The sequence below is a fragment of the Microbacterium sp. CIAB417 genome (assembly GCF_022788845.1).
The window spans coordinates 225,503-336,169 of sequence record NZ_JAHZUT010000005.1 but is presented as its reverse complement, the minus strand read 5'-3'; the positions used below and the strand labels follow the sequence as shown (position 1 = coordinate 336,169).

The window sequence follows — 110,667 nt, the reverse complement described above, 5'->3', positions numbered from 1 at the left end:
AAGCTCTCCGGCGGACAGCAGCAGCGCCTCTCGATCGCGCTCGCGCTCGCCGGCCGTCCTCGCGTCGTCATCCTCGACGAACTCACCACGGGTCTGGACCCCGCCGCGCGGCGACGGATGTGGGCGACGATCGAACAACTCAAGAACGACGGCGTCACGATCCTGCTCGTCAGCCACACGATGGAAGAGGTTCAGCGGTTGTGCGACCGCATCGCACTCATCGACGGCGGACGGATCATCGCCGAGGACACCCCGACGGGACTCATCGCCCGGGCGGGCACCAGCACGCTCGACGAAGCGTTCGTCGCATTGACCGGCAACGAACTGGAGGTTCCGGAATGACCGCGGCCGCACCCGCACGACGTCCCGGCATCCGATCGATGATCATCCTCATCGTGTGCGAGGCCAAGATGGTCGCACGCGACACTGCGGGGCTCATCGTCCCGATCGGTCTGCCCCTGCTCATCCTCATCACCAGCGCGTCGAGCGCCGGCGACGAGGAGATCTTCGAGGGGATGACCGCACTCGATCTCTTCGTGCTGCCCCTGGTGCTGGTCGTCGTCGTCGCGACCATCGGGATCATCAACATGCCGAGCTTCCTCGCCTACTACCGGCGATCCGGCATCCTCCGCAGGCTCGCGGTCACGCCCGCTTCTCCGATGATGGTGCTGATCGCCCAGGCCATCGTGAGCGTTCTTCAGGCCGCCATCGGAGTTCTGCTCGCGCTGACCATCGCCATGCTCGCCTTCGGGGCGCATCCTCCCCGAAGCCCATGGATCGCGCTCGGCGTCGTCGCGCTCACGGTCGCGGCGATGTACGCGGTCGGCATGATCGTCGCCGCCGTCGCCCCCACGCCCAACTCCGCGGTCGCCATCGGGCTCGTCGCATTCTTCGCACTCGGCGCGCTGGGCGGGCTCTTCGGCGGACGCCAAGCGCTGCCCGCACCGTTGGCGGAGCTCGGGGCATGGCTTCCCTTCGGCGCCGCTGTCGACTCCCTGTCTGCGGCCTGGGCGGGCGTCGCTGTCAACGGCGGACAACTGCTCAGCCTCGGCATCACGGTGGTCATCGGTTTGGTCACCGCCGCCCTCTTCTTCCGCTGGGAATGACCGTCGACGCATAGCGCGCTCATCGGGTGGGAGTCGGTTCGTTCCGGGTCCTGCGGCGGTACGCTCGGGTTGGCCGAGAGCAACCGGAAGGCGATGGTGCAGATGACGGCGACCAATGATCCGAGAGTCGACCCGGAGATCGAGTCCGCGATCGATCGGGCCCTCGATGCGGCGCAGTTGCGCGCCGGGGGCACGACCGCGTCCGTCGTCCATCCGGAGCACGGCGCCGAGGTGGACGACGCTTCCTCGGGCGACGGGGACTGACGCCGGCAGCGCGCGCACGTCGTCGAACGGCAGCGTTCGCGCTCACACGGCCGGCCGGTCGGAAGAGGATGCGCCCCTTGACTCGGTGGCTCAGCGATCTACCCTGACAGACATGTGCCGCAACATTATCCCGCTGAACAATCTCGAACCGCCTGCCACCGACGAGGAGTGTCACGACGCCGCACTGCAGTTCGTCCGGAAGATCAGCGGATCGAACGCTCCGTCGCGCGTGAACCAGGAGGTCTTCGATCGCGCCGTCGACGAGATCGCCCACTCCGCGCGGGCGCTTCTCGACGGCCTCGTCACCACGGCCGCGCCGAAGAACCGCGAAGAGCAGAAGCAGAAACGACAGGCGCGTTCGGCGGAGAGGTATGAAGCGATCCGTGTCTTCCAGGAGGCCAAGCGCGCCTCACGGGCCCCAGGAGACTAACGACCCACCCGCGCGCGGGCACCGCCGCATCTGTCGCTCGGCTGGACCAGGATGCCGCTGCATGCGCTGGCGAGGTTGTAGATTTCCCTCGTGCACCTCGACGCCCGAGGCGCGAGAGAGGCACCATCGATGTCCGTCCCCACCTCAGCTGTGAAGGTACGTCCCCGCGTCTGGATCGGTCTCGCGATCTGGTTGTCGTACGCCGTCGTCGTGTTCGTCGTGCAACAGCTCAGCGGCGTGCCGTACACGGAGTTCGGCCGCGACGGCGGAACGCTCTTCCTCGGCGCGGGGCTCTCGCTCATCGTCGGCGCCGCGCTCCTCGCGATCACGACGAGCCTTCTCGGCTGGTGGCGACCCGCGCTGTTCGACAGGGCGCACAGCGTCCGGTGGCCGATCTTCGTCCCCGCGATCATGGTCGTGGCGCTCCTGATCAATCTCGCGGCCACCGACTGGGGCTCTTACGACGCGGCGTTCTTCGGTGCATCGCTCGTGCTGCTGCTCGTCGGCTTCACCGAGGAGATGGCGACCCGTGGCCTGCTGCTGGTGGGACTGCGCAGCCGACTCCACGAAGGCTGGGTATGGTTCCTCAGCTCGGCGCTGTTCGCCCTCATGCACCTCACGAACGCCATCACCGGCCAAGAGCTGGGCCTCACGCTCACCCAGGTCGGCATGGCGTTCCTCGGAGGCACGGTGTTCTACATCCTCCGCCGCACGACGGGGACGCTGATCTGGGCCATGGTGCTGCATGGCCTGTGGGACTTCTCGACCTTCGCCGTGGGTCACGGCGAGCCGGGGCCCCTCGCGGCGCTGGGCGGCACGGTCAACCTCATCGCCGGCCTCCTCGGACTCGCGGTCGTCGCTTTCGTCATCCGCGGTGCGAAGGAACGCGTCACCAGCTGAGCGACGAACGGGAGCCGTCACGCCGTGGCGAGCTCGCTGTCTCGCTGTGCGAGGTACTTCCCCCAGGTGCGCGAGCCTCGCTGGGCATCGACATCGGCGAGGTTGTCACCCGCACGATACGCGCGGCCTACGCCGCCGGGGATGCGGATCGGCAGGCGCGCCCGTCGCGGACGTGCACCCGACGCGGCTCGGAAGGCGGTGACCAGCTGTGTGACGTCGAGCACTTCGGGGCCGGCGAGATCAGCAACACGTCCGGCGGGATCCCCGAGTGCGAGCTCCGCGAGACGGGCCGCGACCTCATCGCCGTCCACGGGTTCGAAGCGCAGGCCTCCGGGCACCGGGAGGATCGGCATGCCAGCCATGCTCCGCACGACGGGGAGCACGAAGTCGTGAAGCTGTGCTGCTCGCAGCACGGTCCACGGGACTCCCGACTCGGCGATCGTCTGCTCGGCTGCGGCCTTCGCCCGGAAGTAGCCGATCGGCATCCGATCAGCGCCGATGACCGAGATGAGCACGAGGTGCTGGATTCCTGCTTCCCGCGCGGCCTTCGCGAGGTTCTGCGCCGCGATGTCGTCTCCTCTCGCTCCTCCGGCCAGGTGCAGCACGACCCGGACTCCGTCCAAGGCTGCGGCGAGTCCCTCGCCGGACACCGTGTCCGCCACGACATGCTGGATCCTGGGGGCCTCGGGCCGTGCATGCCGCGACAGGATGCGGATGTCACGGCCGGCCTCTCGAAGGAGCGGAACGACGCGGCTGCCGATGTTGCCGGTTCCGCCTGTCACGAGCAGAGGTGCGTTCATGGTGGTGGTTCCTCTCATGTCACATCCGAGGGGTCTCCCTCGTCACACAACCGACGAACGAACTCGAGGAGATGTGACATGACCGACCGGAGACTTCTTGCGCGGCGCTTCGAGACCGAGAGGCCACGACTGCGGGCGATCGCCGCGCAGCTGCTCGGCTCCTCCGCGGATGCCGAGGATGCGGTGCAGGAGACCTGGCTGCGACTCGAGCGAGCGGACGTCGACAGCATCGACAACCTCGAGGCATGGTTGACGACCGTGGTCTCGCGCGTGAGTCTCGACATGCTGCGCGCCCCGCGCCGCAGACGCGAGCACTCCTGGCAGGTCGAGCAGTGGCGCGACGAACCCGTTGCGGCGGAGGCCGACCCCGCCGAACTCGCCGTCGCGAGCGATCGCATCAGTGTCGCACTGCTCGTTCTTCTGGAGCGGCTCAGCCCGGCCGAACGAATCGCCTTCGTGCTCCACGACGTCTTCGATCAGTCGTTCGACGAGATCGCCGTGGTGCTGGATCGCTCCCCCGCGGCGGCCCGCCAGCTCTCCTCCCGCGCGCGCCGACGCGTGCGCGGCGCCGAGGAGCCCGCACGGCCGAATCGGGAGCACGGGCGGCGCATCGTGACGGCGTGGCTCGCCGCGGCACAAGACGGAGACATCGGCGCGCTCGTCGACCTCCTCGATGACGGTGCTGTGCTGCACGCCGACTACGGCACGTCCATGCAGCGCATCGAGGGCGCACGGAAGATCGCCGAACAGGCGGTTCTGGCCGGACGGTTGGCTGCGCACTCGACGCCGATCCTCATCGACGGCCGACCCGGTGTCGCGGCAGTGTTCTCGGGCACCGTGGTCTCCCTCATGGCGTTCGATATCTCAGATGGCCGCATCATCGGACTCGATGTTCTCGCCGACCCCGCGCGGATCGAAGCGCTCGGAGTGGCCCGCATCGTCGGCTGACGGGGACGAGACTCTCGATGGGGCCGCGACTTCGCCCACGAGCTGCACGAGGCTCGAACGGCATAGCCCCGTCGGCCCGACGCGGCATACTGTTCAGATGGAGGCCCCCGGCGATCTCCCTATCCGCGGCGTGGACCACGTCGTGATCGGAGCGAGCGACTGGGATGCGACGACGGCCTTCTTCCGCGAGGTCCTGCACGCTCAGGTCATCCCGTTGGAGGGCCGACGGGTGTCCTACCGTATCGGCGCCTCCCAGCTGAACGTGCACGGCCCCGGCGTCGACCTCTCGTCGAACGTGGCGCGGTTGCCCGTCCGTCCGGGAAACAGCGACCTCTGCTTCGAATGGGACGGCCCGATCGAGGACGCGATCGCTCATCTCCACGCCTGCGATGTGACCGTCGAGACAGGGCCGGTGTCGCGGCCTGGCGCAAGAGGAGAGGGAACCAGCGTCTACTTTCGGGATCCCGACGGAAGCCTGTTGGAGTTCATCAGCTATCACCCCGTCGCTGCACAAGATGCCACTACCGCCGATGACGGCGACGCCGGGGAGGGAGCCAGCGGCAGTGTCGCCGGCGAGCAAGCGTGAGCCCGTGCGCGTCAGAGCGGCAGAGAATCTGGCCCTTCTGCTTCCGCAGTCGGGTTCGCGGGGCCCTGGATCCGCCCGACAAGCAGCAACGCCCCGGAGAGGATCGCTGCGCCGATGATCAGCGCCGCGCCGACCAGGCCTCCGAAGATGGACTGGCGCAGCTGAGCACCCTCGCAGAGAACCGTGTCGACGATGTCACCGGAGCAGACGTCATTCATCTGACCCAGGCCGATCAGTGCGGAGAGACCGAACACTGCAACAAGACCACCCCAGACGAGCAGGCTGGCGATCGTTCCTCGTCGCACGGGGTCGAACCGTCGACGGGCGGTGCTCGATCCTTGGCTCACCACCCGATCGTATCCGTACACCGGCAATCGATGCGACGACCCGGCAGTGCCTCCGCGGTGCGGGCGAACTGGCCGAGAACTGCACCACGGTTGCACCGAACACGGAAAAGCCCCCGATTTCTCGGGGGTTTCCATGGCGGTGACGGTGGGATTTGAACCCACGGTAGGGGGTTACCCTACACAACTTTTCGAGAGTTGCACCTTCGGCCGCTCGGACACGTCACCGCGGACTAGTTTACGGGAGTCGCGGCATCCGCGCGAATCGGGCCGCCGTCCGCCGCGAGACTTGGTTTCCGAGGCGAGACTTTGCTGAGAAGACAAAGTCTCGCTCCAGTAGCCAAGTCTCGCGAAGCCGACGGTGCACGGCTGCTTCACCAGGCCGCGGCGACCTCCGCGTGCGTGCGCAGGATGCCCTCGGTCGAACCAGCGGGTGCGCGACCGATGCCGCACTCCGTGGCGACGCCGAATTCCTCGACGAAGCGCGAGGCCGCGGCGATGCGCCGCTCGGCGCCCTCGACTCCGTCCTCGCGGTGCACGAGTCCCAGGTACAGCTCGCCGACCGGCGTCAGCGCCGCGAGCGCCTCGAAGTACGCCGCGTCGTCGCGCTCGATCGGCACGGGCAGGTGCAGCCAGGTCAGCGGGCGGGATGCCGCGGCGACGACCGCGTTCGCGTACCGCACCAGGTTCCCGGCATCCTGCGGCTCCACGAAGTGCTTCTCCCCCGCGTCGCCGTAGCAGAGGTGCACGCCCACCTCCACGTCGGCGGGGACGGCGTCGACCAGCGCGGCCAGCCGCGACACCAGTCCGTCGAACGGATCGCCCGGCCACCAGGCGTCCATCACCCTGCCGTATCCCGCGGCGCGCTCGATGATGCCCATCTCGCTCGCGACATCCCACTGCACGGCGAGATCCTCGTGCGGGATACCGGCCAGGATCCGGTCCAGTTCCCGCAGCATCGCCGCCGTGTAGACCGGCTCGATCTCCGTCCGGTCCTCTCCGGAGAAGAAGGACGAGATCACGGCAAGAGGCGTCGGCAACGACACCTGGAAGCGCACGCCCTCGGGCAGGACTCCCCCGTCGCGAAGACGCGAGAACACCGCGTACGACTCGATCGCCGCCTCGGCGTAGCCGAGCGGCGGAAGCTCGATGGCCGCGGCATCCGCGCCCTCGGCGATACGGAGCGGTCGCGCGTCGAGACCCGCCGGGAACGGGATCGGCTCATCGCCGACGCGTTCGATCCCGTCCGCCTGGCCGAGGACGTCCGGCTGGAACATGATCCAGTGGAATCGCTTGCCGACCTCGCCGTCCGGGACACGCCGGAGCCTCTCGCCGAGCATCTCGGCCGCCACCCGCATCGTCTTCTCGGCATCGTCGAAATTCACACTGCCCACGAGAAGGGCACCCTGCGGCGTCGTCATGATCCCAGAGTAGGCGTTATCCCCGGCGCGCACTCCTGCAGCGGAACGCCCGGGAAGTTAGGATGTCCTAAACGGATGCCGCTGAACGGGAGGCGCCCCATGACCTTCGTCACCTCACCCGCCCTGGACGAGACCGGCTACGTCGTCCTCGACCGCGACGACCGCGAGATCGACCCCGCGGAGTGGCAGGAGCTCGAGTACATCGGGTGGCGCTCCTCCGGCATCACCCGCTTCGCCCCGCTGACCAGCTACGCGGGCGAGATCGAGTGCAACGGGTTCTGGAACCACACCCCTCCGCGCACCGACAAGGACGGCGTCTGGATCGAGGCTCAGACCGGCATCGCCCCCACCCTCGTCGCCCGCGCCCGCGAAGCCGGAGCGAACATCGGCCGGTGCCGGGTCATCGAGCTGCAGCCGAACACCTACGCCGACGCGATCTACAACCTCCACCAGGACGACAACAACCGGCTCAACGACGACGGCACCGGCTGGGTGGTCCGGGGTTCGCTCAACCTCACCGACGATCCCGGCTCGCTGATGATCCTCCGCGAGGACCGCTTCGACCCCGCCACCGAGGTGCGCATCCCGCTGCCCGCGGGTTCGCGCATCGTCGTCGACACCCAGCGGTTCTGGCACGCGGTGTGGCACCGGGGCACGGCGCCGAGGTACTCGCTCATCACCTCCTGGACCTCGGGACCGGAGCTCGACGCCTACATCGCGGCCGGACACGGGACCCCGCACGCGCCGCACATCGCGCTGGACCCGCAGATGATCGACGACGCGCAGGTCGAGATGCATCGACGCATCGAGGAGCGCCGGCGCGCGTTCGAGGCAGCCGGCATCACGATGGAGCCCCCGGTCTCGCTCTACGGCTGACCGACGGATGCCTCGGCATCCGACCCTTCGACCAGGCGTGCGAGGTTCGCCAGCGACGAGCGGAAGCCCGCCAGGTGATCCTCGGCCGAGATGCCCTCCGGCACGTTCTCGGCGCGGAACCGCACCCGGCTCCGCGCCCCGTCGGCGATGACCTCCCACGTCAACCGCATGACGCCGGCGAACGCGGCATCCTCGGACTCGAACTCGACGTCCTGCACCAGGCGGACCCCCGGGACCACCTCGACGAACGCGCCCTCCACGACGTCCTCGTCCGCCGAGGTCTTGCCGTGAGCACCGGAGGGATCGTCGTAGGACAGCACGATGCGGTATGTCCCGCCGGTGCGCGCCTCGAACCGCTCGACGCGACCGGTCATCCCGGACGGCGGAAGCCACCTCGCCACGGATCCGGGGTCGGTCATCGCCGCGAACACGCGCGCCGGCGACGCGTCGATCAGCCGTTCCGCCTCATCGGTCCTCTTCATGCGTCCACGGTATGCCGAAGCGCCGACACGCGACAGGTCAGGCGGCGGACTCGGCGAGCCGCAGCCGCACCGTGCACGCCTCGGGCCGCTCGGCCGCCAGCACGCAGTCGGCGGCGAGCGGCCCCCCGGCCTCCGTCAGGACGCCCTGCATCAACCCCAGATGCACGGCGCACAGCACCGGACGGTGCTCGGGCCGCCCGGCTGCATGCGGGCAGGGCGTGAGATCGACGGTGAGCGCCGCGTCGTCGACGACCGGCTCGAAGCCGCTCTCCTCGAGGTGCTCCACGAGGGCGTCGAGCTGGTACGTGGCGTCCTGTCCGAGATCGGATGCCGCGGTCGGCAGCAGACGCCGCAGCATGTCCCCGCGGCGCGCGGCCGCGCTCACCTTCTCGCGGGCGACCGGGCTGGAGGCGTCCGGGTCACCGGTCGCCGCGCTGTAGAGCGTGCGCGGCCGGCCACGGGTGGTGCGGTGCTCGGTCGTCGCGATGACGTAGCCGCCCTCGATCAGGCGCTGCAGGTGCTCGCGGATGGTGTTGGCGTGCAGTCCCGTCGCCTCGTGCAGCTCCTGGATCGATCGCTCGGCGCGCGACTGCACCAGGTGCAGGATCTGCACCCGGGAGTAGCTCGAGATCGGCCCGTACGCGGGCCTGCCGTTCGCCATGCCCCCATTGTCGCCGACCGGCCTGACCGAGTGCGGAGCGGGCGGCCGTGAATAAACCGGCTCCCTCCGTGCCGGAGGTGTCGGATGCCGCGGCTACCCTGATGGCATGGCCAAGACCCGTCCCGCTCCCCCCGCCTTCGTCTGCACCGAGTGCGGGTGGACGGCGGCGAAGTGGGTGGGGCGCTGCGGCGAGTGCCAGCAGTGGGGCACGGTCGTCGAGCAGACGGCGTCGGTCGGCATCGCCCGCCCGCAGGTGACGGCGCTCGCGCCGTCGGCCGAGCGCGCCGCGCGTCCGATCACGCAGATCACCACGGCCGAGGCTCCACGGCGCACGAGCGGCGTCGGCGAGTTCGACCGCGTGCTCGGCGGCGGCATCGTCCCCGGCGCCGCGATCCTGCTCAGCGGCGAGCCCGGGGTCGGCAAATCGACGCTGCTCCTGGAGGTCGCGGCCCAGTCCGCGCGTTCCGGGCGGCGCGTGCTGTACGCCAGCGCGGAGGAGTCGCCGGCGCAGGTGCGCCTGCGTGCCGAGCGCACCGGAGCCCTGCACGACGAGCTGTATCTGGCGAGCGAGACCGATCTCGCCACGATCCTCGGCCACATCGACGAGGTCGCGCCCGAGCTGGTGATCGTCGACTCGGTGCAGACCGTCGCCTCGTCGCTCATCGACGGGGCAGCCGGGCAGCCGAGCCAGGTGCGCGAGGTGGCGGCGACGCTCATCCGCGTCGCCAAGGAGCGGGGCCTTCCGATCATCATCGTCGGGCATGTGACGAAGGACGGGCAGATCGCGGGCCCCCGCATCCTCGAGCACCTCGTCGACGTGGTCTGCCACTTCGAGGGCGATCGGCAGACGTCGCTGCGTTTCGTGCGGGCGCTCAAGAACCGCTTCGGGCCGACCGACGAGGTCGGATGCTTCGAGATGGCCGGTGACGGCATCGTCGAGGTTCCCGACCCCTCCGGGCTGTTCCTGTCCCGCGGCGCCGCGGAACCAGGGACCTGCGTCGCGATCGCCCTGGAAGGACGCCGCGCGCTGCCGGTCGAGGTGCAGGCCCTGACGATCAAGGCGTCCGGACCGAACCCGCGCCGCGTCGTGCACGGACTGGATGCGTCGCGGGTGGCGATGGTGCTCGCGATCCTCGAGCGGCGGGCCGGCATCCCCACCGGCGCGCTCGACGTGTACGTCTCGACGGTCGGCGGCGTGCGGTTCACCGAGCCGGCCGCCGATCTGGCGATCGCGCTGGCCGTGGCCGGATCGATCCAGCAGACCTCGACCCCCCGCACGGTCGCGGCGGTGGGCGAGCTCAGCCTCGCGGGTGAGGTGCGGCCGGTGACGCAGGCCGCGCAGCGGCGCAGCGAGGCCGCCCGCCTGGGTTACGCGCGCGTGGTCGACGAGCGCTCGCAGACGCTGAGGGCGGCGCTCACCGACATCCGGTCGCACGGGGCGCCGCGGCGCGTCGACGGAGACATTCCGCCGTTCTGATCCGCGCCGTCAGCGCCTCGGGTCGCTCGGGCCTCCACGGGTTCCCTTGTGCGCCTCGGAGATGACGCGCACGTTGCGTACCACGACCGTTTCGGCCATCAGAAGGTCGAGCGAGGTGAGGAACAGTCGCCCGATCTCCGCCTCGGTGACGTCGGCGGACGGGACGTCCACGCGGAAGTCCTTCGCCTGGAGCCCTCCCCCGTTGGAGAATGTGACCTCGGCGTCGAAGACCGCCCGGTGCTCGGTCACGCGTCCAGTGCCTTGAGGAGCTCCTCCGGAGCCGCCTGCATGGGATGCGGCCCCGCGATGTCGAGGAACACGGTCGTCACGGTGCCGGCGTGCTTCGTGAGGAACGCGCGCAGCCACTCGGCCGAGTAGATCCCGACTCCCGGGGGGAGATTGGCCGGTTTGTTCTTCGCGTCGCTGAACAGCAGGAGAGCGACGTCCCCCGTCTTCTGATCGCGGTAGGTCCAGACCTCCCCGCTGTCGAGCGGATTGTCCCTGGCACCCGGCGTGATGAGGGGCACGACCGTGGTCCCGTTCCGCAGCGCGAGGGCGACGGCCGCCATGTCCTGCTTCTCGAGCGCTTGGGCGAGGGCCTCGGAGCGGAAGTCCTCGGGTGCGGGCTTCTTCTTCGCGCTCTTCTTGCGTGCCATGCCTCAAGTGTAGGCAGAAACGGTTGGGGCCCCTTCGAGTCCTCCATTGGGGACTGGGGTACTCGAAAGGGCCCTCGGACTCTCGTCCGGTGAATGTCGAAGCGCTGGGGACGCTGAGATCGACGCCACTGGGGATGGCATGCACACCGAATCAATTCCGAGAGTCATCTCTATGGTATCCCAAACGAGACGGGATGTCAGCAGGACAGGATCGAAACGCTTCCGGATTTCCCGCTCAACGGAGGATGAACTGCTGAGTGCCCTTGCTGTCGAATCCGCCGATGGACACCGCGACATGGTAGGAAGCGCCTCCGGCGGGAGCGCGCTGACGGTTCTCGTCTCCGCAGGTCGTCGTGCTGGAGCGCGTCCGGTCCCACGTCAGGGGCGTCGCACTGGGCACGGTCTGCCCCGCCGTGAGCGTGACGATCATGTCGGCAGGGTTCTCCTGGCAGTCCGTCGAACGCCACCACACGTCATCGCCGCTGGTGATCACGAACTGCTGCGTCGTCGTGCCGACGTTGATCGTGCAGTCCTTCGTGCCGTTGTTGGTCAGGGAGATCGACAGCTTCGGCAGCTGATCGGCCGCGTAGGACTCGGCATCCGTGACCGCGACGACCTCGATGTCCGCCGCCTGGCACGCGGCGATGCCGGGCGTCTCCGACTCGGACGGCGTCGGGGACTCGGATGCCGTGGGGGACGCGCTCTCCTCGGCCGGTGCGGTCGTCTCGGTGGGATCCGCGACCGGGGCTTCTCCCTCCCAGGGCCGTGCGATCAGGGCCCAGACGCCGGCGGCGACGACCGCGATCACGACCAGGAGCGCGAGCAGCACCACGAGCCGCCGGCGGCGGTAGACGGCGGCGGACTGTCGAGCCATCAGAGCTCCTTCAGCATCCGGGTGTTGCCGAGCGTGTTCGGCTTGACGTGAGCGAGGTCGAGGAACTCGGCGACGCCCTCGTCCGGGCTGCGCAGCAGCTGCGAGTACACGTCGGGGTCCACGATCTGCTCGCCGATCGGGGCGAAGCCGCGTCGCGTGAAGAACTCCACCTCGAACGTCAGGCAGAACAGGCGACGGAGGCCGAGGACGCGGGCGCGCTCCTCGAGGGCGTCCACGATCGCCCGGCCGACGCCGTGATGGAGCCAGTCGTCGCGGACGAGCAGCGTGCGCACCTCGCCCAGGTCCTCCCACATCACGTGCAGCGCGCCGCAGCCGATCAGTTCACCGTCGTGCTCGGCGACGACGAACTCCTGGGTCGCGCCGTAGAGCACGGCGAGGTCCTTGCCGAGCAGGATGCGTCGGTCCACCATCGGCTCCAGCAGACGGTGGATGCCGAGGATGTCGGCGCTGCGTGCGGGGCGGACGGTGTAGTTCACGTGTCCAGCCTAGAACTCGCCGCCTGGACGACCGGAGAGCGTGACCGGGCGATTTTGATTGCCTGAGGCAACTAATGGGCGTAGGCTGACGACATGGGATCGCCGCAGTCCGAGCTTCTCAGCGCGCTCACCCGCCTCGCCACGCACTGGTCGTCGGCAAGCACGCAGAGCGTCGTCGCCGCCGCGGCCGGAGTCGAGGTCGACCCGATCGACATCCCTCCGTTGTACGTGCTCGGCCTGGAGGGCCCGGCCCGCGCCGGTGATCTGGCCGTCGCGCTGCGGTTGAGCCGCCCCACCATGAGCAAGCAGCTGAGCCGCCTCGAACGCGGGGGCTTCATCGAGCGCGCCGTCGATCCCTCCGACGCCCGCGGGACGATCGTCCGGCTGACTGAGACAGGGCACACCGTGCACCAGCGCCTGGTCGCGCAGGGCATCGCGATGATGACGGAGGCGCTGAACGACTGGGATGCAGCGGAGTCGACGCAGTTCGCCGGCCGGCTCACGCGCTTCGTCGACGGCGTCCTGCGGACCACCTCGGCGCCGCACCCGGACGGGCGCACGGTCTCGTGAGCACCGCGCCCCGTGACGCTCCCACCGGCGGCGGTCCGCGCCGCCACCGTAGGATTCCGGCCGCAACCCGGCGACCGGTGAGGACGACCGCGATCGCGGTCGTGGAACGGAGGACACCATGGCACGCACCTACGTCGTGACCGGATCCGCATCCGGCATCGGCGCCACCACCTCGGCGCTGCTGCGCGAGCGCGGTGAGCGAGTGATCGGCATCGACCTGAAGGGAGCCGACGTCGAGGCCGACCTCTCGACCCCGCAGGGCCGCGTCGACGCGGCCGCGAAGGCCGTCGAGCTCGCCGGCGGCACGATCGACGCCGTCATCGCCTGCGCCGGCATCTCCGCCCCGGTCCCGAAGACGATCTCGGTGAACTACTTCGGGGTGGCCGAGCTCCTGGAGCACCTGCGCCCCGCGCTGGCGAGCTCCGAGGCGCCGCGCGCGGCCGTCGTCTCGTCGATGGCATCGCTGCAGCCGAACTCGGCCGAGATGGTCGCGGCGGCTCTCGCCGGCGACGAGGCCGAGGCCCTGCGCATCGCTGAGGCGTTGACGGCCCAGGGACCGGAGACGGGCTACCTCGTCTATCCGTCGTCGAAGCGGGCCATCGCCCGCTGGGTCCGTCGCACGGCGATCAGCGCCGAGTGGGCCGGCGCCGGCATCCCGCTCAACGCCGTCGCTCCCGGGACGGTCCTGACGCCGATGACCGCGGGCCTGCTCGAGACCGCCGAGGGTCGCGCGATGGTGGATGCCGCGGTCCCGATGCCGCTCAACGGGCACCAGCCGCCGGAGACGGTCGCGAACCTCCTGATCTGGCTCACGAGCGTCGAGAACAGCCACATGGCCGGCCAGGTCATCTACGACGACGGGGGCGCGGACGCCACCCTGCGCGGAGACGATATCTGGTCCTGGAACGACTGACACGACCGCGTACGACGAAGGGGCGGATGCCGAAGCATCCGCCCCTTCGTCGTACGGGTCAGTCCGTGCCCGTGGCGGCCAGGTCCGGCGTCGCGGAGATCGCACCGCCGGTGTTGATCCCGACCGAGACCTTCTCGCCGCGGGGGCGGGTCTCGAACAGGAACTTGCCGTCTGCGGCGTCCACGGTGACGTGGTCACCGGCGTTGAGCTCGCCGTGCAGGATCTTCTCGGACAGCTGGTCCTCGATCTCCCGCTGCATGGCGCGGCGCAGCGGCCGGGCGCCGAGCGCCGGGTCGAATCCGACCTCGATGAGGCGCTCCTTGGCGGTCTGCGTCAGCTCGACCGTCATGTCGCGATCCAGCAGGCGGTCGCCGAGACGCTTGGTGAACAGATCCACGATCTGCACCAGCTCTTCCTTCGACAGCTGCGGGAAGACGATGACGTCGTCGACGCGGTTGAGGAACTCGGGCTTGAAGTGCCGCTTGAGCTCCTCGTCGACCTTGCCCTTCATCCGCTCGTAGCTGGTCTGCGTGTTGCCCTCGATCTGGAAGCCGACCGGTCCCCCGGCGATCGCGGACGATCCGAGGTTCGTGGTCATGATGATGACCGTGTTCTTGAAGTCCACGATCCGACCCTGACCGTCCGTGAGGCGTCCCTCTTCGAGGATCTGCAGCAGCGAGTTGAAGATGTCCGGGTGCGCCTTCTCGATCTCGTCGAAGAGGACCACGCTGAACGGCTTGCGCCGCACCTTCTCGGTGAGCTGGCCGCCCTCCTCGAAGCCCACGAACCCGGGAGGGGCACCGAACAGCCGCGAGACGGTGTGCTTCTCGCCGAACTCGCTCATGTCGAGCGAGATCAGCGCGGCCTCGTCGTCGAACAGGAACTCCGCGAGGGCCTTGGCGAGCTCGGTCTTTCCGACGCCGGTCGGGCCGGCGAAGATGAACGAGCCGGAGGGACGCTTGGGGTCCTTGAGGCCCGCGCGCTGACGACGGATCGTGCGGGACAGGGCCGCGATGGCCTCCTCCTGCCCGATGACGCGCTGGTGCAGCGCCTTCTCCATGAAGACGAGCCGGCTGGACTCCTCCTCGGTCAGCTTGAACACCGGGATGCCGGTGGCCTGCGCGAGCACCTCGGCGATCAGGCCCTCGTCGACGACCGCCTGGGTGGCGACATCGCCCGAACGCCACTGCTTCTCGAGGCGCAGCCGCTCGGCGAGCAGCCCCTTCTCCTCGTCGCGCAGTGCCGCGGCCTTCTCGAAGTCCTGCTCCTCGGAGGCGGCTTCCTTCTGCTCGCGCACCTTGGCGATCTTGTCGTCGAACTCCCGCAGCTCCGGCGGGGACGACAGGATGCTCAGGCGCAGGCGCGCGCCGGCCTCATCGATCAGATCGATGGCCTTGTCCGGCAGGAAGCGGTCCGAGACGTACCGGTCGGCGAGGTTCGCAGCGGCGACGATCGCGCCATCCGTGATCTGCACCTTGTGGTGCGCCTCGTAGCGGTCGCGCAGGCCCTTGAGGATGTTGATCGCGTGCGGGAGGCTCGGCTCCTGCACCTGGATCGGCTGGAAGCGGCGCTCGAGCGCGGCATCCTTCTCGAAGTGCTTGCGGTACTCGTCCAGCGTGGTCGCGCCGATCGTCTGGAGCTCGCCGCGCGCCAGCAGCGGCTTGAGGATGCTGGCCGCGTCGATGGCGCCCTCGGCGGCACCGGCACCCACGAGGGTGTGGATCTCGTCGATGAAGACGATGATGTCGCCGCGGGTGCGGATCTCCTTGGTGACCTTCTTCAGGCGCTCCTCGAAGTCTCCGCGGTAGCGGGAGCCGGCGATGAGCGAGCCGAGGTCGAGCGAGTACAGCTGCTTGTCCTTCAGCGTCTCGGGGACGTCGCCCTTCACGATCGCCTGGGCGAGGCCCTCGACGACGGCGGTCTTGCCGACGCCGGGCTCACCGATCAGCACGGGGTTGTTCTTGGAGCGGCGGGAGAGGATCTGCATGACCCGCTCGATCTCCTTCTCGCGCCCGATGACGGGGTCGAGCTTGTTGTCGCGCGCGGCCTGCGTGAGGTTGCGCCCGAACTGGTCGAGCACCTGCGAGCCGCCCTGGGCGCCCGACTGGGTCTCGTGGGTCTGCGCGCCGACGGCGGCCGGCTCGCGGCCGGGGGCGCCGGAGAGCAGCTGGATGACCTGCTGGCGGACCTTGTTCAGGTCGGCGCCGAGCTTGACGAGCACCTGAGCGGCGACGCCCTCGCCCTCGCGGATGAGGCCGAGCAGGATGTGCTCGGTGCCGATGTAGTTGTGGCCGAGCTGCAGCGCTTCGCGCAGGCTCAGCTCGAGGACCTTCTTGGCGCGGGGGGTGAAGGGGATGTGGCCGGTCGGCTGCTGCTGACCCTGGCCGATGATGTCCTGCACCTGCTCGCGCACGGCGTCGAGGGAGATGCCGAGCGACTCCAGCGCCTTGGCTGCGACGCCCTCACCCTCGTGAATGAGGCCGAGCAGGATGTGCTCGGTGCCGATGTAGTTGTGGTTGAGCATCTTCGCCTCTTCCTGGGCGAGGACGACCACTCGACGGGCTCGGTCCGTGAATCTCTCGAACATGTTCACTCCTTGGTTCGCACGTGGTTCGCGTGGTTCGCACGTGGCGAAGCTTGTACATCGAGAGTAACCACGCAGGCGTGGAGGTATGCCCGTGTTCGCCGTCGGCATACCCCGCACGGCCGCCCCCTTGACACTCCTTATCGACTGTCGTTATGTTAACGAACATCGATAACAACGACTATCGATAAGGAGACAGCATGACGATTCCCCGGCCGTCGCGCGGCGACGGATTCGCGCTCGGACTCATCGCCACCGGGTCCATCAGCATCGCCGTGGCGGCGGCGGTCTCGATCGTGATGAACGCGATCGACCGCTTCGGCGCCGAGCCGGTCGTGCGGATGCCGCTGCATGATGCCCCCGCGTCCGCGTACGTCGATGTGGCGGGGATCGCGGACGCCGAGTACTCGTCCGTGCTGCTGACCCTCGATGAGGCGTCGCAGGGGGTGCGCTGGCTCCTCTTCCTCGAAGGGGCACTCCCCGCGCTGGCCACGATCGGCGTCTGCCTCGTGGCGTGGTGGCTGGGCATCTCTCTGATACGCGCCCGCCCCTTCCACCGCAGCATGACCTGGGCGATCGGAGCGGCGGCGATCCTCGTGATGCTGGGCGGGATGCTGGGACAGGTCTTCGGCGCGTTCGGCCGCGCCGTCCTGGTCGACGAGCTCGCGGCATCCACTCCGGAAGTCCTGGACACGCTGTGGACCTTCCTGGCGGAGCTCGATCTCGCCCCGCTCGGCTGGGGCCTCGCGCTCGCCCTGATCGCCGGCGCGTTCGACATCGGACGGCGCATGCAGCGCGAGACGGAAGGGCTGGTGTGACCGTGGCTGGCAGGGATCCGTCGACGCAGGTGCGCCGCGATCGCAACGACCTCGTCACCGGCGTCATCGTCGGCGCGGTCGCGGTGGGGCTCCTCTCCTTCGACGCCGTGCAGCGCATCCTCGTCCTGTTCGGCACCCCTGGGGCCGTGACGGTCTCGACGCGGGTGCCCGCCCAGGAGTACACGGCGCTGATCGGCCCGGGAACGCCCGCGGTCGTCGAGACGGCGACGCTCACCGCGACCGACGTCAACACGATCAGCGTCGTCAGCCTGGTGGTGGCGATCATGCTGCGTTCGCTCTGCCTGATCGCCGCGGCGACGCTGAGCGTGATGGTCTGCCTGCGGCTGCTGCGCGGCGTGGTGTTCGATCGCGTCAACAGCGGGCTGACGTTCGCCGTCTCGATGAGTCTGATGCTGGCAGGGCTCCTGGGGCCGTGGTTCGAGAACATGGGTCTGAACGGCGTCTTCGCCGCTCTCGGCGGGGACTTCGGTGACGGTCGGTGGCTCCTGTTCCGCGACGGCATCCCTCTCTACATCGCCGCGATCGCGGTCGGGGTGCTGGTCATCGTCTTCCGCCGCGGTGCGGATCTGCAGAAGGACACGGAGGGGCTGGTCTGATGATCTCGTTCAGCGGGGATCTGTGGAGTTCGCTCGGATGGATCGCGCTCGTTCTCGCGGTGATCGCCGCGATCGTCGGCGTAGCGGTGTGGCGGAGTCGCCGTCGCGGCAGCAGGACGGTCGCGCTGGACGCCGGGCTGGTGATCTCCGGCTGGTGGGTGATGCTGTCGGCGGTCGGCATGGTGCTCACCGTCGTGAAGATCTTCACCAGCGACTGGGCGGAGCTCGACGGTGCCACGTCGGTCGGGCTCGAGTGGCCCTCGGATCTGCCCTGTGCGGAGTTCGGGGCGGCCGGGATGCTGACGTGCAGCGGTTCGGAGCTGTCGTCGTTCACGGTCGGTGGTGCGTCGCTCGGGCTTCGCGTGCTGGCGGCCGCGGCGCAGTTGTGCGCGACGGCGATGATCGCTCTGCCCGGCGCGATGCTGGCCGCGATCTGCTTCCAGACGCTGCGCGGTCGCCCGTTCTCCCACACGGTCACGAGAGCGCTGACGATCGGCGCGGTGGCGGTGCTCGTGCTCGGCGTCGCGTCCGACCTTCTGGGCAGCATCGCGGCGACGGCGGCGCTGCGCGAGGTGTTCGACCCCGGGTCGGAGTGGTACCCGACGGGATACCGGCTGACGGTGACGCCGTTGCCGTTCGTCGGCGCGCTCGGATTGCTGGCACTGGCGGCAGTGTTCCGTGAGGGGATGCGGCTTCAGGCACAGAAGGAGATGCTCGAGCGGGAGACGGAGGGGTTGGTATGAACTCCGAGGAGCGCACGCCGCTGGGTGCGAACGCGGTGTGGACCGGCGTCGTCGCGGTTCTCGCCGTTGCGGCGATCGTGTCTCTCGCGGTGACGAGGCTCGCGATCGCGTTCGGCGAGGATGGGCTGGTGTGGGAGATCCCGATTCCGGAGAGCTACGACGCGCCCCCGGCGCCGTCCGGGGCATCCCTGCAGGTGACGCAGGGGATCGTGTCGGTGCCGGGTGCCGGGGCCGGTCTGAGCGCTCTCATCGTCGCGACGGTCGGGGTGGCGGCGATCGCGGGCATCGCCGTCATCTGCTGCTACGTCGTGCTGTCTCTCGAGGTGTCCCGCGGACGCACGTTCTCGCGCCGCGCCGTTCGGATGCTGACGTCGATGGCCGCGATCACGCTGCTGGGCACGACGACCTGCTACCTGCTCGACTCCGCGATCGGAAGGTCGGTGCGCTCGGCCGTCGGGTTGGGCGAGGTGGGCGGCTCGACGCCGCTGAGCTACTGGTTGGGGTTCGCGATCTTCGCAGCGCTGACTCTGATCGCCTACGCGTTCCGCCGCGGAGCTGCGTTGCAGAAGGACACGGAGGGGCTGGTATGACTCCGGCCGATTCCGATGACGAGTTCACGGGCATCCACTGCCGGCTCGATGAGCTGCTCGCTTCGCGCGGGATGACGCTGACGGAGCTGAGCGCGCGCGTGGGCGTCTCGATCGTGAACCTGTCGGTGCTGAAGAACGATCGGGCGCGGGCGATCCGATATTCGACCCTGCGCGCGATCTGCGACGCGTTGGAGTGCGAGGTGGGCGACTTGCTCGTGCTGGCATAGGTCTCGGGGCGTGGCGCGGATGCGGGGGCTGCGCTGCGGGTGAATGCCTCCGCGACCCCGGGATCACGCGGCCGGGCGGAAGCGTTTCGGCGGCGGATCGATCCCGATCCCGCCCCAGGCGTAGAGCAGAACGGCTCGCGGTTTCAGGACATGACGATCCCCATCGGGATGGTGGAGGACGAAGTCGTCCTTGCGCTCGCGGGTGATCCGCCATCGGCCGTGGTGCAAAGTCATGTGGTGGTACCGGCACAGCAGGATGCCGCGGTCGATGTCGGTGCGTCCGCCGCCGGACCATTCGTCGATGTGGTGCGCTTCGCAGTATGACGCGGGGCGGTCGCAGCCGTGCCAGCGGCATCCGCCGTCGCGGATCGCGAGCGCGACGCGTTGCGCGGGGGTGAACAGCCGATGCTCCCGCCCGACGTCGAGAGGGTTGCCCTGCCCATCGAGCGTGACGAGGGTCGTTCCGCTCTCGCAGATGCGTTGCCCGGCGGTCGCGGAGGGCAGGACCGTCAATCCGTCCTCGGTATGCGCCGTGGGAGCCGGAGCACCGGCACTGTCGACCACCTGGACGAGCCGGACTCCGGCCTGCCGGGTGCCGAACACCGCCTCGGGCTCCGCGAGGACACCCGCGCGCACGACGTCCATGAGCAGGTCGAACGCGAGTTGGTCATTCGACCGCGGGTCATCAATGAGCGAAGCTGCCTGTGCCTTCTCGTCGGGGTCGACGAAGCGCGGACCGCCGCGTCGCGGTCGCAGGGCGGAGGCCATGATCGCGTCGAAGAACGCACCGCTCTCCTCGTCGAACACGATGTCTCCGCGGCGGCGCCCGAGCGAGTCGCGATACGTCCGCAGCGAGCGCGCCTCGTACTGTGCCGCGAAACGCGCGGCCGCGCCGTCGGGGTCGAGCAGGTCCCGCAGCGCCCGGGCGGCCGCGCGCAGCTCTTCGACGGTGCGGTCGGGGGCTTCGGCGATGAGCTGCTCGGCAGCGCAGGACCACGCTTCGCGCATAACGGCGGCGTCGGCCTCCGCCACCGGCGGCTCACCCAGACCGCCGCGGATGACGTCGTACTGGGCCGTTGTGATCGTCTGCTCCTGGAGCGCCGCACGCAGCGGTTCGTGCCACGGCGCGGCCGGCACCGGAGCGACGGCACTCTCAGCATCCGTCGACGCATCCTCGGGCTCCTCCATCAACGCGAGTCCGACGCGCACCTCGCGCGCAGCCTCGCCCTTCGTCGAGCCCGTGATGCTCTGAACCAGGTCCACGGCGGAGCGGCGCCCGCGCGATTGAGCGAGGCCGGCGTGCCCCTGGTCGCGGGGCGATCGGGTCGCGGCGATGCCGACGGCGACGAGCTTGAGTTGCTCGACCTGAGCCGCGATGTCGACGGCTTCTTCGATGACCGCGACGACCTCGGCATCCGTCATCGCGGAGATCGTCGCCTGCACGTCGTCAGCGCAGGCACCCGGCGCGAGATGCCCACGCAACGTGGGGATCAGGGCCGCAACCTCGCTGAAAAGTGCCATAGTTCATGATGACGCGGGCCTCCGACATTGAGAGCTTCTTTCGAGCCTCACTGGAGCTCCCAGCGGTCACGAAACGGTAACGTCTGCATCCTTCGCATAACGGAACCGGTCGGCCTTGTCGATCTCGGTGAGCACTCCGTGCTCGTCACGCAGCCACCAGCGCCCCGCGGCGTCGTGGAAGGTGAACTCGACCATCGGGGTCGGCCACCGACCGTACCTCGGACCGCGTGCGCGCCAGGCATCCACCGCCGGCTTCTTGAGATCCGGGCGATGCGGTTCGTGCGCCGTGGGAGGCAGAACACGGACCCACCCGGCGTAGTTGCACTCGATTCGGAGAAGCAGGAACGCGACACGCATCGCGTTCCCTGGGCACCTCTCCCCATGCACGTCCCCCTATCGATCAGCTGAGAACGCGCTACCGTGGTTCCATGAACACCGACCGGAAACTGCGCACCCGCCTTCTCTCCGCCGTGCCGATCGCGGCACTGGCGTTCTCCCTCGCCGCGTGCGGAGCTCCGGCCGCGGAACGTCCCTCCACCGAAGAACTGAGCGAGGGGATCACGACGATCCTGGAGGACCAGGGTCTGACCGTCGGTGACGGTGAGGACGCCCAGCTCACTCCCGACCAGGTCGACTGCATCTCCGGCGAGCTCCTCGACTCCGAGATCTCCGACCAGGACCTCGCCAACCTCGCCGAGGGCAAGGATGAGCAGACCTCCCAAGACGCCTTCAACCTCGTCCAGACCACGATGACCGAGGCTGTCCAGACCTGCGCCGCTCCGGCGGAGTAGAACTCTTTCGAACGGTGACGGATGCCGCGGCATCCGTCACCGTTCGTCATATCCACCCTGGGAATGGGCTGACAGTCCTAGCGTTGACTCCCATCGGCGCGCATCGGCGCGCCCCGTATTGGAGTCTCATGAGCACCACTGCCCGCGCCCAGAAGGCGCCAGACACCCGCAGCCCCATCCGGAAGCTGCTGACATCGTTCGGCTTCCAGATCATCGCGGCCCTCGTCCTCGGCATCGTCGCCGGACTCATCGGCCGCCAGATCGGTCCGAACGAGGACGGCAGCGCCAACGCCCTCGCCGCCACGCTCGACACGATCGGCAGCTCGTACGTGACGCTGCTGCGCGCCGCCGTGGTCCCCCTCATCTTCACCGCGATCGTGGCGAGCATCTCGAACCTGCGCCGCGTCCAGAACGCCGCGCGTCTCGCCGGCCAGACCATCCTCTGGTTCTGCATCACCGCCTTCATCGCCGTGACCATCGCGATCGTCCTCGGACTCGTCATCCAGCCGGGCTCCCGCGCCGGTGAGGGACTCGAACCCGGCGACCCGTACACGGTCGGCACGTGGTGGAACTTCCTGCTGGGGCTCATCCCGCAGAACTTCCTCGGCCTCGGCGCGAGCACGTCCGTCGACCTCGAGACCGGCGACGCCACGACGGGCATCAGCTTCAACATCCTGCAGATCATCGTCGTCGCCGTCGTCGTCGGCATCGCGGCCCTCAAGGCCGGCAAGAAGGCCGAGCCCTTCCTCGTCTTCACCGAGTCGCTGCTCAAGGTGATCCAGCGCGTGCTGTGGTGGATCATCCGCATCGCCCCGATCGGCACCTTCGGCCTCATCGGCGCCGCCGTCATCGAGTACGGGTGGGACAAGCTCATCGGACTCGGATGGTTCGCCGGCGCCATCTACCTCGGACTCGCGATCGTGCTGTTCGTCGTGTACCCGGTGCTGATCAAGTCGCACAAGCTGTCGATCAAGCAGTACTTCTCGGGCGTCTGGCCCGCGGTGCAGCTGGCGTTCGTCAGCCGCTCCTCCATCGGCACCCTGCCCCTGACCGAGCGCGTCACCGAGCGCAACCTCGGCGTGCCCTCCTCCTACGCGTCGTTTGCAGTGCCTCTCGGCGCGACGACGAAGATGGACGGCTGCGCCGCGATCTATCCGGCGATCGCCGCGATCTTCGTCGCGCAGTTCTTCGGCATCCAGCTGGACTTCGTCCAGTACCTGCTCATCGTCATCGTGTCGGTGTTCGGCTCGGCCGCGACCGCCGGCACGACCGGCGCCGTCGTCATGCTCACCCTGACGCTGTCGACGCTCGGCCTGCCGCTCGAGGGCGTTGGACTTCTCCTCGCGATCGACCCGATCCTCGACATGGGCCGCACCGCGGTCAACGTCGCGGGCCAGGCCCTGGTCCCGACGATCGTCGCCAAGCGCGAGGGCATCCTCGACGAGGACCTCTACAACGCGCCGCGCGAGGGCCTTCCGTTCGCGGACGACTCGGGCGACGAGGCGGATGCTCCCGAGCAGGATGCTGCGGCGGAGCCGGCCGGCACCCGCTGACGCCTTCGCCCGTCCCTCGCTCGTCGAACCCGCCGCTCGTCGAGCGAGGACGGCGCAGCCGACCGAGTCGAAACGCGGTCACCGACGAGACCCGCAGGGAACCGCGTTTCGACTCGCTCCGCTCGCTCAACGAACGGGGGAAAGGGGAAGACGGCGTCCCTCGCTCCGCTCGCTCAACGAACGGAGAAAGGGGACGACGGCACCCACCCGCCGCTCGTCGAGCGAGGACGGCGCAGCCGACCGAGTCGAAACGCGGTCACCGACGAGACCCGCAGGGAACCGCGTTTCGACTCGCTCCGCTCGCTCAACGAACGGGGGGGGAAGCTCAACGAACGGGGAAGGAGAGGACGCCGGACTGACCCCGTCATGGCAACGAGACCCCGTCGTATCCACGCGAATACGACGGGGTCTCGTCAATCGAGGGCGACTACGCGCGGGACTGCGGGCGCGTGGCGCCGCGCGTGTCCAGCGCCAGCTCCTCGGCATCCATCGCGGTGATCAGCTCGCGCATGAGCTCCTCGTCCAGCGTCCCGGCATCCCGCTCCTCCAGCAGGATCTCGCGCCGCACGTGCAGCCACCCCTTCGACAGCGCGACCAGGTCCTCGTACGACGGGCGGCTCACCGCCTCCTCGGTCTCCTGCGCCTGATCGGTGTCCTTCTCGATCTTCGTCATGCGCTGCGCGAAAGCATCGAAGATCGCGAGATCCGACGCCCCGTATTTCTGCTCCCACACCGCCCGCTTGTGCGCGATGAACTCGGTCCCGGCCTGCTTCGTCCGCGCACGCACGGCGGCGAGCGCCTCGGCATCCTCCACCCGGTCCGCATCGGACGCGACTCCGAGCCGCCTGATCAGCACCGGCAGCGTCAGCCCCTGCAGAAGCAGCGTCCCGACCGTCACGACGAACGCCACCACGACGATCGCGTGCGACGCCTCGGCATCCAGCTCCGCGAGATCCGCCGCGGCGAGCGCGGTCGCCAGCGTCACCACGCCGCGCATGCCTGCCCACGAGATGACCGCATTGTCCTTCCGGTCCAGCGCCGGCTCGGTGAAGCGGGCGCGCATCTCCTCGGTCGTCGGGCGCCGCCTCTGCCTGCCGGCCGCCGCCCGCTCCGGATGCTTCGCCGCGAAACGCTCCCGACGCTTCTGCTCCATCCGTTCGCGGCGCTCCCATTCCCCGGACGCGACCGCCCTCTCCCACCGGCGCAGCCTTATCCGCTGCATCCACATCGCCCACGCGTGCGCCGGATAGATGTATGCGGGCCGCACCACGAGCACGACGAGGAGCACCACGCCGGACAGCATGAGGATCTCCCCCACCGACTCGCGCCCGAGATCGCTGAGGACCCGCGGCAGCTGCAGTCCGATATAGGCGAACACGAAACTCTCCAGCAGGAAGTCCGCGGACAGCCACAGCGGCGCCTCCTGCTGCCGGGTCGTGTAATCCGTGCGCGGGGCGTTGTAACCGACGTACAGTCCCATCGCGACGACGGCCAGCACGCCCGAGCCGCCCAGGTGCTCCGCGATCGCGTACGCGCCGAAGGGCACGAGCAGTCCGAACGTCCCGATCACGACCGGGTCGTCCACCCGGATGCGCAGCTGATGCAGCAGGATGCCGAAGACGAGGCCGATGACGACGCCGACGACCACGGCGACGATGAACTGCCAGACCCCATCCCACACCGTGAGCGTCGCACCCGCGACGATCGCCGCGAACACGCGGTACAGCGTCAGCGACGTGGCGTCGTTGATCAGGCTCTCACCCGACAGCACCGTCATGACCCGGCGCGGCAGGCCGAGCTTCCGGCCGATCGCGGCCGCGGACACGGCGTCCGGCGGCGCCACGATCGCCCCGAGCAGCAGCGCGCCGGGAAGCGTGAGCGACGGGAAGATCAGCCACGCCACGAGTCCCACCGCGAGCGCGGTGATGAGCACCAGCCAGATGCCGAGGCGACGGATCTGCGGGAGGCTCCGCTTGAACCCCACGAACGAGACGTCCAGCGCCGCCGAGTACAGCAGCGGCGGCAGCACGAGGTTCAGCAGCACGTGCCCGTCGATCTCCAGCTCCGGCACGAACGGCAGGAAGGATGCCGCGAGCGCCACGACCGTCACCAGCAGTGGTGCCGGCCACCCCCGCCATCGAGCGAAGGCCGCCACGGAGATCGCGCCGACGAGGACATAGAACAGCTCGGCATCCATGCGGTCAGGTTATCGTCCGGGTCGCCGTCGCCCGCGGCATCCGCCCGGTTCAGCCGGCGACGAGTGCGCCCGCCGCCGGTGCACCCGTGCGGGGGTGCGCGAGGCGATAGCGGATGTGCCAGCGAGCGCTGAAGCTCTGATCCGGCAGCGTGTCCAGCACCGCGCGATCGCTGGGGCTGAGCCCATCGCGTGCGGCCTCCCGCAGGAGATCATCCTTCGTCGCGGGGTACTCCATGTTCGCGAGGAAGGCATCGAGTGCGGGGGAAACGGCCATGATGGCTCTCCTTTCTGATCTGGGAGGTCTGATCTGGGAGATCTGATCCCGGAGGGATGCCGGGTGCACCGCCATGGACACCTCGGCATCCCTCATCGGCGAGGGGACGGACGTGCTCACGTCCCCCGGATCACGCCGTGACGGCGCGGCGCTGGTCGAGGGACTCCACCGCGATCTTGCGCGGCTTCGCGCGTTCGCTGACAGGGATGATGACCGACAGCACACCGCTCTCGTACGAGGCGCTGATCTGATCCAGATCGACACCGTCCCCGAGCGTGAACTGGCGGAGGTAGGTCCCGGCCGTGCGCTCGCGCGCGATCCAGCGGACACCGTCACGGGTGTCTCCGGTGCGCTGCGCGCGGATCGACAGCTGGCCGCCGTCGACATCCACGTCGATCGAGCCGGGATCGACTCCGGGCAGGTCCGCGCAAAGGACGTAGCGGTCGCCGTCGCGGAAGAGGTCGACCGGCATCACGCGCGGTGACCTCGCGGAGTCGAGCACGGCCGCTGCGAACCGGTCGAGCTGACTGAAGGGATCGATTGTCATTGCCATGAGCGTTCTCCTTTCGTCTTCGATGACTCAGCTGCGCTGCAGATAATCTGCAACTTGTGCTGTAACTTTGTTATAGATCGATTCGAGATGTTCTGCAAGTTCTGATAAGGAAATTTTCAGCATGACGAACAGGGACTCCCGCACACCGCTGTACGGCATCGCCGTCGCCGCCGAACTCGCCGGCGTCCCTCAGGCGACGCTGCGGCAGTTCGAGGCGAAGGGACTGCTCACGCCGTCCCGCAGCGACGGCGGCACGCGCCGGTACAGCGACGACGACATGGCTCGTCTGCGGCGCGTCACCGACCTGCGCGACGCCGGCGTCAATCTCGCCGGAATCCGCCGGGTGCTCGAGCTGGAGGACGAGAACGCCAGCCTGCGCGACGAGCTCCGCGCCGACACCGCAGAGGGTTGACCGGCGGCCTCTCCCGGCGTAAGCCGGAGGAGAGGAGAACCCATGCGATTCGCTGATCGTCACGACGCCGGCCGCCGGCTCGCCGCGGAGCTCCGGGACCACACGGACGAGCACCCTGTCGTGCTCGGGCTTCCGCGCGGCGGCGTCCCGGTGGCCGCGGAGGTGGCCCGCGCTCTGGATGCCGACCTGGACGTCCTCGTGGTGCGCAAGCTCGGGGTGCCCGGGCACGAGGAGGTCGCGATGGGAGCGGTCGGTGAGGACGATGCAATGGTCCGGAACGAGGACGTCATCGCCATGGCGGGCGTCACCGAGTCCGCCGTGCACGCCGCCGCCCGACGCGAAGAGGCCGAGGTCGAGCGCCGCATCGACCTCCTGCGGCAAGGTCGCCCGGCACCGCAGCTGGACGGCCGGACCGTCATCGTCGTCGACGACGGCCTGGCGACGGGCGCGACGGCACGGGCCGGATGCGCGATCGCCCGCGCGCGGGGCGCCCGGCGCGTCGTCCTCGCGGTCCCGGTCGCCCCACAGGACGCCGTCGCGCACGTCCCCGAGGCCGACGAGGTCGTCTGCCTGATCACACCAGAGGCCTTCATGGCGGTCGGCATGCACTACGTCGATTTCGCCCAGGTGTCCGATGGCGAGGTCGTCCGCCTCCTCGAGGAGTTCCCCGGCTGACGCCGGGAATGACTTCCGCCATGCCTCGGTTGCATCCGGGGATGACTTCCGCAGCGCCCGCCCTCTCCGTCCTCGACCTCGTCCCCGTCCGCACCGGACAGACCAGTGCGGAGACGATCGCGGCCTCCCTCTCGCTGGCGGCCACCGCGGATCGTCTCGGCTACCGCCGCTACTGGTTCGCCGAGCACCACAACATGCCGGCCGTGGCCTCGACGACTCCGCCGGTGCTCATCGCGGCCGCGGCCACTCGCACGTCGCGCATGCGTCTCGGCTCGGGCGGCGTCATGCTCCCCAATCACGCACCTCTCATCGTTGCCGAGCAGTTCGCCGCTCTCGAGGCCATCGCGCCGGGTCGGATCGACCTCGGGCTCGGCCGCGCCCCGGGCAGCGACCCCGTCATCACGCAGCTGCTGCGCGGATCCGGCACGACGAGCGACGTCGAGCAGTTCCCGAGACACGTGCAGGACATCACGCTGCTGCTGTCGGGCGAGGGCGCGCAGGTGCAGTTCACGTCCGGCGGCGAGTACACCGTGCGCTCGACGCCGGCGGCGACCGGCGTCCCCGAGGTGTGGCTGCTCGGATCGAGCGACTACTCCGCGCAGCTGGCCGCGGCGCAGGGATTGCCGTACGTCTTCGCGAACCACTTCTCGGGCCAGGGTCTCGAACGCGCCCTCGACCTGTACCGCTCCGGCTACCGGCCGAGTGAGGCGCACCCGGAGCCGAAGACGTTCCTCACGGTGAACGCCGTCGCCGCTCCCACCCAGGAGGAGGCCGAGGCCCGCGCCCTCCCCCAGCTCCGGATGATGGCGCGTCTGCGCCTGAACAAGCCGCTGAACGCGCTCGAGACGGTCGACGAGGCCGCCGCTGCTGAATCCGATCCCGCGACCGATCAGGTCGTCAGTGCCGCCCGTGAGCGCTGGTTCGTCGGCACGGGCGAGTCCGTGGCCGCCGAAGTGCGCGCGTTCGCCGCGACTCACAGAGTGGACGAGGTCATGCTCTCCCCTGTGGCGGGCGCATACGCCTCCGAGCCGATGGATGCCGCGGCCGGCCGCGCTCTGACGCTGGAGCTCGTCGCCGCCGCGCTCTGACACGCCCGCTGATCCCCCACCCGTGGGCCGATGCGGTCTGGTGCAGCGCGCCCGGGAGGCGTACGGTCGGGATCATCGGAAGGGAGTTCGCATGAGCACCACGAAGACTCGTGCCCTCTGGGTCGCCTACGGGACGAACGGCGTATGCGGAAGCATCCGTCACGAGGACGACGGCTACGTCGTCGTCATGGCCGGAGCGGATGCCGCGACGGGGACGTATCCCAGCCTGGAATCCGCCAAGGGGGCGCTGCACTCGCACATGCCGCCGGGAAGCGCCTGGCCGCGGTTCCAGGAGCACTGACGCGCGATCTCCGGGGCGGTCGCGCCATCCTCGCGCCGAAGCCTCTCGTCCCGGCCGGACGCTCGACTGGACTTATGTCTCGGGCTCGCCGGACAGCAGTCCGCGCAGCCAGTCGCGCGCCTCGACGAACACGTCGTCGGAGTAGCGGTCCGGGTACTGGACGATCTGGCGATCCGCACGCGGATAGGAGCCGAGGAACACCACGCGCGGACTGAACCGGCGGATGCCGAGCAGAGCGTCCGCCATGCGCTCATCCTGCACGTGCCCGTCGGCGTCGATCACGAAGCGATAGCGGCCCAGCTCATCGCCGATCGGACGCGACTCGATCAGCGACAGGTTGATGCCGCGCGTCGAGAACTGCTCGAGCATCTCGAGCAGCGAGCCGGGGTGGTCGTGCGGCAGCTCGACGATGAGCGAGGTCTTGTCCGCCCCCGTGGGCGAGGGCGGCAGGGTCGTCCGGGTCACGAGCACGAACCGCGTCACGGCCTGCTGGTTGTCGCCGATGCCCTCAGCGAGCACTTCGACGTCGTAGTGCTGCACGATGCCCGGTGCGGCGATCGCCGCCTGCGCAGGGCTCGAGCCGTGCAGCACCCCGATCGCGGACGCGACGTTGCTGGCGGCCGGCACGTGCGAGTGTTTCGGCAGATTCTCGCCGAGCCAGCCGTGGCACTGGGCGTACGCGACCGGATGCGCGGCGATCACGCTGACGTCCTCGAGCTTGGTCCCCGGCGGAGCCACCAGCACGAAGTTCACCCGGACCAGGTACTCCCCGATGATGCGGAGTCCTGGGAGGGTAGCAAGCGCGTCCTGCGTCGTGGAGACGCCGCCCTCGATCGAGTTCTCGATCGCGATCATGGCGGCGTGGCTGCGCCCCTCGAGCACGTCGGCGAGCGCCTCGCCGACGTTGTGCACGGCCCGCCAGTCCTGACCTCGCGCCTCGGCCACCTGATCGAGCGCCGCCTCGGTGAAGGTGCCGGCTGGTCCGAGATAGCTGTAGGTGCGCCGTTCAGTCACGCGTTTCACCTTAGCCCTCCCGTCACGGACACGAACGTGCACGGCCGCACGGTTGGGGGCAGACTGGTCCTATGACGAGCCGAGCCGGCCTCCCCGCGGAGGAAAGTGACCTCATCGACGTCGACGCGCTGATCGCCGCGTACTACGACCGCCACCCGGATCCCTCCGATCCGACGCAGCGGGTCGCCTTCGGGACGAGCGGCCACCGCGGCTCCGCCCTGTCCGGCAGCTTCAACGAGAACCACATCCTCGCCACCACGCAGGCCATCGTCGACTACCGCACGGCGCAGGGCATCACAGGCCCGCTGTTCCTCGGCCGCGACACCCACGCCCTGTCCCTTCCCGCCGAGCGCACGGCGATCGAGGTGCTCGTGGCGAACGGCGTCGACCTCCGCGTGGACGCCCGCGACTCCTGGGTGCCGACGCCCGCCCTGAGTCACGCGATCCTCACCCACAACCGCCGCACGAACTCGGAAGTCACCGGTCAGGCGGACGGCATCGTCGTCACCCCGTCGCACAACCCTCCCCGCGACGGCGGCTTCAAGTACAACCCTCCGCACGGCGGCCCCGCCGACACCGACGCCACCGGCTGGATCGCCGACCGAGCGAACGCCCTGCTCGAAGCGGGGCTGGAGGGCGTGAAGAAGGAGAGCTTCGCCGACATCGACTGGGATGCGCTGCCCAGCTACGACTTCCGCGACGCGTACGTCCGCGACCTCGAGTCGATCATCGACGTCGAGGCCATCAAGCGCGCCGGCGTGCGCATCGGCGCCGACCCGCTCGGCGGTGCGTCAGTGGACTACTGGGCGCTCATCAAGGAGGTCTACGACCTCGACCTCACGGTCGTGAACCCCGAGGTCGACCCGACGTGGCGGTTCATGACGCTGGACTGGGACGAGAAGATCCGGATGGATCCGTCCTCGCCCTCGGCGATGGCCTCACTGGTGGCGCGCCGCGGCGACTTCGACGTGCTCACGGGCAACGACGCGGATGCCGACCGCCACGGCATCGTGACTCCGGACGCGGGGCTGATGAACCCGAACCACTATCTCGCCGTCGCGATCGACTACCTGTTCTCGCACCGGTCGCAGTGGCCCCGGGATGCCGCGATCGGCAAGACGCTCGTGTCGTCCATGATCATCGACCGGGTGGCGGAATCCCTCGGCCGGCGCCTGCTCGAGGTGCCGGTCGGGTTCAAGTGGTTCGTGCCGGGGCTGCTCGACGGGACGGTCGCGTTCGGGGGCGAGGAGTCCGCCGGCGCTTCGTTCCTGCGCGAGGACGGCTCGGTCTGGTCGACCGACAAGGACGGCATCCTGCTCTGCCTGCTCGCGGCCGAGATGATCGCCGTGACCGGGAAGACGCCGTCGGAGCGCTATCGCGAGCTGGAGGAGGCGTTCGGCGCGTCCGCTTATCGGCGCGTGGACGCTCCGGCGACGCCCGACGAGAAGGCGACGCTGGGCCGGCTGACTCCGGATGCCGTGACCGCCGGGACCTTGGCCGGAGAGCCGATCACCGCGAAGCTCTCCCATGCGCCGGGGAACGGTGCCGCGATCGGCGGTCTCAAGGTGCAGACCGAGCACGCATGGTTCGCGGCTCGCCCCTCCGGCACCGAGGACGTCTACAAGCTGTACGCCGAGAGCCTGCAGGGCCCCGAGCACCTCGCGCAGGTGCAGGAGGAGGCACGAGCCGTGGTGAGCGAGGCGCTCCGCGGCTGACGCGCCTGCGCTCGGCCTTACCCGCTCGTGGAGCGAGGAGTCGAAACGCGCGAGTTACTGGGGACGGTCACCCCGTTTCGACTCGCTCCGCTCGCTCAACGAACGAGAAGGCGGCGACGAGTCGGGCGTCTCCAGTCCCGTTCGGGGCCTTCCCCTCCGCTCGTTGAGCGACGAGCGAAGCGAGGAGTCGAAACGGGCGAGCTACTGAGGACCGGTCACCGCGTTTCGACTCGCTCCGCTCGCTCAACGAACGAGAAGGGGGCGCTCGCGCACCGAACGAGGAGGGCGAGCGCCCTCGAGGGGCGAGACGGGTGCGCTCAGCGAATGGCGAGGGCGGCGCCGGCGGCGCGCAGCCAGCGCTCGGCCTCGGTCTGAGCCGCCTCGGCGGACCCTGCGAGGTCCGTGAGCGATGCGGATGCCGCGAAAGCACCCGTGTCGGCATCGGGCGTGATGCGGCCGGCGACGAGCATCACCGGCACACCGGCATCCGCCGCGAGCTGCGCGACGAACGAGGGGACCTTGCCGTCCCCCGACTGGCCGTCGAACGATCCCTCGCCCGTGATCACGACATCGGCATCGGCGATCGCCTCCGCCAGGCCGATCAACTCGGCCACGGCTCCGGCTCCGGGCGTCAGGGTCGCCCCCCAGGCCACGAGCGCCGCTCCGGCCCCGCCGGCCGCGCCCGTACCCGGAATCTGCGGATCCAGCCCGAGCAGGTTCGCGAGACGTGCGAGCGCGGCATCCACCGTCCGGATGTCCTCGGGATCGGTCAGACCCTTCTGCGGCCCGAAGATCGCCGCCGCTCCGCGCTCGCCGGTCAGCGGGTTCGTGACATCCGTGAGCACGCGGGCATCCGGCGCTCCCCACAACCCCACGCGGTCCACGGCGGCCACGGCGCACAGTCCGGCGGCCCCGGATGCGACCGGCGAGCCGTCTGTGTCGAGGAACCGCGCGCCCAGCGCCGTGAGCAGGCCGATCCCGCCGTCGGTCGACGCGCTCGACCCGATCCCGAGGACGAGCCTCGAGACCCCGGCATCCAGCGCCGCCGCGATCGCCTGGCCGAAGCCGGTGGTGTCGGCATCCCACGGGCGCAGCTCGTCGAGCAGCTCGATCCCGGAGGTCGAAGCCAGATCGACCACCCCCGTCCCGCGCGGCGCGTCCGGCGTCGGCGGAAGCCACAGCCAGCTGCTCTCGATCGGCACGCCGGCTGGTCCGTCGACGAACAGGGAATGACGCTGCGCACCGTCGACAGCCGCCTCGAAGGCCGCGACGGTGCCCTCGCCGCCGTCGGCCATCGGGCGCAGCACGAACTCCGCACCGTGCTCGACCTCGCTCCAGCCCTCGGCGAGCGCCCGCGCCGCGTCGGCAGCCGAGATCGACCCCTTGAAGCTGTCCGGGGCGATGACGATGCGGCGGGGCCCGCGAGCGCTTCGGGTCGCACTTTCCGCCGTTTCCGAGGCGATGACGTCCGTTCCGGTCGCAGTAGTTGCCGCTTCCGCCGCCGCGAAGCGGCCTGAATCGCGACCGGACCCAATAGCCGCTGCATTGAAACGGCCTGGATCGCGACCGGAACCGACAGCCGCGGACCCCGGCACCTCCGCCTGCGACACCGACTCCACGGATCGGGTCTCGTGCGCTGCGGCATCCGGACCGGAGCTGCCCGGAACCCGACCGGAATCGGCGCCGCTCACGGCGTGCTCTCGCGGACGACGACCTCGAGCTCGATGGGGGTCTGCGTCCAGTCCTCGTCGACCGTCGCGCGGAACGCCTGGTAGCCGACTTCGCTCAGCGGCACGCGCACCGTCGTCAGCGGCGGCGACACGTCGAGGCTCGCCGGCACATCGTCGAAGCCGCACACGGCGATGTCGGAGCCGACTTCGCGCCCGGCATCCCGGATCGCCGACATCGCACCGATCGCGACGACGTCGCTCATGCCGAAGACCAGCGTCCCCGGTTCGACCCCGTCGGCCAGCGCTGCCGCCATCGCGGTCACGCCCGACTCCCGTGCGAAGCCGGCGCGGTACACGCGGTCGGCCGTCCCTCCGCCGGCGGCGAAGCCGGCCTGGAAGCCGGCGATGCGGTCGTCGGACGTGCGGATGCCCTCGGCCGCGGCCAGCACGACGGCGGAGCGGTAGCCGCTGGCGGCCATCTCCTCGCCCAGCATCCGGGCGCCGGCGACGTTGTCGATCTGCACGACCCGCTCTCCGGCGACGCTGCCGCCGAAGGACACCACGCGTCCGCCGAGCCGCGCGAACGCTTCGACCTCGTCATGCATCGCGGTGTCCTCATCGCCGCGGGACGCCGCGAGGATCAGACCCTGCGGTCGCTGCCCGCGGAGGGCCTTGACGAGACGCAGCTCGCGCTCGGGGTCGCGCTCGGTGACGGCGATCGTCACGATGAGGCCCTGCTCGTCGGCCCCGCGCGCGACTCCCGAGGCGATGAGCCCGAAGTACGGGTCGGCGATGTCCGCGACGAGCAGCGCGATCACGGACGAGGTGCCGCGCACGGTGGCCTGCGCGAGGATGTTCGTCGTGTAGCCGAGCTTCTCGGCCGCCTGACGCACGCGCTCGCGGTTCTCGTCCTTGACGTTGCGCACCGAGCCGTTCAGGGCCCGGGATGCCGTGGCGAGCGAGACGCCGGCCTCGCGCGCGACATCGTGCAGCGTCGGGGTCGCGCCGCGCCCGGGCCGCGCCGCCGGGGTGTCCTGAGCGGGGGTCATGCTCCCGAGCCTACTGTCCGGGACGTTTCCACGACTCCGCACAACCGGACATCCGCAACGGCCCGGTTCGCCGCGTTCGGCGCCGACCGTCGCGCGCGAGCACCCGCCCGCGAGGAGTCAGGAACATCCGGCTCACGCATCGCGCCACGACCTCAGCGTGGCGGCCTCGCGCGCGAGCACGGCCGGGTCGTCGCCGGGCACGAACTCGAGCAGCGCGTCACTCGGCCTGCTGGAGGAGCGGGATGCCGCGGCGAAGAACTCCCGCCACAACCCCGCGCGCTCGGCCAGCGGCAGGCGTTCGCCCCGCGGCCACCAGGAGAACACGTGCACGGCGCTGACGCGGTCGGCCAGCGCCCGGTACTCGTCCACCGCGACGGCGTCCGGCGCGCCGACGGTCGGCTGCCAGTACGTGCGCAGGGCCGGATGGTCGACCTCGTCGAGCACGCGCCGCGTCTCAGTGGCTGTGTCGGCGAGCGTCCCGCCATGGAACTCCAGCCCGAGCTCCAGCCCGCGCCCGGATGCCGCCTCCACCGCATCCCGTAGCCGATCGATCGTCCGCGCGCGCTCCGGCGCGGAGGCGTCGGCCGACCCCGCTGACCCCGCCCACACCCGGATGCGGGTCGCGCCGAGGGCCTCGGCGCTGTCGAGCACCGGTGCGATGTCGTCGCCCTCGGCAGCCCGGAAATACGACCCGTAGGAGGCGACGGCGAGCCCGGCATCCGCGGTCAGCGCGGCGACGCGTCCGGCCGTGGCGACATCACCGGCAGGGACGTGCACGTCGCCGCCCCACTCGATCGACTCGAGCCCCGCCTCCGCGGCCGCCGTCACGATCGCCGCGGCGTCCAGGCTGCGGAACGTCACCGAGCAGAGTCCGATCCTGATCGTCATGCCTCCAGCATCCTTCCTTCTCGCGCGTCCGTGCCACTCCGCCGGCACCGAACGCGGTTCCGTGGCGCAGGCGGAGCGGCGCGGACCGGTCAGAGGTGCGGGGCCACCACGGCGTCGAAGGACGCCGCCGTGCGGCGCACGACCTCGGCGTAGTCGGTCGCCCAGATGTCCTCGTTGAACAGCTCCACCTCGATGTCGCCGGTGTATCCGGCCTCGACCACCGCGCGCGTCAGGGTCGCGAAGTCGATCACGCCGTCCCCCGGATAGTGCCGGCTGAGCAGCACGTCGGCGGCGAGCGGCGTCTTCCAGTCGCACACCTGATAGGTGGCGATGCGCCCCTCGCGCCCCGCGCGCGCGATCTGCTCGAGCACCTGCGGGTCCCAGAAGATGTGGAACGTGTCCACGGTCGCCCCGACCACTGACGCGTCGAAGTCCGCGGCGATGTCCAGCGCCTGGCCGAGCGTCGAGACGACGCAGCGGTCCGAGACGTACATCGGATGCAGCGGCTCGATCGCGAGGGTCACCCCGGCGGCTGCGGCATCCGGCACGAGCTCGCCGATCGCATCGCGCACGCGTTCGCGGGCACCGGCGATGTCACGCGAGCCCTCCGGCAGCCCGCCAGCGACGAGCACGAGGATCGCGGTCGACCCCTCGGCGCCGGCGGCGGCCAGCGTCGCGGTCTCCTCGATCGCACGGCGGTTGTCGTCCAACGCCGCGACGCGGGCCGCGCCGTCGGACAGCGTGAAGAAGCCGCCACGGCAGTGCGTCGTGAAGCGCAGCCCGGAGTCGGTCAGCATCGACGCCGCGGTGTCCAGGCCGACGGCGTTCACCGGCTCGCGCCAGAGGCCGATCGCCTCGACACCGCCGGCGACCGTCGCGCTGAGTGCCTCGGCGAGGTCGGCGTACTTGATCGTGGCCTGGTTGATCGACAGGCGGCTCACAGTCCGGCTCCGTTCGTGCGGTTCTGGCGGCCGGCCGGGGTCACCTGTCGGGAGGCATCCCGGATTACGGGGCATCCGGCGGCATTTCGCCCGACATCCGGGAAATCTCCTGACATTCGCGCCTGATGAGCGTCGGGCCGAACGGTCATGCGTCCACCCCGTTCAGGCGCAGCATCCCGTGCCAGCGCTTGCGCGCGAGCTCCGGCTGCTCCAGAGCGAGCGACGCGTTGGCGAGCTCCACGATCCGCGAGAGGTGCGGCAGGCTCCGCGCCGAGTGCAGCCCTCCCACCATCTGGAAAGCCGGCTGGTGGCCGTTGAGCCAGGACAGGAAGGCGACGCCGGTCTTGTAGTAGAACGTCGGGGCGGCGAACACCTGACGGCTGAGCTCCTCGGTCGGTCCGAGGATGCGCTCGTAGGCCGCGGCGTCTCCGGCATCCAGAGCCTGGATCGCGGCGGAGGCGACCGGGGTGATCGCGGCGAACGCGCCCAGCAGCGCGTCGGAGTGGCCCTCCGCGGAGTCCCCGATGAGCCCGACGTAGTTGAAGTCGTCCCCGGTGAACATGCGCACGCCCTCGGGCAACCGCGAGCGCACCGAGATCTCGCTCTCGGCGTTCAGCAGGCTCATCTTTACGCCCGCGACCTTGCCGGGGTTCTCGGCGATGATGTCGAGCAGCACGCCCGACGCGGTCTGCCAGTCGGACGCCCCGAAGTAGCCCTCGAGCTCGGGGTCGAACGCGGTGCCGAGCCAGTGGAGCACGACCGGGGTCGTCGCGCGCGACAGCACCGCCCGGTAGACCCGGCGGTAGTCGTCGGCGGACTCGGCGACCCGAGCGAGATGACGTGACGCCATCAGCACCGGTCCGGCACCCTGTTCCTCGGTGAACTCGAGCTGCGAGACGTACGCGTCGATCACCTGATCGAGCGAGATGCGCGTCTCGTCGACGTGGTCGGTGTTGACGCCGACCACGACCGAGCCGCCCTCCTCGCGGGCGACCTCGGCGCTGCGGGAGATGAGCTCGCGCGTGGCCGCGGCATCCAGTCCCATGTTGCGCTGGGCCGTGTCCATCGCGTCGGCGACGCCCAGACCCCAGGAGTACACGTTGCGGCGGAACGCCAGCGTGGAGTCCCAGTCGATGTCGGCGGGCTGGCCGGGAGTGTTGTCGGCATGCACCTTCGGCACGACGTGCGCGGCGGCGTACGCGACACGGCTCTGAAGCGACGAGGACGGACGCGTGTACGCCCCGGAGTCGTTGAGCTCGGCATCCGACAGCGCTCCGGATGCCGAGAGAAGACGGAGCGTCGACATCAGAGCGACAGCTTCTCGATCGCGACCTTGCGGCCCTCGGCGCTGGATGCCAGGCCCGCTTCGGCGAACTGGACGCCGCGGGCACCGGCGAGAAGGTCGAACGGGTAGTCCGTGCCGAGCGCGTAGGACTCCAGATACTCCTCCCACTGCTGACGGAAGCCGTTGAGGAGCACGTCGTTCGTCGGCACCTTCTGCCAGTCGGCGTCGTAGTCGTGGGTGTCTTCGATGTCGGGGTTCCAGACCGGCTTCGGAGTGGCGTTGCGCGGCTGGATCTTCGCACCGAACAGGCCGACCACGGCCGACCCGTGCGTGCCGTCCACCTGGAACTCGACGAGCTCGTCGCGGTTCACCCGGACGGTCCAGGAGGAGTTGATCTCGGCGATGATGCCGCCGTCGAGCTCGAAGATGCCGTAGGCGGCATCCTCGGCGGTGGCGGTGTAGTGCTCGCCCTTCTCGTCCCAGCGGTCGGCGATGTGCACCGCTGCCTGCGCGTAGACGCTCTTCACCTCGCCGAAGAGGTTCTCCAGCACGTAGTTCCAGTGCGGGAACATGTCGGTGATGATGCCGCCGCCGTCCTCGGTGCGGTAGTTCCAGCTCGGGCGCTGGGCGGGCTGCCAGTCGCCCTCGAACACCCAGTAGCCGAACTCGCCGCGGACCGACAGGATGCGACCGAAGAAGCCGGAGTCGATCAGGCGCTTGAGCTTCTGGAGTCCGGGGAGGTAGAGCTTGTCATGCACGACACCGGTCTTGACCCCGGCCGCCTGGGCGAGTCGAGCCAACTCGACGGCCTCCTCGAGCGACTCCGCGGTCGGCTTCTCGGTGTAGATCGCCTTGCCTGCGGCGATCGCCTTGCGGATCGCGGATGCCCGGGCCTTCGTCACGAGGAAGTCGGCGTAGATCTCCCACTTCTCGTCGGCGAGGGCCGCGTCGAGGTCGGTGGTGTAGTCCTCGATGCCGTGCTTGGCGGCGAGTTCGGCGAGCTTCTGCTCGCTGCGGCCGACGAGGATCGGCTTGACCGTGACCCGCGTGCCGTCGGAGAGCTCGATTCCACCCTGATCGCGGATCGCGAGGATCGAACGCACCAGGTGCTGCCGGTAGCCCATGCGTCCGGAGACGCCGTTCATGATGATCCCGATCTCGCGGGTCGTCGCCTGTGACATTGGATTCCGTTCGTAGGAGACGGCATCCGGATCGGGATGCCGAGGTAAACGCTTTCCGTTAGTGTGCCACGGCAGTGGATCCTGACGCAAGCAGGTCGGTCTCGGACCGACCGCCGTAGGACGCGAACGACCTCGCGGAGAGCCCGACTCCGGATCAGTGATGGTGCCCGGTGTCCGGGATCACCACATCCCCGCCCGCGGGAGCGAGATTCCCCGCCTCGACAGCGGCGAGTGCGGGCGTCACGATCGCCGCCGCCAGCACAGCGGCGATCGCCAGCTCCGCCATGCGCACCCGCCCCGGAGCGGCGCCCTTGCTCGACCGTCCTCGCGGTGCGCGACGCTCACGCCCGCACGCGATGCCGACCACGGCGAGCAGAGCGATCGCCGGCGCGACCGCGAGGATGCCCATCCGCACCGGGTCGAGGACGAAGGCGAGGATCGCCAGGGCGGCGGCGGCCGCCGCGGCGCCGAGGCCGACTCGCGGAGCGACGATCCGGCCGACGACCAGCGCAGCCGTCCCCCAGCCGATGAAGGCGGCTCCGGCGCCCACCAATGCCATGGCCACACCCCGGACCGGCGGCGCGATCTCCGCCGCAGTCGAGGCCCCCGCACCGAGTGCGAGCAGGATGAGTCCACCGCCCCACGCCGCGATCGAGGGCCAAGATGCCACCGCCACGCCCTGCCGGGGCGCGGCGGTGGCGGTCACCAGCGGACGGGTCGACATCGCCGCGCCCGTCAGGCCGTCCGCCCCGACGCGAGCCTGTCAGCGGAACGGTCGGTCGCGATGCCGACGCCCAGCAGCACGATCGCGCTCGCGAGGTGGAGGAAGTGATCGAACGTGTTCAACGCGAGGATGTTCAACGCGGTGCCGACGAGGAAGAACCCGACGATGCCGAGCAGAAGATACGCGGCCCCGACGACGATGTTCACCGCTTTCGCCGCGCGCGCGGACATCAGCCCCGCGACGAGAAGCGCGGCGCCGATCAGCAGGTGGGCCACGTTGTGCAGCGGGTTGACCATGAAGATGCCGAGAAGCAGGCCTCCCTCCGTCGCGAGGAACCCCACACCCCCGGTGACGGCGAAGCCGAGCAGGCCGACGAGGATGTAGACCGCGCCGAAGACCGTGGCGACGAGGCGGTTCGGGGAAGAGCTCATGATGGACCTCCTTGTTCCTGTGCGGCCGGTGCCGCATCTACAGGAGCTTCGGAGGCCGGCGCCGATCGGATTGCCCGATCCTCGCCGCGGCGACGGAGATCCTCAGCCGCCGCGTGCGCCGACCCGATGCGGAAAGCGCCTACCATGACCAGGGAGACCGGCCGACGAGGGAGGGCGAGATGAAGCGGGTGGGCATCCGGGATGTCGCCGAGCTCGCGGGCGTGTCGATCAGCACGGTGTCGAACGCGCTGAACCGTCCCGGTCGGGTCAGCGAGGAGCTCGCGCAGCGCGTGCGCGAGGCCAGTGATCGTCTCGGCTATGTCCCGCTCCAGGCGGCGCAGCAGCTGCGGGTCGGACGCAGCGCGCTGCTCGGCATGACCGTGATCAACATCACGAACCCCTTCTTCGCGGACCTGGTCGCCGGCGCCGAGGAGGTCGCGTCGGATGCGGGGCTACGCATTCTCGTCGGCAACGCCAACGATGACATCGCCAAGGAGCTGGAGTACCTCGAGCTGTTCGACCGGGTCCAGGTCGAGGGCGTGTTGGTCAGTCCCTTCGGTCCGATCGAGCCCTGGCAGCAGCGCGTGCGCGATCGCCGGATGCCGGTCGTGCTGGTCGATGCGGTGGACGACGACGCCGTGCTGCCGTCCGTCTCGCTCGACGATGTCGCCGGCGGACGGCTGGCCGCCGAGCATCTCATCGACATCGGATGCCGGCGACTCGCCTTCGTCGGCGCACGGCAGGAGGTTCGGCAGGTGCGCGAGCGCCTGGCCGGCGCTCAGCTCGCCGTCGACGCGCACCCGGGAATCTCGCTGGAGCCGATCTGGACCACGAGCGCCACGACCGGGCGCGGGCTGGCGTTCGCCGACGAGCTCGCCGATCGGCGGCCCGACGACCGCCCGGACGGCGTCGTCTCCTCGAACGATCACCTCGCGATGGGGCTGGTGCACGGGCTCACCGCCCGCGGCATCCGCGTTCCGCAGGACATCGCGGTCGTCGGCTACGACGACATCGAGTTCGCCGCCATCGCGACTGTCCCGCTGACCTCGGTGCGCCAGCCGGCTCGCGAGATGGGCCGCGCCGCGGCCGAACTGCTCATCTCCCGCATCGCCGGCACCGAGGCCCCCGACCTCGCGAACGTCGTCTATCAGCCCGAGCTCGTGGTCCGCGCATCGACCTCATAGCCCGAGAGCCCCCTCCGACCGAGTGGAGCACGCGAACGGAACGCCTCGAGCGGCTCGGTCACGCCAGTTCCAGTGACACCGTCGCGTACGCGTGCGCAGGCAGATCGATCTCGAGCCCCCGCTCGTGACGACGGATGGCGTCGAGAACCACCGGCGTCACGGCATCCGGGTTCTCCGGAGTGTTGTGCGCCGACACCGAGTCCGCGGTGAGGACGCGGCCGCTGAACCCGGTGACCGCCGCTCCGCGCAGGTCGAGGACGACCGTGCGCGGGCGGTCGGCGTCCAGGTTCGACAGCGAGACGAGCGCCGTGCCGTCCTTGGTGGATGCCGAGGCCGACAGCAGGGGAAGATCGCGCCCGTCGCTCTCCCTGGTCTCGCCATCGACGACGTGCGCCGCCAGCGCCCGCGCGTCGTGGTGGCCGGTGTTCATCGCGAAGACGTGGAAGGTCGGGGTCTTCACGAGGGCCCCGGTGTCGGGGTCCGTGAGCAGCATCGCCTGCAGCACGTTGACGGTCTGCGCGATGTTGGCCATCACGAGACGGTCGGCGTGGCGGTGGAACGCGTCGAAGTGGACACTCGCGACCAGGGCGTCCCGGAGCGTGTTCTGCTGGTACAGGAACCCGGGGTTCGTCCCCGGCTCGACATCCCACCAGGTGCCCCACTCGTCCAGGACGAGACCGACGCGCTTGCGGGGGTCGTGGCGGTCCATGACCGTGCTGTGCCGAGTGAGAAGCTCCTCGATGCGGTAGGCGCGGGACAGCGCGAGGTACCACTCGTCCTCGTCGAACACGGTCGCGGATCCCTTGGCCTCCCACGAGCCGCTCATCGTGTAGTAATGCAGCGACACCGCCTGGTACGGCGAGGATCCCTGGCCGTCGCAGCCGAGGCATCCGAGCGCCTTCATGAGCGTGTCGGTCCAGTCGTAGTCGTCGACGTTCGCGCCGGCCGCGATCCGGTAGACGGTGTTGTCCCCGTGGTCGCGCACGTAGGTCGCGTACTGGCGCGCGAGGTCCGCGTAGGCCTCGGCGCGCATGTTGCCGCCGCAGCCCCAGGCCTCGTTGCCGATGCCGAAGAACGGGACCTTCCACGGCTCGTCCCGGCCGTTGCTGCGGCGCAGGGCCGCCATCGGCGAGTCGTCGCCGCGCGTGAGGTACTCGATCCACTCGCTCATCTCGCGCACGGTGCCCGAGCCGACGTTGCCGTTCACGTACGCATCCGCGCCGAGCAGCTCGCACAGCTGCATGAACTCGTGCGTGCCGAACGAGTTGTCCTCGACGACGTCGCCCCAGTGCGAATTGACCATCCGGGGCCGCTCGTCCCGCGGGCCGATGCCGTCGCGCCAGTGGTAGTCGTCCGCGAAGCAGCCCCCGGGCCAGCGCAGGTTCGGGATGCTCAGCTCGCGCAGCGCCTCGACGACGTCGAGACGGATGCCGCCCTCGTTCGGGATGTCCGAGTCCTCCCCGACGAAGAAGCCGCCGTAGATGCACCGGCCGAGATGCTCGGCGAAGTGGCCGTAGAGGTGGCGGCTGATGGTCGAGCCGGGCAGATCGAGGTCGATGACGACGCGGGTGCTGGGCATGATGTCCTTCTCCAGATGGGGGTCGTCCGGAATTGTAGCGATACAATTCCGATCCGGGCAAGGGACGCGGAAGGATGGGCTGATGGCGACGATCCAGGACGTGGCGAAGGCGGCCGGGGTGTCCCCCATGACCGTCTCGAACGTCCTGAACGGGCATCCGCACGTCCGGGAATCCACGCGGCAGAAGGTGCTGGCCGCGGTCGAGGAGCTCGACTACCGGGTCAACGCCGCGGCCCGCAACCTGCGCACGGGCCGCACCGGCACGATCGGCCTGGCCGTGCCGAACATCGGCGACCACTACTTCGCGCGGCTCGCCGCCCTCGTCGCGACGGTCGCCGGCGAGGAGGGGTACCGCGTCGAGATCGAGCACACGGATGCGCAGCGCGAACGCGAGCTCGAGGCGATGACCCTGTCTCAGAACCGCATGCACGACGGGCTGCTGCTCTCGACCGTCGGACTCGGCCCGCAGGACAAGCACCTGCTGCGCGTCGACTACCCGGTCGTCCTGCTCGGCGAGGGGATCTTCGACAGCCCCCTGGACCACATCGCGATGCCCAACATCGACGGCTCGCGGGCCGCGACAGCACACCTGGTGGCGCAGGGGTCGCGCCGCATCGCCATCATCGACATCCGCTTCGCGCTCTCCGACTCCGTGCGCGACCTGCGGCTCGAGGGCTACCAGCAGGCCCTGCGGGATGCCGGGATCGAGCCGGATCCCCGGCTGTTCTTCGACATCGAGGACTTCACGATGCAGGAGGGCCTGCGCGCCGCCCGGCGCATCGCGTCCTCCGGCCTGCCCGTCGACGGCGTGTTCTGCCCGACGGACGGCGTCGCGATCGGTGCACTGCGCGGCCTCGCGGATGCCGGCATCCGCGTGCCCGAGGACATCCGCGTCATCGGGTTCGACGACCTGCCGGAGAGCGAGTTCCTCACCCCGAGACTGAGTTCCGTCTCTCCCGCGCACGAGGTCACCGCCCGCACGGCGGTGACCTTCCTCCTGGAACGGATCCGCGGCACGGCCCCGGCGGACGCGCGCGAGTTCGTGACGCCGTTCGAACTGCGCGCGCGGGCGTCGACGGCCTGATCGGGGCCGCACCTCTCCCGACGCACTGCTGCTTGCGAAACGTTTTTATCTGAGTTACCGTTGCGGTAAGCGCTTTCCTGCACCGAGGGGCGCGTGCATGATCCCCCACCCGAGACGCCGTCGTTCCGTGGTCCGAACACCGGCGTTCACAGAGAGGACAACGATGTTCAACAAGAAGCGATCGCTGGCCGCCGGCGCGCTGGCCGTCAGCGCGGCCGTCGTCCTGGCCGGCTGCTCCGGCGGCGAGCCCGAGGCCGGAGCGACATACGACCCCGACGAGAAGGTCACGCTCGACCTCGCGTTCTGGGGCAACGACGTGCGCGCCGAGCTCTACAACGAGGTCATCGCCGCATTCAACGAGGAGTACCCGAACATCACGGTGAACTCCTCGTTCCTGGACTTCCCGGCGTTCTGGGAGAAGCGCCAGACCGAAGCGGCGGGCAAGAACCTTCCCGACGTGATGCAGTTCGACTACTCCTACCTGCGCCAGTACGCGCAGAACGGCCTGCTGCTGGACCTCGAGCCCTACCTGGGCTCGGTCATCCAGACCGAACCTCTGGCGCAGAACATCCTCGACATCGGCGTCGTCGACGACACCACGTTCGCGATCCCGACGTCGACGAACGCCTGGGGCATGTACACGAACCCGGTGCTGATCGAGCAGGCCGGCGTCGAAGAGTTCGCCGGCGGCAGCTGGGAGGACTACACCGACTGGATGGCGGACGTCACCGAGGCCTCGGGCGGGTCCTTCTGGGGCGGGAGCGACTACACCGGACGCATCCAGAACTTCGAGCTGCAGCTGCGCGCCGAGGGCTCCTACCTCTTCAGCGAAGACGGCGAGCCCGGCTTCGACGAAGAGCGTCTGACGGAGTTCTGGGAGTCCGGCCAGCGGATCCGCGACGGCATCGGCGTGCCGCAGCAGCGCGTCGAGGAGATCCTGCCGCTCAGCCCGTTCGACACCGCGATCGCCGCGAGCGAGCTGACATGGGACAACTTCGGATCCGGCTACCTCGGCAACCTCGGCGAGGGATACACCGAGCTCGGGCTCGTCGCCCCTCCGGTCACCGAGGAGGGCGCCAAGGACCTGTACCTGAAGCCCTCGATGCTGCACGCCATCGCGGCGAACACCGAGCATCCCGAGGCCGCCGCCACGCTGGTCGACTTCCTCATCAACTCGCCGCAGTCGGGTGAGATCTTCGGCACGAACCGCGGGATCCCGGCATCCGAGACGGCGCTCGAAGCGGCGGACCTCGATCCGCTGAGCCAGCAGATCGCCGACTACGAGGCCTCGATCGCCGACCGCCTCGGAGACGCCCCGCCCGTGCCGATCGTCGGCTTCGGCACGCTCGAGGAGAAGTTCCGTCTGCTGGGCACCGAGCTCAACTTCGGGACCATCACGGTGGAGGACGCGGTGTCGCAGTTCTTCTCCGAGATGGACGTCGTCCTGAACCAGTGAGCCGAGCGGTCCGGGCGCCCTGGGCGCCCGGACCCTCTCCTCATCCTGAAACACCTGCATCGGAGAGTCCCGTGAGCACCACTGCGACCAGAGTCATCGTGACGGGCGAGAAGCCCTCACGCCGTCCCCTTTTCCGCAGACGCCGTCCGGAGCATCTGGACCGGCCCGGCCAGCGGCGTCGCGAGCGGCGCGAGACCCTGGCGGGCTACGGATTCCTCGTCCCGTGGCTGATCGGCTTCTTCGGCCTCACGCTCATCCCGATGATCTATTCGCTGTACCTGTCGTTCACCAGCTACAACATCTTCTCGCCGCCGAAGTGGATCGGGCTGGACAACTACGTCCGGATGTTCACGAACGACCCGAGCTTCATCCAGTCCGCGCAGATCACCCTCGTCTACGTGCTCGTGGGCACGCCCATCACCCTGGCGGCAGCGCTCGGAGTCGCGATTCTGCTGAACTATCGCGACAAGGGCGCCGGGTTCTTCCGGTCGGCGTTCTACGCCCCGTCGCTGATCGGCGGCTCCGTCTCGGTGGCCATCGTGTGGCGTGCGATGTTCGCCACCGACGGCCCCGTCGACAACTCGCTCAACCTCTTCGGCATCGACATCGGCGGATGGATCGGCATCCCTGAGCTCGTCCTGCCGATGATGATCCTGCTGGCGGTGTGGCAGTTCGGATCCACCATGGTGATCTTCCTCGCGGGCCTCAAGCAGATCCCCAAGGAACTGTACGAAGCCGCCGAGATGGACGGCGCGGGCGCCTGGCACCGTTTCCGCGCGGTGACCATGCCCATGCTCTCCCCGGTCATCTTCTTCAACCTGCTGCTGGGGCTGATCGGAGCCTTCCAGGTGTTCGCGTCCGCCTACATCATCTCCAACGGCACCGGCGGCCCCGCCGGGATGACGAACTTCATCACCCTGTACCTGTACAAGCGCGGATTCTCCGATGGCCAGATGGGATATGCCGCGGCCATCGCCTGGGTGCTGCTGGCGGTCGTCGCCGTCATCGCCTTCATCCTGTTCCGCACCCAGCGCAGCTGGGTCCACTACGCCGGAGACAACCGATGAGCGTCTCGAACACGACCCCGACATCGCCGTCCGCGACGACCCCGATCTTCGCGCAGCAACAGACCACTCCCGCGGCCCCGGCCAGGCGACCGATCAAGCGCAGGACCTGGCAGACGATCATCTGGCTCGTCGCCCTGATCGCGCTGACCGCGGTCGTGCTCTACCCCCTGGTCTGGCTGCTGTTCTCGACGTTCAAGCCCAACAGCGAGTTCGGCTCCAGCATCGGCCTGCTGCCGGACTCCCCGACCTTGGAGAACTACGCCAAGGTCATGGAGGGCATCGCCGGAGTGCCGATGTGGCGGTTCTTCCTGAACTCGTTCATCCTCGCCGCCGGCGCGGTGGTCGGAACCGTGCTCTCCAGCGCCCTCGCGGCCTACGCGTTCGCCCGCATCCAGTTCAAGGGCCTCGGCATCCTGTTCGCCGCGATGATCGGCACCCTGCTGCTGCCGTTCCACGTCGTGATCATCCCGCAGTACATCATCTTCAACGAGCTCGACCTCGTCGACACGTTCTGGCCGCTGCTGCTACCGAAGTTCCTCGCCACCGAGGCGTTCTTCGTCTTCCTGCTCGTCCAGTTCATGCGCCAGATGCCGCGCGACATGGACGAGGCCGCGCGGATCGACGGCGCAGGTCACATCCGCATCTTCTGGGCGATCATCCTGCCGCTCATCAAGCCCGCGCTCATCACCTGCTCGATCTTCGCGTTCATCTGGGCGTGGAACGACTTCCTCGGTCCGCTGCTCTACCTGACCAGTCCCGAGAACTACCCCCTCCCCATCGCGCTGCGCCTCTACAACGACGCCTCCTCCGGCGGCGCCGACTACGGTGCCACCGTCACCGCGAGCTTCATCGCGCTGGTCCCGGTGCTGCTGTTCTTCCTGGTCTTCCAGCGCTTCCTCGTCGACGGCGTCGCCACCCAGGGACTGAAGGGCTGACATGGATCGCAAGCAGCTCCGCGCCGCTCGGCGTGCGGACGCCTCCGGCAGCGGCCCCACGCTCGAGGACCGCCCTCCGGCGCGCTTCCCGGGAGCAAAGGGCGCCTTCGCCCTGTTCGGCGAGGTGCTGTGGACCGGACTGCTGATCACCGTGGCCGGTCTCCCCGTCGTGACGCTCCCGGCCGCGCTGGCCGCCGGCATCCGGCACCTGCGCCGCTACGTGAACGCCGAGGAGTCCCACGCGCGCACGTTCTGGCACGACTGGCGGAGGGCTCTGCTCCCCGGAGGACTCGTGGTCGGCGCCGCCGCCGTCGTCCTGGCCGTCGTGCTGGTCGTCGACATCCGGGTCGCGGCGACCGGCGCCCTGCCCGGAGGAGAGGCGATCGCCCTCATCGGGTGGGCCGGACTCGTCGCCGGCGCGGCACTCGTGCTCGTGACGGCGAGCGCGTGGACTCCCGAGTCCGGCTGGCGTGCTGCCGTCGGGGCCGCGTTCCGGAATGCGGCATCCGATCCGGTCGGCGCGATCTATCTCGCGGTCGCCGCCGTGCTCGTCGGCGTCGTGACCTGGATGCTCATCCCGCTGGTCCTCGCCGGACTCGGCTGCGCGGCCTTCGCCGCCGTCGCCGTCCCGGCGCGTCCCCGCCGCCGCGCCTGAACCCTCATCCACGCAAGAACTGGAGCTGCTCGACGTGCTGTACGGAGCCGACTACAACCCCGACCAGTGGCCGGAGGAGGTGTGGGACGAGGACGTCCACCTCATGCAGGAGGCCGGAGTGAACATCGTGAGCCTCGGCATCTTCGCGTGGTCGCGCATCCAGCCGGCCGAGCACGTGTGGGACTTCGACTGGCTCGACACCGTGATCGACAAGCTGCACGCCGGCGGCATCCGGGTGAACCTCGCGACCGCGACGGCGTCCCCGCCTCCGTGGGTGAGCGCGACGTACCCCGAGACGCTCCCGGTCGATGAGACCGGTGCGTCCTACTGGCCGGGCAGCCGACAGCACTTCGCGCCGTCTTCGCCCACCTACCGGCGCCTGGCCGGCGAGCTGGTCCGGCGTCTGGCGCAGCGCTACGCTCAGCATCCCGCCGTGGTCATGTGGCACGTCGGCAACGAGTTCGGCTGCCATCTGTGGATGGACTTCTCGGATGCCGCGCGCGACGCGTACCGCGTGTGGCTGGCGAAGCGCTACCGCACCGTGGACGCGCTCAACGAGGCGTGGGGCACGAGCTTCTGGTCGCAGGCGTACGGCGCCTTCCACGAGATCTTCCCTCCGCGCCTGGCCCCGTACAGCCATAACCCGTCCTCGATGCTGGACTGGCGCCGGTTCACGAGCGACATGCTGCTGGAGTGCTACCTCGCCGAGCGCGAGATCCTCATCGAGGCCGGCGCGACCCAGCCGATCACGACGAACTTCATGGGCCCTTTCAAACCGGCGGACTACCGCGGCTGGGCGCCGTTCATGGACGTCATCGCCGACGACTGCTACCCCGACCCGTCGAACCCGAACCGCATCCGCGACGCGGCCTTCCAGCGCGACCTGATCCGCTCGCTGAAGCCGGGGGTGCCGTGGATGCTCTGGGAGCAGGCGACGGATGCCGTGAACTGGCGTCCCGCCAACCCCGGGAAGACCCCGGGCGCGCTGATGGCGGAGACCGCGCAGTCGATCGCCCGCGGCGCCGACGGCATCATGTTCTTCCAGTGGCGCCAGTCCCGCGCCGGAAGCGAGAAGTTCCATTCCGCGATGCTGCCGCATGCGGGCACCGACACCCGAACGTGGAGGGCGGTCACGGACCTGGGAGCCCGGCTCGCGGCGCTCGGCGACCTTCCCGCACCGGGACGCGACGCGCAGGTCGCGCTGGTGTTCGACTGGGAGAACTGGTGGGCGGTCGAGGAGCGCGATCATCCGACCGAGATCGACTACCTGGCGCTGACGCTCGAGTGGTACGGCGCGTTCCACGCCCGCGGCATCCAGGTCGACGTGATCGGACCCGAGGAGGCGGCATCCGGATACGACCTCGTCGTCGCCCCGGTGCTGTACCTGCTCCGCGACGAGGGCGCGGCCGCGCTCGCCCGATTCGTCGAGGACGGCGGAACACTCATCACCGGTCCCTTCACCGACATCGTCGACGAGCACGATCAGTTCCGCACGGGCGGGTTCCTCACCCGGCTCGGCGACGTGCTCGGTCTGCGGTACGAGGACTTCGGCGCGCTCGCCGGGGAATCGAGCGGCGGCAGCGGCGTCGGGGCGCTGAGCGCAGACGACGTCCAGGCCTCCCGGGACGCTGCGGCACGAGGTTCGGTCTCCTTCTCGTTCGACGGGAGCAGCAGCGTCGGGCGCCTGGTCGCGGAGACGGTGCATCCGGCGGGTGCGACGGTCGTCGCGGTGTTCGAGAACGGTCTGCAGACGGGTTCGCCCGCGATCACGCGGCACGCGTTCGGCGGAGGTGAGGCGTGGTACGTCGCGACGCATCCCGATCCGGCGGCGCTCGACGCGCTCGTCGGCACCGTCGTGGAGTCGGCGGGAGTCCGCCCCCTGGTGGACGAGCTCCCACCCGGGGCCGAGGTCGCCCGTCGCGGCGAGCTCGTCACTCTCATCAACCACGGCGAGCACCCCGTCGAGATCGCCATCACCGGCACGGATGCCGAGACCGGCGAGGCCGTGGAGCGGGTGTCGCTGGACCCCCAGGGCGTGGCCTTCATCCTCGCGCCTGCGGATGCGCCGTCCGCACGCCCGTCGGCGCTGTCGGGCTCCGCGATCGCCTGATCGCACTCCGGCGAAAGCGTGCTCGGCACGGTAGGCGTCGGACGACCGGGCGCGGCCGGGTTACGCGCTCGCGCGCTCGACGAGCCGCGTGGGGATGACGCCGGAATCGGCCGCGCCGCCCTCGATGTCCGCCACGAGCGCGCCGACCGCGCGCTGCGCGAGGGCGGCGAAGTCCTGGCGGATGGTCGTGAGCGGGGGACGGTAGTTCGCGGCATCCGGAACGTCGTCGAAGCCGATCACCGCGACGTCCTTCGGCACCCGTCTGCCGGCGTCCGCCAGGGCGCGCAGCAAGCCGAGCGCCATCTGGTCGTTCGCGCAGAACACGGCGGATGCCTCGTCAAGAGCTCCGGCCGCCGCATGACCTGAATCCGCCGACCAGTCACCGCGGACGACGGCCGGCGGGTCGATCCCGGCCGCGATCAGCGTCTCGCGCCAACCGCGCTCGCGCTCGGCCGCGGCGAACGAATCGGCGGGCCCTGCGAGATGGTGCACGGTGTCGTGACACTCGAGCAGCCGTGCCGTCGCCAGCCGTGCCCCTCCCGCGTGGTCGCTGTGGACGGCACGCAGTCCCGAGCCGTCCGGGGCGTCGACGACGACCAGGCGAAGGTCTGTGGGTCGCTCGGAGGCCGGAACCTGCGCGGAGGCCTCGTTCAGCACGATCGCGCCGTCCACGCCCTGGTCGTGCAGACGCTGGAACGCCCGGCTCACGCCCGCCTCGCCCGCGGCCGTGACGACCGTGAGCGCGTAGCCGCGCTCCTCCGCCGCTTCGGCGGTGGCCTGGAGCATCCGGGAGTTTCCGACCGTGGCGAGCGTCGTGACGACGAGGCCGATGGTCTGCGATCGTCCGGTACGAAGCGCGCGAGCGGCCGGATGCGGGCGGTATCCGAGTTCGGCCATCGCCCGCTCGACGCGGGACCGGGTCGCCGGATCCACGCGCGGGCTGTCGTTGACCACGCGCGAGACGGTCTGCCCCGAGACGCCGGCGTGTGCGGCGACCTGCGCCATCGACACGCGCCCGCTCGATGCGCGTCCGCCCGGTGTCATCGCGCCCTCCTCGTTCCGAACTCCTGCATGTTGACGTTACCACCGCCGGCGGGTTACCGTGTTTACGTGAACATGCAGGAATCCGCATCGACCCGGACCGAGCTCGGCGCCGGAGTCGTGAAGCACGCGACAGCCCTCGCCGACGGGCGCGAGCTCATCTACTTCGATGACCCCGGCACCACCCTCGGCCCTGATCGCGCCGTCGACGCGCGCGCACTCGACCCGCGCCCCGACACCGCGACGATGCGTCTGGACGTCCTGACCGGCGACTGGATCACCGTCGCCGCGAACCGGCAGAACCGCGTCATGATGCCCTCGGCGGATGCCGACCCGCTCGCCCCGCAGACCCCGACGAACCCGTCCGAGATCCCGTCCCGCTACGACGTCGCCGTGTTCGAGAACCGCTCCCCCGCCTTCGGGCCCGCCCTGCCCGACGGCTTCGGCGGCGTGCCGACGGCATCCAACCCCCCGCGCGGACTCGACGACCTCGCGGCCCTCGGCTTCGAGCGCACGCGCACCTCGGTCGGGCGCTGCGAGGTCGTGTGCTTCAGCCCGGAGCACTCCGGTTCGTTCGGCACCCAGACCGTCACCCGTGCCCGCACCGTCATCGAGGCGTGGGCGGACCGCACCGCGGCACTGTCCGCGCTCCCCGGCATCGAGCAGGTCTTCCCGTTCGAGAACCGCGGCGAGGCGATCGGCGTGACCCTGCCGCATCCCCACGGCCAGATCTACGCCTACCCGTACGTGACCCCGCGCACCACGCGCGTGCTCGACAGCATCGACCGCACCGCCCCCGAGCTGTTCCAGCACATCCTCGACTCCGAGCGGGACTCCGACCGCGTCGTGCTGCAGGGCGAGCACTGGACGGCGTTCGTGCCGTTCGCCGCCCGCTGGCCCCTCGAGGTCCACCTCATGCCGCATCGGCACGTCCCCGACTTCGCCGCCACGACGGATGCCGAACGCGACGAGCTGGCTCCGCTGTACCTGCGGCTGCTGCGCGGCGTCGACGCCCTCTACGAGACCCCGACGCCCTACATCGCGGCCTGGCATCAGGCCCCCGTGAACGTCGGGCGCGACACCGTGCGCCTGCACCTGCAGCTCACGAGCCCCCGCCGCGGCGCCGACAAGCTGAAGTTCCTGGCCGGTAGCGAGTCCGCGATGTGGGCCTGGACCGCCGAGATCCCGCCGGAGACCTCCGCCGCGCGGCTGCGCGAAGCGGTCGCGTCGGTCGCCGACCCCGCCGCCTGAACCGCTGGCGACCGGAACCGCCCATCACGGCATCCGGTTGCACCGCAGATGCCGGCACCCGCCGTCCGCCCGAGAACTCCCGCAACGACGCCCCACACGAGGACACCATGACCACTGAGACCACCGCCCGCGAGCTGTTCGCCTCCCTCGCCGGCCGCGAGCCCGACGGCATCTGGTCGGCCCCCGGCCGCGTGAACCTCATCGGCGAGCACACCGACTACAACGAGGGCTTCGTGCTGCCGTTCGCGATCCCGCATCGCACCGTCGCGGCCGTCGGCCTGCGCACCGACGGCCTGGGCCGCGTGAGCGTCGCCTCGACGTTCGCCGAGGAGCCGGTCGAGGTCGCCCTGGACGAGCTCGACCGACTGTTCCCCACGCCGGCCGGCGCGCAGCCCGCGGTGCCCGAGTGGGCGGCCTATCCGCTCGGCGTCGCGTGGGCGCTGCAGGATGCCGGGGCCACCGGGTCCGGCGTCGACATCGCCATCGCCTCCGACGTGCCCGTCGGCGCGGGGCTGTCGTCCTCCGCGGCGATCGAGGGGGCCGCCGCCTCCGCCCTGAACGACCTCTGGAACGCGGACCTCGACCGCACGGCCCTCGCCCGGATCGGGCGCAGAGCCGAGAACGAGGCCGTCGGCGCCCCGACCGGCATCATGGACCAGATGGCGTCGATGATCGGCGGAGTCGACACCGCGATCTTCCTGGACTGCCGCACGCTCGAGGCCCAGCAGGTGCCGCTCGCGGTCGCGGAGGCGGGGCTCGCGATCCTCGTGATGGACACGCGCGTCAAGCACGCCCATTCCACCGGCGGCTACGGCGAACGCCGCGCCGCGTGCGAGCGCGGCGCGGCGATCATGGGCGTGCCGTCGCTGCGCGACGTCTCGGTCGACGACCTGACCAGGGCGCAGGAGCTGATGGACGATGTCACGTTCCGTCGCGTGCGCCACGTCATCACCGAGAACCAGCGCGTCCTCGACACGGTCGCCGTGCTGCGCTCCGAGGGGCCGCGCGCGATCGGCGACCTGCTCGTCGCCTCGCACGCGTCGATGCGCGACGACTTCGAGATCTCGGTCCCCGAGCTCGACACCGCGGTGGAGGCGGCGCTCGCGGCGGGAGCGCTCGGTGCGCGCATGACCGGCGGAGGCTTCGGCGGCGCCGCTATCGCTCTGATCGAGGCGGATGCCGAGGCCGCCGTGTCCGCCGCCGTGGAAGCGGCCTTCGCCGCGGCCGGCCACGCCGCGCCCGCGCTGTTCACGGTGACGCCGTCCGCCGGCGCCCGCCGCGACGCGTGATCGCGGGTTCCGGGCTGGAAGAAGCATCCGGGCTGGAAGAATAGGAAGCGAGCCGCGGCAGCGGCAGGAGAGGAACAGCATGTCCTGGATCGTCACCGGCGGCGCCGGCTACATCGGATCGCACGTCGTCCGCGCTCTCGCGGATGCCGGGCTCCAGCCGGTCATCCTCGATGACCTCTCCAGCGGCGTCGCGTCCTTCGCGCCCGAGGGCGTCCCGTTCGTACGGGGTTCGATCCTCGACCGCGACCTCGTCGAGAAGGCGCTGCGCGATCACGACGCCGACGGCGTGATCCACGTCGCGGGGTTCAAGTACGCCGGCGTCTCGGTCGAGCGCCCGCTGCACACCTACGCGCAGAACGTCGAGGGCACCCGGATCATCCTCGAGGCGATGGCGGCCGCCGGCGTGACGAACATCGTCTTCTCGTCGTCCGCCGCGGTCTTCGGCACGCCGGACGTGGCCCTCGTCACCGAAGACACCGCGAAGGCTCCGGCCAGCCCCTACGGGGAGTCGAAGCTCATCGGCGAGTGGCTGCTGCGCGATCAGGCGACCGCGACGGCCTCGTCCGACGCGCCTCTGCGGCACACCTCGCTGCGCTACTTCAACGTCGTCGGCTCGGCCGATCCCGCGGTGTACGACGTCAGCCCGCACAACCTCTTCCCGATCGTCTTCGAGGCGCTGCTGGCCGGGAAGACCCCGCGGATCAACGGCGACGACTACGACACTCCGGACGGCACGAACGTCCGCGACTACGTGCACGTCGGCGACATCGCCGCGGCGCACGTCGCCGCCGCGAAGCGCCTCGTCGCGGGCGAGCCGATCGAGCCCGCCTACAACCTCGGCTCCGGCGAGGGGCTGAGCGTGAAGCAGATCATGGATGCCGTGGCCCGCGTCACCGGCATCGACTTCACGCCCGAGATCGGTCCGCGCCGCCCCGGCGACCCCGACCGGATCGTGGCGGCCGGCGACCTCGCGGCCCGCGACCTGGACTGGAAGATGCGCTACACGGTCGACGAGATGGTCCGCACCGGCTGGGAGGCCCGCCGCAGCGCCTGATCCCTCGCGCGCTGCTTCGGGCCGCGAGACTTTGTTTCCGAGGTGAGACTTGGTCTACTGCGCCAAGTCTCGCCCCGCAAACCAAGTCTCGCGGGCGGCGGGCGGCGGGCGGCGACGGGACGCGGGCGGCGACGGTGCGCACGCGGGATCACGCGGGGGCGTAGTCCCGCGTGCGGATGGGGTACAGCCAGAAGCACAGCCAGCCGAGCGCCGTGAACGCCAGCGGCACGACGGCGAGCATGATGCGGATTCCGCCGTCCACGGCATCCGGCTGGGCGTCGCCCAGCGCGGCGTCGAATCCGGCCGCGTTCAGCACCCACGCCGCCACGATCGCCTGCAGCACGACCGAGCCCCGCACGACGAATCCGTTCACGCCGAAGTACACGCCCTCGCGACGGTGCCCGGTGCGCGCGGCATCCTCGTCGATGATCTGGGACAGCACGACCTCGAGCAGTTGCAGCAGCCCGCCCACGCCGATCCCGACGGCGACGCCGACCAGCGCCGCGCCGAGAACGCTCGTGGGCAGCAGGTACGCCAGCACCGTGATCCCGAAGACGGCCACCGCCCACAGCAGGGCGGTCCTCGGCGTCGTGCGCCGCACGACCACGCTCCACAGCACGATGGCGGGGATGGCGGTCGCGAAGATGGCCCCGAGCAGGATGCTCCCGTCGCCCTCGGCCGCGCCGAGCGAGTAGCGCACGTAGAACGGGATCGCCGCGAGGATCACGGCGATCGAGGTCTGCACGAACAGCGATCCCAGCACGTACGGGACGAACGCGCGGTTGCCGAACGTGTAGCGCAGCTGGTCGCTCCAGATCATGGCGGCCTCGGCATCCGGGACCTCGCCTCGGCGCTCGATCATGCCGCCGGCGAAGGACCACACGAGCATGACCAGGCACACCGCCCCCAGCGCGATCGCCATCCCCGGCCAGCCGATGCTGTCGTAGAGCAGCGGTGCCCCGGCCGTCCCCAGCACCATCCCGACGATCGCGAAGATCTGCCGCGGGACGTTGCCGCGCGCCCGCTCGGCCGTGGTGCGGAAGATCTCGGGGAACAGCGCCGAGATGTTCAGCACCACCACGACGAAGGCGATGTCGTACACGGCGACCACGACGAGGAACCACACGATCAGTCCGCCGGCGGGCAGCGCGGGCGGCATCCAGACCAGGGCGAACGCCACGACCAGCGGCACGATGCCCAGCCCGATCCACGGGATCCGCCGTCCCCACGGGGTGCGGATCCGGTCGGACAGGGCGCCCACCACGGGGTTGAGCAGGGCGTTGAGGATGCCGTGCGCGATCATGGCCGCGGCGACCCACTCGGCCGGCACGCCGAGGTGCGCCACGTAGAAGTACACGACGAAGGCCGAGAAGGTCTGCGCCATGAGCTGCGTCGGGAAGCCGGATGCCCCGAACGCGATCGTCTGCGCCCGGCTGGGCGCATCGCCGAGGCGTCGGTCTCGGATGCGGGTGACCAGGCTCATGGCTCTCCTCGCCTCAGCGGCTCCCGCCGCGCTGCAGATCGCGCAGGGCCCGCCAGCCGATCCGCATGAGACCCTCGTCGGCGATCGTAGCGGCCACGAGCGGGTCCGTGAGCAGTCGCAGCTCGTATCCGCGTTTGGCCGCGCTGAAGTCGACCGCCGCGCGCAGCTCGTCGTCGTCGACCATGGGGTGCAGATAGATCTCGGTGACGCCGGCCGGCACCGCCCTCAGCAGCGCGAGGAATCCGTCCCGCACCTGTTCGTAGGTCTCCTCGGCGTCCGTGCCCTCCCCCGCGAGGGCGAAGGGATGCGTCCACAGCCGATCAGGGATGACGATTCCCGCCGCGTCGGCGGCGGCTGCGGCGCGGTCGAGCACCGGCTGGAGCGCCGGGTCGAGTTCGGGTCCGTCCACGATGCGCGGCAACCGGAACGGCAGCCCGTGCGCCGCCGCGAGGGCGAACACCTCGCCGAGGAAGTCCCGCCCGGTCTCCAGGCCGTAGACGGATCCCATGTGGTTGTCGAGGTGCGTGACGTCGGCCCCGGCATCCAGCGCCGCCTGCAGCTGCGCGGCGATCTCGGCGGCGACGTCCGCGGCGTGCGCGTGCTCCTCGACCGCGCGCACCTCGACCGGGAAGTATCCCGCCGCATCCGTCAGCGAGGTCGCGGAACCGGTCAGCGGACGCCAGCGGTAGTCGCTCCACTCGCTCGTCAGGACGAGGTGCACGCCGATGTCCAGGTCGGTGCGCGCGGCGGCGAACGCGAGCGCTTCGGGTGCCCAGGCGCACGGCACCATGACCGTGGTCGAGTCCAGCTGTCCGCGCTCGAGCAGGCCGGTGATGGCGGTGTTGGCGGCGTGGCACATCCCGAAGTCGTCGGCGTTGATGATGACGGCCCGCGCCTCGGGGGCGAGTCCGAGGCGGGCGGTCAGATCCGAGGGAGGCGTCATCGCGGGGTCCTGTCGGTTCGGGTGAGGACGGCGGAGAAGACGGTCTCGCGCAGAACGGCGGTGGCCTCGCTCACCGCTCCGACCAGCGTCGCCTCGCGGCCGAAGGACGACACGCGGAAGGCGAGCGGGAGCAGGTGCGCGACGTCGTCGGCCGCCTGGCGCACCGCGTCGACGAATGCGGGATGCGCTGCGTCGCCCGCGAGGATGTAGGCGGCGGGATCGACGACGAGCGTGATGCCGCCTGCGACGAGCACGAGTCTGCGCGCCAGCTCCGCCATCATCTCGATCGCGGCCGCGTCCCCCTCCAGAGCCGCGTCCAGGTGCAACCGCAGCGGCGCCTCCGGGTCTCGGTCGTTCGTCAGCGCGAGGTCGGCGACGACCACCTCGTTGAGCACCGGGGCCCCGACGGGAAGGTCCGGGTGGGGCAGGTACATGACCTCGCCGGCGATGCCTCCCGACCCGCGCTGCAGGCTCCCGTCGATGACGATCCCGGCGCCCAGGCCGTCGTCGATCATGAGCAGCGCGAAGCTCTCCAGGTCCGTGGCGACGGTGCCGGCGAGCTCGGCGAGGGCCGCGAGATTGACGTCGTTCTCCATGCGCACGTCGCAGCCCAGCCGCGTCGTGAGCGCCGACCGGAACGCGCCGCCGTCCGGGCCCTGGTCGTCGCGGATCTCGCCCGAGCGGGTGACGATGCCGGGGACCCCGACGACGGCGACGCGCAACGGTCCCCCCGCCGGTGTCAGCGCGGTGCCGATCAAGGCGGTCACGGCGTCGACGCGGTCGGACAGGTCTCCCATGGCGGGAAACGGGCCGGTGCGCTCTGCGAGGACGCGGCCGGTCGCATCGATGATCGCGACGCTCGCCGCATGGTGATCGATGTGGACGGCGGCCGCGCATCCGAGCGACGGATGGAGGGAGACCCGGGTCGCCGCCGGTCCGTGCGTCGCGCGGTCCACCCCAGCGGATGCCACAGCTTCCCCGGTCTCCAGCATCCTCAGGACCTGCGTGACGGCCGTCCGCGACAACCCGGTCTCGCCCATCAACTCCGCGCGGGTCAGGGGGCCACGACGTGCCAGCGCCTCCAGGATCGCTCGCGCGTTCAGGCTCCGCAGCAGGGTCTGCGGGCCGGCCGGAGGTCGTGTCACGTCGCTTCCTCGCGCTTCGTCGGGATCAGTATGACACAAAGTGTCAGAGTTCTCGCCACATTGTGTCACACTTTCCGCCGGCGGGTTCTGCGCCACGAATCAACGGATGCCACAGAAGTTTTCTGTGGCATCCGCCGAAAGGTGTAGCAGAAGGCGGGCGGGGCGGGACCGGCCGCCGCGCGACTACGGCTGGTTGCCGAGGGCGATGAGCTGAGCGACCTGCTCCCGCGTCACCCCCATGCCGGGGAAACCGGCGAGGCGCCCGATCGGGAAGGACGCCATCATCTTCGCCATCGCCTCGTCGCTCATGATCCCGGCATCCATCGCGCCCTCCGCGGCGGCCTGGCCACCGGCCAGCTGCTCGCTCACGATCGGACCGACCACCGGATGCGCCAGCAGCTCTCCGATCGACGAGTTCGCGGTGAGCGGGATGCGGACCTCGTCCCCGGCGACGTGCACGGAGGTCGATCCTCGCAGGTCGCGGCTGGAGGCGCCGACCTCGACGCGATAGGCACCTCCCTCGACGACGAACCGGTCGACGCGGATGTCCCAGTACGCGAGGTCCTCGCGACGCACCACGACCGCGACGTCCTTCGTCTCCCCCGCGGCGAGCGCGACGGACGCGAAGGCCTTCAGTTCGCGCGGAGCGCGTTCGACCGCGGACACCTCGGGCGCGACGTACACCTGCACGACCTCGCGGCCGTCCACGGAGCCCGTGTTCGTCACCGCGACGGTCACGGCGATGTCCCCGCCGTCCACGACCGTCGCGCTCGGCGCCCCGTAGGCGAAGGATGTGTACGACAGGCCGTGCCCGAACGGGAAGGCGACGTCCATGCGCCGCGCGTCGTACCACCGGTACCCGACGAAGACGCCCTCGCCGTAGCGGACATGGCCGAACGAGCCGGGGAAGTTCCCGAACGCCGGGGTGTCCTCGAGGCGGTGCGGAATGGTCTCCGTGAGCCGCGCGGACGGGTTCACGGCCCCGGTGAGCACGTCGACCGTCGCGGATCCGCCCGCCTGGCCGAGCAGCCACGCCTCGACGATCGCGGGCACACGGTCGGCGAACGGGAGGGCGACGACCGACCCGTTGGACAGCACGACGGCCACCTTCGGGTTCACGGCGAGCACGGCATCCACGAGCTCGAGCTGAACCGCCGGCAGGTCGATGTGGGTGCGATCGAACCCTTCGGATTCCTCGGCCTCCGGCAGACCGAGGAAGAGCACGGCCACATCGCTGCGGCCCGCGAGGGCGACGGCCTCGGCCTTCAGCGCCTCGGCGTCCCCCGATCCGTCGAACGTGAAGCCGGGAGCGAACGAGACGCGGTCGCCGAAGGCGTCCAGAGCCGTGTCGAGACGCGTCGGGCTGATGTGCGACGAGCCGCCGCCCTGATAGCGCGGCGTCCGGGCGAACTCGCCGATCACCGCGACCGACGCATCGGCCGCGAGCGGCAGCACGGGAGCGCCGTTCACCGGCGCGTTCTGCAGCAGCACGATCGACCGGCCCGCGACCTCGCGAGCGAGGGCGTGATGGGCCTCGACGTCCAGGGGTCCGGCTGCGGCGGGGCGGGCCTGGGACTTGGCGACGAGGTCGAGCACGCGACCGGCGGCGGTGTCGAGCACGGCCTCATCGAGCGAGCCGTCCTTCACGGCGGCGACGATCTGGGCGTCCGTGACGCCTCCGCTGGAGGGCATCTCGAGGTCGAGTCCGGCTTCGAGCCCCGCCACGCGGTCGTTCACCGCACCCCAGTCGGAGACGACCAGCCCCCGGAAGCCCCAGTCCTCGCGCAGCACGTCGCCGAGAAGCCACGGGTCCTCGGAGGCGTAGACGCCGTTGATGCGGTTGTAGGAGCACATCACGGTCCAGGGCTGGGCCTCCTTGACGACGTACTCGAAGCCGCGCAGGTAGATCTCGTGCAGCGGCCGCGGGTCGATGTCGCTGGAGGAGCGCATGCGGTCGTCCTCCTGGTTGTTCGCCGCGAAGTGCTTGAGCGACGAACCGACCCCCTGGGACTGGATGCCGCGGACGAGACCCGCTCCGATCCGGCCCGCGACGATCGGGTCCTCGGACACGTACTCGAAGTTGCGGCCGCACAGCGGCGAGCGCTTGATGTTGATGCCGGGACCGAGGATCACCGCGACGTCCTCGATCGCGGACTCCACGCCGAGCGCCACGCCCACGCGCTCCGCGAGCTCGGGGTCGAATGACGAGCCGAGAGCGACGGCGGGCGGGAAGCACGTCGCCGGCACGCTGTCGTTGAGGCCGAGATTGTCGCTCGCGCCGCGCTGCTTGCGCAGGCCGTGCGGGCCGTCGGTGAGCATGATCGACGGGACGCCCGCCCGACCGATCGCGGTGGTGGTCCAGAAGTCGGCGCCGCTGGTGAGCGCGGCCTTCTCCTCGAGGGTGAGGTCCTGAGCATCGGTCATCTGAGTTCGCCTTTCGCCGCATCCGCCGTGGATCGCACGGTCAGAATACGTCCGCCTTCGCGCAAAAAGCAAGCATCGTTCGGTTTTCACTTCCCCGGGCGCGCCGTCACGGATACGCTGTGAGCATGACGCGACGCGGGGCCTATGCCAAGGGGATCGCCAAGCGCGAGGAGATCCTCACGACCGCGCTCGACGTCGTCGCAGCGCACGGATACCGCCGGGCGTCCGTCCGCGAACTCGCGGAGGCCGTGGGGCTCAGCGCCGCAGGGCTCCTGCACTACTTCGACAGCAAGGAGGAGCTGTTCACCGCGATCCTCCGCAAGCGCGACGAGCACGACCAGCAGACCTACGGCAGCGAGGATGCGGACATCGACATGCTGCTGACCGTGATCCGCCACAACGCCACCGTGCCCGGACTCGTGCAGCTGTACGCGCAGCTCGCGGTCGAGGCGGTCGATCCCGAGCATCCGGCGCACGCGTTCTTCCGGGAGCGCACCGAAGCGCTGCAGGAGCAGTTCCGCGCCGCGGTGGTGCGCGCACAGGAGGACGGCGAGATCCGCGCCGACCTGGATCCGGCCTGGGTCGCGACCAGCGTGCAGGCGCTCTCGGACGGGCTGCAGTCGCTCTGGTTGCTCGACCCCGGCATCGACATGGCCGCCCACATCGAGAAGTTCCTGGACGCGCTGCGCCCGGGGGAAGGAGCAGCAGCGTGACCGAAGCACCCGTGGTGCACACCGCGTCCGGTCCCGTCCGCGGATTCTGGCGGGACGCCGGCACCCCCGAGGCCTCCGCCGCCTTCCTCGGCATCCCGTTCGCCCAGGCACCCGTCGGCGACCGCCGGTTCGCGGCCCCGGTGCCTCCCGAGCCGTGGACCGAGGTGCGCGACGCACTCGAGTACGGGGCCACGGCGCTGCGGCGCGATCCCGGCGAGACGCTCATACCCGAACCGCCGATCCCGGGGAACGCCACGCTCAACGTCAACGTGTTCACGCCGTCGCCCGGCGGCGACGAGACGCTGCCGGTTCTGGTCTGGATCCACGGCGGCGGCTACACCGAGGGGTCACCGGCGAGTCCCTGGTACGACGGCAGCCGCTTCAACCGCGACGGCGTCGTGACCGTGTCGATCTCGTACCGGCTGGGCTTCGACGGCTTCGGGTACATCGAGGGGGCACCCCACAACCGCGGCGTGCGGGACTGGATCGCCGGCCTCGAATGGGTGCAGCAGAACATCGCGGCCTTCGGCGGCGACCCCGGCCGCGTGACGATCGGCGGCCAGTCGGCGGGCGGCGGCGCCGTGCTGACTCTGCTGAGCATGCCGGCGGCCCAGCATCTGTTCCACGCGGCGATGGCCATCTCTCCGGCTCTCGCGGATGTGCCCGCGGACAGCGCCAGAGAGCGGGGCGAGCGACTGGCCGGGATCCTCGGCGTCGAGGCGGACGTCGCCGGTTTCCGATCCGTGTCCGAGGGCCGCGTCCTCAAGGTCCAGTCCCAGGCGCTGCCCGCGCGGAAGGGACTCGGCCTGCTGACCGGACTCATCGAGGACGGTCTGCCGTGGGGACCGATGATCGACGGCGAGCTCGTCACGCGACCGGCCGTGGACGCCCTGAGGGCGGGCGTCGGAGCGGACAAGCCCCTCCTGATCGGCGCGACGGACGACGAGTTCACCATGATCGCGGACCAGGCACCGTGGGCGGTGCGCTTCGTGCCGGCCGGCGTCCTGCTGCGCGCGGGTCTGCGCGACCGTCGGGTGCGACGCGCGTATCTCACGGCGAACCGCGCGCAGCGCGCCAAGGGACCGGCGGCGATGGTCGGCCGCTTCGTCACCGACCACGTGTTCCGCAGTCTGGTCGCGCGTGTCGCGGAGGCGCGCAGCGGCGCGGATGCCGAGACCTGGGCGTACGCGTTCCGCTGGGTCTCACCGACCAAGGGCTGGTCGTGCCACTGCCTCGACGTCCCGTTCTGGTTCGACGGGCTGGACCGTGTGCGGGTCGATGCGCTGGCCGGGCCGCGCCCGCCGCAGTCGCTCGCCGACGAGATGCACGGCGCGGCGGTCTCGTTCCTCTCCTCCGGCGCCCCCGGATGGCCCGCGTGGCGGACCGATCCGGGGACGTCTCGGGAGTTCGGCGGCGACGGGCCGACCGTCACGACGACGGCCTACGACTCCGCCCTCGCCCTGGTCTGATCCTCGGCTCGTCGAGAGCGAGGGTGTCAGCCGACGACGACCATCTCGTTCGGCACCTGGGGCAGCTCGGCCGTCGCGATCTGCTCGCCGGTGTGCGGATCGAGAGCCACGATCGTGCTGTTCGCCGAGTCGGTGACGTACACGACGTCGCCGGTCGTCGCGATCGCCGGGTGCGGCTGCTGCCACTCGGTTGGGCCCTCCCACGCCTCGATCGCGTCGTGCGACGCCGTGATCTCGCCGGTCGCGGGGTCGATCACGTGCAGGCGCCCGTCGGACCCGATCAGCACGGCGTCGCCGTCCTCCGTGCGGGTGACCCCGCGGAACGTGTAGCTGACGCCGTCGGGAAGGGAGACCTTCTCCAGCGTCTTCGCCTCGGTGTCCACGAGCGCGATGTCGGTCAGGAGGTAGCCCTCGGCATCCGGATCGTCCTTGTAGTCCATGACGACCAGCGGGCTGTCCTCGGAGACGTAGGCGTTGCCGATGCGGCCGTACTCGTCCGGCGAAGTGAGCTTCGTGATGACGCCGTCATCGAACACGAGCACGCCGTTCTCGCAGCCGAACACGACGGCCTCTCCCTCGGCCGTGCCCTCGCCGTGCACGCCGGGGCACTCGGCGCTCACGGCGACCTCGTGCCCGTCCGCGTCGACGGCTCGGATGCCGGTGCGTCCGCTCGCGTCTCCGACGGTTGTCACGAACGTGCCGTCCTCCAGTACGACCGAGACGCCGTGATGGGCCTCCACGCCGGGGATCACCTCGGCCTCGGGCAGCTCTGCGTCCACCTCGGCGAGCGCCGCGGTGTCGAAGATCGTCGTGTCGCTGGTCGCGTCGTCGTACAGCACCGTCTTGCCCCCGTGACGGACCACGTGACCCGCCGCTGCGGCCTCGACGACGAGGTCGGTCAGCTCCGGCTCGCGCGCGTCGAGAAGCTGGAAGCCCTCCGAGGTGGTGACGAACGCGTGCCTGCCGTCACCGGCGGCGTTGAGGCGGACGAAGTCCTCCGAGGGCAGGTCTTCGATCACCTCGAGCGACTCCCCGTCGACGACGAGGACGCCGCCCTCGTATGCGATCGCGAGACGCGGTCCGCCGGCCGCGGCATCCGTGTCCGACGTCGCGGCGTCGCCCGGCTCGGCCGCGGACTGGGTCGCGCACCCCGTCAGCAGGAGCGCCGCACCGACCACTCCGGCTGCGAGGCGCACCGTTCGATTCGGCTGTGTCATTCTTTCTTTCCTCTCGTTTGCCCGTCCGGGCGTTCAGGGGCTCAGGCCCTCGGTGATGCGCGCGGTGTTGACGCGCATCATGTCCAGGTAGGTGTCGCCGGGTTCCCCCGGGGGCGCCAGCGACTCCGTGATCAACTCGACGACGGCCACGTCGCGGTCGGCCTCGTCGGCGAGGACCTGCACGAGGCGGTCCGGGGAGGACGACTCGGCGAAGATCGTGCGGACTCCGGCCGCGTCGATCGCGTCCACGAGCTCCTGCAGGTCGGCGGCGCTCGGAGCGGCCAGGGTCGTGCCGCCCGGGATCGCCGCGCCGAGCAGCGTCACGTCGTAGCTCCTGGCGAGGTAGCCGAACACGTGGTGGTTCGTCACGAGCGCGCGGTGCTCGGCGGGGATCGCGCCGAGCGCTGCGGCCATCTCGTCGTCCAGTGCCGCGATCTCGGCACGGTAGGCGTCCGCTGCGGCGCGGACGTCAGGTCCGGCTGAGCCGGCGAGCTCGACGAGCGCGGGTTCGAGAGCGTCGACGACGAGGAGCATCTGCGCCGGGTCGGTCCAGAAATGGGGATCCGGACCGGCGCCCTCGGCGTACTCGAGCACCTCGACGTGGTCTCCGGCGGAGAAGACCTCGACGCCCTCGTCGGCCGCGGCCTCGACGTGCTGCGCGAGGCCCTCCTCGAGACCGAGCCCGTTGGCCACGACGAGATCCGCGTCACGCAGCCCCGCGGCCTGCTGGGCGGACAGCTCGAACGAGTGCGGGTCTGCGCCGGGTGCCATCAGCGTGACGACCTCGAGCTGCTCTCCGGCGATCTCGGAGACGACGTCGCCGAGGATGTTCGTGGTGACGTAGACGCTCGGCCGGTCCTCCCCCGAGACGGCGCAGCCGGCGAGCCCTCCGGCGAGGGCGATCGCGAGGACTCCCGCAGCGGCGCGGAGCGGGCGGCTCATCGTCCGGTCCCCGCGAGGTGCAGCGGCGTCGACGCCGTCTCGAAGACGCGCGAGAGGCGCGCGCCGTCCGCCGGGTCGATCTCCCACATCGTCTGCTCGAGCGGCCCGTTCAGATAGGCGCGGTTCTGGTCGACGACGAACCGCACGTGCGGTGCGACCTCGTCATCCGCCAGGGATGCCGAGACGAGCGGCTCGGTGCGCGAGACGACCGCGCCGCCGGCCAGGACGATCACCGCTCCGTCGGCCGTGAGCGCAAGGACGCGTCCCTCGGCGTCGTCGACGGCGGCGACGTGCACGAGCGGCTCGCCGACGTCGACCAGGGTCCAGGCGCGCTCCCGCGTGTCGAGGATCCACACTCCGGTCTCTCCGGCGAGGGCCGCCACGCTCGGTCGCCCCTCCCGGGCGGCGAACGACGTGGCGGCGGGAGCCGTCGCCTGCGGATACGGGATCCGCTCGTGCGCCTCCGGGGCGCCGCCGGCGAACAGCAGCGCTCCGTCGGCGCAGCCGATGACGACGCCGACGACCGTGGTGATGGTCCCGCTCGCGCTCGCGCAGGGCAGCTCTTCGCTCGCCGTGCCGTCGTTCCCGACCACGCGGACGGTACCCGGCTGCTCGGCCCCGGCGCCCGCGTCCGTGAGCACGGCCCCGGAGGTCAGCGGCACCACGACGCCGTCGCCCTCGGCGGCGATGCGGAACGTCTCCTCGATCCGCCCGTCGGCGAGTGCCGCGGTGTCGAGGAGGACGGCCTCGTCGTCGAAGCGCACGCCGACGCCGACCTCGCCCGTGACGACGGCGGGCGTGCCGTTGCCGGAGACGTCTCCGATGACGCGGGCCGGAGCCTCGTAGTAGTGGAAGTGGTCGATGTGGCTCCACGTCCACACCCCGCTGTCGATGACGGTGACCGAGCCGTCCCGGATGCCGAACAGGTATCTCCCGTCGGACACCACCTCCTCGACCGGATCGATGTCGGCGAGCACGGAGTCCTCCTCGTCGAGGAGGTCGAGATGATGCACGGACCCCTTCTCGTCGACCGTGGTGAGGTGCAGTGCGGGCTCGGCGAGCTCCTGCGCCCCCTCGATGTGCCCGTGCCCGTCGCCCTCGCTCGTGGGCTCCGTCGTGCTCGGCGCGGCGGGTGCGGCGCACCCGGCGAGAGAGAGGAGGAGGATGCCGGATGCTGCGGCGACACGGAATCTCATGGGGTCCTTTCGGAAAGGGCGCGGTCCTGCCGCGCGGCGACGAACCGGACGAACCGGTGCAGGAGGGCGGACGCTGCGGCCGCGAGGATCGCGACGAACGCGATCGTCGCTCCGGCCGCCGTGCCGGCGTGCCAGGAGATGAGCAGCCCGGCGGCGACCGCGGCGATCCCGATCGCCGCGGCGAGCGCCATGGCGGTGGGAATGCGCGTGGTCCACGGCCCCGCGGCGACGGCGGGGCCGAGGAGCATGCCGACCACGAGCAGGGATCCGACCGCCTGGTAGGCGGCGACGACGGCGAGAGTGATGAGGCCGACGAGCAGCACGTGCGCGAGCCTCGGGCGCAGCCCGAGCAGCTGCGCCTGGCGCGGGTCGACCGTGAGCGCGACGAACGAGCGGTGTCCGAGCGCGGCGACGACGATCGTGAGGACGACCACGCCCGTCAGCAGCGCCACGTCCTCGGCGGACGCCGCGAGGATGTCGCCGAACAGGATCGCCGTGGCGTCCGTGGCGAAGCTGCGCGAAGCCGAGATGATGATGACCCCGAGCGCCAGGCTGGCGACGAACAGCAGGCCGATGCTCGTGTCGGCGGAGAGCCGCCCGCGTCGCTGCAGCGCGCCGATGCCGAACGACATGGCGGCCGCGCTGACGGCCGCGCCGAGGATGCCGGGGACGCCCGCGAGCGTCGCGACGGCGATGCCCGGAAGCATGCCGTGCGCCATCGCCTCGCCGAGGAAGGCCATGCCGCGCAGGACCACCCAGGTGCCGACGACGCCGCAGACCACGGCGACGAGAGCACCCGCGAGAAGGGCGCGCTGCACGAACTCGGCGGCGAAGGGGTCGAAGAGGGTCACAGGGAGCGACTGTAGCAGTTATTGAGAATGATTTTCATTTGCAATACTGATGGGCGTGTCCTCCTCTGCTCTGCTTCCGACCACCCGGGTGCTGTCGCTGCGCGACGTCGCCGTCGATCACGACGGGCATCGCGCCCTGCGCGGCGTCGACCTGGACGCGCACGCCGGACGGCTCGTCGTGGTGTCCGGGCCGAACGGCTCGGGCAAGTCCACCCTGCTGTCGGTCGCCGCGGGTCTGCTCGTCCCCCGGCACGGCTCCGTCGAAGTGCGCCGCGGCGCCCGTGTGGCCCTCGTCCCGCAGTCGACGCCCCTTCCGCCGCATCTGCCGCTGACGGTCGCGGACATCGTCGCCATGGGCACCTGGGCGCGCCTGGGCGCGTGGCGTCCGGCCCGGAAGACCGACCGCGCCCTCGTGGCAGAGGCCATCGCCGGTGTCGGACTCACGGACCTGACCCGACGACCGATCGGCACCCTGTCCGGCGGACAACGGCAGCGCGCGCTGCTGGCCCAGGCGCTCGTACAGCGAGCCGATCTCGTGCTGCTGGACGAGCCGATGGCCGCGCTGGACGCTCGGTCACGGGCGATCATCGCGGACGCGGTCGATCAGCTCACCGCGACTGGCGCGGCCGTGGTCGCCGTCACCCACGACCCCGGTGAGTTCCGCCGCATCGACCAGCGGGTCGAGCTCGAGGACGGCCGCGTGGTGGTGTCACGTGCCGGGGCGTGACGGTCCGTTCGAGGCGAGTTCGGCATGCGGCATCCGCGCCTGCATCACGCGGATCGCCTCGGGGTTGTCGTCGACGAGGACGGCATCGCGTCCCAGCGCCGAGGCGACCGCCCCCGTCGTGCCGCTGCCCGCGAAGAGATCGAGCACGCGATCTCCCGGGCGGCTGGACGCCTGGACGATCCGCCGGAGGATCCCCTCGGGCTTCTGCGTCGGATAGCCGGTCTTCTCTCTCCCGGTGGTCGGGACGATCGTGTGCCACCACACGTCGGTCGGGAGCTTCCCGCGCGCCGCCTTCTCGGGCGTGACCAGGCCCGGCGCCATGTACGGCTCGCGGTCCACGGCATCCGAGTCGAAGTAATGCGCACCCGGGGTCTTCACGTACACGAGGATCGTGTCGTGCTTGGTCGGCCAGCGCCGGCGCGACTTGCCGCCGTAGTCGTACGCCCAGATCAGCTCGTTGAGGAACGAGTCGCGGCCGAACACGGCATCCAGCATGACCTTCGCGTAGTGCGCCTCCCGGTAGTCCAGGTGCAGGTACAGCGTGCCGTCATCGGCGAGCAGCCGCCAGGCCTCCTCGAGTCGCGGCATGAGGAACGCGCCGTAGTCGTCGAAGCGATCGTCGTACGCGCGGAGGATGCCGCGGACGCGCTCGTACGCATGCCCATGGAAGCCGTGCCGGACCTCCTTCGGCGACGGCTCGTCCTCCGCGTCGACCTCGACGTCCAGCTCCGGCTGCTCGGTGAACCGCCGGGCCGTGACGACCTGGCGCTCCTGTGCGCGACCGGTGTTGAACGGCGGGTCGAGGTACACCAGCGCGAAGGATGCCGTCGGCAGCGTCCGTGCGATGTCGAGGCTGTCCCCGTGGACGATCCGGACGGACCCGGGAGACGCGGAACGGTTCTCGGAGGGGGGCGCGGGGATCACGGGACCCGGTGCAGCCATGCCTCGGTGGCGAACTTCGACTCCACGAGGGCTTCCGCGTCGGCGTACTCATCCGGGGCGATGGCGCCGTCCTCGGCCTGCGTGAGCGAGCGGAAGGTGTCCTTGAAGCGCTCGATGATCTCGGCCCGGGCGAGACCGGTCTGGCTGCGCAGCGGGTCGACGCGCTTGGCGGCCGAGGTCGTGCCCTTGTCGCTGAGCTTCTCGCGACCGATGCGCAGCACCTCGGTCATCGTCTGGCCGTCGATGTCGTAGGACAGCGTCGCGTGATGCAGCACGCCGCCGTTGGCGAGGCGCTTCTGAGCGGCCCCGCCGATCTTGCCGGTGGGCGAGGCGATGTCGTTGAGCGGCTGATAGGTCGCGTCGATGCCGAGCGAGCGCAGCGCCTGCAGCACCCAGTCGTCGAGGAACGCGTAGGAATCGGCGAACGTGAGACCCTGCACGAGGGATGCCGGGACGTACAGCGAGTACGTGACGATCTGCCCCGCGGCCATGAGCATCGCGCCGCCGCCGGAGATGCGTCGGACGACGTCGAAACCGTGCCGCGCCGCCCCTTCGGGATCGACCTCGTTGCGGTACGACTGGAACGATCCGATCACGACCGCGGATTCGTCCCACTCCCAGATGCGCAGCGTGGGCCGGCGGCGCCCCTCGCCGACGCGGGAGGTGAGGACCTCGTCCAGCGCGAGGTTCATTCGCGGGGAGACGGCCTTCTCGTGCACGATCTCCCAGTCGAAGTCCCGCCATCCGGGAGCGGTGACGAGCGCGCGGCGGACGGCCGTGCCGACCGCCTCCGGGCTGAAGCCGAGCAGCTGCGCGCCGTCCGGGAGCGCGCTGCGGACCGCGGCGGCGATGGCGGAGGCATCCGATTCGGCCATCAGGCCGTTGACGGCGCGATCGATGTCGTCGAGAGCGGTGTCCGGCTCGAGGAAGAAGTCGCCGGCGAGCCGGAAATCGGCGATCCTGCCGTCCTTGACCTCGAGATCGACGACGACGAGCTTGCCGCCCGGAACCTTGTACTCACCATGCACCGTCCCAGCCTACGCCCGGCGGCCCCGCCCGGTCCTGCTCACCCCGCGCGGCCAGCCACTCGCCCCGCCCGCCCCGGCCGCCCCGGCGAAACCTCTCCTCCCCGACGACAAACCTCCCCTCCGTGACAAACCTCTCCTCCGTGACGAGACCTCTCGTTATGCACGTGAATACGACGGGGTCTCGTGAATACGGAGAGGTTTGTGCGGGAGGAAGGTGAGGGGACGCGAGGGGACGGGAGGGACGCGGGGGCGCGAACCAGCGCGGGGCACGGACCGGCGGGGGCGGGATGCTCGGAGATCAGTCGCGGGCGGGGATGTGCCGGTCGAGCCACGCGAGCAGGTCGGCGCGCACCTCACCCTGCTGAAGGTCGTTGAAGATCTCGTGCCGGGCATCCGGATAGACCAGGGTCGTCACATCCGTGAGGCCGGAACGCGTGCGGTACTCGTCCGCGAGCCGGTGCACGCTGCGAGGGCCGCCCACCGGGTCGTCGCGGCCGACCAGGAGCAGCAGGGGGATGTCCCGGCCGAGGTCCTTCCGCGGCCGCCCGTAGAGCTTGAGCGCCTCGATCGGACCGAACAGCTTCAGCAGCGGAACGCTCGTCGTGAGCGGGTCCTCGTCGAACGCCTTCCACACGGCGGGATCCCGGCTGAGCCACTCGAACCCGGTGGCGTCCGCGCCCTCCCATCGCGCGTTCAGCGGTGCGGCGTTGAGCATGAGCGGCGTGCGCAGCGCCGAGCCGGAGAGCACGACGGCGTCCCACGCGTCGGGATGGTCGTTGAGGAGCATCTGCGCGAGGAACGACCCCCACGAGTGCCCGAACAGCACGAGCGGCAGATCCGGGTTCTCGTCGCGGATGATGCCGGTGAGCTGCCAGATCGCGTCCCGCGCGGCGTGGAGCCCGCCCTTGCCCAGGCGCCCGAGCTTCGCGGCATCCCCATGCTGACGCATGCCGGTGCGCCCGTGCCCGCGATGGTCGTCGGCGTACACGTGGAACCCGGTGCGCGTCAGCGCCGCGATGAGCTCCCCGTAGCGGCCGGCGTGCTCGCCGACGCCGTGCAGCAGCTGAACGACTCCCCGCGGCTTCCCCTGCGCGGGATGCACGTCGTAGACGATCGTGATGCCGTGCGCATCGATGAACTCGGCGGTGCGGGACGCGGCATTGCGGGGGGCGGCCATGGCAGAGAGTCTACGGATGCCGTGCGGTCGTGTCCCCCTCGTGTCGCCGGGCGTCAGAGTCCCAGCGCGGCCCGCACCGCGAACGCGGCGTCGCGGTCGGTGACCTCGTGCCCGCCCACGCCGTCCGAGGCGGAGCCCATCCGCACGCCGCCGTCCTCGGCGACGGTGCGCTTGGCGGAGAAGTGCACCGCGTCGACCCCTGTCGCGGCGATCGCGGGGACGGATGCCGCATCCACCCCGCTGCCGGCCATCACCTCGATGCGGCCCTGGGCCTCCTCGACGAGACGGCGCAGGGTTTCGAGTCCGTCGATCGCGGCGGAGGCGCCGCCCGAGGTGAGCACGCGCGCGAGGCCCAGCTCCCGCGCCGCCCGGAGCGTCTCGATCGGGTCTGCCGTCACGTCGATCGCGCGGTGCAGCGTCACCGGAGCCCCGTTCGCGGCGTCCGCCAGGCGGGCCATGGCGTCCCGATCGAGTGCGCCGGACGCGTCCAGGCATCCGACGACGACGCCGGCCGCCCCCGCCGCGATCGCGAAGCGCACATCGCGCTCGATCACCGCGACCTCGTCCGCGTCGTAGCGGAATCCCCCGGCGCGCGGCCGCACGAGAACGTGAACCTCGGGGCCGTCGGCACCCGCGGCTTCGAGCGCGAGCTCGAGAGTCGCGGGCGAGGGCGTGAGGCCGCCGAGGGCGAGGCCCTGGGTGAGCTCGACGCGCGCGGCGCCGACCTCCCGGGCGATGCGGACTCCGGCCGGATCCTGGACGGCGAGCTCGAGTGCGATGGTCACGGCATCCATTCTGTCGTCCTCCGCGCCGGACCACGGCTCGCGATCGCACCCCCTAGGGTCGGAGAAGCGCTTCGATCACGGTTCCACAACCGGCGGTTGTTGCCGATCCGATCCCGTGCTACTCTCGGGAAACCGGTTACCGAAGAAGCGTTTTCTGACGTGACCGCACCCGAACTCGATGACGAGCGCAGGAAGAGGCCCGATGGTGACCGATCTCGCGATGCGGACGCAGGCATGACCGTGCTGGACGCACCCAAGGCCGCCCAGCCGGACGTCCCCGAGGCGCAGGACGCACCCCCGATCACGCACCGCCCCCGCCCGTGGTGGCAGCAGATCTGGCGCCACAAGGCGCTGTACCTCATGGCCCTGCCCGGCATCGCGTACTTCATCATCTTCAAGTACGTCCCGATGGGCGGCCTGGTCATCGCCTTCCAGGACTACTCGCCGTTCCGCGGCATCACCGGAAGTCCCTGGGTCGGTTTCGAGCACTTCATCCGGTTCTTCACCGAAGACACCTTCCTGATGCTGCTGACCAACACAGTGGTCATCTCGATGCTGCTGCTGATCTTCTCGTTCCCGGTGCCGATCATCCTGGCGCTGATGCTGAACGAGGTGCGGACCCGACTGTTCCAGCGCAGCGTGCAGACCGTCATCTACCTGCCCCATTTCATGTCGTGGGTCATCGTCGTCTCGCTGTTCTACGTGATGCTCACCACCGACGGCGGCAGCATCAACACCCTGCTCGCCTCCTGGGGTCTCGACCCGATCCCGTTCCTCACGGACCCGAACTGGCTGCGCCCGCTGTACACCGTCCAGGAGATCTGGAAGACCGCCGGATGGGGCACGATCATCTACCTCGCCGCGATGACCGCGGTCGACATCCAGCTGTACGAAGCCGCCGAGATCGACGGCGCGGGGCGGTGGCTTCAGACCTGGCACATCACGCTTCCCGCGATCCGCCCGACTATCGTCGTGATGTTCATCCTGTCGATCGGCGACTTCCTCGAGCTCGGCTTCGAGCACATGTTCCTGCTGTTGAACTCGCTGAACCGCGAGGTCGGCGAGATCTTCGACACCTACGTGTACACGGCCGGCATCCAGAACGGTCAGCTCAGCTATGCCACCGCCGTGGGGCTGTTCAAGGGCCTGGTCGGCCTGCTCCTGGTCATCGCGGCGAACAAGCTCGCCAAGAAGCTCGGCGAGGAGGGCGTGTACTGATGTTCTCGTTCGAGGGCTTCATGCGGATCAACCTGTTCCTGCGCGGGATGTACCGCCTCGCCTACCTCAACCTGCTCTGGATCGCCGCGACGGTCGCCGGCCTGGTCGTCTTCGGAATCGGCCCGGCGTCCTACGCGGTCGCGGCCTACATCGACCGCTGGTTCCGCTTCGGGGAGACCCCGCCCGTGACCCGTGCCTTCGTGGGCCATCTGCGCACGCAGTACTGGCGTTCGGCGGCGATGGGCTGGATCCTCGGCGCCGCCGCAGCCATCGTCATCACCAACATCTTCCTGGCGTCGGACTGGTTCCTGCAGTTCGCCAACGTGATGGCGCTCATCGCCGTCGGCATCGTCGCCGCCTACGTCTTCCCGGTGATGGCCGCGACCGACGTGCGCGGCATCGGCCGCCAGCTCGGCACGGCACTCATGATCGGCGTCGGCTCGCTGCACTGGACGATCGTCGCGACGGCGGCCGTCGTCGCCTGCACCTGGCTGCTGGCGACCTACGCGCTGCCGCTGCTCGTCCTGTTCGGCGTCGCCATCCCGGCGGCGGCCGTGGGCTTCGTGACGCGCATCGTCTTCGGCCGGATCGTCGCGGACGCCGCAGCCGAGGCCCTCCTGACCTCACCCCCCGGAGCACACGAAACCACGCGCGCTCCCGCCCACCTTGCGAGAGGAAGATCACAATGAGGAATCACCCCAGGCTCGGAATCGCCGTCGCTTCCGCTGCCGTCGTCGCACTCGCGCTGACCGGATGCGGCGCATCCAGCGACGCGTCCGACGGCGGATCCGCCGAGATCCCCGAGAAGATCACGTGGATGGCGATGCTGCACACGCCGACCACGCCGGAAGCGGACGGCCCGATCCAGACGGCGCTCGAGGAGTACACCGGCACGGAGCTCGACTTCCAGTGGGTGCCGGATGCCTCCAAGGACGAGAAGATCAACGCCGCCCTCGCCTCGGACTCGCTCGCCGACATCACCTCCCTCACGAACATCTCGAACACCTCGGTGCGCCAGGCCCTGAAGTCGGGTCAGTTCTGGGACGTCGAGCCGTACCTGGACGAGTTCGAGAACCTCTCCCGGATCGATGAGAACACGATCGCCTCGGCACGCGTCGACGGCAAGCTCTACGGTGTCCCGTTCCAGAAGCCCGTGGCGCGATACGGCGTGCTGGTCCGCCAGGACTGGCTCGACAACCTCGGCCTCGAGACGCCCCACACGATCGAGGAGCTCGGCGAGGTCGCCGTCGCGTTCGCGACGCAGGACCCGGACGGCAACGGCCAGGACGACACCACCGGGTTCATCGACCGGCTGGAGAGCTTCAAGCTCGGCTTCAAGAGCCTCGCCGGCTATTTCGGCGCCGGGAACAACTTCGTCGTCACGGACGACGACGAGGTCGTCCCGACCTTCCAGACCGACGAGTTCAAGCAGGCCATGGAGTGGTACCGGGGCCTGTACGAGCAGGGCGCGGTCAACGGCGAGTTCGTGACGATGCAGAAGCAGAACCAGATCGACGCGATCGCGCAGGGCAAGGGCGGCATCGTCGTGACCGGCCTGTTCGAGGCGAAGAACTACATGAACCTCGCGCTCAGCGCCGACCCGAACACGCCCATGGCGTGGGCACTCATCAACGACATCACCTTCGAGGACGTGCCGCGACGCATCCTGTCGGACACGAACGGCGGCTTCGGCGGCTGGCTGGCGATGTCCACGACGCAGGTGAAGGACGAAGCCGAGCTGAGAGGCATCCTCGCCTTCATCGACAAGCTGCTCGACGAGGAGGCGTTCGCCCTCATGACGAACGGCATCGAGGACGAGCACTACACGGTGGACGCCGACGGCGTCGTGACCATCGCCGACCAGCCGAAGTGGGAGCAGGAGGTGCAGCCGTACAACTCCTCGCGTCCGTCCGACATCGTGACGACCTTCAAGAGCTCGACGCCGTATGTCGACGAGGGCAACGAGAAGATCGCCGAGAACGCGGAGTTCGCCGTCATCGACCCGTCGCTCCCGCTCTCGTCCGACGCTTTCGACCAGAGCTGGTCGACGATCCAGCAGGCCGCGAACGACGCGTACAACAAGTACATGGTGGGCCAGCTCGACATGGCCGGATACGAGGCGGCGATCGCCGATCTCGACGGCAAGGGTCTGTCCACCATCATCGAGGAGCTCAGCGCCTCGTACGCGGAGACGAAGTGACATGAGCGGGACGCAGGTGCAGAGCGAGATCGCTCGACTCGGCGCGAGCAGCGTGCAACGGACCACCCGTGCACTGCAGGCCGAGATCGACCGGGCCGCGGATTCGGGCGGCGGGCGCGTGACGATCGCGCCCGGCGTGCACGAGACCGGCGCTCTGCGCCTGCGCTCCCGCGTGGAGCTGCACCTCGAGGCGGGGGCGGTGCTGCGCTTCGTCCCCGACCCCGCCCTCTACCCGCCCGTGGCCGCCCGCTGGGAGGGCGCGTCCACCACGATCCACTCGCCGTGCATCTACGCGCGGGACGCCGTCGACGTGGCCATCACCGGCCGCGGCGTGATCGACGGGAGCGGCCGGCGCTGGTGGGATGCCCACCGCGACGGGACTCTGGCGTATCCGCGCCCCACGCTCATCGGCATCCACCAGAGCGAGCGCGTGGAGATCTCCGGCGTCACCCTGCGCGATTCCCCGGCCTGGACGGTCCATCCGCTGCTCTGCGACGACGTGCGCATCACCGGGATCCGCATCATCAACCCGCCGGACTCCCCCAACACCGACGGGATCGACCCGGAATCCTCGCGGAACGTCCGCATCAGCGACTGCCACATCGACGTCGGCGACGACTGCATCGCGATCAAGGCCGGCAGCGAGCGCTCACTCGACCGCGTGCCGTGCGAGAACATCGCGATCACGAACTGCACCATGATCCACGGCCACGGCGGCGTCGTGATCGGCAGCGAGATGTCCGGCGGCGTGCGCGGCGTCGTGATCTCGAACTGCGTGTTCCAGGGCACCGATCGCGGCATCCGGATCAAGACGCGGCGCGGCCGCGGCGGCACCGTCTCGGATGTCCGCGTGTCGAACATCGTCATGGATGCGGTGATGTGCCCGCTCGTCATCAACCCCTTCTACTTCTGCGGCCCCGAGGGCAGGCTCCCGATCGTGTCCGATCGCACGCCGCAGCCCGTCGACGAGGGCACGCCGCGCATCCGCGGCATCCATCTCGCTCACATCACGGCGACGAACGTCACCTCCTGCGCCGCGTGGCTGTCAGGGCTCCCCGAGGCACCCCTCGACGACGTGACCCTCGAGGACTTCTCGGTCTCGTTCGCGACGGATCCCGCACCCGCCGTCCCCGCCATGGCCGATGGCGTCCCGGCGATGGCCTCGGCGGGCGTGCACGCGCGGTTCACGACAGGACTGCGCATGGTCGGGCTGCGCATGACCGGAGTCGACGGCCCGGTTCTGGTCACCGACGGCACGGCGAGCCTCGAGACCCGCGGAGGTGCGCCGGTATGACTGCCATGACGAGCACTCCGGATGCCTCCGCCACCCCCTCTCCGTCCGCCGCGCCGTTCCGCCGTCGCCTCGAGCTGATCGTCGCCGCCGTCGGATTCGCCGCTGCGGCTGTCCTGCAGGGCGGCTTCGCGTTCGTGATCTCGCGCGCCGACGATCAGGCGCTGCAGGAATCGGTGCTGCCCGCGCTGCGAGCCGCCGGCCTCGAGGTGGCGGATGCCGACGCCCACGTCGCCCTCAACACCCTCGCGGGGTGGTTCGGGTTCTCGCTCATCCTCATCGCGCTGCTGTGCGCGATCGGCTGGTTCTTCGCCGCCTATCGCCCCCGGCGCCGCTCGACGGGCTGGTGGTTCTTCGGTGCGGGCCTGGCCTGCCTGTTCGGCACCCAATTGGTGCTCTACCCCGTCGCGTTCTTGTTCTTCCTCTCCGCAGCGCTGTTCGCGGTGCGCACGCCCATCCCCGGGAGCTCGAAATGACCCACACGGCACCTCCTGTCGACAGCGCGACGATCCCGATCCAGATCCGCCGCCAGGCCCGAAACCGCAGCCGGATCACCCCGGGGCGCCGGGTGTTCGGAATCATCAACGGGGCCGTCCTCATCGGCTTCGCTCTGGTGTGCGTCCTGCCGTTCGTGAATGTCCTCGCGAGCTCCCTCGCCACGCCGGGAGAACTGGCCACGCGTCCGTTCATCCTGTGGCCCGAGACGTTCAGCCTGGATGCCTACCGCTACATCCTCTCCACCCCGACGATCTTCCGCGCTCTCGGTGTCTCGGCGATCGTGACGATCGGCGGAACGTTCATCAGCCTGGTGCTGACAGCGTTCATGGCCTACGCACTGTCGAAGAAGCACCTCAAGGGACGCCGCGTCATCAACTTCCTGGTGCTGTTCACGATGCTGTTCGCCGGCGGCATGATCCCGACGTTCATCGTCGTCAAGAGCCTGGGGATGATCGATTCCCTGTGGTCGCTGATCATCCCGGTCGCGATCAACGCGTTCAACTTCGTCATCATGCGCAGCTTCTTCCAGGGCATCCCGGAGAGTCTGGAGGAGGCGGCCCGCATCGACGGCTGCTCGGAGCTGGGTGTCTTCTGGCGCATCGTGCTGCCGCTGTCTCTGGCGTCGATCGCGACGATCGGCCTGTTCTACGCCGTGTACTACTGGAACACCTACCAGAGCGCGATCCTGTACATCAACAGCTCAGAGCTGTGGCCGATCCAGGTGCTGCTGCGCCAGATCGTCATCGTGGCGAGCGGATTGAACGCCAGCGAGGCCGCGGTCGACATCGTGCCGCCCGCGCAGTCCGTGCGCATGGCGGTCATCTTCGTCGCGACGCTGCCGATGCTCGTCGTGTACCCGTTCGTGCAGCGCTACTTCGTCAAGGGTGCGCTGGTCGGCTCGGTCAAGGGCTGAGAACCCGCCGGCGTGCCACACTGGGCGGATGACGGATGACCCGCGCCAGGAGCGACGCGCGCCCGAGACACTCGACGACTTCCAGCAGACAGAGGGGCATCCGCACTTCCGCGTCGACGTCGAGCGCATCCGGTTCTCGCCCTACTACTCGCGACTCTCCGCCGTCACCCAGGTGATCTCGCAGACGGGCGCGGGGCTCGCCGTGCACAACCGGCTCACGCACTCGATCAAGGTCGCCGCGGTCGCCAGAGCGATCGCGACGCATCTGTCCGCCCGCGACGACGAGGCGGGGCGGGTCGCCGCCGAACTCGGCGGCGCGCACCCGGTCGTCGTACAGGCCGCCGCGGCTGCCCATGATCTCGGCCATCCCCCGTTCGGCCATCTCGGCGAGCAGACCCTGGATCGCCTGGCGCGCAGCCGCTTCGGCCTGAGCGAGGGTTTCGAGGGCAACGCGCAGACGTTCCGCATCATCTCCCGTCTCGACGAGCACGACCGGCCAGGCGTCGGCCTCAACCTCACCGCCGCCGTGCGGGCCGCGGTCTTGAAGTATCCGTGGCGGCGCGGAGAGGGCGGGTCCCGCCGCGGCGGCGCGAGCAAGTTCAGCTTCTATGCGATCGACGAGCAGGACGCCCGCCTCGCGCTCGCCGCCTACCCCCTGATCGAACGCGGGCAGCAGACCGTCGAATGCTCGATCATGGACATCTCCGACGACATCGCGTACTCGCTGCACGACCTCGACGACTTCTATCGCGCCGGGCTCCTGAACGCGGTGACGCTGTCCGCGGAGTTCCACGGCTGGCATCGCGACCTCGCCCGTCTGCGCACAGTCGACGCCGACGCGCTGCGCGCGGATGCCCGCACGCCGGGGCACTCTCTGGAGCTGCTCTGGAGGCGCCTGGAGGAGAAGGACGCCTGGATCGCCGACCCCGACGCATTCGGCGAGGCGGTCGCCCGGGTCAAGGCCGAGGTCATCGACGGCCTGCTCTCCGAGCCGTTCGACGGGTCCCTCGCCACGGATCGCGCCCTCGCCCGGTTCACGACGGAGTGGATCGCGCGGCTGCAGTCCTCCGTCGAGGTGCACCGGCATCCGGACGTCCGCTCCGGACACGTCAGCCTCGACCGTCGCGCCTGGCACGAGGTCGCGGTGCTGAAGTTCCTGCACGAGCGGTTCATCCTGGAGCGCCCCGACCTCGCGGTGTACCAGCGCGGCCAGGCCACCGTGCTGGAGCGGCTGGTCGACGGGTTCACGGCCTGGCTCGACGATCCCGCCGACGCACGGCGTGCACCGCGCCGCCTGATCGACCTGGTCGAGCTCGCCCGAGACGACCACCGGCGGCTCGGCGGGCCGGGGTCCGCTGCCGACCGCGACCGGCTGGCCCGTGGTCGCGGCATCATCGACTACGTCGCTTCGCTCACCGACGCCCAGGCCGGCTCGCTCGACGCGCTGCTGGCCGGCCAGACCGAGCGCCTGTGGGACGCGGGACAGGGCCTGTAGTCCCGCCGTTGTCGACGCGGGTCAGATCCGGTAACTGCCGCGCCACGTCCAGGACGGATCGATCGCCGGTCCGAATCCCTGCGACATCGCGGTGAGAACGCCGTCATCGGCGGCCACCAGCCGCAGGCGCACCGACGCGACGTCGTCGCCCACGGCGCTGAGGCGCACGTCGAGCACGCCGGCAGCACTCCATCCGGCGGTGACGACGGTGTCGCCGAGCGCGGATCGGACGAACGTCGGCTTCAGGGTGGAGAAGGACACGTCGTGCTCGGCATCCCACCGCACTCGGCCGCCCGCGACGTCCAGCTCGAGACGCAGCGCGGCCGGCGCGTGCTCTCCCGTGAGCAGCGCCGCGTCGGTCTGCACGGTCCGTGCGTTCTCGGTGACGTGCGCCGGCGCGGGCGCGGCGAGCTCCGCTGCGGTCACGGCATCCGGCTCCAGCCCGGCGAGCGCCCGCAGGAACATGTCCGCGAGGCGCTGGTCACCGCCGACGAGCGGCGTGGTGTCCGCGGTGACGACGGCGGCGAGCGCGCGGTCGGGATCGCCGTAGACGATCTGCCCGCCGAGCCCGAACATCATCCAGGTTCCTCCACCGGGCAGCCACACCTGGCGACCGTAGCCGGCGCGCAGCGCCGCACCCCACGTCTGGGTCGCCGGGCCGCTGCGACGCTCGATCAGACGGGCGACGACGCGCTTCGGCAGGATGCGCCTGCCGGAGCGGACTCCGCCGCCGTTGATCGTCTCAGCGATCGGCAGCAGGTCGGCCGGCGCCATGATCAGTCCGGAGCCACCATGGCTGATGCCCTCGGGGCCGGTGAGGAAGCGCGCGTCCGAGCCGACTCCGAGCGGGGTGAGCAGCCGGGGGCGCAGGTATTCCAGCAGGGGCGCCCCCGAAAGGCGCTCGACGAGAGCGGCGAGGACGTAGGAGGCGCTGGTGTCGTAAGTGAACAGGGCCCCGGGCCGATGCGTCGGCGGCACTCGGAAGTACGAGGGCAGCCAGGAGTCGGAGGCCTCGACGTAGGTGGTCCTGCTGTGCGGACCGACCATCGCGAGCATGTCGTCGATGCGGGTCTGCGCCAGCCACTCGTGCACGGGGACGTGCTCCGGGAAATGCGTCGCGATCGGATCCGACAGGCTCAGCCTGCCCTCCTCGGCCAGCAGGAGCACGGCGAGGCCGGTGAAGGTCTTCGAGACGGAGTACATCCGATGGGGTGCGTCGGGTCCGAACGGCGCGATGCCGGATCTCACCACCGTGCGCCCCGCGATCGAGATCTCAAGCGAGTGCAGCGTGATGCCGGCGGCGTCCGCCTCGCCGAGCAGTGTCCGCAGCGGGTCGCTCACACGGGGTTCCGCATGCCGGCCAGCAGCGTCTCGGCGACGTCGGCGGGATCCGCCGGTGCGCGATCAGAGACCGAGACGGTCAGATCGAGGCGCAGGGATTCCCCCTGCTCGATCCGGCGTCGGCCGTCGACGGCGATCGCCGGACCGAAGCCCACGTATCCCTCGGCGCGCACGAACCACGGCATCCCGTTCGTACTGACGGCGACCAGGGCCGCGTCGCCGGCGTCGAGCGCGATCCATGACGAGCGCGATCCGTGCGCGTGCGCGACGCCGTCGCCGTCGGCGGTCCGCACGCGCGCTGAGGGGAACGGCGCACGCCAGAACAGTCCCCCGTAGAACGCGCCTTCGCGGCCGTTCGTCTGCGGGCTGCCGAACGTGATGATGCGGTCTGCCGCCCGCAGCTCGGAGGTCCAGGCGATCTCCCACACGCCATCCGCCGCGCGCGCCGAGATCGTGCGCTCCTCCTCCAGCAGCACCTCGCCGTGCGCGTCCAGCCACGCCAGGTGCTCGGTGACCGTGCCGTCCTGCATGCTCCGCGACTGCACGCGCTGCGTGCCGTGATTCGCGAGCAGCGTGGGGCCGCGGTCGCGCACATAGGTGCGACCGCCCCAGAACGTCGTGCCGTCGACGTCCGGGAACGCCGCACTGAGCCCGAGGTGGTGACGATGATCCTCGGGCTCCCGGTCGGAGACCGGCACTCCGGAGGGCGTGGTCGCCAGCAGGTACGGACGCGGAGACAGCAGCGGGTCGACGCCGCTGCCGTCGTGGTACTCGACGACGGCGGATCCGCTGCGCAGCAGCTCGATGCTCATGCGCGGCCCTTCGTGCTGCCCCGCGGCGCGAGCTCGGGCGAGAACATGATCGGCTCGCGCTCCGGATCTGCCGTCATCTCGGCGCGCAGCACGGTCCAGATCTTCTCGCCGATCTCACCCAGCCGCGACGTCATGGTCGTCAAGGACGGAGACGAGTACCGCGCGAACGGGATGTCGTCGAACCCGGCGACGGACAGGTCCTCCGGTACGCGCACTCCTTCCTCCGACAGCCGCCCGAGCAGCCCCAGCGCGACCACGTCGTTGTACGCGATCACCGCGGTCGCTCCGGTCTCGCTGACCGCGGGCCATGCGTCGTAACCGTCCTCGAACGAGTGGCCGCAGGGCACGTCGATGATCTCGACGTCGGCCTCGGACTCCCGGATCTCGGTCAGGCCGCGCTCGCGCTCCCAGTTCGCCCTGGCGTACGCGGGTCCGGCGAGGAAGGCGATCCTCCGGTGCCCCAAGCCGATCAGATGCCGGGCGAGGGCGATCACGCCTTCGTGATAGTCGATGAGCACGGAGCCCGCGTTCTTGCCGGTGGTCCGGTTGAACACCGCCACGGGCCCGATACGGGGCAGGAGCTCGAGCAGATCCGGTCGGGTCATGCGCGGAGAGAAGAGCGCGACGGCATCCGTACGATCGCGCAGGTCGCGAGCGAGATCGGGCTCCCTGTCGGCATCCTCGAACGAGTCCGTCACGACCACGTGATAGTCGTCCCGGGCCGCCGCCCGGTTGAAGCCGTGCAGCACCTGATGGAACATCGGGTTGCCGAGATCGGGCACCAGCACGCCCACCGTCCGGCTGACGCCGAGCGACAGCGACCGCGCGGTCTGGCTCGGCGTGTAGCCGAGCTCGTCGATGACCTGGCGCACCCGCTGAGCGATCTCGGCGTTGACCGTCGGGATGCCGTTGAGCACGCGCGACACGGTCGCCTTCGAGACCCCGGCCGCCTGCGCGATGTCATTGATCGTCGTCTCGCGGGTGGGCGCCGTCCGTGCGCGTCGTCCTGCCATCGTCATTCATCCCCGTTCACGATGCCGAAGGCGCGGAAGCGAGCGATCGTCTCGCCCGCTCCGTGCCTGCCCGCTGCGAACAGCGAGAGTGCGGCGCCCACCCAATGCCCTTCGACCGCGCGGAACTGCGGGTCGACGTCGATCCTCGTGTCGTCGAGGGTCAGCCCCACGCGCACGCGGGCGTCCGCGTCGACGTCCAGCACGACGCGCGCCCCGGCCGATGCGAGCGGCGTCCGCAGGATCACGCGCTCGCGCAGGTCGTCCTCATCGCGCACCGCCACGACGGCCTCCACGGCGTCCTCGGTCCGCCGCAGTCCCGCCCACACGTAGGCGAGCCCGAGCACGGCCATGCCTGCGCGCGCGCCCGGCTCGGAGTCGACGAGCTCCACATCCACCTCGGCCGTGCATGCCCAGCCCGGCAACGGCTGGGACAGCACGCGCGACAGTGTGCGCACGTTGTCGCCGTCCGGGCCGCCGCGCAGCAGCAGGCCGGGGCCTGCGGCGGAGACCACGGCCTCCGGATCCGGATCCGCCTCCCACTGCCACTGAGGACCGGGCACGCCGCCGGCGAAGTCGTCCGGTCGCACGAGCGTCCGAGAGCCCTGCCGCGCACCGAAGGGAGCGGGATGCCGCAGCACCGGCTGGGCCGGACCCCCGGCGACGGCTTCGCCCATGACCGGCCAGCCGTCCTCGCCCCACGCCATCGGCTGCAGGTGCAGGACCCGCCCGTACACTCCGCGGTCCTGGAAGTGCAGGAACCAGTCCCGGCCGGCACCGTCGTCGACCCAGGCGCCCTGGTGCGGGCCGTTGACCGCGGTGTCCCCCTGCGCGAGCACGATGCGGTGCTCGTAGGGCCCGAGGGGATGCCGCGCGCGGAACACGGTCTGCCATCCGGTCGCGACGCCGCCGGCAGGCGCGAAGATCCAGTACTCGCCGTCGCGCGTGTAGAACTTCGGACCTTCCAGCGTCGTGAACCCGTCCAGCCGGTTCCCGTCGATCACGTCGACCGCAGGTCCCGTCGTCGTGGTGAGCCCGGCATCGACCGGCACCACGCTGAGGACGTTCTTGCGCCCTGACCGCGAACGGGCCCACCCGTGCACCAGGTAGGTGCGGCCGTCGTCGTCCCACAGCGGGCACGGGTCGATGATGCCGAGACCCGGCAGCAGCAGCCGCGGAGGCGACCACGACCCTGCGGGATCCTCGGCGCTGACGACGAAGATCCCCTGATCCGGGTCGGGATAGATGACGTGGAAGAGCCCGTCGTGGTGCCGGATCGACGGAGCCCACACACCGCCGCCGTGCCGCGGCAGCGCGAACCAGGCGGCCGGCTCGTTGCGCTCCAGCGCGTATCCGATGCGGGTCCAGTTCACCAGGTCGTCGGAGACGAAGATCGGCAGCCCCGGGGCGCGGTGGAAGCTCGATGCCACGAGGTAGAAGCGATCACCGACGCGGATGGCGTCAGGATCCGGCACATCGGCATCGATGATCGGATTGCGATACTGGCTCGCGTCGTCGACGAGTTTCATCCCGTTCACGCTAGCCGAGAAACCGGTTCCTGTCCAAGCGGCACTCGCATGTGGGCGGAAATTTAGTTAGACTACCTAAGTAATGTCTGCCGCTGAGGATCCCCTGCACACCACCGCCACCGACCTCCGCCTCGCCACGTTCCGCCTGGCCCGACGTCTCCGCCGCGAGCGCGTGGACGACACCGTCAGCGACGCCCACTTCGCCGTGCTCGCCTGTCTCCACACGAACGGCCGACTGCTGATCGGCGAGCTCGCGCAGCGCGAGCGGGTCACCGCACCGACCATGTCCAACACCGTGGCGGCTCTCGTCGAGGACGGCTATGTGACCCGCGTGCAGGACGAGGACGACCGACGGCGGGTGCAGGTGGAGATCACGGATGCCGGGACCGCCGTCGTCACCGCGACCGTGCGCAAGCGCGACGCCGCGCTGGCCGACGCACTCGCGCAGCTCGACTTCTCCGAGGAAGAGCTGCAGATCCTCCGCGAAGCCAGTGCCCTGATGCGGAAGGTGGCCGAGCGATGAGCCCCACGCCCGCTCACCCCGCCGGCGCGTCGCGCCGAGCCTCCGGGCGCGGCGGCTCGGCCATGTTCCGCTCGTTCTCGAGCTTCAACTACCGCATCTGGTTCCTCGGCGCGCTCGTGTCCAACGTCGGCGGATGGATGCAGGCCACGGCGCAGGACTGGGTGGTGCTGACCGAGCTGACCGACAACGACGCGACCGCCATGGGCGTGACGATGGCTCTGCAGTTCGGGCCTCCCCTGGTGCTGGTGAGCCTGACGGGGTGGGTGGCCGACCGCTTCGACCGGCGCAGGATCCTGCTCGTGACCCAGATCACGCTGATGCTGCTCGCGCTCGGCGTGGCGGCGCTTCTGCTCACCGGCGTCATGACCCTGCCGCTGATGTTCTGCTTCGCCCTCGCGTTCGGCATGACGAACGCGTTCGACGCCCCGGCGCGTCAGGCCTTCGTCTCCGACATGGTGTCCATCGACGACGCCTCCAACGCCGTCGCGCTCAACTCCGCCTCCTTCAACATGGCCCGGCTGCTCGGCCCCGCGGTCGGCGGTCTCCTCATCGTCGCGGTCGGCACGGGCTGGGTGTTCGTCGCGAACGCCGTGACCTTCCTCGCCATGCTGGTCGCGCTGCTGCTGATGCGTCCGGGGGAGCTCATCCCCCGGGTGAAGAACCGCGCAGGTGGCGGGGGCATCGCCGAGGGTTTCCGCTACGCGTGGCGGCGCAGCGACCTGGCGGTGACGTTCGTGATGGTGTTCCTCATCGGGGCGTTCGGCATGAACTTCCCGATCTTCGCCTCGACGATGGCGCTGGAGTTCGGGCGCGAGGCCGACGGATACGGCCTGCTCAGCTCGGTGCTGGCGATCGGGTCGCTGGCGGGAGCGCTGCTGGCGGCGCGGCGCGATCGGGCGCGCATCCGCGTGTTCGTCCTCGCCGCCGGCGGTTTCGGCGTCGTCTCCCTCATCTCCGCCGCCATGCCGACGTACTGGACGTATGCTGCGACCCTGATGTTCGTCGGTTTCACCATCGTCACGATGATGACGACGGCGAACGGCTACGTCCAGACCACCACGGACCCCGCTCTGCGCGGCCGCGTGCTCGCCCTGTACATGGCGGTCATCATGGGCTCCACCCCGATCGGCGCGCCCATCGCCGGCTGGATCACGGACGCCTTCGGCCCGCGGGCGGCGATCGCGGTCGGCGGCTTCGCCGGGATCGCGGCGATGATGATCGGCGTGGGGTGGATGCTGATCTCCGGACGCCTGCACCGCCGTGAGGACGCCCGGTTCCTCCTGACGCTCGACGAGACACGTCCGCTCTCGGTGATCCGGGTCGAGCCGGAGGAGTTCAGCGACGAGGTCGCCGCGACGACGCCGATCCGCACGGAGCGCCGCGACCGGGATCGCTGACCCGGCACCGGGCCGGAGGTCCTCCCCCGCCGGCACCGCGATCTCGCTACCGTGGAAGGATGAGCGGACCGGAGAACGCGCACACCGCGGATGCCTCGGCATCCGTCCCGCAGACCGACACGGGCACGACGGAGCATCGGCGATCGCTTCCGCCGGTCCAGCGCTGGGTCTTCTGGCCCGCCGCGGGCATCATCCTCGTCTTCGTGACCTTCACGCTGATCGCGCCTGACCTCGCCGAGGCGATGTTCGGGGCCGTCCAGAGCACGATCGTCAACGCCTTCAACTGGTACTACGTCCTGATCGCCGCGATCTTCGTGGCGTTCAGCCTGTTCCTCGGGTTCAGCCGGTTCGGAGACATCAAGCTCGGGCGCGATGACGACGAGCCGGAGTTCTCGCTGATGAGCTGGTTCTCGCTGCTGTTCGCGGCCGGCATGGGCATCGGCCTGGTGTTCTACGGAGTCTCAGAGCCCCTCAGCCACTTCACGAATCCGCGGCCCGGCGTCACCGGAACGCCCGAGCAGCTCGCCCAGGCGGCGCTCGGGCAGACCTATCTGCACTGGGGTGTGCACGCCTGGTCGATCTACGTGGTGATCGGTCTCGCGCTCGCTTACGCGATCCACCGGCGCCGGCGCCCGATCTCCATCCGGTGGACGCTCGAACCGCTGCTGGGCAAGCGCGTGGAGGGCGGCTGGGGGCACGCGATCGATGTGATCGCGCTGGTGGGCACGCTGTTCGGCGTCGCCACGTCACTGGGTCTCGGCGTCATCCAGATCAGCGCCGGGCTCTCCAGCGCCGGCATCGGCCGGCCCGACGAACCGACCCAGGTCATCATCATCCTCGTCATCTCGGTCTTCGTCCTCGCATCCGTGCTCTCCGGCGTCACCAAGGGCATGAAGTGGCTGTCGAACGCGAACCTCGTCATGGCGGGCCTCCTCGTGCTCTACCTGCTCGTGATGGGTCCGACCGAGTTCCTCCTGCGCGACTTCGTGCAGTCGATCGGGTACTACATCCAGAACTTCGTCGGGCTCTCCTTCAACGTCAGCGCCTTCCAGGGCGAGGCCGGCGAGCAGTGGCAGGCGCAGTGGACGTCGTTCTACTGGGGCTGGTGGATCTCGTGGGCGCCGTTCGTCGGCATCTTCATCGCGCGCATCTCGAAGGGGCGCACCGTGCGCGAGTTCGTCGCCGGCGTCATCCTCGTGCCCACCCTGCTCGGCATCCTGTGGTTCGCCGTCATGGGCGGCTCCGCCCTGGCCCTGGAGCTCCAGTCGCCCGGAACGCTCACGAACGCGGACGGTTCGGTCGATGTGGAGGGCGCCCTGTTCGAACTGCTGCAGCATGTTCCGGGCACCACGATCGTCAGCATCGGCGCCATCCTGCTGATCTCGATCTTCTTCATCACCTCCGCGGACTCCGGCGCCCTGGTGATGGGCATGATCGCGACCGGAGGCCAGCAGAACCCGAAGCGCTGGATCCGCACGTTCTTCGTCGCCGTGACGGCGATCCTCGCGATCGCCCTGCTGCTCGCGGGCGGTCTCACCGCGCTCCAGACCGCCGCGATCACGATCGCTCTGCCGTTCAGCGTCGTCATGCTCCTGATCTGCTGGTCGACCACGGTCGCGTTCATCCGCGAGCGCCGCGCCTACGCCAGAGCCGAGCGGGCCCAGCTCATCGACAAGATCGGGGACTACTACGGTCTCGAGGTCGAATCGCGCGACGAGAAGGGCATCCTCGGGGCCCAGCCCCGGTGGCTGCGGCACCTGCAGCGCCGACTCGGGATGCCGGTGGCGCCGACCGTCCCGATCCGCATCCCTCCGGAGCTGCTCAGCGCGGAGAGCCGCGCGGATGCCGGGCCCGCGGTCCTCGACGTGGACGAGCTGGTGTCCGAGGACGAACTGTCGTCCTACGACGATCACGACATTCCCGAGCACGGCGAGAACCAGTCCCCGCCCGTGCAGTGAGGCACCGCCGGTTGTCAATGCCCTTAGGCCACGGCCTGCGTCGTCCGTAGCCTCGCAGCATGGACGAGAACACCGGACGGACACCGCATCCCGAGGAGCCCGCGGAGGGCCCCGACGTCGACGAGGAAGGCGCTCCTCTCGGCGGCGACGAGACGACTGAAGAGCAGCTGTCGGCCGACAATCCGGCGGAGGAGGACACCCTCCGCTCGCTCGACCCGGACGACAACCCGGCCTAGCACGTCACCCCATCCCGTGGCCGATCAGTCCGCAGCTTCGCGCGGCGGGCTGATCGGCCACCCCTGTGATGAAGGCGCATTCCCTCCTGAGGACCATGTGCGGTGAGCACATACGCGGGAACGGTCACGGTTCCTAGCCTGGACGGGACCGCCCCCTCACGAAGGAGTGACATGGCCGACGCCGTGACCGCCGACATCGACCGATCAGGACTGGACTCGAAGGAGCAGCGGCGCCGCGCCGTCGTGGGCAGCTCCGTGGGGACCATCATCGAGTGGTACGACTTCACGCTGTACGGTCTCGCCTCCGCCCTCATCTTCGCGCCGCTCTTCTTCCCCGGCGCGGGCACGCTCGCCGGCACCCTCGGCGCATTCGCGAGCTTCGCGGTGGGCTTCGGAGCGCGCCCCATCGGCGGACTCGTGTTCGCCCACTTCGGCGACCGCATCGGCCGCAAGGCCACCCTGCTGACCACACTGCTCATGATGGGGGTGGCGACGACCGTCATCGGGCTGCTGCCGACCGCCGAGACCATCGGCATCTGGGCGCCGATCCTGCTCATCGTGCTGCGCCTGTTCCAGGGTGCGGGCGCCGGCGCCGAGTTCGCCGGAGCCATGACGATGGCCAGCGAGTCCGCCCCCACGCGCAACCGCGCGTTCATCGCCGGATTCCCCGGTTCCGCCGTCTACGTGGGCATGGCCCTCGCGACGTGCACCTTCACGCTCGTCAGCCTGCTCCCGACCGAGCAGTTCCAGAGCTGGGGGTGGCGGCTTCCCTTCATCGCGAGCATCGTGATCGTCGCGTTCGCCCTCTACTTCCGCCTGCGGGTCAAGGAGACGGCGGCGTTCGAGGCCGTGGAGCGTCAGGGCGAGGTCACCTCCGCTCCGCTCGTCGAGGCCGTCCGCACGCACTGGCGGATCCTCCTGCCAGGCATGGCCCTTTTCGTGTTCGCCCTGCCGTGGGTGTACGTGGTGCAGACCTACTCCCTGCAGTACACGACGGGAACCCTGTCGGTCGATCCCACCCACGCGCTCATCGGGCTCGTGATCGCGGAGCTGCTGACCATCCCGGCCACGCTCCTGTGCGGCAGGCTCGCCGACCGGATCGGCCGCAAGCCCGTGCTGATGGCGGCTGCAGTCTTCGGCGTGCTCTTCGCCTTCCCGATGTTCCTGCTCTTCGACACCGAGAGCTCATTCCTCGTCGGCGTCTCGCTCGTGCTCGGCCTGGCCGTCATCCAGGGCGGCACGATCGGGGTCAGCGCGGCGATGCTCGCCGAGCTGTTCCCGACGCGGATGCGCTGGAGCGGCATCGCCATCTCGCGGGAGATCCCGGCGGCGCTGGTCGGCGGCACCGCCCCGCTCGTCGCCACGGCGCTCGTGGCGGCGACAGGCGGCACGCCCTGGCTTGTCGCAGCCTACCTCCTGGTGCTCAGCCTCATCGGCGTGCTCGGCATCCGCTTCCTGCCTGAGACCCTCGAGCGGGCGGCCGACGACATGTCACGGAACTGACCCGCCGGGCGCCCGCCTGAGAAGGTCACCCCTCCAGGACCAGCCGCAGCTGCTCGAGGGCCCAGTCGAGCTCCGTGGCGCGGATCACGAGCGGCGGGGCGATGCGGATCGTCTGGCCGTGCGTGTCCTTGACGAGCACTCCGCGCTCCAGGAGCCTCTCGGCGATCTCACGTCCCGTGCCCTTCGCAGGATCGATGTCGACGCCCGCCCAGAGCCCCGCGACGCGCACGCCGACGACGCCGTGGCCGACGAGCTTCTCCAGTCCGGTGGCCAGGTGGGCGCCGAGTGCGCGGGCGCGTTCCTGCACCTCGCCCGTCTCGAGCATCTCCACGACGCGCAGTCCCACCGCGGCGGCCAGCGGGTTGCCCCCGAACGTCGAGCCGTGCTCTCCTGGTCGGATCACCCCCAGCACGTCCCGGTCGCCGACGACGGCCGACACCGGCAGGATGCCGCCTCCGAGAGCCTTGCCCAGCAGGTAGAGGTCGGGGACGACGCCCTCGCGATCGCACGCGAACGTCTCCCCGACGCGCCCGAGACCCGCCTGGATCTCGTCGGCGATGAACAGCACGTTGCGCTCGGTGCAGATCTCCCGGATGCGGCGCAGGTATCCCTCCGGAGGGATCACGACCCCCGCCTCGCCCTGGATCGGCTCGACGAGCACGGCGGCGGTCTCGTCGGTGATCGCGGCGGCCACGGCATCCGCATCCCCGAACGGGACGACGTCGAAGCCGGTCATGAACGGGCCGAAGCCGCCGCGCGCGGACTCGTCGTCGCTGAAGCTGACGATCGTCGTCGTGCGCCCGTGGAAGTTGCCGGCCGCCACGACGATCCGCGCGGAGTCCGCAGGGATGCCCTTGACGCGGTACCCCCAGGCGCGGGCCACCTTGATCCCGGTCTCCACGGCTTCGGCGCCGGTGTTCATCGGCAGCACGAGCTCCTTGCCGCACAGGCGGGCGAGTGCCTCGGCGAACGGCTCGAGGCGGTCGTTCATGAACGCGCGGCTGGTGAGCGTTATCCGACCCAGCTGCTCGGTCGCCGCCGCGACGAGCGCGGGATGGCGGTGACCGAAGTTCACCGCGGAGTACGCGGCGAGGAGGTCCAGGTAGCGACGGCCCTCGACATCGGTCACCCACGCACCCTCGCCCCGAGCGATCGTGACCGGCAGGGGGTGGTAGTTCTCGGCGACGTGCGGCTCGAGGCCGGCGATGGGCGTCTGTGCAGCGGTCATTTCGCGTCCCGCAGTTCGAGCGTGCAGCACTTGATGCCGCCTCCGCCGAGCAGCAGCTCGGACAGGTCGATCATGATCGGGTTGTAGCCGCGTTCGCGCAGTTGCTTCTCGAAACCGGTCGCACGCGGCGAGATGATGACGTTGTAGCCGTCACTGGCCGAGTTGAGCCCGAACACGGCGCCGTCGGCATCCGACACGCGGATCGCGTCGGGGAAGCGCTCGGCGAGCTCGCGCTGCGAAGCCTCGTCGAACGCGTGCGGCAGGTAGGCGATGTTCGCGCGCTCCGGACCGCCGTTCTCCACTCCCTGGACGGGATCGAGCACGGCGATCGCCGTGTCGAGATGGTAGAAGCGGGGATCAACCAGGGTGAGCGAGACGACCTCGCGGCCGAACACCTCTCCGACCTCGCGGTGGCTGTCCCCCGTGGAACGGAATCCGGTCCCGGCCAGGATCACGTCGCCCACGAGCAGGAAGTCCCCCTCGCCCTCGTTGACCTCTTCGGGGACGACCGTGTCGTACCCGTGCGCGCGGAACCACTCCGCGAAGGCCGGGGCCTCGCCGGCTCGCTCGGTGAAGCGGAACCGCGGCACGTAGGCGCGGCCGTCGATGAGGAAGCCGCCGTTGGCCGTGTAGACCATGTCGGGGTAGCCGGCCAGCGGCTCGATGAGCTCGACCTCGTGCCCGAGCTCCAGATACAGGTCGTGCAGCTTCTGCCATTGCGCGACGGCCCTGGCCGTGTCGGTCGGCTTCGCCGGTTCCATCCACGGGTTGATCGTGTAGCTGACCGTGAAGTGCTCGGGGCGGCACATCAGGTAATGACGGCGGTAGGCCGTGCGGGTCGGGGCCGTGGTGGTGGCTACGGTCTCGGGCGTCGACATGGTGCTCCTCGGAAGAGATGCGGCGGACGCTGTCCAGGGGCCCGGCGGGCCTTCGACCCGGAGCTCTTGCTGAGGCGGGGAAGATGCGACACGGGCACGCCAGATGACATTGTGTCATCCGCCGCTGAGAACGCGCCAGATCGCGGCCGCGCGGCGTGCTCCGCGCTCACGCGCCGCGCACCACGACCTTCCCGACGGTGTGCCCGGCCTCGACATGGGCGAGGGCCTGGGCGGCCTCCGCGAAGGCGTACTCGCGCTCGATGACCGGGGTGAGGAGTCCGTCGTCGACGAGCTCCAGGAGCTTGTGGAGCACCTCGGGCCGGGCGGTCGCCGCGAGAGAGCGGATGCGGCAGTGCGAACCCATCGACAGGACGGCTGCCGCCAGGATCCGCGGGATGGGCCCGAGCACCGCCCCGCCCTCGCCGCCGATGAGGACCACGACGCCTCCGGGAGCGGCGAGCCGTCGGAGCTGTCGCAGCGTCGTGCCGCCGGCGATGTCGAGCACGGCGTCGAAGCGTCCGGCGGGGAGCTCCGCGAGCGGAGTCTCCCGATGGTCCAGTGTGCGGGTCGCACCGAGCCTCTCCAGCAGCGCGGCGCTGCGTGCCCCGGCGGAGGCCCACACCTCCGCGCCGCGCAGCGCCGCGAGCTGCACGGCGAACGTGCCGACGCCTCCGGAGGCGCCGATGATCAGCACGCGCGGCACGGTGCCCTCGCGCAGGCCGACCTCCGCGAGGTCGAGCGCCTGCCAGGCCGTGCCTCCGGCGATCGGAAGCGTGGCGGCGAGCGCGGGCGGGACGTGCGGGGGCCTGGGGACCAGCCGCGACGCCGCGACGACCGCGAACGCGGCGAGCCCGCCTCCGCCGGCCAGTTCCCCGACCACATCCTCGCCGACCTCGGCGCTGACGACCTCCGGCCCGACCGCGGTCACCGTGCCGGCGACGTCCATGCCGCGCACCGGCTGCTTCGGTCGGCGGAACCCGAAGACCGGCCGGACCAGCAGCGGGTCCCCATGCAGGACGTGCACGTCTCCCGCGTTGAGCGCCGTGGCGCGCACCCGCAACACGACCTCGCCCCGGCCGGGCACCGGGATCGGCACCTCCTCCGGCAGGGTTCCGGCGGCGGGGCCGTAGGACTCGCGTCGCCACGCCGTCATCGTCTCGGTCATCTCAGTCCTCCGGGTACTGGAACAGGTCGTCGATCCCGACGCCGAAGGCGCGGGCGATCTGGAAGGCGAGTTCGAGCGTCGGCGAGTACTTCTCCTGCTCGATGGCGATGAGCGTCTGCCGCGTCACGCCGACCCGCCTGGCGAGTTCGGCCTGCGTGAGCCCCGCCTGCTCGCGGTTCGCGCGGATCGTGTTGGTGACCAGGGTGGGCTTGACCATCACACGAGCCCCCGGCGATAGGCGATCACGCGGGCGATGCTCCCGATGACGGTCGAGACGGCGAAGCCCAGGAACATGGTGTTCGCGATCCAGAACACGTCGGCGCCGACGGCGCACAGCGCGATGACGCCGAGGCCGGCGAGGACGAGGAAGGCCTGCTCGACCCTGGCGCCCATCCGATTGATGTCGCGATCGCGCACATCGCTCCTGCCGACGTCGTCCGGATCCTTCGCTCCCGCGATCATCCCCCACAGGATGCTGAGCACGATCGTGGCACCGATGCTGATGCCGATCGCCCACAGCATCAGCGGGAACCAGTCGACTCCGGTCAGCGGTCCTCCGCCCGCGGCCTGCAGCACGACGATCACGTACCCGATCATCACGACGACGCTGACGATCAGGGTCGACCAGGTGTTGCGCTCCTCGTAGACCATGATGACCTCCATGTAAAAGATTCTTTACACGGACGGTACGCCTGCACCGGCCGCAATGTCAAGTATTCTTTACATCGCGGTCGCGGACGGCATCGGTCAGATGACGGCGGCGCTCCAGTCGTCCTGTCGTCCGAACCGATGCGCGGTGATCGAGATCGCCTGCTCGTGGAGGAACGGCAGCAGTTCGATCCGGCCCGCCGCCGTGACCTCTCCGTCGTGGATCGCGAGACCGGGGTCGCCGGCCGTGGCTTCGGAGAGCAGGCCGTGCACCTCGGCGACGGCGTCCCGTGAGCCGACCAGCCGCACCCGTGACGGGCGGGGCGGCGCGTCGGGATCGCCTTCGCGGGCTCCACCCCCCGCCATCCTCTGCACCCATTCGGCATCCGACTCCACGGCGACGGCGGCGCCGAGATCCGTCAGGGTGCGCCGCACGTCCGCCGGCAGCCCGACCGGCGTCGAGACGAGGAACTCCGCCCCGCTGCGGATGGCCGCCACGATCACGCGCAGCAGCTCGTGCCAGCCGGCATCCGACGTGGCCCGGATCGAGACCCCCACCGGCCGGTAGCGCAGCAGGTTGCGCTCCACTCCCAGACGGGACACGTCGCGCACCTGCCCGAACTCGCGATCCCACGCGATGGCGTCCGACAGCGCAGCACGGCGCAGCCACTCGAACCGCTCGAAGTCCAGCGACGGCTGCGCCGCCTCGATGAGGTCCGTGATCCTCGCGTCGAGTCCGCGCAGGTGCAGCGTGCTCGAGGCCGGACCTCCACTGCTCGCCCGCCAGGTCCCGAGGCCGATCAGATGATGGGGTCCTCCCGCTTTGGCGCCCGGGCCCGCCGTGGAGCGCTTCCAGCCGCCCAGAGGCTGGCGCTGCACCACCGCACCCGTGATGTCGCGGTTGACGAAGAGGTTTCCCGCCTCGACTCCGTCCAGCCACGTCTCGAGGTCCTCCGGATCACGCGTGTGCAGTCCGGCCGCGAGCCCGGAGGCCACGGCGTTCTGCAGCTCGATCGCACGGGCGAGGGTGGGCGCGTGCAGGATGCTGAGCACCGGGCCCGCGGCCTCTTCGAGGTGCGCCGGGGATCCTGGGAGGACGCCGACGCGGATGCCGGGGCTCCAGAGTCGTCCGCTGACATCGCCGGCCAGGGGCTCGGGGCGGACGAGCCAGCGCTCATCGGCCGCGAGGTCGTTCAGCGCGCGGGCGAGCGCGCCGCCGGGCCGTTCGAGGAGCGGACCCACATCGACCCGGGGCTCAGCCGGCCACCCGACCCGAAGAGAGCGGGTGGCGTCGGCGAGCTGACGCGCGAAGCGCCGCGAGCGGCCCACCGAACCGACGAGGATCGCCGAGGACGCCGCCGAGCGGTTCTGCCCGGCGTGCGCGAACGCGCTGCGGACGAGATCCGCGACGGCCTGATCCAGGTCGGCCGACGGCATCACCACCATCGTGTTCGGGCCGCGCGTCTCGGCATGCAACGGCAGGTCCGTGCGCCAGGACCGGAACTCCACCGCCGTGTCCCACGAGCCGGTCAGCATCACCCGGTCGACGTCGGGGTGGGCGATGAGCGATCGCCCGAGCGGGCCCTCCGACACGTCGACGAGCGCGAGCACATCGCGCGGGATGCCGGACTGCCACAGGATCTCGGTGAGGACCGCCGCGCTGCGCCGGGCACCCGGCGCAGGCTTCAGGATGACTCCGGAACCGGCGGCGAGCGCGGCGAGGACGCCTGCGGCAGGGGTCGCGAGCGCGGAGTCGGCCGGCGGCGTGACGACGGTCACCCGGGACGGGACGAACCGCGCTCCGGGCACGGCGTCGAGCTCCCGTGCGGTGGCGGCGTAGTAGCGCGCGAGGTCGACGATCCGACTGACCTCCCGGTCCCCCTCGGAGAGGACGGTGCCGATCTCGTGCGCAGCGATCTCGATGAGGTCCGCGCGACGCGATTCCGTCGCCACGGCGGCTCGCAGGAGCGCATCGGCCCGTTCAGCCGCGGGACGCCCTCCCCAGTCCTCGCCGGAGCGGCGGACCCGCGCGACGACCGCGTCGATCGCAGCCTCGTCCGAGGCGAGCGCCGCCTCGATCGCGGTGACGCCCAGCGTGGAGCCCGCGACGCTGGCTCGGATGCCGCGGGCCCACTCCCGATTCGCCGCGAGAGACAGATCGGTGTCCGGGGCGTTCGCGAAGCCCGGCGCCCCGCCGGCATCCGGTTCCGCCTCGTGCCGCGAGTACACGGCGGTCTCCAGGAACGGATCGCCCTCTGAACCGCGCGAGATCCCGAGCACGATGTCGGTGAGATCCGTCTCGACCTTCGGCGCGGCCGGAGGCGTGCGCGCGGATTCGTGCACGGGGGCGCGTCGGTCCTGGGTCCGCAGCGGCCCGGAGCGGAGCGTCGGCTGCGCCGACCGGTCGAGCGCGTCGAGGAATCGGCCCTGCGCGCGCACGAACCGGCTCTCGTCCACGGCGACGGAAGCGGCCCCCGACAGCGAGGCCGCTGCGCTCTCCTCCACGACACGCGCGAGCTCGCCGACCGCGACATCGAGCTCGTCGGGGTGCACGACGGGGACGGACCGGCGCACCGGTCCGACGTCCTTCGAGACGGCGGCGCGGCACCCCTCGGCGACGCCCGGCGACAGCACGAACTCGACGTCTGCGCGCCCGTCCGTGGTTGGGGTAAGACCCCGATCGGTCGCGAGGAGCCATGCGTACGCGATGACGAACAGGTCGTGTCCGCCGAGGCCGATCCGCACCGCCGAGGTGTTCTCGGGGGTCAGCGCCTCGTCCAGCATCCGCAGGAGATTGGCATCCGTGTCGAGCTCGGTGTCGTAGGCGGCCCGCGGCCAGCCGTGCACCACTGCATCCGCCCGCTCGGTCCGGCCGTTCGCGCCCTTCACCAGGCGCACCGTGACGCGCGCACCGCCGTGCTCGACGCGATCGCGTGCCCACGCCGTCAGCTCGCGCAGCGCCGGCAGCGCGTCCGGGAAACGGGCCGGCAGGGCGATTCCCGCTTCGAGGGCGACCAGACGCGGATCCTCGAGGATGCGCGTGAGCACCGCGATCGTGAGATCGAGGTGCTCGTACTCGGCCACGTCCAGGGTGATGACCACGCCCTGAGCGAGGGCGGTGACGGCGAGCGGGAGCAGGCGCTCCGCCGCGGCATCCACCACCTCATCGAAGGACCACAGATCCGCATGCGGCAGGATCGAGGCGACCGTGACGGTCACGCGGTCCACGTCGGGGCGGCGGATGAGCTCGTGGATGCCGTCGAGTCTCCGGGCCGCCTCGGCCTCGCCGAGCACGGCCCCACCGAGCAGCGAGAGGTCCAGCGTCGCACCGGTCTCGCGGATCCGTCCGATCGCGGCGCCGAGCCTCGCCGCTCGCGCGTCGAGCACGAGAGGGCCGACCAGATCACGCAGCGCCCGGCGGACCAGCGGCACAGTGGCGGCGGGTAGCGCGGGCGCGATCCCCCCACCGACGCGCACGGCACCGCGGAGGAAACGCGGCAGCACGTCGGGGGCATCCGGAGCGATCCGTCGCAGTTGTGCCGCGGCAGCACTCAGGCTCTCGGGGCGCAGCACGCCGTCCAGCAGAGCGAGCGTGAACGAGAGTCCGCGCTCGTCTCGGAGCACCTCGTCCCGTCGCCGGGCAGACGGATCGGGCTCGACGATCCCCGCCTCGGCGACCCAGCGGCGCACCAGGGCGATCGCGCGCTCGGCGATCGGATCGGAGAGCGAATCGGGAGCAGCGGGCATGGCCTCAGCCTAGGAGCGGCCCCGTCCTCCCGCGCTGAGGCACGTCGGACGTCCGGCAGGCGGAGGCCGCCCTCCGCCGCGGAACAGGAACTCGGCCCCTACGCGGTGAACGCCGGGATGAGGGCGACGATCCCGAGGGTGACGACCACGCTGGTGAGGAATCCGAGTCCCGAGAGCACGAGGCCGACGATCGAGAGCACGCGTCCCGGCTTGCCCCGCAGCGCGACGATGCCCAGCACGATGCCGACCAGACCGATGACGATGCCCACGATCGGGATCCATCCGGTGAGGAAGGCGATGATCCCGACCACGAGCGTCACGATCGCGAGGCCGCCGATTCCGGCGGGCGGCGCCGAGGATGTTCCCGCGAACGCGGAGGACCCGCCGTATCCGAGGTACGGCGCCTCGTTGGCCGTGGGCTGGTCTCCGGGGACCGCACCTTCGGGGTTCGGGATCGGCACGGCGGGGTCGGGGTACGGGCTGCGGGCCCGGTCGTAGGGTTCGCGGTTCACACCGTCATCGGACATGTCTGCTCCTCCGGTCCGCGGTCGGCATCGGCGGGACCGCTGATCTGAGCGTAATCGGCGGGCCCGGCGCTTCTCCAGCATGTGCGGCGAACCCTATGCTGATCCCGTGGCAGAGACGGGGGCGGTGCAGAGCGCCGTGGAGGGGGCGGTGGCGCCGGCATCCGGCCCGTCGCCCGCGCCGCGGACGCCGACGTCGAAGAAGTGGGTCACCGCCGTCGCCGACCGCGTCTCGACGAAGTGGATCGGCGGCATCGCGACCGCGCTGATCCTCGGTGCGACGGCGGCCTTCGGCGGCCTCGGTACGGTTCCGGAGCCGCCCCTGCCCGAGCTGTCCGCCGGTGAGACCTTCACGGGCGCCGGCCTGGAGATGACGCCGCAGCGCGCCGTTCTGATCGACGAGCTGAGCGACACCGGGGTCACGCCGGCGGAGGGCGAGCGCCTGCTGGTCCTGCTCGTGGACGTGACCAACATCGACGACACCGCGCGCCCGGCGACGGCGACGGGCAGCGTGGCCGAGATCCGGGTCGACGACGCCCCGGACGTCGCGGGCGCGATCGCACGCTACGACGACACGACCCTCAATCCCTGGTTGCAGCCGGGCGTACCCGCTCCGCTCGTGCTGACCTGGGCCGTCCCCGCCGATGCCTATGCGGGTGGAGACGAGCTGCGCGTCGCCCTCCACACGGCGACCGAGTACTCCGGCGAGTTCTTCATCCACGGGGACTACTGGGAGGACGTCGAGGTCGGCGCGTACGCGACGCTGTCCATTGAGGATGTCGGAGCGGGGGTGACCGAGTGAAGCGCGCTCTCCCGTGGCTCCTCACGGCGGCGCTCCTGGCCGCCGCCTGGCTGGTAGCCTTCGCCACGCCCGACGACTCGGCCTCGGTCGAGCCGTTCGTCGTTCCCGCCGCCATCGGAGAGGAGGCTATGGGGCGCGAGTTCGCGCTGACCGTGCAGCAGGTCCGCATCTCGGACGGCGTGAACGCGCCGAACGGATGGAGTGCGGACGGCACCTGGCTGCTCGTCGACGTTGACGTCCGCTCCACCCTCGAGCAGACCGGCAGCCTTCTGGGCGGCGCCGAGCTGACGATCGGCGACCGCTCCTTCCGGGCGAGCGAGCGGATGCCGTCGATGTTCCGGGAACAGGTCGTCACGGGCGTCTCACGCACCGGCATGCTCGCCTTCGAGCTTCCCGGGGACGTGCTGACGGGCACCGGCGTCCTGCGTCTCTCCCTCGATGACGACACGCGTGCCGACTCGGTGGCGGAGCTCCGCATCGACCTCGACGAGCTGGAGCGCGTCTCCGACGCCGAGATCGTCGCGACCGATTGGACGAACCCGTGACCGGGTGGTGGCGGCGCAACCGCCTCGCCGTGGTGGCCGTCGCCGTGCTCGCGCCCGTCACCGCGGTGGCGGTCGTCTGGCCGGCCTGGTCGAACGTGTTCCTCTACGAGGCCAGTTTCCCGATCGACGCCGACGCCGACGAGTCCGTCGAGTTCGCCGGCGCCACCTGGGGACCCGTGCGCGCCAAGGATCTCACCGGCACGGAGGGCCTCGTCGCTCCGCGGGACGCCAGGGTGATCGCCGTCGCCATTCCCGTGGACCCGCAGGCCGAGGCTCCCGGGTGCTCCGCGCCGCAGCTCGTCGAGCAGAGCACGGGGCGCCAGTGGGAGGAGATGCGCTACGAGCTCGGCGTCGAGTACTCGTCCGAAGAGCCCACGATCTGCGTCACGCCCGAGGAGGACGAGGACGGCGAGCCGCTGCCGGTGGCCCCGTACGAGATCATCGTCCCGTTCATCGTGCCCGCGGACGCCGAGGGGCCGTTCTGGATCGAGGTGACCCCGGCGTCGGAGCTTCCGACGTACCTGAGGTTCTCGATCGACCCCTGACCTCCGGCCGGTTTCGCCGCTGCTTCGACGTGCCGCTGACGGCGCAGCGCGCCCAGCGAGGCGTCGTACGCTCCGGCCACGACGCCGATGCGGATCGGCTCGACGACGACGGCGATCACGAGCAGGATCCCCTCGCTCAGCACGCGCCAGAACGACGCGAGATCGTGCGGGCCGAGCAGCCGCGAGATCACGAGGTCCAAGGTCGTCTCCCCGGCGAGCACGATCGTGTAGAGCAGCACGAACGTGCCGATGAGCAGGGGACCCGCGCGCCACATCAGAACGATCGCGTCGATGATGGGCGTGAAGCGCGACGTGAACTCGGCTCCGAGCTGTCCCAGCATCCGCCGCAGGATGCCGGGAACCCGGTCGAGGTGGGTGCGCGCTCGACGGTACAGGGCGACGTCGAGCGCCGGCTTCTCGGCCGCGATGGCCTGCCCGTAGATGACGCCCGCGATCGCGAGCCACGCGAGCGGTTCGACAGTGAGCCCTGCAAGCTGTCCGATGAACCATTCGACGCCGTCCCACACCCAGGCGAGCGGCGCGACCTGGTCCGCCAGCCATTCCCGCGCCTGGATCGCCCACTGGATCCCGACGCGGGTGTCGACCCAGTGCTGCAGGGATTCGAGGGCGTCCTTGATCACCATGATCGAGAGGCAGACCCAGACGGCCTCGAGGTACACCGCGAGGACGGAGAACGGCGCCGGAAGCTTCTTCGGCCATTTCTTCCAGGCCCAGCGTCCTGCGAAGGCGATGACGATCAGGATGCCGGTGACGACGTCCAGGGTCAGGTTGCTGCCGACGGCACCGGTGGGGACCTCGGAGCCGTCCAGGATGGACTGGAACCGCAGGCCCGAGCGCACGGCGAGTGCGCGGGCGTCGTAGGCGATGACGTCGTCCTGCAGCATCCCCCAGGCGGCGTAGATCGCGAAGAACGGCAGGATGCTGGCCAGCAGCGTGTTCAGGAACGTCCGCCGGCGTTCCTCGGCGGACGGCGGCACCGGGGCGATCTTCTGCAGCTCGCGCAACCCGTCCCGGATCACGAGGAACATGGCGACGAAGCTGATCAGCCGGGCGAGGATCGCGAGCGGGAGAAGCAGGATGCCGCCGACGCTCGTCCACGCTCCGACGTACCCCGCGAGCTGGATCGCGCCGAAGTGCACCAGATGACCTGCCAGGAACCACGCCACGAGGGCCGGCCAATGCCCGGCGAGGACACGGCCGGTCGAGGCGAGGAGGGTCAGCACGAGGCTACGTTAGCGCCAGCCCCGCGCCGGGCACTACGACCAGATGCTCGGCGCCTCGGCACGCGTCGGCGGCAGGGCGGACGCCGTGGCCCACTCGTGCATCCACGGCTCGACGTCGGGTAGCCCCTCCGGACGTCCGACGGCCGCGAACAGCTCCTGGTGCGTGAGGGTGCCCCCGGTGCGCTTGAGCATCCGGGCGCGCACGATGACGCGCGCGTAGATCTCGCCGCCCACGACCGCGCGGTGCTCCATGTAGATCGCCTTGTCGTCGTGGCCCAGCAGCCGCGACTCGACGTCGAATCGCTGCCAGAGCTCCAGCGACTTGCGGAAGGTCACCGTCTCGGCCGAGACGACGGCGTACCAGCCGTTGCGCTTCATCACATCGCTCATGCCGGTGCGGATCAGCAGATCCCAGCGGCCGAGATCGAACAGCGACAGGTAGCGCCCGTTGTTCATGTGGCGGAGGACGTCGATGTCGGTGGGGAGGGTCGTCAGGCGGATGCGGCCGATCTCGGTGGGCGCGATCCGCCCCTCGCGTCGCACGCGCCGTCGCGCGTTCCACATCACGAGCAGGGTCCGCCAGATCACGTTCACAAGGTGCGAGAGTAGCGAGCCGCGCACCGAACGGGTATTCCGTTGTGGCCGTCTCACAATCCCTGAGCTCGTGCTCCGGCACCCTCGGCTTCTACACGCGGTAGATTTCCGGTTCTCCCGAGCCGCGCGTAGAGTCACGGGCATGAGCGCCGAAGCCCAGCCAGATGTCATCGTCCGTCCGGTCCGTGATGTGGATGCGGAGGCTCTGGGACGCGTGCACGCGCAGTGCTGGCACGAGACCTACGACCACCTGATCAGCAAGGCAGCACTCGAGAAGGTCTCGCCTCGGCGGCTCGCCGAGCTGTGGACCCACTGGGCCGTCCAGGGCCCCGAGTTCAAGATGAGCGCCGCGCTCGTGGACGGCCAGATCGTCGGCTTCGTCGGCTCCGGCCCCGCCCGCGACAAGGATGCTCCCGCGAACCGCGAGCTGTACTTCATCTACCTTCTGGATGCCTGGCACTCCACGGGTCTCGGACAGAAGCTGTTCGACGCCGCGGTCGAGAAGGACGAGCCGCTGTACCTGTGGGTCGCCGAGGACAACCCGCGCGCTCACCGCTTCTACACGCGCAACGGGTTCCACCTGGACGGCGCGACGCACACCGAGCCGTTCCTCGGCGAGACGCTCACCGAGGTCCGCTTCGTTCGCTGATCCCACCACCCGTGAGACCTCTCATGGCTGACGAAACCCCGTCCTGGCAGCGTCGCCAGGACGGGGTTTCGTCACTCGGACGGGGTCTCATCGCTCGAATGGGGCCCGGGCGACGGGTCAGCGTCCCGAGACGGTGCCGAACAGGCGCGCGATCGGGGCGATGACGAGCGGACGGGCGGCGATCCACGCCGCGGCGATGACGACGAGCGACGCCACGAACATCCAGAATCCCGTCCAGTTGTCGGCGTACGCCGTCGGATCCGTCGACCCCTGCGCCGCATACATGTGGTTGAGGTTGCGCAGCGCACCGGTCGAGAGGACGAGCGCGACGTGGACGAAGATGAACGCGACGAAGTAGAGCATGACGGGGAAGTGCACGGCGCGCGCCCATTCGATCGGGTACGCCTTGCTGAGGCGCTCCGCCTTCTTCGGCCACATGCCGCTCATGCGGAACCCTGTCACGGCGGCGAGCGGGGCCGCGAGGAAGATCGTCGCGAAATACGCCAGCTGCTGCAGGCTGTTGTAGTTGGCCCACCCGTTCTCGGTCGGCCAGTCCAGCGAGACGTACTGCAGCGCCGCGGACACCGCGTTCGGGAAGACCTCCCAGCTCGTGGGCACCACCCGCATCCATTGGCCCGTGACGAACAGCAGCACGACGAACACGACGCCGTTGAGCAGCCAGAGGACGTCGAGAGCCTGGTGGAACCAGATCGTCAGACTCGTCTTGCCCTTCGGGTCGTTCCGCGGCGTCCAGAACGCCGTCGGGCGCTTCTCCCCCCGGATGCGCAGGCCCGAGCGGATGATCAGCACCATGAGGAACACGTTGAAGAAGTGCTGCCAGCCGAGCCAGGCGGGAAAGCCCACCGGCGCTCCTTCGGGGAGGTGGTACTCGCCGGGATAGGTGGCGACGAAGTCCGCCATGCCGTCGAGCGACAGGAGCCACCGCACGAAGAACACCGCCATCCCCGCGGCGAACAGCAGCCCCGCGCCGCCGACGATCACGACGCCCGCCCACTGCGCCCTGGTGAACGGTCCGAGGCGCTGGGGCTCCGGCGCGGGGGCCGGGTGGCGCGGCGCGGCGCCATGGTGGACCGTGAGCGGGAAGGGCAGCGGTGTGTCGAGCGGTACGCCGGAGGGGGTCCCCGTCGTCGTCGAGGCCGCGCTGCGCTGCGGCGCGGACGGCAGGGTGGTCGTGGACGCTTCGGATGCCGCGGGCAGGGAGTCCTCGGATGCTCCGGGCGAAGAAGGCGCGGCGGCGACCACTCCCGCGGGCGGCCACGGTTCCCCGCCCGGCACACGCGGCAGCCCGCGACGGAGGGCTCCCGCCGCGTCGGAGGCCGGCGCACCGGATGCCGGATGCTCCGCGGCCACAGCGCCGGCGCCCGACGTGTCGGCGCTCGGGCCGGACGGACCCGCGTCGGAGGACGGCAGGGTGCTCGGCGAAGACGCCGAGGTCGCTCGGGCGGCGGTCGCTGCGGCGGCCGCGCCGGCAGCGGTCACGCCAGCGGGCGGAGTGGTTGCGGTCCCCGCGAAAGCACTCCCGGCAGCAACGACCTCGGCGGGCGGCCACGGCTCCCCGCCCGGCAGACGCGGCAGCCCGCGGCGGAGAGGACCCGCGGGCTCAGGTCCCGCACCGGACTCGCCGCCCTGCGGACCGGAAGCGACTCCGCCCGCCGGCACCCCGGCCTCACCGGCCGGCACCGCCGCCTCATCCGACGCCGCGACCGCTTCACTGAGCGCGTCGCCTCCGACCGTCTCCGGACCCGAGACGCGCTCGTCGGTCAGCACGTCCGCCGGAGGCCACGGCTCGCCGCCGGGCACGCGAGGCAGTCCGCGGCGCAGCATCCTGCTACTTCCCCCGCGCTTCGAGCGCCTGGATGACCTGCGGGACGACCGTGAACACGTCGCCGACGATGCCGAAGTCCGCGATGTCGAAGATCGGCGCCTCGCCGTCCTTGTTGATCGCCACGATGGTCTTGGCCGTCTGCATGCCCGCGCGGTGCTGGATCGCGCCGGAGATGCCCAGCGCCACGTACAGCTGCGGCGAGACCGAGACGCCGGTCTGGCCGACCTGATGCGCGTACGGGATGTAGCCGGCGTCCACCGCGGCGCGCGAAGCGCCGACGGCTGCACCCAGGGCGTCGGCCAGCTGCTCGACCAGCGCGAACTGCTCCTTGGAGCCGAGCCCCCGACCACCCGAGACGACGCGCGCCGCCCCTCGCAGTTCGGGCCGCGACGACTCCTGCTCGATGGCCTCGACGGGGCCGGCGGTCGCCGCGGCGGCGCCGGATCCGACCACCTCCAGCTCCTCGACGGCCGGGGAGGCGACTGCTTCTCCGCGCGCCTCGACCGCGCCCTGCCGGACGGTGACGATCGGGGCGCCGTAGGTCGGGGCGGAGTCGACGAGATAGGCGCCGCCGTAGACCGAGTGATGCGCCACGACGCCCTGGTCGTCGCGCGAGACCCCGATCGCGTCGACCGACAGGGCGCCTCGCGTCCGCACGGCCAGCCGCCCGGCGACGTCGCGTCCCACGATCGAGTTCGACACGAGCACGGCATCCGGCTGCACGCGCGCATAGGCGGTGTGCAGAGCGTCCACGAGCGGGACGATCAGCTGCGTGTCGTCCACCGCGGCGGTGAGCACCACGGCGGCTCCGGCTGCGGCCGCGGCATCCACGGCGCTCTGCGCGCCTCCCGGCACCAGCGCGATCGGGCTGCCGATCGTCGACGCCGCGCCGAGGAGGGCCGACGTGCTGGGGGCGGCGTCGCCCGCGGGCGTCACGTCGACGAGGACGAGGATCGGGTTCTCGGGGTAGCCCATGCTCACACCAGCCTGTTCTGCACGAGGAACTCGACCAGCCGGGTGCCGGCGTCGCCCTCATCGGTGATCTTGATGCCCGCTGCACGCGGCGGCTTCTCGGCGACCGACGTCATGATCGTCCGCGGTGCGGCACCGGGGTCGGCCGAGACGCCGAGGTCCGCGAGCGCGAGCACCTCGAGCGGCTTCTTCTTGGCCGCCATGATGCCCTTGAAGTTGGGGAACCGTGCGTCCGGCAGCGCCTCGGTGATCGAGATGACCGCCGGCAGGGCGGCCGAGACGGACTGCGACCCGGCATCCGTCGTCCGCGTGCCGGTGATGCCGTCCGCCGTGATCTCGACCGCGCTGAGAGCAGTGGCCTGCGCGAAGCCGAGGTGTTCGGCGAGCATCGCCGGGATCATGCCGCCCGAGCCGTCGGTGGAGAGGTTGCCCGTGATCACGAGATCGGGCTCGGCTCGACGGATCGCCGCCGCGAGCACTTCGGCGGTCAATCCGAGGTCCGCGCCGGAGAGCTCCTCGTCGACGACATGCACGGCGGAGTGGGCGCCGATCGCGAGCGCCCGCCGCACGGAGGCGGTGGAGGACTCCGGCGCCATCGACAGCGCCACCACCTCGGTCCCCTCGTTGCCGTCGGCATAGGAGAGGGCGACCTCGAGCGCGCGCTCGGTGATCTCATCCAGGACGACGTCACCGGCCGCGCGATCGGCCAGGCCCGTCTCCAGGTTCAGCTTCCGATCGCCATAGGTGTCCGGCACCTCTTTGACCAGGACGAAGATCTTCATCGATTGCTCCTCACGACACTCCGATTCTAGTCCGGTGGGACTGAGTACCACCCCACGGGGAGGTACTCCGGGCGCTGCGCTTCCGAGCGTAGCGCGCCGCCACGACACGGCGGCAGGGCCGGGTACCGTGGAATCCGTGACCCGATCCCGTCCGCTGCCCATCGATCCGCTCGCCGAGGCGAAGCGGCAGTGGCTCGCACACGGGTGGACGGATGCCGCGGACGGCATGACCGTCGTCATCTCCGTGATGCGCGCCCAGCAGCTCCTCCTCGCCAGAGTCGACGCGGCGCTCAAGCCCTTCGAGCTGTCCTTCGCCCGATATGAGATGCTGCGTCTGCTCGCCTTCAGCCGCGCCGGGCGCCTGCCGCTGTCGAGCGTGGTGTCCCGACTGCAGGTGCACGCCACGACCGTCACGAGCACCTCGGACCGCCTGGTGCGCGACGGACTGATCGTCCGCGAGCCGCACCCGCACGACGGACGCGCGGCCATGCTCGCGCTCACCCCGGCGGGCCGCGAACTCGTCGAGCGCGCCACCGCCGCGCTGAACACCGAGGTGTTCACGAACCCGGGCATCAGTCCGGAGGATGCCTCGGATCTCGTCGCGATCGTCGCGCGCCTGCGCAAGGACGCCGGGGACTTCAGCGACCCCCGCCCCCAGCCGGACCCGCTCTGACATGGCACGGTTCGTGCTCGAGACGCTGATCGCCGCCGAACCCTCCCAGGTGTTCACGGCATCGCTCGATCCGGGACTGCACGTGCGCTCGATGCAGCGGTACGGCGAGTCGATGCTCGAGCGGCCCGCCGGCGGCGCCTTCGCCGAAGGGTCCACGGTCACATGGCGCGCGCGGCATTTCGGCATCCCGTTCCGCCTGCGCTCGATCGTGTTCGACATCGATCCGCCGCACCGGTTCTGCGACCGGCAGATCGCGGGGCCTTTCACCGCCTTCCTGCACGAGCACGAGTTCTCGGCGCACCCCCGCGGAACGCTGATGCGGGACACGATCACGTTCCGTTCGCCGTTCGGGCCGATCGGGCGCCTCGTCGACCGGCTGTTGCTGCGCGCGTATCTGCGACGGCTGATCGCGGAACGCAATCGGATCCTCGCCGACGAGATCGAGGGACGCGGGCGTACGCTGGCCGCATGAGCGAACTGCGCCTGCACACGATCCTCGAAGCCCAGGGCCCGGCGGCGGCCATCCTTCTCACCGACGAGCAGGTCGCCTCGTTCGGCGCCGGCAAGTCCTTCCCCGTCGTCGTCTCGATCGGCGATCGCAGCATCCGACTCCGCCTCGCGCGCATGGGCGGGGCGAACATGATCGGGTTCAGCAAGGCCGCCCGCGCCGAGTTGGGGCTGGACATCGGGCAGGAGATCGACGTCACGATCCGCGTCGACACCGAGGAGCGTCCGATCGAGATCCCGCCCGCGCTCGCCGAGGCGCTGGATGCGGATGCCGCGGCCAAGGAGGCCTTCGACGCGCTGGCGCCGTCCAAGCGCAAGGAGATCGCCCGGCAGATCGCCGAGGCGAAGGCCGAGGACACCCGCGCCCGCCGCCTCGAGAAGGCGCTCGCCGGTCTGCGCGGCTGAGGGGGACGCCGACGCCGCGCTCCTGCCGGTCGGCGAGGACGTCATCGGTTCTCGAACCGCGGCGACCTCTTCTCGCGGAAGGCCGCCATCCCCTCTTTCTGATCCGCCGTGTCGAACAGGGCCGCGAAGGCCCGCTTCTCGTGCGCGAGGCCATCGGCGAGCGTCGTCTCCATCGCGGCGTCCAGCGCCGCCTTCGCCGCGTACACGCTCGGCAGCGACTTCGACGCGATCGTCTCGGCGAGCGCCGAGGCCTCGGAGAGGAGGTCGGATGCGGGCACCACCCGCGAGACGAGACCGACCCGCTCCGCTTCCTCGGCGCCGATGATCCGCCCGGACAGCACGAGCTCTGCCGCCTTGTAGTAGCCGACCGCGCGGATGAGGCGCTGCGTGCCGCCCATGCCGGGGATCACCCCGAGGTTGATCTCGGGCTGCCCGAACTTCGCGGTGTCCGCGGCGAGGATGATGTCGCACATCATCGCCAGCTCGCATCCGCCGCCCAGGGCGAACCCGCTGACGGCCGCGATGACCGGGGTGCGCACGGCGGCGAAGTCGTTCCAGGCGCCGAAGTGGTCGGTGTCGAGCATCTCCTGCGCCGACATCGCCTCCATCTCCTTGATGTCGGCTCCCGCGGCGAAGGCCTTCTCGGACCCGGTGACGACGATCGCGCCGACGCCGTCGTCGGCGTCGAAGGCGACCGCTGCGGCGGTCACCTCTTCCGACATCCGCGCGTTCAGCGCGTTCAGTGCCTGCGGGCGGTTCAGGGTGATCCAGCCCACGCGTCCGCGCTGCTCGATCCGGATCGTCTCGTACTCGCTCATGCCGGTCCTCTCCGTCGGCTCCAGTATGCCCGCCTCAGGACGCGTCCCGGATGTCGGTGATGATCCCGGAGAAGTCGCGCGTCGCCCCGTCCCCGGCGGCGAACGCGGCGTAGATCTGCTGCGCCAGCCGCCCCAGGCGCGCGTCGGTCCCGGTCTGCTCGATCGCCTCGAGCGCGAGGCCGAGATCCTTCGCCATGAGCGCTCCCGCGAAGCCCGGCTGATAGTCCCGGTTGGCGGGACTGGTGGGCACAGGGCCGGGCACGGGGCAGTTGGTCGTGAGCGCCCAGCACTGGCCGGAGGCGTTCGAGGCGACCTCGTACAGCGCCTCGTGCGTGAGTCCCAGGCGCTCGCCGAGCACGAACGCCTCGCCGACGACGATCTGCGACACCCCGAGGATCATGTTGTTGCACGCCTTGGCGGCCTGGCCGAGGCCGGGGCCGCCGCAGTGCACGATGCGCCTGCCCATCCGCTCCAGGATGGGCAGGGCCGCGGCGAAATCCTCGTCCGAGCCGCCCACCATGAACGCCAGCGTGGCGTTCTCAGCTCCCACGACGCCTCCGGACACCGGTGCGTCGACCTGACGGTGACCCGCTGCGGCGGCGAGCGCATGCGCCTCCTGGGCGTCCGCCACCGCGATCGTCGACGACTCGATGAACAGGGTTCCGGGGGATGCGGCGTCCAGGAGCCCGGTCCGGTAGGCCTCCAGGACGTGCGCTCCGGCCGGGAACATGGTGATGACGACATCCGCGGATGCCGCGGCATCCGTCCCCGTGTCGGCGATCGGGACTCCGGCCGCTGCTGCGGCCTCACGCGCCTGCGGCACCACGTCGTAGCCGCGGACCTCGTGTCCGGCGGCCAGGAGATTGCGGGCCATCGGCAATCCCATATGACCGAGCCCGAGGAATGCGATCTTCATGATGCGGCCTTCAACGTCTCGCGTCCCACGATCAGCTGCATGATCTCGTTCGTCCCTTCCAGGATCTGATGCACGCGCAGATCGCGCACCACCTTCTCGATGCCGTAGTCCTGCAGATAGCCGTAGCCGCCGTGCAGCTGGAGCGCGCGATTGGCGACGTCGAAGCCGGCGTCGGTCGCGAACCGCTTCGCCATCGCGCAGCGCACGGACGCGTCCGCGGAGCCCTCGTCGACGGCCTCGGCGGCGTCCTGCACCATGAGCCGGGCCGCATGCAATTGCGCGCGCATGTCGGCCACCTGGAACACGATGCTCTGCTTCTCGGCGAGAGGATCGCCGAACGTGAAGCGCTCGTGCACGTACCGGACGGCACGGTCCAGAGCCCACTGCGCTCCGCCCAGCGAGCACGCGGCGATGTTGAGGCGGCCTCCGTCGAGCGCCGACATCGCGATCTTGAAGCCGCCGCCCTCGTCGCCGAGCCGGTCGGAGGCGGGCACGCGCACCTCGTCCAGGATCACCTGGCGGGTGGGCTGCGCGTGCCAGCCCATCTTCTTCTCCGGGGCGCCGAAACTCACGCCGTCGGCGTCCCCCGGGACGAGGAACGCGGTGATGCCGCGCGCTCCCGGCTCGCCCGTGCGCGCCATCACGACGTACACGGCGGCCTCGCCCGCGCCGGAGATGAACTGCTTGACGCCGGTGAGGACGTAGTCGTCGCCGTCGCGGATCGCGCTCGTGGCGATGGCCGCGGCATCCGATCCGGCACCCGGCTCGGTCAGGCAGTATCCGCCGAACCCGGACATCCCGGTCAGAACGGGCAGCCACCGCGCACGCTGGGCGTCGTCGCCGTAGCGGTCGATCATTCCGACGACCATGTTGTGGATCGAGATGTACGACGCGACCGCCGGATCGCCCTTGGCGAGCTCCTCGAAGATCGCGACGGTGTCAGCGCGGGACAAGCCGGTGCCGCCGTACTCCTCGCCGGCGTAGATGCCGCCGAGGCCCAGGTCGCCGGCGCGTTCCAGGCTCTCGCGCGGGAACAGGTGCTTCTCGTCGCGCTCCAGCGCGTGCGGGGCGAGCTCGGTCTCGGCGAACTCGCGGACCGCCTGCAGGATCGCGGCGCGTTCCTCGGACGTCGTCGTGGTGATGAGGCTCATGTGTTCTCCTTGCTGCGTTTCTGCTCGCTGCGCTCGCTCGACGAATGAAGAGGGGATCAGCGCGTGGTCGGCATGACGAAGCTGGCTCCTTCGCGGATGCCGGCGGCAGGCCACCTGCTCGTCACGGTCTTGGTCTTCGTGTAGAAGCGGAAGGCGTCGGGGCCGTGCTGGTTCAGGTCGCCGAAGCCGCTGCGCTTCCAGCCGCCGAAGGTGTAGTAGCCCAGGGGAACGGGGATCGGGACGTTGACGCCGACCATCCCGACGTTCACGCGGGCCGCGAAGTCGCGGGCGGCGTCGCCGTCGCGTGTGAAGATCCCGACGCCGTTGCCGAACTCGTGGTCGGAGGCCATCGCGAGCGCCTCCTCGTAGTCGCGTGCCCTGGCGATCACGAGCACCGGCCCGAAGATCTCCTCGCGGTAGATGGACATGTCCGTGGTGACGTGGTCGAACAGGGTCGGGCCGAGGTAGAAACCGTCCTCGTGTCCGTCGACCACGAGACCTCGACCGTCGGCGAGGAGGGTGGCTCCGGCATCCACCCCCTGCTGGATGTACGCTTCGACCCGCTCGACCGCCGCGCGGGTGACGAGCGGGCCGTAGTCGATGCCGTCGGCGAGGGACGGGCCGACGCGCAGGTGGGCGACGCGTTCGGTGAGCTTGGCGGCCAGCGCGTCCGCCGTCTCGTCGCCGACCGGCACAGCCACCGAGATCGC

General features: G+C 70.3%; 112 protein-coding genes and 1 tRNA gene (2 of these 113 only partly in view). 54 read left to right on the top strand and 59 right to left on the bottom strand.

The window, feature by feature from the left end; all coding sequences use genetic code 11:
- The 5 genes from KYX17_RS22450 to KYX17_RS22430 form a co-directional block, all read left to right on the top strand.
- Window positions 1–342: the final stretch of an ABC transporter ATP-binding protein gene (locus KYX17_RS22450; RefSeq protein ID WP_243229637.1), read on the top strand. 396 nt of this gene lie to the left of the window's left edge; only the last 342 of its 738 coding nucleotides appear in the window; its start codon lies beyond the left edge, outside the window; the stop codon is at window positions 340–342.
- Window positions 339–1,106 carry an ABC transporter permease gene (locus KYX17_RS22445; protein WP_243229636.1) on the top strand — a complete coding sequence of 256 codons (768 nt, stop codon included), beginning with the start codon at window positions 339–341 and terminating at the stop codon, window positions 1,104–1,106. The genes KYX17_RS22450 and KYX17_RS22445 overlap by 4 nt, the downstream gene beginning before the upstream one ends.
- Before the next feature lie 69 nt (window positions 1,107–1,175).
- Entirely contained in the window at window positions 1,176–1,370 is a 195-nt protein-coding gene (locus KYX17_RS22440) for a hypothetical protein (RefSeq protein ID WP_243229635.1), read from the top strand.
- A gap of 112 nt (window positions 1,371–1,482) precedes the next feature.
- Window positions 1,483–1,800, top strand: a complete 318-nt coding sequence (locus KYX17_RS22435) for a DUF2277 domain-containing protein (RefSeq protein WP_243229634.1) — start codon at window positions 1,483–1,485, stop codon at window positions 1,798–1,800.
- 129 nt (window positions 1,801–1,929) lie between these two features.
- Complete coding sequence (locus KYX17_RS22430; protein WP_243229633.1) at window positions 1,930–2,700, top strand: CPBP family intramembrane glutamic endopeptidase; 771 nt, start codon at window positions 1,930–1,932, stop codon at window positions 2,698–2,700.
- A gap of 17 nt (window positions 2,701–2,717) precedes the next feature.
- Here the strand turns inward: KYX17_RS22430 and KYX17_RS22425 are convergent, their stop codons facing one another.
- Entirely contained in the window at window positions 2,718–3,500 is a 783-nt protein-coding gene (locus KYX17_RS22425; RefSeq protein ID WP_243229632.1) for an SDR family oxidoreductase, read from the bottom strand.
- 78 nt (window positions 3,501–3,578) lie between these two features.
- Between KYX17_RS22425 and KYX17_RS22420 the strand changes: the two genes are divergently transcribed.
- On the top strand, window positions 3,579–4,448 hold the full coding sequence (locus KYX17_RS22420) for a sigma-70 family RNA polymerase sigma factor (RefSeq protein WP_243229631.1): 870 nt from the start codon (window positions 3,579–3,581) through the stop codon (window positions 4,446–4,448).
- Window positions 4,449–4,545: 97 nt separating this feature from the next.
- A complete protein-coding gene (locus KYX17_RS22415; protein ID WP_243229630.1) occupies window positions 4,546–5,034 on the top strand; it encodes a VOC family protein in 489 nt (162 codons plus the stop codon).
- Window positions 5,035–5,045: 11 nt separating this feature from the next.
- Here KYX17_RS22415 and KYX17_RS22410 read toward each other — a convergent pair whose 3' ends face one another.
- From KYX17_RS22410 to KYX17_RS22400, 3 genes are all read right to left on the bottom strand, one after another.
- Window positions 5,046–5,381, bottom strand: a complete 336-nt coding sequence (locus KYX17_RS22410) for a hypothetical protein (protein ID WP_243229629.1) — start codon at window positions 5,379–5,381, stop codon at window positions 5,046–5,048.
- Between the two features lie 134 nt (window positions 5,382–5,515).
- Window positions 5,516–5,606: transfer RNA gene (locus KYX17_RS22405), tRNA-Ser, on the bottom strand.
- A gap of 146 nt (window positions 5,607–5,752) precedes the next feature.
- Window positions 5,753–6,799, bottom strand: coding sequence for a hypothetical protein (locus KYX17_RS22400; RefSeq protein ID WP_243229628.1), 1,047 nt, complete (start codon window positions 6,797–6,799; stop codon window positions 5,753–5,755).
- 99 nt (window positions 6,800–6,898) lie between these two features.
- Between KYX17_RS22400 and KYX17_RS22395 the strand changes: the two genes are divergently transcribed.
- The gene (locus KYX17_RS22395) at window positions 6,899–7,675 is read left to right on the top strand and encodes a hypothetical protein (RefSeq protein WP_243229627.1); all 777 of its coding nucleotides are present in this window, start codon (window positions 6,899–6,901) and stop codon (window positions 7,673–7,675) included.
- Here KYX17_RS22395 and KYX17_RS22390 read toward each other — a convergent pair.
- Window positions 7,666–8,157 carry an SRPBCC domain-containing protein gene (locus KYX17_RS22390; RefSeq protein ID WP_243229626.1) on the bottom strand — a complete coding sequence of 164 codons (492 nt, stop codon included), beginning with the start codon at window positions 8,155–8,157 and terminating at the stop codon, window positions 7,666–7,668. The genes KYX17_RS22395 and KYX17_RS22390 overlap by 10 nt on opposite strands.
- A 37-nt stretch (window positions 8,158–8,194) precedes the next feature.
- Window positions 8,195–8,818: a metalloregulator ArsR/SmtB family transcription factor gene (locus tag KYX17_RS22385; protein WP_243229625.1), complete on the bottom strand. Its 624-nt coding sequence runs from the start codon at window positions 8,816–8,818 to the stop codon at window positions 8,195–8,197.
- 106 nt (window positions 8,819–8,924) lie between these two features.
- Between KYX17_RS22385 and radA the strand changes: the two genes are divergently transcribed.
- Window positions 8,925–10,295, top strand: coding sequence for a DNA repair protein RadA (gene radA / locus KYX17_RS22380; protein ID WP_243229624.1), 1,371 nt, complete (start codon window positions 8,925–8,927; stop codon window positions 10,293–10,295).
- A gap of 9 nt (window positions 10,296–10,304) precedes the next feature.
- Here radA and KYX17_RS22375 read toward each other — a convergent pair whose 3' ends face one another.
- The 4 genes from KYX17_RS22375 to KYX17_RS22360 form a co-directional block, all read right to left on the bottom strand.
- Complete coding sequence (locus tag KYX17_RS22375) at window positions 10,305–10,544, bottom strand: hypothetical protein (protein ID WP_243229623.1); 240 nt, start codon at window positions 10,542–10,544, stop codon at window positions 10,305–10,307.
- On the bottom strand, window positions 10,541–10,951 hold the full coding sequence (locus KYX17_RS22370; RefSeq protein ID WP_243229622.1) for a dehydrogenase: 411 nt from the start codon (window positions 10,949–10,951) through the stop codon (window positions 10,541–10,543). The genes KYX17_RS22375 and KYX17_RS22370 overlap by 4 nt, the downstream gene beginning before the upstream one ends.
- A gap of 235 nt (window positions 10,952–11,186) precedes the next feature.
- Window positions 11,187–11,825, bottom strand: coding sequence for a hypothetical protein (locus KYX17_RS22365; RefSeq protein ID WP_243229621.1), 639 nt, complete (start codon window positions 11,823–11,825; stop codon window positions 11,187–11,189).
- A complete protein-coding gene (locus KYX17_RS22360; RefSeq protein ID WP_243229620.1) occupies window positions 11,825–12,322 on the bottom strand; it encodes an amino-acid N-acetyltransferase in 498 nt (165 codons plus the stop codon). The genes KYX17_RS22365 and KYX17_RS22360 overlap by 1 nt, the downstream gene beginning before the upstream one ends.
- Window positions 12,323–12,415: 93 nt before the next feature.
- Between KYX17_RS22360 and KYX17_RS22355 the strand changes: the two genes are divergently transcribed.
- Together KYX17_RS22355 and KYX17_RS22350 are read left to right on the top strand one after the other, a co-directional pair.
- Window positions 12,416–12,892 carry a MarR family winged helix-turn-helix transcriptional regulator gene (locus tag KYX17_RS22355; protein ID WP_243229619.1) on the top strand — a complete coding sequence of 159 codons (477 nt, stop codon included), beginning with the start codon at window positions 12,416–12,418 and terminating at the stop codon, window positions 12,890–12,892.
- Window positions 12,893–13,010: 118 nt separating this feature from the next.
- A complete protein-coding gene (locus tag KYX17_RS22350; protein ID WP_243229618.1) occupies window positions 13,011–13,805 on the top strand; it encodes an SDR family oxidoreductase in 795 nt (264 codons plus the stop codon).
- 58 nt (window positions 13,806–13,863) lie between these two features.
- Here KYX17_RS22350 and KYX17_RS22345 read toward each other — a convergent pair whose 3' ends face one another.
- Window positions 13,864–16,392 (bottom strand): ATP-dependent Clp protease ATP-binding subunit, encoded by a 2,529-nt coding sequence (locus tag KYX17_RS22345; protein WP_243229617.1) that lies wholly within the window; start codon window positions 16,390–16,392, stop codon window positions 13,864–13,866.
- Window positions 16,393–16,589: 197 nt separating this feature from the next.
- Here KYX17_RS22345 and KYX17_RS22340 point away from each other — a divergent pair, with 197 nt between their 5' ends.
- From KYX17_RS22340 to KYX17_RS22320, 5 genes are read left to right on the top strand one after another with little or no spacing between them, the layout of a single operon-like run.
- Window positions 16,590–17,207: a hypothetical protein gene (locus KYX17_RS22340; protein WP_243229616.1), complete on the top strand. Its 618-nt coding sequence runs from the start codon at window positions 16,590–16,592 to the stop codon at window positions 17,205–17,207.
- Window positions 17,208–17,209: 2 nt separating this feature from the next.
- Window positions 17,210–17,824: a hypothetical protein gene (locus tag KYX17_RS22335; RefSeq protein WP_243229615.1), complete on the top strand. Its 615-nt coding sequence runs from the start codon at window positions 17,210–17,212 to the stop codon at window positions 17,822–17,824.
- Window positions 17,824–18,567 (top strand): hypothetical protein, encoded by a 744-nt coding sequence (locus KYX17_RS22330; protein ID WP_243229614.1) that lies wholly within the window; start codon window positions 17,824–17,826, stop codon window positions 18,565–18,567. The genes KYX17_RS22335 and KYX17_RS22330 overlap by 1 nt, the downstream gene beginning before the upstream one ends.
- Window positions 18,564–19,157 (top strand): hypothetical protein, encoded by a 594-nt coding sequence (locus KYX17_RS22325; RefSeq protein ID WP_243229613.1) that lies wholly within the window; start codon window positions 18,564–18,566, stop codon window positions 19,155–19,157. The genes KYX17_RS22330 and KYX17_RS22325 overlap by 4 nt, the downstream gene beginning before the upstream one ends.
- Window positions 19,154–19,384: a helix-turn-helix transcriptional regulator gene (locus KYX17_RS22320; protein ID WP_243229612.1), complete on the top strand. Its 231-nt coding sequence runs from the start codon at window positions 19,154–19,156 to the stop codon at window positions 19,382–19,384. The genes KYX17_RS22325 and KYX17_RS22320 overlap by 4 nt, the downstream gene beginning before the upstream one ends.
- A 63-nt stretch (window positions 19,385–19,447) precedes the next feature.
- Here KYX17_RS22320 and KYX17_RS22315 read toward each other — a convergent pair whose 3' ends face one another.
- Both KYX17_RS22315 and KYX17_RS22310 read right to left on the bottom strand, forming a co-directional pair.
- A complete protein-coding gene (locus tag KYX17_RS22315) occupies window positions 19,448–20,905 on the bottom strand; it encodes an HNH endonuclease signature motif containing protein (RefSeq protein WP_243229611.1) in 1,458 nt (485 codons plus the stop codon).
- Window positions 20,906–20,971: 66 nt separating this feature from the next.
- A complete protein-coding gene (locus tag KYX17_RS22310) occupies window positions 20,972–21,151 on the bottom strand; it encodes a hypothetical protein (RefSeq protein ID WP_243229610.1) in 180 nt (59 codons plus the stop codon).
- A 182-nt stretch (window positions 21,152–21,333) separates the two neighbouring features.
- On the opposite strand from KYX17_RS22310, the gene KYX17_RS22305 reads away from it, so the two are divergent.
- Window positions 21,334–21,696, top strand: a complete 363-nt coding sequence (locus KYX17_RS22305; RefSeq protein ID WP_243229609.1) for a hypothetical protein — start codon at window positions 21,334–21,336, stop codon at window positions 21,694–21,696.
- 128 nt (window positions 21,697–21,824) lie between these two features.
- On the top strand, window positions 21,825–23,249 hold the full coding sequence (locus KYX17_RS22300) for a dicarboxylate/amino acid:cation symporter (RefSeq protein ID WP_243229608.1): 1,425 nt from the start codon (window positions 21,825–21,827) through the stop codon (window positions 23,247–23,249).
- 427 nt (window positions 23,250–23,676) lie between these two features.
- Here KYX17_RS22300 and KYX17_RS22295 read toward each other — a convergent pair whose 3' ends face one another.
- The 3 genes from KYX17_RS22295 to KYX17_RS22285 all read right to left on the bottom strand — a co-directional run bounded on the left by KYX17_RS22295 (window position 23,677) and on the right by KYX17_RS22285 (window position 26,273).
- Window positions 23,677–25,446, bottom strand: coding sequence for a sodium:proton antiporter (locus KYX17_RS22295; RefSeq protein WP_243229607.1), 1,770 nt, complete (start codon window positions 25,444–25,446; stop codon window positions 23,677–23,679).
- 49 nt (window positions 25,447–25,495) lie between these two features.
- Window positions 25,496–25,720: a DUF2795 domain-containing protein gene (locus KYX17_RS22290; RefSeq protein ID WP_243229606.1), complete on the bottom strand. Its 225-nt coding sequence runs from the start codon at window positions 25,718–25,720 to the stop codon at window positions 25,496–25,498.
- A gap of 130 nt (window positions 25,721–25,850) precedes the next feature.
- On the bottom strand, window positions 25,851–26,273 hold the full coding sequence (locus tag KYX17_RS22285; RefSeq protein ID WP_243229605.1) for an Hsp20/alpha crystallin family protein: 423 nt from the start codon (window positions 26,271–26,273) through the stop codon (window positions 25,851–25,853).
- Window positions 26,274–26,394: 121 nt separating this feature from the next.
- On the opposite strand from KYX17_RS22285, the gene KYX17_RS22280 reads away from it, so the two are divergent.
- The 4 genes from KYX17_RS22280 to KYX17_RS22265 all read left to right on the top strand — a co-directional run bounded on the left by KYX17_RS22280 (window position 26,395) and on the right by KYX17_RS22265 (window position 28,749).
- Window positions 26,395–26,685: a MerR family transcriptional regulator gene (locus KYX17_RS22280; protein WP_243229604.1), complete on the top strand. Its 291-nt coding sequence runs from the start codon at window positions 26,395–26,397 to the stop codon at window positions 26,683–26,685.
- A gap of 42 nt (window positions 26,686–26,727) precedes the next feature.
- Window positions 26,728–27,360, top strand: coding sequence for a phosphoribosyltransferase (locus KYX17_RS22275; protein ID WP_243229603.1), 633 nt, complete (start codon window positions 26,728–26,730; stop codon window positions 27,358–27,360).
- A gap of 41 nt (window positions 27,361–27,401) precedes the next feature.
- Complete coding sequence (locus KYX17_RS22270; protein WP_243229602.1) at window positions 27,402–28,448, top strand: LLM class flavin-dependent oxidoreductase; 1,047 nt, start codon at window positions 27,402–27,404, stop codon at window positions 28,446–28,448.
- Between the two features lie 91 nt (window positions 28,449–28,539).
- Complete coding sequence (locus tag KYX17_RS22265; protein WP_243229601.1) at window positions 28,540–28,749, top strand: methyltransferase; 210 nt, start codon at window positions 28,540–28,542, stop codon at window positions 28,747–28,749.
- A gap of 72 nt (window positions 28,750–28,821) precedes the next feature.
- On the opposite strand, the gene pheA is transcribed toward KYX17_RS22265, so the two are convergent.
- Window positions 28,822–29,772, bottom strand: a complete 951-nt coding sequence (gene pheA / locus KYX17_RS22260) for a prephenate dehydratase (RefSeq protein ID WP_243229600.1) — start codon at window positions 29,770–29,772, stop codon at window positions 28,822–28,824.
- A 62-nt stretch (window positions 29,773–29,834) separates the two neighbouring features.
- On the opposite strand from pheA, the gene pgm reads away from it, so the two are divergent.
- Window positions 29,835–31,478 carry a phosphoglucomutase (alpha-D-glucose-1,6-bisphosphate-dependent) gene (gene pgm / locus KYX17_RS22255; RefSeq protein ID WP_243229599.1) on the top strand — a complete coding sequence of 548 codons (1,644 nt, stop codon included), beginning with the start codon at window positions 29,835–29,837 and terminating at the stop codon, window positions 31,476–31,478.
- 317 nt (window positions 31,479–31,795) lie between these two features.
- Here pgm and KYX17_RS22250 read toward each other — a convergent pair whose 3' ends face one another.
- From KYX17_RS22250 to KYX17_RS22215, 8 genes are all read right to left on the bottom strand, one after another.
- Window positions 31,796–32,887 (bottom strand): glycerate kinase, encoded by a 1,092-nt coding sequence (locus tag KYX17_RS22250; protein ID WP_243229905.1) that lies wholly within the window; start codon window positions 32,885–32,887, stop codon window positions 31,796–31,798.
- 278 nt (window positions 32,888–33,165) lie between these two features.
- Window positions 33,166–34,197 (bottom strand): LacI family DNA-binding transcriptional regulator, encoded by a 1,032-nt coding sequence (locus tag KYX17_RS22245; protein ID WP_243229598.1) that lies wholly within the window; start codon window positions 34,195–34,197, stop codon window positions 33,166–33,168.
- 132 nt (window positions 34,198–34,329) lie between these two features.
- The gene (locus KYX17_RS22240) at window positions 34,330–35,085 is read right to left on the bottom strand and encodes a sugar phosphate isomerase/epimerase (protein WP_243229597.1); all 756 of its coding nucleotides are present in this window, start codon (window positions 35,083–35,085) and stop codon (window positions 34,330–34,332) included.
- Window positions 35,086–35,174: 89 nt separating this feature from the next.
- On the bottom strand, window positions 35,175–36,026 hold the full coding sequence (locus KYX17_RS22235; protein WP_243229596.1) for a sugar phosphate isomerase/epimerase: 852 nt from the start codon (window positions 36,024–36,026) through the stop codon (window positions 35,175–35,177).
- Between the two features lie 145 nt (window positions 36,027–36,171).
- Window positions 36,172–37,332: a dihydrodipicolinate synthase family protein gene (locus KYX17_RS22230; RefSeq protein ID WP_243229595.1), complete on the bottom strand. Its 1,161-nt coding sequence runs from the start codon at window positions 37,330–37,332 to the stop codon at window positions 36,172–36,174.
- The gene (locus tag KYX17_RS22225; RefSeq protein ID WP_243229594.1) at window positions 37,332–38,492 is read right to left on the bottom strand and encodes a Gfo/Idh/MocA family protein; all 1,161 of its coding nucleotides are present in this window, start codon (window positions 38,490–38,492) and stop codon (window positions 37,332–37,334) included. The genes KYX17_RS22230 and KYX17_RS22225 overlap by 1 nt, the downstream gene beginning before the upstream one ends.
- Before the next feature lie 154 nt (window positions 38,493–38,646).
- The gene (locus KYX17_RS22220) at window positions 38,647–39,216 is read right to left on the bottom strand and encodes a hypothetical protein (protein ID WP_243229593.1); all 570 of its coding nucleotides are present in this window, start codon (window positions 39,214–39,216) and stop codon (window positions 38,647–38,649) included.
- 11 nt (window positions 39,217–39,227) lie between these two features.
- Complete coding sequence (locus KYX17_RS22215) at window positions 39,228–39,647, bottom strand: DUF4383 domain-containing protein (RefSeq protein WP_243229592.1); 420 nt, start codon at window positions 39,645–39,647, stop codon at window positions 39,228–39,230.
- Window positions 39,648–39,826: 179 nt separating this feature from the next.
- Here KYX17_RS22215 and KYX17_RS22210 point away from each other — a divergent pair, with 179 nt between their 5' ends.
- On the top strand, window positions 39,827–40,831 hold the full coding sequence (locus KYX17_RS22210) for a LacI family DNA-binding transcriptional regulator (RefSeq protein WP_243229591.1): 1,005 nt from the start codon (window positions 39,827–39,829) through the stop codon (window positions 40,829–40,831).
- 58 nt (window positions 40,832–40,889) lie between these two features.
- Here KYX17_RS22210 and KYX17_RS22205 read toward each other — a convergent pair whose 3' ends face one another.
- The gene (locus tag KYX17_RS22205) at window positions 40,890–42,410 is read right to left on the bottom strand and encodes an alpha-N-arabinofuranosidase (RefSeq protein ID WP_243229590.1); all 1,521 of its coding nucleotides are present in this window, start codon (window positions 42,408–42,410) and stop codon (window positions 40,890–40,892) included.
- A gap of 82 nt (window positions 42,411–42,492) precedes the next feature.
- Between KYX17_RS22205 and KYX17_RS22200 the strand changes: the two genes are divergently transcribed.
- The 6 genes from KYX17_RS22200 to KYX17_RS22175 all read left to right on the top strand — a co-directional run bounded on the left by KYX17_RS22200 (window position 42,493) and on the right by KYX17_RS22175 (window position 49,717).
- Window positions 42,493–43,494 (top strand): LacI family DNA-binding transcriptional regulator, encoded by a 1,002-nt coding sequence (locus KYX17_RS22200; RefSeq protein WP_243229589.1) that lies wholly within the window; start codon window positions 42,493–42,495, stop codon window positions 43,492–43,494.
- A 163-nt stretch (window positions 43,495–43,657) separates the two neighbouring features.
- Window positions 43,658–44,950, top strand: coding sequence for an ABC transporter substrate-binding protein (locus tag KYX17_RS22195; protein WP_243229588.1), 1,293 nt, complete (start codon window positions 43,658–43,660; stop codon window positions 44,948–44,950).
- Between the two features lie 71 nt (window positions 44,951–45,021).
- Window positions 45,022–46,017, top strand: coding sequence for a carbohydrate ABC transporter permease (locus KYX17_RS22190; RefSeq protein WP_243229587.1), 996 nt, complete (start codon window positions 45,022–45,024; stop codon window positions 46,015–46,017).
- Entirely contained in the window at window positions 46,014–46,952 is a 939-nt protein-coding gene (locus tag KYX17_RS22185; protein ID WP_243229586.1) for a carbohydrate ABC transporter permease, read from the top strand. Before KYX17_RS22190 ends, KYX17_RS22185 begins: the two co-directional genes overlap by 4 nt.
- 1 nt (window position 46,953) lies before the next feature.
- Window positions 46,954–47,607 carry a DUF624 domain-containing protein gene (locus tag KYX17_RS22180; protein WP_243229585.1) on the top strand — a complete coding sequence of 218 codons (654 nt, stop codon included), beginning with the start codon at window positions 46,954–46,956 and terminating at the stop codon, window positions 47,605–47,607.
- Window positions 47,608–47,641: 34 nt separating this feature from the next.
- Window positions 47,642–49,717, top strand: a complete 2,076-nt coding sequence (locus KYX17_RS22175; protein ID WP_243229584.1) for a beta-galactosidase — start codon at window positions 47,642–47,644, stop codon at window positions 49,715–49,717.
- 60 nt (window positions 49,718–49,777) lie between these two features.
- Here the strand turns inward: KYX17_RS22175 and KYX17_RS22170 are convergent, their stop codons facing one another.
- On the bottom strand, window positions 49,778–50,761 hold the full coding sequence (locus KYX17_RS22170) for a LacI family DNA-binding transcriptional regulator (protein WP_243229583.1): 984 nt from the start codon (window positions 50,759–50,761) through the stop codon (window positions 49,778–49,780).
- A gap of 72 nt (window positions 50,762–50,833) precedes the next feature.
- On the opposite strand from KYX17_RS22170, the gene galT reads away from it, so the two are divergent.
- From galT to galE, 3 genes are all read left to right on the top strand, one after another.
- Window positions 50,834–52,009 carry a galactose-1-phosphate uridylyltransferase gene (gene galT / locus KYX17_RS22165; RefSeq protein ID WP_243229903.1) on the top strand — a complete coding sequence of 392 codons (1,176 nt, stop codon included), beginning with the start codon at window positions 50,834–50,836 and terminating at the stop codon, window positions 52,007–52,009.
- Window positions 52,010–52,116: 107 nt separating this feature from the next.
- Complete coding sequence (gene galK, locus KYX17_RS22160; protein ID WP_243229582.1) at window positions 52,117–53,298, top strand: galactokinase; 1,182 nt, start codon at window positions 52,117–52,119, stop codon at window positions 53,296–53,298.
- A gap of 79 nt (window positions 53,299–53,377) precedes the next feature.
- The gene (galE, locus tag KYX17_RS22155; protein WP_243229581.1) at window positions 53,378–54,352 is read left to right on the top strand and encodes a UDP-glucose 4-epimerase GalE; all 975 of its coding nucleotides are present in this window, start codon (window positions 53,378–53,380) and stop codon (window positions 54,350–54,352) included.
- Between the two features lie 148 nt (window positions 54,353–54,500).
- Here galE and KYX17_RS22150 read toward each other — a convergent pair whose 3' ends face one another.
- The 4 genes from KYX17_RS22150 to KYX17_RS22135 all read right to left on the bottom strand — a co-directional run bounded on the left by KYX17_RS22150 (window position 54,501) and on the right by KYX17_RS22135 (window position 60,347).
- Window positions 54,501–55,835, bottom strand: a complete 1,335-nt coding sequence (locus KYX17_RS22150) for an MFS transporter (RefSeq protein ID WP_243229580.1) — start codon at window positions 55,833–55,835, stop codon at window positions 54,501–54,503.
- Between the two features lie 13 nt (window positions 55,836–55,848).
- Window positions 55,849–56,778, bottom strand: coding sequence for a ChbG/HpnK family deacetylase (locus tag KYX17_RS22145; RefSeq protein ID WP_243229579.1), 930 nt, complete (start codon window positions 56,776–56,778; stop codon window positions 55,849–55,851).
- Window positions 56,775–57,923: an ROK family transcriptional regulator gene (locus KYX17_RS22140; protein WP_243229578.1), complete on the bottom strand. Its 1,149-nt coding sequence runs from the start codon at window positions 57,921–57,923 to the stop codon at window positions 56,775–56,777. Before KYX17_RS22140 ends, KYX17_RS22145 begins: the two co-directional genes overlap by 4 nt.
- 183 nt (window positions 57,924–58,106) lie before the next feature.
- A complete protein-coding gene (locus KYX17_RS22135) occupies window positions 58,107–60,347 on the bottom strand; it encodes a glycoside hydrolase family 3 C-terminal domain-containing protein (protein WP_243229577.1) in 2,241 nt (746 codons plus the stop codon).
- A 125-nt stretch (window positions 60,348–60,472) separates the two neighbouring features.
- Between KYX17_RS22135 and KYX17_RS22130 the strand changes: the two genes are divergently transcribed.
- Both KYX17_RS22130 and KYX17_RS22125 read left to right on the top strand, forming a co-directional pair.
- A complete protein-coding gene (locus tag KYX17_RS22130; protein WP_243229576.1) occupies window positions 60,473–61,060 on the top strand; it encodes a TetR/AcrR family transcriptional regulator in 588 nt (195 codons plus the stop codon).
- Window positions 61,057–62,529 carry a carboxylesterase/lipase family protein gene (locus tag KYX17_RS22125; protein WP_243229575.1) on the top strand — a complete coding sequence of 491 codons (1,473 nt, stop codon included), beginning with the start codon at window positions 61,057–61,059 and terminating at the stop codon, window positions 62,527–62,529. The genes KYX17_RS22130 and KYX17_RS22125 overlap by 4 nt, the downstream gene beginning before the upstream one ends.
- Window positions 62,530–62,555: 26 nt before the next feature.
- On the opposite strand, the gene aztD is transcribed toward KYX17_RS22125, so the two are convergent.
- The 4 genes from aztD to aztB are packed head-to-tail and all read right to left on the bottom strand — an operon-like array spanning window position 62,556 to window position 66,735.
- A complete protein-coding gene (gene aztD / locus KYX17_RS22120; protein ID WP_243229574.1) occupies window positions 62,556–63,746 on the bottom strand; it encodes a zinc metallochaperone AztD in 1,191 nt (396 codons plus the stop codon).
- A gap of 33 nt (window positions 63,747–63,779) precedes the next feature.
- A complete protein-coding gene (locus KYX17_RS22115) occupies window positions 63,780–64,688 on the bottom strand; it encodes a metal ABC transporter substrate-binding protein (RefSeq protein WP_243229573.1) in 909 nt (302 codons plus the stop codon).
- Entirely contained in the window at window positions 64,685–65,884 is a 1,200-nt protein-coding gene (locus KYX17_RS22110; RefSeq protein ID WP_243229572.1) for a hypothetical protein, read from the bottom strand. Before KYX17_RS22110 ends, KYX17_RS22115 begins: the two co-directional genes overlap by 4 nt.
- The gene (gene aztB / locus KYX17_RS22105) at window positions 65,881–66,735 is read right to left on the bottom strand and encodes a zinc ABC transporter permease AztB (RefSeq protein ID WP_243229571.1); all 855 of its coding nucleotides are present in this window, start codon (window positions 66,733–66,735) and stop codon (window positions 65,881–65,883) included. Before aztB ends, KYX17_RS22110 begins: the two co-directional genes overlap by 4 nt.
- A 55-nt stretch (window positions 66,736–66,790) precedes the next feature.
- Between aztB and aztA the strand changes: the two genes are divergently transcribed.
- The gene (gene aztA, locus KYX17_RS22100) at window positions 66,791–67,462 is read left to right on the top strand and encodes a zinc ABC transporter ATP-binding protein AztA (RefSeq protein ID WP_243229570.1); all 672 of its coding nucleotides are present in this window, start codon (window positions 66,791–66,793) and stop codon (window positions 67,460–67,462) included.
- Here aztA and KYX17_RS22095 read toward each other — a convergent pair.
- The 4 genes from KYX17_RS22095 to KYX17_RS22080 all read right to left on the bottom strand — a co-directional run bounded on the left by KYX17_RS22095 (window position 67,445) and on the right by KYX17_RS22080 (window position 71,403).
- On the bottom strand, window positions 67,445–68,404 hold the full coding sequence (locus tag KYX17_RS22095; RefSeq protein WP_243229569.1) for a site-specific DNA-methyltransferase: 960 nt from the start codon (window positions 68,402–68,404) through the stop codon (window positions 67,445–67,447). The genes aztA and KYX17_RS22095 overlap by 18 nt on opposite strands.
- Window positions 68,383–69,432: a biotin/lipoate A/B protein ligase family protein gene (locus tag KYX17_RS22090; protein WP_243229568.1), complete on the bottom strand. Its 1,050-nt coding sequence runs from the start codon at window positions 69,430–69,432 to the stop codon at window positions 68,383–68,385. The genes KYX17_RS22095 and KYX17_RS22090 overlap by 22 nt, the downstream gene beginning before the upstream one ends.
- A 298-nt stretch (window positions 69,433–69,730) precedes the next feature.
- Window positions 69,731–70,609, bottom strand: a complete 879-nt coding sequence (locus tag KYX17_RS22085) for an alpha/beta fold hydrolase (RefSeq protein ID WP_243229567.1) — start codon at window positions 70,607–70,609, stop codon at window positions 69,731–69,733.
- 53 nt (window positions 70,610–70,662) lie between these two features.
- Complete coding sequence (locus KYX17_RS22080; protein ID WP_243229566.1) at window positions 70,663–71,403, bottom strand: copper homeostasis protein CutC; 741 nt, start codon at window positions 71,401–71,403, stop codon at window positions 70,663–70,665.
- 225 nt (window positions 71,404–71,628) lie between these two features.
- Between KYX17_RS22080 and KYX17_RS22075 the strand changes: the two genes are divergently transcribed.
- From KYX17_RS22075 to KYX17_RS22045, 7 genes are read left to right on the top strand one after another with little or no spacing between them, the layout of a single operon-like run.
- The gene (locus KYX17_RS22075) at window positions 71,629–72,612 is read left to right on the top strand and encodes a sugar ABC transporter permease (RefSeq protein WP_283818205.1); all 984 of its coding nucleotides are present in this window, start codon (window positions 71,629–71,631) and stop codon (window positions 72,610–72,612) included.
- Window positions 72,612–73,301 carry a YesL family protein gene (locus KYX17_RS22070; protein ID WP_243229565.1) on the top strand — a complete coding sequence of 230 codons (690 nt, stop codon included), beginning with the start codon at window positions 72,612–72,614 and terminating at the stop codon, window positions 73,299–73,301. The genes KYX17_RS22075 and KYX17_RS22070 overlap by 1 nt, the downstream gene beginning before the upstream one ends.
- Window positions 73,298–74,812: an extracellular solute-binding protein gene (locus tag KYX17_RS22065; RefSeq protein WP_243229564.1), complete on the top strand. Its 1,515-nt coding sequence runs from the start codon at window positions 73,298–73,300 to the stop codon at window positions 74,810–74,812. Before KYX17_RS22070 ends, KYX17_RS22065 begins: the two co-directional genes overlap by 4 nt.
- A 1-nt stretch (window position 74,813) precedes the next feature.
- Entirely contained in the window at window positions 74,814–76,106 is a 1,293-nt protein-coding gene (locus KYX17_RS22060; protein WP_243229563.1) for a glycoside hydrolase family 28 protein, read from the top strand.
- On the top strand, window positions 76,103–76,579 hold the full coding sequence (locus KYX17_RS22055; RefSeq protein ID WP_243229562.1) for a hypothetical protein: 477 nt from the start codon (window positions 76,103–76,105) through the stop codon (window positions 76,577–76,579). Before KYX17_RS22060 ends, KYX17_RS22055 begins: the two co-directional genes overlap by 4 nt.
- The gene (locus KYX17_RS22050; RefSeq protein WP_243229561.1) at window positions 76,576–77,514 is read left to right on the top strand and encodes a carbohydrate ABC transporter permease; all 939 of its coding nucleotides are present in this window, start codon (window positions 76,576–76,578) and stop codon (window positions 77,512–77,514) included. The genes KYX17_RS22055 and KYX17_RS22050 overlap by 4 nt, the downstream gene beginning before the upstream one ends.
- Window positions 77,515–77,542: 28 nt before the next feature.
- Window positions 77,543–79,009, top strand: a complete 1,467-nt coding sequence (locus KYX17_RS22045; protein ID WP_243229560.1) for a deoxyguanosinetriphosphate triphosphohydrolase family protein — start codon at window positions 77,543–77,545, stop codon at window positions 79,007–79,009.
- Between the two features lie 21 nt (window positions 79,010–79,030).
- On the opposite strand, the gene KYX17_RS22040 is transcribed toward KYX17_RS22045, so the two are convergent.
- From KYX17_RS22040 to KYX17_RS22025, 4 genes are read right to left on the bottom strand one after another with little or no spacing between them, the layout of a single operon-like run.
- On the bottom strand, window positions 79,031–80,350 hold the full coding sequence (locus KYX17_RS22040) for a serine hydrolase (RefSeq protein WP_243229559.1): 1,320 nt from the start codon (window positions 80,348–80,350) through the stop codon (window positions 79,031–79,033).
- A complete protein-coding gene (locus KYX17_RS22035; RefSeq protein ID WP_243229558.1) occupies window positions 80,347–81,162 on the bottom strand; it encodes a PmoA family protein in 816 nt (271 codons plus the stop codon). Before KYX17_RS22035 ends, KYX17_RS22040 begins: the two co-directional genes overlap by 4 nt.
- Window positions 81,159–82,175 carry a LacI family DNA-binding transcriptional regulator gene (locus KYX17_RS22030; RefSeq protein ID WP_243229557.1) on the bottom strand — a complete coding sequence of 339 codons (1,017 nt, stop codon included), beginning with the start codon at window positions 82,173–82,175 and terminating at the stop codon, window positions 81,159–81,161. The genes KYX17_RS22035 and KYX17_RS22030 overlap by 4 nt, the downstream gene beginning before the upstream one ends.
- A 2-nt stretch (window positions 82,176–82,177) precedes the next feature.
- Window positions 82,178–83,701 carry a glycoside hydrolase 43 family protein gene (locus KYX17_RS22025; protein ID WP_243229556.1) on the bottom strand — a complete coding sequence of 508 codons (1,524 nt, stop codon included), beginning with the start codon at window positions 83,699–83,701 and terminating at the stop codon, window positions 82,178–82,180.
- A gap of 82 nt (window positions 83,702–83,783) precedes the next feature.
- Between KYX17_RS22025 and KYX17_RS22020 the strand changes: the two genes are divergently transcribed.
- From KYX17_RS22020 to KYX17_RS22000, 5 genes are all read left to right on the top strand, one after another.
- Complete coding sequence (locus KYX17_RS22020) at window positions 83,784–84,224, top strand: MarR family winged helix-turn-helix transcriptional regulator (protein ID WP_243229555.1); 441 nt, start codon at window positions 83,784–83,786, stop codon at window positions 84,222–84,224.
- Window positions 84,225–84,286: 62 nt separating this feature from the next.
- Entirely contained in the window at window positions 84,287–85,621 is a 1,335-nt protein-coding gene (locus KYX17_RS22015) for an MFS transporter (RefSeq protein ID WP_243229893.1), read from the top strand.
- A 59-nt stretch (window positions 85,622–85,680) separates the two neighbouring features.
- A complete protein-coding gene (locus tag KYX17_RS22010) occupies window positions 85,681–87,579 on the top strand; it encodes a BCCT family transporter (protein WP_243229554.1) in 1,899 nt (632 codons plus the stop codon).
- A gap of 59 nt (window positions 87,580–87,638) precedes the next feature.
- Window positions 87,639–87,815: a hypothetical protein gene (locus KYX17_RS22005; RefSeq protein ID WP_243229553.1), complete on the top strand. Its 177-nt coding sequence runs from the start codon at window positions 87,639–87,641 to the stop codon at window positions 87,813–87,815.
- 171 nt (window positions 87,816–87,986) lie between these two features.
- Window positions 87,987–89,318, top strand: a complete 1,332-nt coding sequence (locus KYX17_RS22000) for an MFS transporter (protein WP_243229552.1) — start codon at window positions 87,987–87,989, stop codon at window positions 89,316–89,318.
- A gap of 25 nt (window positions 89,319–89,343) precedes the next feature.
- On the opposite strand, the gene rocD is transcribed toward KYX17_RS22000, so the two are convergent.
- The 7 genes from rocD to KYX17_RS21965 all read right to left on the bottom strand — a co-directional run bounded on the left by rocD (window position 89,344) and on the right by KYX17_RS21965 (window position 97,511).
- On the bottom strand, window positions 89,344–90,546 hold the full coding sequence (gene rocD / locus KYX17_RS21995; RefSeq protein ID WP_243229551.1) for an ornithine--oxo-acid transaminase: 1,203 nt from the start codon (window positions 90,544–90,546) through the stop codon (window positions 89,344–89,346).
- On the bottom strand, window positions 90,543–91,424 hold the full coding sequence (gene ddaH / locus KYX17_RS21990; protein WP_243229550.1) for a dimethylargininase: 882 nt from the start codon (window positions 91,422–91,424) through the stop codon (window positions 90,543–90,545). Before ddaH ends, rocD begins: the two co-directional genes overlap by 4 nt.
- Window positions 91,425–91,590: 166 nt before the next feature.
- On the bottom strand, window positions 91,591–92,589 hold the full coding sequence (locus KYX17_RS21985; protein WP_243229549.1) for an NAD(P)-dependent alcohol dehydrogenase: 999 nt from the start codon (window positions 92,587–92,589) through the stop codon (window positions 91,591–91,593).
- A 1-nt stretch (window position 92,590) separates the two neighbouring features.
- Complete coding sequence (locus tag KYX17_RS21980; protein ID WP_243229548.1) at window positions 92,591–92,806, bottom strand: helix-turn-helix transcriptional regulator; 216 nt, start codon at window positions 92,804–92,806, stop codon at window positions 92,591–92,593.
- A complete protein-coding gene (locus tag KYX17_RS21975) occupies window positions 92,806–93,252 on the bottom strand; it encodes a hypothetical protein (protein WP_243229547.1) in 447 nt (148 codons plus the stop codon). Before KYX17_RS21975 ends, KYX17_RS21980 begins: the two co-directional genes overlap by 1 nt.
- Window positions 93,253–93,336: 84 nt before the next feature.
- Complete coding sequence (locus KYX17_RS21970) at window positions 93,337–96,984, bottom strand: proline dehydrogenase family protein (RefSeq protein ID WP_243229546.1); 3,648 nt, start codon at window positions 96,982–96,984, stop codon at window positions 93,337–93,339.
- Window positions 96,985–97,082: 98 nt separating this feature from the next.
- Window positions 97,083–97,511: a DUF4190 domain-containing protein gene (locus KYX17_RS21965; RefSeq protein WP_243229545.1), complete on the bottom strand. Its 429-nt coding sequence runs from the start codon at window positions 97,509–97,511 to the stop codon at window positions 97,083–97,085.
- Window positions 97,512–97,617: 106 nt separating this feature from the next.
- Here KYX17_RS21965 and KYX17_RS21960 point away from each other — a divergent pair, with 106 nt between their 5' ends.
- Both KYX17_RS21960 and KYX17_RS21955 read left to right on the top strand, forming a co-directional pair.
- On the top strand, window positions 97,618–98,310 hold the full coding sequence (locus KYX17_RS21960) for a hypothetical protein (protein WP_243229544.1): 693 nt from the start codon (window positions 97,618–97,620) through the stop codon (window positions 98,308–98,310).
- Window positions 98,307–98,855, top strand: coding sequence for a hypothetical protein (locus KYX17_RS21955; protein WP_243229543.1), 549 nt, complete (start codon window positions 98,307–98,309; stop codon window positions 98,853–98,855). The genes KYX17_RS21960 and KYX17_RS21955 overlap by 4 nt, the downstream gene beginning before the upstream one ends.
- 337 nt (window positions 98,856–99,192) lie before the next feature.
- Here KYX17_RS21955 and KYX17_RS21950 read toward each other — a convergent pair whose 3' ends face one another.
- Both KYX17_RS21950 and KYX17_RS21945 read right to left on the bottom strand, forming a co-directional pair.
- The gene (locus KYX17_RS21950) at window positions 99,193–100,644 is read right to left on the bottom strand and encodes a hypothetical protein (RefSeq protein ID WP_243229542.1); all 1,452 of its coding nucleotides are present in this window, start codon (window positions 100,642–100,644) and stop codon (window positions 99,193–99,195) included.
- 33 nt (window positions 100,645–100,677) lie between these two features.
- Window positions 100,678–101,238: an acyl-CoA thioesterase gene (locus KYX17_RS21945; RefSeq protein WP_243229541.1), complete on the bottom strand. Its 561-nt coding sequence runs from the start codon at window positions 101,236–101,238 to the stop codon at window positions 100,678–100,680.
- 142 nt (window positions 101,239–101,380) lie between these two features.
- Here KYX17_RS21945 and KYX17_RS21940 point away from each other — a divergent pair, with 142 nt between their 5' ends.
- On the top strand, window positions 101,381–101,887 hold the full coding sequence (locus KYX17_RS21940; protein ID WP_243229540.1) for a GNAT family N-acetyltransferase: 507 nt from the start codon (window positions 101,381–101,383) through the stop codon (window positions 101,885–101,887).
- 117 nt (window positions 101,888–102,004) lie between these two features.
- On the opposite strand, the gene KYX17_RS21935 is transcribed toward KYX17_RS21940, so the two are convergent.
- From KYX17_RS21935 to KYX17_RS21925, 3 genes are read right to left on the bottom strand one after another with little or no spacing between them, the layout of a single operon-like run.
- On the bottom strand, window positions 102,005–103,732 hold the full coding sequence (locus KYX17_RS21935; RefSeq protein WP_243229539.1) for a cytochrome b/b6 domain-containing protein: 1,728 nt from the start codon (window positions 103,730–103,732) through the stop codon (window positions 102,005–102,007).
- A gap of 4 nt (window positions 103,733–103,736) precedes the next feature.
- Window positions 103,737–104,708, bottom strand: a complete 972-nt coding sequence (locus tag KYX17_RS21930; protein ID WP_243229538.1) for an electron transfer flavoprotein subunit alpha/FixB family protein — start codon at window positions 104,706–104,708, stop codon at window positions 103,737–103,739.
- A gap of 2 nt (window positions 104,709–104,710) precedes the next feature.
- A complete protein-coding gene (locus KYX17_RS21925; RefSeq protein ID WP_243229537.1) occupies window positions 104,711–105,487 on the bottom strand; it encodes an electron transfer flavoprotein subunit beta/FixA family protein in 777 nt (258 codons plus the stop codon).
- A 136-nt stretch (window positions 105,488–105,623) separates the two neighbouring features.
- On the opposite strand from KYX17_RS21925, the gene KYX17_RS21920 reads away from it, so the two are divergent.
- Genes KYX17_RS21920 through KYX17_RS21910 form a run of 3 tightly spaced genes read left to right on the top strand, consistent with a single transcriptional unit; the run spans window position 105,624 to window position 107,072 of the window.
- The gene (locus tag KYX17_RS21920; RefSeq protein ID WP_243229536.1) at window positions 105,624–106,160 is read left to right on the top strand and encodes a MarR family winged helix-turn-helix transcriptional regulator; all 537 of its coding nucleotides are present in this window, start codon (window positions 105,624–105,626) and stop codon (window positions 106,158–106,160) included.
- A gap of 1 nt (window position 106,161) precedes the next feature.
- The gene (locus KYX17_RS21915) at window positions 106,162–106,632 is read left to right on the top strand and encodes an SRPBCC family protein (protein WP_243229535.1); all 471 of its coding nucleotides are present in this window, start codon (window positions 106,162–106,164) and stop codon (window positions 106,630–106,632) included.
- On the top strand, window positions 106,629–107,072 hold the full coding sequence (locus KYX17_RS21910) for a YdeI/OmpD-associated family protein (protein WP_243229534.1): 444 nt from the start codon (window positions 106,629–106,631) through the stop codon (window positions 107,070–107,072). The genes KYX17_RS21915 and KYX17_RS21910 overlap by 4 nt, the downstream gene beginning before the upstream one ends.
- A 41-nt stretch (window positions 107,073–107,113) precedes the next feature.
- On the opposite strand, the gene KYX17_RS21905 is transcribed toward KYX17_RS21910, so the two are convergent.
- The 4 genes in view from KYX17_RS21905 to KYX17_RS21890 are tightly spaced (at most 56 nt apart) and all read right to left on the bottom strand, a layout consistent with a single transcriptional unit that may run on beyond the window.
- Complete coding sequence (locus KYX17_RS21905; protein ID WP_243229533.1) at window positions 107,114–107,890, bottom strand: enoyl-CoA hydratase-related protein; 777 nt, start codon at window positions 107,888–107,890, stop codon at window positions 107,114–107,116.
- Window positions 107,891–107,924: 34 nt separating this feature from the next.
- Window positions 107,925–108,806 carry a 3-hydroxyisobutyrate dehydrogenase gene (mmsB, locus tag KYX17_RS21900; protein WP_243229532.1) on the bottom strand — a complete coding sequence of 294 codons (882 nt, stop codon included), beginning with the start codon at window positions 108,804–108,806 and terminating at the stop codon, window positions 107,925–107,927.
- Window positions 108,803–109,957, bottom strand: a complete 1,155-nt coding sequence (locus KYX17_RS21895) for an acyl-CoA dehydrogenase family protein (RefSeq protein WP_243229531.1) — start codon at window positions 109,955–109,957, stop codon at window positions 108,803–108,805. Before KYX17_RS21895 ends, mmsB begins: the two co-directional genes overlap by 4 nt.
- Window positions 109,958–110,013: 56 nt before the next feature.
- A protein-coding gene (locus tag KYX17_RS21890) for a CoA-acylating methylmalonate-semialdehyde dehydrogenase (RefSeq protein ID WP_243229530.1) crosses the window boundary here: on the bottom strand, window positions 110,014–110,667 show its end. 849 nt of this gene lie beyond the right edge of the window; the window shows 654 of its 1,503 coding nt (coding positions 850–1,503); the start codon falls outside the window, past its right edge; the stop codon is at window positions 110,014–110,016.

What these genes read in the sequence shown, in the direction of transcription:
- KYX17_RS22445 (WP_243229636.1), top strand. Translation starts at nt 339, where the DNA reads ATGACCGCGGCCGCACCCGCACGACGTCCCGGCATCCGATCGATGATC.
- KYX17_RS22435 (WP_243229634.1), top strand. Translation starts at nt 1,483, where the DNA reads ATGTGCCGCAACATTATCCCGCTGAACAATCTCGAACCGCCTGCCACC.
- KYX17_RS22430 (WP_243229633.1), top strand. Translation starts at nt 1,930, where the DNA reads ATGTCCGTCCCCACCTCAGCTGTGAAGGTACGTCCCCGCGTCTGGATC.
- KYX17_RS22425 (WP_243229632.1), bottom strand. Translation starts at nt 3,500, where the DNA reads ATGAACGCACCTCTGCTCGTGACAGGCGGAACCGGCAACATCGGCAGC.
- KYX17_RS22420 (WP_243229631.1), top strand. Translation starts at nt 3,579, where the DNA reads ATGACCGACCGGAGACTTCTTGCGCGGCGCTTCGAGACCGAGAGGCCA.
- KYX17_RS22415 (WP_243229630.1), top strand. Translation starts at nt 4,546, where the DNA reads ATGGAGGCCCCCGGCGATCTCCCTATCCGCGGCGTGGACCACGTCGTG.
- KYX17_RS22400 (WP_243229628.1), bottom strand. Translation starts at nt 6,799, where the DNA reads ATGACGACGCCGCAGGGTGCCCTTCTCGTGGGCAGTGTGAATTTCGAC.
- KYX17_RS22395 (WP_243229627.1), top strand. Translation starts at nt 6,899, where the DNA reads ATGACCTTCGTCACCTCACCCGCCCTGGACGAGACCGGCTACGTCGTC.
- KYX17_RS22390 (WP_243229626.1), bottom strand. Translation starts at nt 8,157, where the DNA reads ATGAAGAGGACCGATGAGGCGGAACGGCTGATCGACGCGTCGCCGGCG.
- KYX17_RS22385 (WP_243229625.1), bottom strand. Translation starts at nt 8,818, where the DNA reads ATGGCGAACGGCAGGCCCGCGTACGGGCCGATCTCGAGCTACTCCCGG.
- radA (WP_243229624.1), top strand. Translation starts at nt 8,925, where the DNA reads ATGGCCAAGACCCGTCCCGCTCCCCCCGCCTTCGTCTGCACCGAGTGC.
- KYX17_RS22370 (WP_243229622.1), bottom strand. Translation starts at nt 10,951, where the DNA reads ATGGCACGCAAGAAGAGCGCGAAGAAGAAGCCCGCACCCGAGGACTTC.
- KYX17_RS22365 (WP_243229621.1), bottom strand. Translation starts at nt 11,825, where the DNA reads ATGGCTCGACAGTCCGCCGCCGTCTACCGCCGCCGGCGGCTCGTGGTG.
- KYX17_RS22355 (WP_243229619.1), top strand. Translation starts at nt 12,416, where the DNA reads ATGGGATCGCCGCAGTCCGAGCTTCTCAGCGCGCTCACCCGCCTCGCC.
- KYX17_RS22350 (WP_243229618.1), top strand. Translation starts at nt 13,011, where the DNA reads ATGGCACGCACCTACGTCGTGACCGGATCCGCATCCGGCATCGGCGCC.
- KYX17_RS22345 (WP_243229617.1), bottom strand. Translation starts at nt 16,392, where the DNA reads ATGTTCGAGAGATTCACGGACCGAGCCCGTCGAGTGGTCGTCCTCGCC.
- KYX17_RS22340 (WP_243229616.1), top strand. Translation starts at nt 16,590, where the DNA reads ATGACGATTCCCCGGCCGTCGCGCGGCGACGGATTCGCGCTCGGACTC.
- KYX17_RS22330 (WP_243229614.1), top strand. Translation starts at nt 17,824, where the DNA reads ATGATCTCGTTCAGCGGGGATCTGTGGAGTTCGCTCGGATGGATCGCG.
- KYX17_RS22325 (WP_243229613.1), top strand. Translation starts at nt 18,564, where the DNA reads ATGAACTCCGAGGAGCGCACGCCGCTGGGTGCGAACGCGGTGTGGACC.
- KYX17_RS22320 (WP_243229612.1), top strand. Translation starts at nt 19,154, where the DNA reads ATGACTCCGGCCGATTCCGATGACGAGTTCACGGGCATCCACTGCCGG.
- KYX17_RS22315 (WP_243229611.1), bottom strand. Translation starts at nt 20,905, where the DNA reads ATGGCACTTTTCAGCGAGGTTGCGGCCCTGATCCCCACGTTGCGTGGG.
- KYX17_RS22305 (WP_243229609.1), top strand. Translation starts at nt 21,334, where the DNA reads ATGAACACCGACCGGAAACTGCGCACCCGCCTTCTCTCCGCCGTGCCG.
- KYX17_RS22300 (WP_243229608.1), top strand. Translation starts at nt 21,825, where the DNA reads ATGAGCACCACTGCCCGCGCCCAGAAGGCGCCAGACACCCGCAGCCCC.
- KYX17_RS22295 (WP_243229607.1), bottom strand. Translation starts at nt 25,446, where the DNA reads ATGGATGCCGAGCTGTTCTATGTCCTCGTCGGCGCGATCTCCGTGGCG.
- KYX17_RS22290 (WP_243229606.1), bottom strand. Translation starts at nt 25,720, where the DNA reads ATGGCCGTTTCCCCCGCACTCGATGCCTTCCTCGCGAACATGGAGTAC.
- KYX17_RS22285 (WP_243229605.1), bottom strand. Translation starts at nt 26,273, where the DNA reads ATGGCAATGACAATCGATCCCTTCAGTCAGCTCGACCGGTTCGCAGCG.
- KYX17_RS22280 (WP_243229604.1), top strand. Translation starts at nt 26,395, where the DNA reads ATGACGAACAGGGACTCCCGCACACCGCTGTACGGCATCGCCGTCGCC.
- KYX17_RS22275 (WP_243229603.1), top strand. Translation starts at nt 26,728, where the DNA reads ATGCGATTCGCTGATCGTCACGACGCCGGCCGCCGGCTCGCCGCGGAG.
- KYX17_RS22270 (WP_243229602.1), top strand. Translation starts at nt 27,402, where the DNA reads ATGACTTCCGCAGCGCCCGCCCTCTCCGTCCTCGACCTCGTCCCCGTC.
- KYX17_RS22265 (WP_243229601.1), top strand. Translation starts at nt 28,540, where the DNA reads ATGAGCACCACGAAGACTCGTGCCCTCTGGGTCGCCTACGGGACGAAC.
- pgm (WP_243229599.1), top strand. Translation starts at nt 29,835, where the DNA reads ATGACGAGCCGAGCCGGCCTCCCCGCGGAGGAAAGTGACCTCATCGAC.
- KYX17_RS22245 (WP_243229598.1), bottom strand. Translation starts at nt 34,197, where the DNA reads ATGACCCCCGCTCAGGACACCCCGGCGGCGCGGCCCGGGCGCGGCGCG.
- KYX17_RS22240 (WP_243229597.1), bottom strand. Translation starts at nt 35,085, where the DNA reads ATGACGATCAGGATCGGACTCTGCTCGGTGACGTTCCGCAGCCTGGAC.
- KYX17_RS22230 (WP_243229595.1), bottom strand. Translation starts at nt 37,332, where the DNA reads ATGTCGACGCTCCGTCTTCTCTCGGCATCCGGAGCGCTGTCGGATGCC.
- KYX17_RS22225 (WP_243229594.1), bottom strand. Translation starts at nt 38,492, where the DNA reads ATGTCACAGGCGACGACCCGCGAGATCGGGATCATCATGAACGGCGTC.
- KYX17_RS22220 (WP_243229593.1), bottom strand. Translation starts at nt 39,216, where the DNA reads ATGTCGACCCGTCCGCTGGTGACCGCCACCGCCGCGCCCCGGCAGGGC.
- KYX17_RS22215 (WP_243229592.1), bottom strand. Translation starts at nt 39,647, where the DNA reads ATGAGCTCTTCCCCGAACCGCCTCGTCGCCACGGTCTTCGGCGCGGTC.
- KYX17_RS22210 (WP_243229591.1), top strand. Translation starts at nt 39,827, where the DNA reads ATGAAGCGGGTGGGCATCCGGGATGTCGCCGAGCTCGCGGGCGTGTCG.
- KYX17_RS22205 (WP_243229590.1), bottom strand. Translation starts at nt 42,410, where the DNA reads ATGCCCAGCACCCGCGTCGTCATCGACCTCGATCTGCCCGGCTCGACC.
- KYX17_RS22200 (WP_243229589.1), top strand. Translation starts at nt 42,493, where the DNA reads ATGGCGACGATCCAGGACGTGGCGAAGGCGGCCGGGGTGTCCCCCATG.
- KYX17_RS22195 (WP_243229588.1), top strand. Translation starts at nt 43,658, where the DNA reads ATGTTCAACAAGAAGCGATCGCTGGCCGCCGGCGCGCTGGCCGTCAGC.
- KYX17_RS22185 (WP_243229586.1), top strand. Translation starts at nt 46,014, where the DNA reads ATGAGCGTCTCGAACACGACCCCGACATCGCCGTCCGCGACGACCCCG.
- KYX17_RS22180 (WP_243229585.1), top strand. Translation starts at nt 46,954, where the DNA reads ATGGATCGCAAGCAGCTCCGCGCCGCTCGGCGTGCGGACGCCTCCGGC.
- KYX17_RS22170 (WP_243229583.1), bottom strand. Translation starts at nt 50,761, where the DNA reads ATGACACCGGGCGGACGCGCATCGAGCGGGCGCGTGTCGATGGCGCAG.
- galT (WP_243229903.1), top strand. Translation starts at nt 50,834, where the DNA reads ATGCAGGAATCCGCATCGACCCGGACCGAGCTCGGCGCCGGAGTCGTG.
- galK (WP_243229582.1), top strand. Translation starts at nt 52,117, where the DNA reads ATGACCACTGAGACCACCGCCCGCGAGCTGTTCGCCTCCCTCGCCGGC.
- galE (WP_243229581.1), top strand. Translation starts at nt 53,378, where the DNA reads ATGTCCTGGATCGTCACCGGCGGCGCCGGCTACATCGGATCGCACGTC.
- KYX17_RS22150 (WP_243229580.1), bottom strand. Translation starts at nt 55,835, where the DNA reads ATGAGCCTGGTCACCCGCATCCGAGACCGACGCCTCGGCGATGCGCCC.
- KYX17_RS22145 (WP_243229579.1), bottom strand. Translation starts at nt 56,778, where the DNA reads ATGACGCCTCCCTCGGATCTGACCGCCCGCCTCGGACTCGCCCCCGAG.
- KYX17_RS22135 (WP_243229577.1), bottom strand. Translation starts at nt 60,347, where the DNA reads ATGACCGATGCTCAGGACCTCACCCTCGAGGAGAAGGCCGCGCTCACC.
- KYX17_RS22130 (WP_243229576.1), top strand. Translation starts at nt 60,473, where the DNA reads ATGACGCGACGCGGGGCCTATGCCAAGGGGATCGCCAAGCGCGAGGAG.
- aztD (WP_243229574.1), bottom strand. Translation starts at nt 63,746, where the DNA reads ATGACACAGCCGAATCGAACGGTGCGCCTCGCAGCCGGAGTGGTCGGT.
- KYX17_RS22115 (WP_243229573.1), bottom strand. Translation starts at nt 64,688, where the DNA reads ATGAGCCGCCCGCTCCGCGCCGCTGCGGGAGTCCTCGCGATCGCCCTC.
- KYX17_RS22110 (WP_243229572.1), bottom strand. Translation starts at nt 65,884, where the DNA reads ATGAGATTCCGTGTCGCCGCAGCATCCGGCATCCTCCTCCTCTCTCTC.
- KYX17_RS22095 (WP_243229569.1), bottom strand. Translation starts at nt 68,404, where the DNA reads ATGGCTGCACCGGGTCCCGTGATCCCCGCGCCCCCCTCCGAGAACCGT.
- KYX17_RS22085 (WP_243229567.1), bottom strand. Translation starts at nt 70,609, where the DNA reads ATGGCCGCCCCCCGCAATGCCGCGTCCCGCACCGCCGAGTTCATCGAT.
- KYX17_RS22080 (WP_243229566.1), bottom strand. Translation starts at nt 71,403, where the DNA reads ATGGATGCCGTGACCATCGCACTCGAGCTCGCCGTCCAGGATCCGGCC.
- KYX17_RS22075 (WP_283818205.1), top strand. Translation starts at nt 71,629, where the DNA reads ATGACCGTGCTGGACGCACCCAAGGCCGCCCAGCCGGACGTCCCCGAG.
- KYX17_RS22070 (WP_243229565.1), top strand. Translation starts at nt 72,612, where the DNA reads ATGTTCTCGTTCGAGGGCTTCATGCGGATCAACCTGTTCCTGCGCGGG.
- KYX17_RS22065 (WP_243229564.1), top strand. Translation starts at nt 73,298, where the DNA reads ATGAGGAATCACCCCAGGCTCGGAATCGCCGTCGCTTCCGCTGCCGTC.
- KYX17_RS22060 (WP_243229563.1), top strand. Translation starts at nt 74,814, where the DNA reads ATGAGCGGGACGCAGGTGCAGAGCGAGATCGCTCGACTCGGCGCGAGC.
- KYX17_RS22055 (WP_243229562.1), top strand. Translation starts at nt 76,103, where the DNA reads ATGACTGCCATGACGAGCACTCCGGATGCCTCCGCCACCCCCTCTCCG.
- KYX17_RS22050 (WP_243229561.1), top strand. Translation starts at nt 76,576, where the DNA reads ATGACCCACACGGCACCTCCTGTCGACAGCGCGACGATCCCGATCCAG.
- KYX17_RS22045 (WP_243229560.1), top strand. Translation starts at nt 77,543, where the DNA reads ATGACGGATGACCCGCGCCAGGAGCGACGCGCGCCCGAGACACTCGAC.
- KYX17_RS22035 (WP_243229558.1), bottom strand. Translation starts at nt 81,162, where the DNA reads ATGAGCATCGAGCTGCTGCGCAGCGGATCCGCCGTCGTCGAGTACCAC.
- KYX17_RS22030 (WP_243229557.1), bottom strand. Translation starts at nt 82,175, where the DNA reads ATGGCAGGACGACGCGCACGGACGGCGCCCACCCGCGAGACGACGATC.
- KYX17_RS22025 (WP_243229556.1), bottom strand. Translation starts at nt 83,701, where the DNA reads ATGAAACTCGTCGACGACGCGAGCCAGTATCGCAATCCGATCATCGAT.
- KYX17_RS22020 (WP_243229555.1), top strand. Translation starts at nt 83,784, where the DNA reads ATGTCTGCCGCTGAGGATCCCCTGCACACCACCGCCACCGACCTCCGC.
- KYX17_RS22015 (WP_243229893.1), top strand. Translation starts at nt 84,287, where the DNA reads ATGTTCCGCTCGTTCTCGAGCTTCAACTACCGCATCTGGTTCCTCGGC.
- KYX17_RS22010 (WP_243229554.1), top strand. Translation starts at nt 85,681, where the DNA reads ATGAGCGGACCGGAGAACGCGCACACCGCGGATGCCTCGGCATCCGTC.
- KYX17_RS22005 (WP_243229553.1), top strand. Translation starts at nt 87,639, where the DNA reads ATGGACGAGAACACCGGACGGACACCGCATCCCGAGGAGCCCGCGGAG.
- KYX17_RS22000 (WP_243229552.1), top strand. Translation starts at nt 87,987, where the DNA reads ATGGCCGACGCCGTGACCGCCGACATCGACCGATCAGGACTGGACTCG.
- rocD (WP_243229551.1), bottom strand. Translation starts at nt 90,546, where the DNA reads ATGACCGCTGCACAGACGCCCATCGCCGGCCTCGAGCCGCACGTCGCC.
- ddaH (WP_243229550.1), bottom strand. Translation starts at nt 91,424, where the DNA reads ATGTCGACGCCCGAGACCGTAGCCACCACCACGGCCCCGACCCGCACG.
- KYX17_RS21985 (WP_243229549.1), bottom strand. Translation starts at nt 92,589, where the DNA reads ATGACCGAGACGATGACGGCGTGGCGACGCGAGTCCTACGGCCCCGCC.
- KYX17_RS21980 (WP_243229548.1), bottom strand. Translation starts at nt 92,806, where the DNA reads ATGGTCAAGCCCACCCTGGTCACCAACACGATCCGCGCGAACCGCGAG.
- KYX17_RS21975 (WP_243229547.1), bottom strand. Translation starts at nt 93,252, where the DNA reads ATGGAGGTCATCATGGTCTACGAGGAGCGCAACACCTGGTCGACCCTG.
- KYX17_RS21970 (WP_243229546.1), bottom strand. Translation starts at nt 96,984, where the DNA reads ATGCCCGCTGCTCCCGATTCGCTCTCCGATCCGATCGCCGAGCGCGCG.
- KYX17_RS21965 (WP_243229545.1), bottom strand. Translation starts at nt 97,511, where the DNA reads ATGTCCGATGACGGTGTGAACCGCGAACCCTACGACCGGGCCCGCAGC.
- KYX17_RS21940 (WP_243229540.1), top strand. Translation starts at nt 101,381, where the DNA reads ATGAGCGCCGAAGCCCAGCCAGATGTCATCGTCCGTCCGGTCCGTGAT.
- KYX17_RS21935 (WP_243229539.1), bottom strand. Translation starts at nt 103,732, where the DNA reads ATGCTGCGCCGCGGACTGCCTCGCGTGCCCGGCGGCGAGCCGTGGCCT.
- KYX17_RS21930 (WP_243229538.1), bottom strand. Translation starts at nt 104,708, where the DNA reads ATGGGCTACCCCGAGAACCCGATCCTCGTCCTCGTCGACGTGACGCCC.
- KYX17_RS21925 (WP_243229537.1), bottom strand. Translation starts at nt 105,487, where the DNA reads ATGAAGATCTTCGTCCTGGTCAAAGAGGTGCCGGACACCTATGGCGAT.
- KYX17_RS21915 (WP_243229535.1), top strand. Translation starts at nt 106,162, where the DNA reads ATGGCACGGTTCGTGCTCGAGACGCTGATCGCCGCCGAACCCTCCCAG.
- KYX17_RS21910 (WP_243229534.1), top strand. Translation starts at nt 106,629, where the DNA reads ATGAGCGAACTGCGCCTGCACACGATCCTCGAAGCCCAGGGCCCGGCG.
- KYX17_RS21905 (WP_243229533.1), bottom strand. Translation starts at nt 107,890, where the DNA reads ATGAGCGAGTACGAGACGATCCGGATCGAGCAGCGCGGACGCGTGGGC.
- mmsB (WP_243229532.1), bottom strand. Translation starts at nt 108,806, where the DNA reads ATGAAGATCGCATTCCTCGGGCTCGGTCATATGGGATTGCCGATGGCC.
- KYX17_RS21895 (WP_243229531.1), bottom strand. Translation starts at nt 109,957, where the DNA reads ATGAGCCTCATCACCACGACGACGTCCGAGGAACGCGCCGCGATCCTG.